Origin of the sequence: Stenotrophomonas sp. AN71, assembly GCF_050435725.1 — a bacterium.
Taxonomy (GTDB): Bacteria; Pseudomonadota; Gammaproteobacteria; order Xanthomonadales; family Xanthomonadaceae; genus Stenotrophomonas.
This window is the reverse complement of sequence record NZ_JBNDKU010000008.1, coordinates 1-115,047: the sequence shown is the minus strand read 5'-3', so window position 1 is coordinate 115,047 and position 115,047 is coordinate 1. Positions and strand designations below refer to the sequence as shown.

96 protein-coding genes, 1 other RNA gene and 1 riboswitch (1 of these 98 only partly in view) are annotated in these 115,047 nt (G+C 67.4%); of the genes, 35 read left to right on the top strand and 62 right to left on the bottom strand.

Annotated elements, in window-relative coordinates:
• The 6 genes in view from ABH900_RS13855 to mraZ are tightly spaced (at most 14 nt apart) and all read right to left on the bottom strand, a layout consistent with a single transcriptional unit that may run on beyond the window.
• On the bottom strand, positions 1–1,138 hold the 5' portion of the coding sequence (locus ABH900_RS13855) for a UDP-N-acetylmuramoyl-tripeptide--D-alanyl-D-alanine ligase (RefSeq protein ID WP_429623545.1). 257 nt of this gene lie to the left of the window's left edge; only the first 1,138 of its 1,395 coding nucleotides appear in the window; it begins with the start codon at positions 1,136–1,138; its stop codon lies beyond the left edge, outside the window.
• Positions 1,135–2,643 carry a UDP-N-acetylmuramoyl-L-alanyl-D-glutamate--2,6-diaminopimelate ligase gene (locus ABH900_RS13850; protein WP_429623544.1) on the bottom strand — a complete coding sequence of 503 codons (1,509 nt, stop codon included), beginning with the start codon at positions 2,641–2,643 and terminating at the stop codon, positions 1,135–1,137. The genes ABH900_RS13855 and ABH900_RS13850 overlap by 4 nt, the downstream gene beginning before the upstream one ends.
• The gene (locus ABH900_RS13845; protein WP_429623542.1) at positions 2,640–4,484 is read right to left on the bottom strand and encodes a peptidoglycan D,D-transpeptidase FtsI family protein; all 1,845 of its coding nucleotides are present in this window, start codon (positions 4,482–4,484) and stop codon (positions 2,640–2,642) included. Before ABH900_RS13845 ends, ABH900_RS13850 begins: the two co-directional genes overlap by 4 nt.
• Complete coding sequence (ftsL, locus tag ABH900_RS13840; RefSeq protein WP_014035980.1) at positions 4,481–4,744, bottom strand: cell division protein FtsL; 264 nt, start codon at positions 4,742–4,744, stop codon at positions 4,481–4,483. Before ftsL ends, ABH900_RS13845 begins: the two co-directional genes overlap by 4 nt.
• Entirely contained in the window at positions 4,741–5,709 is a 969-nt protein-coding gene (gene rsmH, locus ABH900_RS13835) for a 16S rRNA (cytosine(1402)-N(4))-methyltransferase RsmH (protein ID WP_429623540.1), read from the bottom strand. The genes ftsL and rsmH overlap by 4 nt, the downstream gene beginning before the upstream one ends.
• A gap of 14 nt (positions 5,710–5,723) precedes the next feature.
• Complete coding sequence (mraZ, locus tag ABH900_RS13830) at positions 5,724–6,170, bottom strand: division/cell wall cluster transcriptional repressor MraZ (protein WP_004143635.1); 447 nt, start codon at positions 6,168–6,170, stop codon at positions 5,724–5,726.
• 324 nt (positions 6,171–6,494) lie between these two features.
• On the opposite strand from mraZ, the gene ABH900_RS13825 reads away from it, so the two are divergent.
• Positions 6,495–7,271 (top strand): NRDE family protein, encoded by a 777-nt coding sequence (locus ABH900_RS13825; protein ID WP_429623538.1) that lies wholly within the window; start codon positions 6,495–6,497, stop codon positions 7,269–7,271.
• 99 nt (positions 7,272–7,370) lie between these two features.
• Entirely contained in the window at positions 7,371–7,850 is a 480-nt protein-coding gene (locus ABH900_RS13820; protein WP_429623537.1) for a DM13 domain-containing protein, read from the top strand.
• Between the two features lie 61 nt (positions 7,851–7,911).
• On the opposite strand, the gene rnpB is transcribed toward ABH900_RS13820, so the two are convergent.
• Positions 7,912–8,263: RNase P RNA component class A (rnpB, locus tag ABH900_RS13815), an RNA gene on the bottom strand.
• Positions 8,264–8,489: 226 nt separating this feature from the next.
• On the opposite strand from rnpB, the gene ABH900_RS13810 reads away from it, so the two are divergent.
• Both ABH900_RS13810 and ABH900_RS13805 read left to right on the top strand, forming a co-directional pair.
• Positions 8,490–9,092: a type IV toxin-antitoxin system AbiEi family antitoxin domain-containing protein gene (locus ABH900_RS13810; protein WP_429623536.1), complete on the top strand. Its 603-nt coding sequence runs from the start codon at positions 8,490–8,492 to the stop codon at positions 9,090–9,092.
• Complete coding sequence (locus ABH900_RS13805; RefSeq protein WP_429623535.1) at positions 9,089–9,958, top strand: nucleotidyl transferase AbiEii/AbiGii toxin family protein; 870 nt, start codon at positions 9,089–9,091, stop codon at positions 9,956–9,958. The genes ABH900_RS13810 and ABH900_RS13805 overlap by 4 nt, the downstream gene beginning before the upstream one ends.
• 114 nt (positions 9,959–10,072) lie before the next feature.
• Here ABH900_RS13805 and rsmI read toward each other — a convergent pair whose 3' ends face one another.
• On the bottom strand, positions 10,073–10,891 hold the full coding sequence (rsmI, locus tag ABH900_RS13800) for a 16S rRNA (cytidine(1402)-2'-O)-methyltransferase (RefSeq protein WP_429623534.1): 819 nt from the start codon (positions 10,889–10,891) through the stop codon (positions 10,073–10,075).
• Positions 10,892–10,972: 81 nt separating this feature from the next.
• Between rsmI and ABH900_RS13795 the strand changes: the two genes are divergently transcribed.
• From ABH900_RS13795 to ABH900_RS13770, 6 genes are all read left to right on the top strand, one after another.
• A complete protein-coding gene (locus tag ABH900_RS13795; protein WP_429623532.1) occupies positions 10,973–12,694 on the top strand; it encodes a penicillin-binding protein activator in 1,722 nt (573 codons plus the stop codon).
• Positions 12,684–13,052: a YraN family protein gene (locus tag ABH900_RS13790; RefSeq protein WP_286074965.1), complete on the top strand. Its 369-nt coding sequence runs from the start codon at positions 12,684–12,686 to the stop codon at positions 13,050–13,052. Before ABH900_RS13795 ends, ABH900_RS13790 begins: the two co-directional genes overlap by 11 nt.
• Positions 13,052–13,633, top strand: a complete 582-nt coding sequence (locus ABH900_RS13785; RefSeq protein WP_429623530.1) for a metal-dependent hydrolase — start codon at positions 13,052–13,054, stop codon at positions 13,631–13,633. Before ABH900_RS13790 ends, ABH900_RS13785 begins: the two co-directional genes overlap by 1 nt.
• A complete protein-coding gene (locus tag ABH900_RS13780) occupies positions 13,630–15,015 on the top strand; it encodes an FAD-binding oxidoreductase (protein ID WP_429623528.1) in 1,386 nt (461 codons plus the stop codon). The genes ABH900_RS13785 and ABH900_RS13780 overlap by 4 nt, the downstream gene beginning before the upstream one ends.
• 503 nt (positions 15,016–15,518) lie before the next feature.
• Positions 15,519–15,929, top strand: a complete 411-nt coding sequence (locus tag ABH900_RS13775; protein ID WP_429623526.1) for a hypothetical protein — start codon at positions 15,519–15,521, stop codon at positions 15,927–15,929.
• Between the two features lie 121 nt (positions 15,930–16,050).
• The gene (locus ABH900_RS13770; RefSeq protein WP_429623525.1) at positions 16,051–16,422 is read left to right on the top strand and encodes a DUF805 domain-containing protein; all 372 of its coding nucleotides are present in this window, start codon (positions 16,051–16,053) and stop codon (positions 16,420–16,422) included.
• Positions 16,423–16,533: 111 nt separating this feature from the next.
• On the opposite strand, the gene thiL is transcribed toward ABH900_RS13770, so the two are convergent.
• From thiL to ABH900_RS13745, 5 genes are all read right to left on the bottom strand, one after another.
• Positions 16,534–17,496: a thiamine-phosphate kinase gene (gene thiL / locus ABH900_RS13765; RefSeq protein WP_429623523.1), complete on the bottom strand. Its 963-nt coding sequence runs from the start codon at positions 17,494–17,496 to the stop codon at positions 16,534–16,536.
• 238 nt (positions 17,497–17,734) lie between these two features.
• Entirely contained in the window at positions 17,735–18,214 is a 480-nt protein-coding gene (gene nusB, locus ABH900_RS13760) for a transcription antitermination factor NusB (RefSeq protein ID WP_429623521.1), read from the bottom strand.
• Positions 18,211–18,678: a 6,7-dimethyl-8-ribityllumazine synthase gene (gene ribH / locus ABH900_RS13755; protein WP_049443133.1), complete on the bottom strand. Its 468-nt coding sequence runs from the start codon at positions 18,676–18,678 to the stop codon at positions 18,211–18,213. The genes nusB and ribH overlap by 4 nt, the downstream gene beginning before the upstream one ends.
• A 189-nt stretch (positions 18,679–18,867) precedes the next feature.
• Positions 18,868–19,968 carry a 3,4-dihydroxy-2-butanone-4-phosphate synthase gene (ribB, locus tag ABH900_RS13750; RefSeq protein ID WP_429623520.1) on the bottom strand — a complete coding sequence of 367 codons (1,101 nt, stop codon included), beginning with the start codon at positions 19,966–19,968 and terminating at the stop codon, positions 18,868–18,870.
• Positions 19,965–20,591, bottom strand: coding sequence for a riboflavin synthase (locus tag ABH900_RS13745; RefSeq protein WP_429623518.1), 627 nt, complete (start codon positions 20,589–20,591; stop codon positions 19,965–19,967). The genes ribB and ABH900_RS13745 overlap by 4 nt, the downstream gene beginning before the upstream one ends.
• Positions 20,592–20,668: 77 nt before the next feature.
• A riboswitch (FMN riboswitch) is annotated at positions 20,669–20,815 on the bottom strand.
• A 231-nt stretch (positions 20,816–21,046) separates the two neighbouring features.
• Here ABH900_RS13745 and ABH900_RS13740 point away from each other — a divergent pair.
• From ABH900_RS13740 to ABH900_RS13725, 4 genes are all read left to right on the top strand, one after another.
• Positions 21,047–21,667 (top strand): hypothetical protein, encoded by a 621-nt coding sequence (locus tag ABH900_RS13740; RefSeq protein WP_429623516.1) that lies wholly within the window; start codon positions 21,047–21,049, stop codon positions 21,665–21,667.
• A gap of 147 nt (positions 21,668–21,814) precedes the next feature.
• On the top strand, positions 21,815–22,696 hold the full coding sequence (locus ABH900_RS13735) for a hypothetical protein (RefSeq protein WP_429623514.1): 882 nt from the start codon (positions 21,815–21,817) through the stop codon (positions 22,694–22,696).
• 1 nt (position 22,697) lies between these two features.
• Positions 22,698–23,321, top strand: a complete 624-nt coding sequence (locus tag ABH900_RS13730) for a hypothetical protein (protein WP_429623513.1) — start codon at positions 22,698–22,700, stop codon at positions 23,319–23,321.
• Positions 23,318–23,917 (top strand): hypothetical protein, encoded by a 600-nt coding sequence (locus ABH900_RS13725; RefSeq protein WP_429623512.1) that lies wholly within the window; start codon positions 23,318–23,320, stop codon positions 23,915–23,917. The genes ABH900_RS13730 and ABH900_RS13725 overlap by 4 nt, the downstream gene beginning before the upstream one ends.
• A 33-nt stretch (positions 23,918–23,950) precedes the next feature.
• Here ABH900_RS13725 and ribD read toward each other — a convergent pair whose 3' ends face one another.
• From ribD to ABH900_RS13700, 5 genes are all read right to left on the bottom strand, one after another.
• Positions 23,951–25,036: a bifunctional diaminohydroxyphosphoribosylaminopyrimidine deaminase/5-amino-6-(5-phosphoribosylamino)uracil reductase RibD gene (ribD, locus tag ABH900_RS13720; RefSeq protein WP_429623511.1), complete on the bottom strand. Its 1,086-nt coding sequence runs from the start codon at positions 25,034–25,036 to the stop codon at positions 23,951–23,953.
• A 171-nt stretch (positions 25,037–25,207) separates the two neighbouring features.
• Entirely contained in the window at positions 25,208–25,729 is a 522-nt protein-coding gene (gene nrdR, locus ABH900_RS13715; RefSeq protein ID WP_429623509.1) for a transcriptional regulator NrdR, read from the bottom strand.
• Between the two features lie 138 nt (positions 25,730–25,867).
• Positions 25,868–26,317, bottom strand: a complete 450-nt coding sequence (locus ABH900_RS13710; protein ID WP_429623507.1) for a hypothetical protein — start codon at positions 26,315–26,317, stop codon at positions 25,868–25,870.
• Between the two features lie 67 nt (positions 26,318–26,384).
• Positions 26,385–27,638: a serine hydroxymethyltransferase gene (glyA, locus tag ABH900_RS13705; protein WP_053509807.1), complete on the bottom strand. Its 1,254-nt coding sequence runs from the start codon at positions 27,636–27,638 to the stop codon at positions 26,385–26,387.
• 181 nt (positions 27,639–27,819) lie between these two features.
• Entirely contained in the window at positions 27,820–28,278 is a 459-nt protein-coding gene (locus tag ABH900_RS13700; RefSeq protein ID WP_429623505.1) for an RcnB family protein, read from the bottom strand.
• Positions 28,279–28,531: 253 nt separating this feature from the next.
• On the opposite strand from ABH900_RS13700, the gene ettA reads away from it, so the two are divergent.
• The 3 genes from ettA to ABH900_RS13685 all read left to right on the top strand — a co-directional run bounded on the left by ettA (position 28,532) and on the right by ABH900_RS13685 (position 32,675).
• Entirely contained in the window at positions 28,532–30,196 is a 1,665-nt protein-coding gene (gene ettA, locus ABH900_RS13695) for an energy-dependent translational throttle protein EttA (protein ID WP_429623504.1), read from the top strand.
• 83 nt (positions 30,197–30,279) lie between these two features.
• On the top strand, positions 30,280–31,596 hold the full coding sequence (locus ABH900_RS13690) for an NCS2 family permease (protein ID WP_429623503.1): 1,317 nt from the start codon (positions 30,280–30,282) through the stop codon (positions 31,594–31,596).
• Positions 31,597–31,676: 80 nt separating this feature from the next.
• A complete protein-coding gene (locus ABH900_RS13685; RefSeq protein ID WP_429623502.1) occupies positions 31,677–32,675 on the top strand; it encodes a DUF4434 domain-containing protein in 999 nt (332 codons plus the stop codon).
• A gap of 89 nt (positions 32,676–32,764) precedes the next feature.
• On the opposite strand, the gene ABH900_RS13680 is transcribed toward ABH900_RS13685, so the two are convergent.
• From ABH900_RS13680 to ABH900_RS13610, 15 genes are all read right to left on the bottom strand, one after another.
• Entirely contained in the window at positions 32,765–33,898 is a 1,134-nt protein-coding gene (locus ABH900_RS13680) for an acyl-CoA dehydrogenase family protein (RefSeq protein ID WP_429623501.1), read from the bottom strand.
• A 4-nt stretch (positions 33,899–33,902) separates the two neighbouring features.
• Positions 33,903–34,592 (bottom strand): alginate O-acetyltransferase AlgF, encoded by a 690-nt coding sequence (locus ABH900_RS13675; RefSeq protein WP_429623499.1) that lies wholly within the window; start codon positions 34,590–34,592, stop codon positions 33,903–33,905.
• On the bottom strand, positions 34,589–36,067 hold the full coding sequence (locus ABH900_RS13670; RefSeq protein ID WP_429623498.1) for an AMP-binding protein: 1,479 nt from the start codon (positions 36,065–36,067) through the stop codon (positions 34,589–34,591). Before ABH900_RS13670 ends, ABH900_RS13675 begins: the two co-directional genes overlap by 4 nt.
• A 24-nt stretch (positions 36,068–36,091) precedes the next feature.
• Positions 36,092–36,325, bottom strand: coding sequence for an acyl carrier protein (locus tag ABH900_RS13665; protein WP_429623496.1), 234 nt, complete (start codon positions 36,323–36,325; stop codon positions 36,092–36,094).
• Between the two features lie 16 nt (positions 36,326–36,341).
• On the bottom strand, positions 36,342–37,922 hold the full coding sequence (locus ABH900_RS13660) for an MBOAT family O-acyltransferase (RefSeq protein WP_429623495.1): 1,581 nt from the start codon (positions 37,920–37,922) through the stop codon (positions 36,342–36,344).
• A 13-nt stretch (positions 37,923–37,935) separates the two neighbouring features.
• Entirely contained in the window at positions 37,936–39,060 is a 1,125-nt protein-coding gene (locus ABH900_RS13655) for an alginate O-acetyltransferase AlgX-related protein (protein WP_429623494.1), read from the bottom strand.
• Between the two features lie 4 nt (positions 39,061–39,064).
• Positions 39,065–40,096, bottom strand: a complete 1,032-nt coding sequence (locus ABH900_RS13650) for an alginate O-acetyltransferase AlgX-related protein (protein WP_429623492.1) — start codon at positions 40,094–40,096, stop codon at positions 39,065–39,067.
• 21 nt (positions 40,097–40,117) lie between these two features.
• Positions 40,118–42,943 (bottom strand): NfrA family protein, encoded by a 2,826-nt coding sequence (locus tag ABH900_RS13645; RefSeq protein WP_429623491.1) that lies wholly within the window; start codon positions 42,941–42,943, stop codon positions 40,118–40,120.
• On the bottom strand, positions 42,940–45,087 hold the full coding sequence (locus ABH900_RS13640) for a glycosyl transferase family protein (protein WP_429623490.1): 2,148 nt from the start codon (positions 45,085–45,087) through the stop codon (positions 42,940–42,942). The genes ABH900_RS13645 and ABH900_RS13640 overlap by 4 nt, the downstream gene beginning before the upstream one ends.
• A 6-nt stretch (positions 45,088–45,093) precedes the next feature.
• Entirely contained in the window at positions 45,094–47,295 is a 2,202-nt protein-coding gene (locus ABH900_RS13635; protein ID WP_429623488.1) for a hypothetical protein, read from the bottom strand.
• On the bottom strand, positions 47,292–48,476 hold the full coding sequence (gene wecB / locus ABH900_RS13630; protein ID WP_429623487.1) for a non-hydrolyzing UDP-N-acetylglucosamine 2-epimerase: 1,185 nt from the start codon (positions 48,474–48,476) through the stop codon (positions 47,292–47,294). The genes ABH900_RS13635 and wecB overlap by 4 nt, the downstream gene beginning before the upstream one ends.
• A 265-nt stretch (positions 48,477–48,741) precedes the next feature.
• Positions 48,742–49,776 carry a fimbrial protein gene (locus tag ABH900_RS13625; RefSeq protein ID WP_429623485.1) on the bottom strand — a complete coding sequence of 345 codons (1,035 nt, stop codon included), beginning with the start codon at positions 49,774–49,776 and terminating at the stop codon, positions 48,742–48,744.
• Complete coding sequence (locus ABH900_RS13620; protein WP_429623693.1) at positions 49,767–52,331, bottom strand: fimbria/pilus outer membrane usher protein; 2,565 nt, start codon at positions 52,329–52,331, stop codon at positions 49,767–49,769. The genes ABH900_RS13625 and ABH900_RS13620 overlap by 10 nt, the downstream gene beginning before the upstream one ends.
• 92 nt (positions 52,332–52,423) lie before the next feature.
• A complete protein-coding gene (locus ABH900_RS13615) occupies positions 52,424–53,152 on the bottom strand; it encodes a fimbrial biogenesis chaperone (RefSeq protein WP_429623484.1) in 729 nt (242 codons plus the stop codon).
• 85 nt (positions 53,153–53,237) lie between these two features.
• Positions 53,238–53,777, bottom strand: a complete 540-nt coding sequence (locus ABH900_RS13610; RefSeq protein WP_429623482.1) for a fimbrial protein — start codon at positions 53,775–53,777, stop codon at positions 53,238–53,240.
• A 459-nt stretch (positions 53,778–54,236) separates the two neighbouring features.
• Here ABH900_RS13610 and ABH900_RS13605 point away from each other — a divergent pair, with 459 nt between their 5' ends.
• Complete coding sequence (locus tag ABH900_RS13605) at positions 54,237–54,602, top strand: hypothetical protein (RefSeq protein WP_429623481.1); 366 nt, start codon at positions 54,237–54,239, stop codon at positions 54,600–54,602.
• A gap of 25 nt (positions 54,603–54,627) precedes the next feature.
• On the opposite strand, the gene pncB is transcribed toward ABH900_RS13605, so the two are convergent.
• The 17 genes from pncB to purL all read right to left on the bottom strand — a co-directional run bounded on the left by pncB (position 54,628) and on the right by purL (position 82,467).
• A complete protein-coding gene (gene pncB, locus ABH900_RS13600; protein WP_429623479.1) occupies positions 54,628–55,809 on the bottom strand; it encodes a nicotinate phosphoribosyltransferase in 1,182 nt (393 codons plus the stop codon).
• Between the two features lie 151 nt (positions 55,810–55,960).
• A complete protein-coding gene (locus ABH900_RS13595) occupies positions 55,961–56,800 on the bottom strand; it encodes a glycosyltransferase family 2 protein (RefSeq protein WP_429623478.1) in 840 nt (279 codons plus the stop codon).
• Entirely contained in the window at positions 56,797–57,648 is an 852-nt protein-coding gene (locus ABH900_RS13590; RefSeq protein WP_429623477.1) for a glycosyltransferase family 2 protein, read from the bottom strand. The genes ABH900_RS13595 and ABH900_RS13590 overlap by 4 nt, the downstream gene beginning before the upstream one ends.
• A gap of 445 nt (positions 57,649–58,093) precedes the next feature.
• On the bottom strand, positions 58,094–60,298 hold the full coding sequence (gspD, locus tag ABH900_RS13585; RefSeq protein ID WP_429623476.1) for a type II secretion system secretin GspD: 2,205 nt from the start codon (positions 60,296–60,298) through the stop codon (positions 58,094–58,096).
• A gap of 9 nt (positions 60,299–60,307) precedes the next feature.
• On the bottom strand, positions 60,308–61,099 hold the full coding sequence (locus ABH900_RS13580) for a hypothetical protein (RefSeq protein WP_429623474.1): 792 nt from the start codon (positions 61,097–61,099) through the stop codon (positions 60,308–60,310).
• On the bottom strand, positions 61,089–61,805 hold the full coding sequence (gene gspM, locus ABH900_RS13575) for a type II secretion system protein GspM (protein WP_429623472.1): 717 nt from the start codon (positions 61,803–61,805) through the stop codon (positions 61,089–61,091). Before gspM ends, ABH900_RS13580 begins: the two co-directional genes overlap by 11 nt.
• Positions 61,780–62,925 (bottom strand): PilN domain-containing protein, encoded by a 1,146-nt coding sequence (locus ABH900_RS13570; RefSeq protein WP_429623470.1) that lies wholly within the window; start codon positions 62,923–62,925, stop codon positions 61,780–61,782. The genes gspM and ABH900_RS13570 overlap by 26 nt, the downstream gene beginning before the upstream one ends.
• Complete coding sequence (locus ABH900_RS13565; protein WP_429623468.1) at positions 62,922–63,785, bottom strand: general secretion pathway protein GspK; 864 nt, start codon at positions 63,783–63,785, stop codon at positions 62,922–62,924. Before ABH900_RS13565 ends, ABH900_RS13570 begins: the two co-directional genes overlap by 4 nt.
• On the bottom strand, positions 63,782–64,414 hold the full coding sequence (locus tag ABH900_RS13560) for a type II secretion system protein J (RefSeq protein WP_429623466.1): 633 nt from the start codon (positions 64,412–64,414) through the stop codon (positions 63,782–63,784). The genes ABH900_RS13565 and ABH900_RS13560 overlap by 4 nt, the downstream gene beginning before the upstream one ends.
• Positions 64,411–64,830 carry a type II secretion system protein XpsI gene (gene xpsI, locus ABH900_RS13555; protein ID WP_429623465.1) on the bottom strand — a complete coding sequence of 140 codons (420 nt, stop codon included), beginning with the start codon at positions 64,828–64,830 and terminating at the stop codon, positions 64,411–64,413. The genes ABH900_RS13560 and xpsI overlap by 4 nt, the downstream gene beginning before the upstream one ends.
• Positions 64,827–65,321 carry a type II secretion system protein XpsH gene (xpsH, locus tag ABH900_RS13550; protein WP_429623464.1) on the bottom strand — a complete coding sequence of 165 codons (495 nt, stop codon included), beginning with the start codon at positions 65,319–65,321 and terminating at the stop codon, positions 64,827–64,829. The genes xpsI and xpsH overlap by 4 nt, the downstream gene beginning before the upstream one ends.
• 6 nt (positions 65,322–65,327) lie before the next feature.
• Entirely contained in the window at positions 65,328–65,771 is a 444-nt protein-coding gene (gspG, locus tag ABH900_RS13545) for a type II secretion system major pseudopilin GspG (protein ID WP_429623463.1), read from the bottom strand.
• 49 nt (positions 65,772–65,820) lie between these two features.
• Complete coding sequence (gene xpsF, locus ABH900_RS13540) at positions 65,821–67,041, bottom strand: type II secretion system protein XpsF (RefSeq protein WP_429623462.1); 1,221 nt, start codon at positions 67,039–67,041, stop codon at positions 65,821–65,823.
• 24 nt (positions 67,042–67,065) lie between these two features.
• Entirely contained in the window at positions 67,066–68,787 is a 1,722-nt protein-coding gene (gene gspE / locus ABH900_RS13535; RefSeq protein WP_429623461.1) for a type II secretion system ATPase GspE, read from the bottom strand.
• A 145-nt stretch (positions 68,788–68,932) separates the two neighbouring features.
• Positions 68,933–70,786: a S8 family peptidase gene (locus tag ABH900_RS13530; RefSeq protein WP_429623459.1), complete on the bottom strand. Its 1,854-nt coding sequence runs from the start codon at positions 70,784–70,786 to the stop codon at positions 68,933–68,935.
• 157 nt (positions 70,787–70,943) lie between these two features.
• Positions 70,944–78,143 carry an ESPR-type extended signal peptide-containing protein gene (locus ABH900_RS13525; RefSeq protein ID WP_429623458.1) on the bottom strand — a complete coding sequence of 2,400 codons (7,200 nt, stop codon included), beginning with the start codon at positions 78,141–78,143 and terminating at the stop codon, positions 70,944–70,946.
• 439 nt (positions 78,144–78,582) lie between these two features.
• Positions 78,583–82,467 carry a phosphoribosylformylglycinamidine synthase gene (purL, locus tag ABH900_RS13520; protein WP_429623456.1) on the bottom strand — a complete coding sequence of 1,295 codons (3,885 nt, stop codon included), beginning with the start codon at positions 82,465–82,467 and terminating at the stop codon, positions 78,583–78,585.
• An 829-nt stretch (positions 82,468–83,296) separates the two neighbouring features.
• Here purL and ABH900_RS13515 point away from each other — a divergent pair.
• Positions 83,297–85,396 carry a glycosyl hydrolase family 18 protein gene (locus ABH900_RS13515; RefSeq protein WP_429623455.1) on the top strand — a complete coding sequence of 700 codons (2,100 nt, stop codon included), beginning with the start codon at positions 83,297–83,299 and terminating at the stop codon, positions 85,394–85,396.
• 81 nt (positions 85,397–85,477) lie between these two features.
• Here ABH900_RS13515 and ABH900_RS13510 read toward each other — a convergent pair whose 3' ends face one another.
• Positions 85,478–86,248 carry a thioredoxin fold domain-containing protein gene (locus ABH900_RS13510; RefSeq protein WP_429623453.1) on the bottom strand — a complete coding sequence of 257 codons (771 nt, stop codon included), beginning with the start codon at positions 86,246–86,248 and terminating at the stop codon, positions 85,478–85,480.
• Positions 86,249–86,348: 100 nt separating this feature from the next.
• Positions 86,349–87,326, bottom strand: a complete 978-nt coding sequence (xerD, locus tag ABH900_RS13505; RefSeq protein WP_429623452.1) for a site-specific tyrosine recombinase XerD — start codon at positions 87,324–87,326, stop codon at positions 86,349–86,351.
• A 56-nt stretch (positions 87,327–87,382) separates the two neighbouring features.
• On the opposite strand from xerD, the gene ABH900_RS13500 reads away from it, so the two are divergent.
• Positions 87,383–87,874 (top strand): RDD family protein, encoded by a 492-nt coding sequence (locus tag ABH900_RS13500; protein WP_429623450.1) that lies wholly within the window; start codon positions 87,383–87,385, stop codon positions 87,872–87,874.
• A gap of 82 nt (positions 87,875–87,956) precedes the next feature.
• Here the strand turns inward: ABH900_RS13500 and lptG are convergent, their stop codons facing one another.
• Complete coding sequence (gene lptG, locus ABH900_RS13495; RefSeq protein WP_429623448.1) at positions 87,957–89,063, bottom strand: LPS export ABC transporter permease LptG; 1,107 nt, start codon at positions 89,061–89,063, stop codon at positions 87,957–87,959.
• Complete coding sequence (gene lptF / locus ABH900_RS13490) at positions 89,060–90,142, bottom strand: LPS export ABC transporter permease LptF (RefSeq protein ID WP_429623446.1); 1,083 nt, start codon at positions 90,140–90,142, stop codon at positions 89,060–89,062. Before lptF ends, lptG begins: the two co-directional genes overlap by 4 nt.
• 104 nt (positions 90,143–90,246) lie before the next feature.
• On the opposite strand from lptF, the gene ABH900_RS13485 reads away from it, so the two are divergent.
• The 5 genes from ABH900_RS13485 (at position 90,247) to ABH900_RS13465 (ending at position 96,249) form a co-directional block, all read left to right on the top strand.
• Positions 90,247–91,725 carry a leucyl aminopeptidase gene (locus ABH900_RS13485; protein WP_429623445.1) on the top strand — a complete coding sequence of 493 codons (1,479 nt, stop codon included), beginning with the start codon at positions 90,247–90,249 and terminating at the stop codon, positions 91,723–91,725.
• An 82-nt stretch (positions 91,726–91,807) separates the two neighbouring features.
• Positions 91,808–92,233 carry a DNA polymerase III subunit chi gene (locus tag ABH900_RS13480; protein WP_429623444.1) on the top strand — a complete coding sequence of 142 codons (426 nt, stop codon included), beginning with the start codon at positions 91,808–91,810 and terminating at the stop codon, positions 92,231–92,233.
• Positions 92,234–92,252: 19 nt separating this feature from the next.
• Entirely contained in the window at positions 92,253–92,444 is a 192-nt protein-coding gene (locus ABH900_RS13475) for a YqaE/Pmp3 family membrane protein (RefSeq protein ID WP_429623443.1), read from the top strand.
• 34 nt (positions 92,445–92,478) lie between these two features.
• Positions 92,479–95,322: a valine--tRNA ligase gene (locus ABH900_RS13470; RefSeq protein WP_429623441.1), complete on the top strand. Its 2,844-nt coding sequence runs from the start codon at positions 92,479–92,481 to the stop codon at positions 95,320–95,322.
• 105 nt (positions 95,323–95,427) lie between these two features.
• Positions 95,428–96,249 (top strand): EamA family transporter, encoded by an 822-nt coding sequence (locus ABH900_RS13465; RefSeq protein ID WP_429623692.1) that lies wholly within the window; start codon positions 95,428–95,430, stop codon positions 96,247–96,249.
• Positions 96,250–96,314: 65 nt separating this feature from the next.
• Here the strand turns inward: ABH900_RS13465 and rimI are convergent, their stop codons facing one another.
• Genes rimI through pssA form a run of 3 tightly spaced genes read right to left on the bottom strand, consistent with a single transcriptional unit; the run spans position 96,315 to position 98,091 of the window.
• The gene (gene rimI / locus ABH900_RS13460) at positions 96,315–96,812 is read right to left on the bottom strand and encodes a ribosomal protein S18-alanine N-acetyltransferase (RefSeq protein ID WP_429623439.1); all 498 of its coding nucleotides are present in this window, start codon (positions 96,810–96,812) and stop codon (positions 96,315–96,317) included.
• Complete coding sequence (locus ABH900_RS13455; protein ID WP_429623438.1) at positions 96,809–97,318, bottom strand: hypothetical protein; 510 nt, start codon at positions 97,316–97,318, stop codon at positions 96,809–96,811. The genes rimI and ABH900_RS13455 overlap by 4 nt, the downstream gene beginning before the upstream one ends.
• Positions 97,315–98,091 carry a CDP-diacylglycerol--serine O-phosphatidyltransferase gene (gene pssA, locus ABH900_RS13450; RefSeq protein WP_429623437.1) on the bottom strand — a complete coding sequence of 259 codons (777 nt, stop codon included), beginning with the start codon at positions 98,089–98,091 and terminating at the stop codon, positions 97,315–97,317. The genes ABH900_RS13455 and pssA overlap by 4 nt, the downstream gene beginning before the upstream one ends.
• Before the next feature lie 80 nt (positions 98,092–98,171).
• On the opposite strand from pssA, the gene ABH900_RS13445 reads away from it, so the two are divergent.
• From ABH900_RS13445 to ABH900_RS13435, 3 genes are all read left to right on the top strand, one after another.
• The gene (locus ABH900_RS13445) at positions 98,172–98,552 is read left to right on the top strand and encodes a DUF4124 domain-containing protein (RefSeq protein WP_429623435.1); all 381 of its coding nucleotides are present in this window, start codon (positions 98,172–98,174) and stop codon (positions 98,550–98,552) included.
• A gap of 639 nt (positions 98,553–99,191) precedes the next feature.
• Positions 99,192–100,895, top strand: a complete 1,704-nt coding sequence (locus tag ABH900_RS13440; protein WP_429623434.1) for a proline--tRNA ligase — start codon at positions 99,192–99,194, stop codon at positions 100,893–100,895.
• 221 nt (positions 100,896–101,116) lie between these two features.
• Entirely contained in the window at positions 101,117–101,500 is a 384-nt protein-coding gene (locus tag ABH900_RS13435; RefSeq protein ID WP_049398421.1) for an H-NS family nucleoid-associated regulatory protein, read from the top strand.
• Between the two features lie 93 nt (positions 101,501–101,593).
• Here the strand turns inward: ABH900_RS13435 and ABH900_RS13430 are convergent, their stop codons facing one another.
• Positions 101,594–102,853: a threonine/serine ThrE exporter family protein gene (locus ABH900_RS13430; RefSeq protein ID WP_429623433.1), complete on the bottom strand. Its 1,260-nt coding sequence runs from the start codon at positions 102,851–102,853 to the stop codon at positions 101,594–101,596.
• 92 nt (positions 102,854–102,945) lie between these two features.
• On the opposite strand from ABH900_RS13430, the gene ABH900_RS13425 reads away from it, so the two are divergent.
• The 4 genes from ABH900_RS13425 to ABH900_RS13410 are packed head-to-tail and all read left to right on the top strand — an operon-like array spanning position 102,946 to position 106,464.
• Positions 102,946–104,067 carry an MlaE family lipid ABC transporter permease subunit gene (locus ABH900_RS13425; protein WP_429623431.1) on the top strand — a complete coding sequence of 374 codons (1,122 nt, stop codon included), beginning with the start codon at positions 102,946–102,948 and terminating at the stop codon, positions 104,065–104,067.
• A gap of 1 nt (position 104,068) precedes the next feature.
• Positions 104,069–104,896 (top strand): ABC transporter ATP-binding protein, encoded by an 828-nt coding sequence (locus ABH900_RS13420; protein WP_429623429.1) that lies wholly within the window; start codon positions 104,069–104,071, stop codon positions 104,894–104,896.
• Positions 104,897–104,899: 3 nt separating this feature from the next.
• Entirely contained in the window at positions 104,900–105,826 is a 927-nt protein-coding gene (locus ABH900_RS13415; protein ID WP_429623428.1) for an MlaD family protein, read from the top strand.
• Positions 105,823–106,464, top strand: coding sequence for an ABC-type transport auxiliary lipoprotein family protein (locus ABH900_RS13410; protein WP_429623426.1), 642 nt, complete (start codon positions 105,823–105,825; stop codon positions 106,462–106,464). Before ABH900_RS13415 ends, ABH900_RS13410 begins: the two co-directional genes overlap by 4 nt.
• A 58-nt stretch (positions 106,465–106,522) precedes the next feature.
• On the opposite strand, the gene ABH900_RS13405 is transcribed toward ABH900_RS13410, so the two are convergent.
• Positions 106,523–107,110, bottom strand: a complete 588-nt coding sequence (locus tag ABH900_RS13405; protein WP_429623425.1) for an alpha-ketoglutarate-dependent dioxygenase AlkB family protein — start codon at positions 107,108–107,110, stop codon at positions 106,523–106,525.
• 118 nt (positions 107,111–107,228) lie between these two features.
• On the opposite strand from ABH900_RS13405, the gene ABH900_RS13400 reads away from it, so the two are divergent.
• On the top strand, positions 107,229–109,277 hold the full coding sequence (locus tag ABH900_RS13400; RefSeq protein ID WP_429623423.1) for a glycoside hydrolase family 99-like domain-containing protein: 2,049 nt from the start codon (positions 107,229–107,231) through the stop codon (positions 109,275–109,277).
• A 37-nt stretch (positions 109,278–109,314) separates the two neighbouring features.
• On the opposite strand, the gene ABH900_RS13395 is transcribed toward ABH900_RS13400, so the two are convergent.
• Positions 109,315–109,947, bottom strand: coding sequence for a CoA transferase subunit B (locus ABH900_RS13395; RefSeq protein ID WP_429623422.1), 633 nt, complete (start codon positions 109,945–109,947; stop codon positions 109,315–109,317).
• A 1-nt stretch (position 109,948) separates the two neighbouring features.
• Positions 109,949–110,683 (bottom strand): CoA transferase subunit A, encoded by a 735-nt coding sequence (locus ABH900_RS13390; protein ID WP_429623421.1) that lies wholly within the window; start codon positions 110,681–110,683, stop codon positions 109,949–109,951.
• Positions 110,684–110,822: 139 nt separating this feature from the next.
• Between ABH900_RS13390 and ABH900_RS13385 the strand changes: the two genes are divergently transcribed.
• Positions 110,823–112,169 (top strand): phosphomannomutase, encoded by a 1,347-nt coding sequence (locus ABH900_RS13385; RefSeq protein ID WP_429623419.1) that lies wholly within the window; start codon positions 110,823–110,825, stop codon positions 112,167–112,169.
• Between the two features lie 11 nt (positions 112,170–112,180).
• Positions 112,181–113,584, top strand: coding sequence for a mannose-1-phosphate guanylyltransferase/mannose-6-phosphate isomerase (locus ABH900_RS13380; RefSeq protein ID WP_429623417.1), 1,404 nt, complete (start codon positions 112,181–112,183; stop codon positions 113,582–113,584).
• Between the two features lie 92 nt (positions 113,585–113,676).
• On the opposite strand, the gene glmS is transcribed toward ABH900_RS13380, so the two are convergent.
• Positions 113,677–115,047, bottom strand: a 1,371-nt coding sequence (gene glmS / locus ABH900_RS13375) for a glutamine--fructose-6-phosphate transaminase (isomerizing) (RefSeq protein ID WP_429623415.1), incomplete at its 5' end; no start/stop codon positions are given.

Below are 115,047 nucleotides of genomic sequence, written 5' to 3'. Positions count from 1 at the left end.
GCAGCGCCTGTGCGTCCGGACCCAGCTCGCGCATATCGCCCAGTACCAGCCAGCCCTCTTCCGGCGCAGCGGCCAGGGCATCGATGGCAGCGGCCAGCGAACCGGGGTTGGCGTTGTAGCTGTCATCCACCAGCACCGCACCGTTGTGCAGCTGGTGGGCGATCTGGCGGCCCGGCACCGGCTGTGCTTCGGCCAGACCGGTGGCAATCAGTGCCAGATCGACACCGGCCGACAGCGCCAGGCTGGCCGCAGCCAGCGCATTGCTGACGTTATGGCGTCCCGGCAGGCCCAGCACGACGCGGCTCTCGCCCATCGGCGTGACCAGGGTGAACTGGCTGCCCTGCGCACCGGCGCGGATATCGCGTGCGGTGACCTCGGCGCTGTGCTCCAGGCCATAGCGCAGCACGCGGCAGCGCGCCGGGGTACCGACGAAGTGCTGTTCGAACCAGCGACCGTAGGCATCGTCGACGTTGATCACCGCCACGCCATCGGCTGGCAACGCGGCATAGATCGCGCCCTTGGTCAGCGCCACGCCGAGCAGGCTGCCCATCCGTTCCAGATGCGCCGGTGCGATGTTGTTGACCAGCGCATAGCGCGGGCGGGCGATATCGGTCAGGTAGGCGATGTCGCCCGGCTTGCCGGCCCCCATCTCGTAGACGGCGTAGTCGGCATCCTCCGGGGCGTCGATCACCGCCAGCGGCAGGCCGATCTCGTTGTTGCGGTTGCCCGGGTTGGCATACACCACCTTGTGCGCATGCCGGGCGACCTGCTGCAGGATCGACAGCAGCAGGCTCTTCACGCTGGTCTTGCCATTGCTGCCGGTAATCGCGAACACCTCGGTATCGCGGTCACGCTGCATGCCGGTGGCGATCTTCGCCAAGGCCAGCTCGCTGTCGGCCACCAGCACCTGCGGCAGTTCGATCGGCAGCAAGCGTTCGACCAGCAGCGCGCTGGCACCGCGCGCCTGCGCGTCGGCGGCGAAATCATGGCCGTCGAAACGCTCACCGCGCAGCGCCACGTACAGGCTGCCCGGGCCGAGGCTGCGGGTGTCGTTGCTGACCGCATCGATGGCCACGTCGTCGCCGTGGATCTCGCCGCCGGCCCAGTGGGCGATCAGCGAAAGCAGGGTGCGCTTCATGCGGCGCCCTCCCCGGCCTGTGCTGCTAGAACACCGGCCTTGGCCGCCAGTGCAGCGGCAGCCACTTCGGTGTCATCGAAGTCATGGCGCACGCCATTCACTTCCTGGTACGGCTCGTGGCCCTTGCCGGCAATCAGGATGATGTCGCCAGCACCGGCACGCTTCACCGCCAGGCCGATCGCACGCGCGCGGCTGCGCTGCACGGTCACGGCATCGGCGTTCTGGAATCCGGCCAGGATGTCGGCCACGATCACGTCGCCATCTTCGCCACGCGGGTTGTCGTCGGTGACGATGACCTGGTTGGCCAGGCGCTCGGCAATCGCCGCCATCTGCGGACGCTTGCCGGTATCGCGCTCGCCACCGCAGCCGAACACGCAGAACAGCGCGCCGTGCAGATGGCCGTGCAGGCTGTCCAGCGCCTGTTCCAGCGCGTCCGGGGTATGTGCGTAATCGACGACCACGGTCGGCAGGCCGTCTTCGCCGCCGAGGCGGTTCATGCGGCCACGGATCGGCTGCAGCGCCGACAGCACCTCGGCGATGCGCGGCAGCGGCTGGCCCTGCGCGTGCAGGGTACCGGCTACGGCCAGCAGGTTGTCCACGTTGAAGCGGCCCAGCAGCGGCGACTGCACTGCAGCACGCTGGCCATCGATGACCAGTTCGAAGGCAATGCCACGGCCGTCCATCTGCAGCGCTTCGGCGCGCACGCTGGCGTCGGTGGCACCGCGCGAGCTCAGGCCGATCGGCTGCACGCCCGCCGGCAGGCCGGCGAACAGCTGGCGACCGAAGGCGTCGTCGAGATTGATCACCGCGGCCTTCAGGCCGGGGCGATGGAACAACCGCGCCTTGGCCGCGCCGTAGCTGGCCATGTCGCCGTGGTAGTCCAGGTGGTCGCGGGTGAGGTTGGTGAACACCGCCACGTCGTAATGCACGGCATCCACGCGGCCCTGGTCCAGCGCGTGCGAGCTGACCTCCATCGCCACCGCGCGCGCGCCGGCGTCACGCAGCTGCGCCAGCAGTGCATGCATCTGCAGCACCAGCGGCGTGGTGAAGCCGGTCGGTTCGACAGCGCCGTAAAGTCCGGCGCCCAACGTGCCGATACTGCCACTGGGCGTTCCGAGCAGATGCCAGGCCTGGGCCAGCAGCTGCACGGTGGAGGTCTTGCCGTTGGTGCCGGTCACGCCGACCATCGCCATTGCCCGCGACGGTGCGCCATGGAACTGGTCGGCCATCGCGCCCATGCGCGCGCGCAGGCCCGGCACCGCGATCGCATCAGACGGTGCAGGCAGCTCGGCAGGCGCTGGCGGTTCGAACAGGATGGCGCCAGCACCGGCCGCACGCGCCTGCTCGACAAAGCCCAGGCCATGCGCGCCGAAACCGGCGATGGCGACGAAGGCATTGCCGGGGCGTACGGCACGGCTGTCCAGCACCAGGCCGGTCAGAACGGGATCGTGCCCTGCAAGGGCCACGTCCGGAAGCAACTGCGAAAGCAACATCGAAGGACTCATTGCGTGCCTCCCGTAGCGGGTGGCGTCTGGGCTTGCGCGCTCGGCAGCGCAGCATCGAATTCGGCGGCAGCGTCGACCGGCAGCGCGGCTTCGGCCGGCGGCGCGGGCAGGATCGAGGCCGAATGGCCGACCTTGCCGGACTGCTGTGCAGCCAGCCACGACTGCAGGTCGTCCAGCGGCACGTCCATCAGGCGCAGGGTGCCTTCCATCACGTTGTGGTAGACCGGCGCGGACACCAGGCCACCGTAGAACTTGCCGGCCTGCGGGTCGTTGATGACGATGACAGTGGCAAAGCGCGGGTTGGTGGCCGGCACCACGCCAGCAAACAGCGCGTTGTAATGACCGCGCTCGTAGCCCCCCGGGCCGGCCTTGCGCGCGGTACCGGTCTTGCCGGCCACGCGATAGCCAAGGACGGCTGCCTGCTTGGCGCCGCCCTGGGTAACCACCGTTTCCATCATCGCCACCACCTGGCGGGCGACGTTCTCGTCGATGATCTGCTGGCCTTCGTTGCGCTGGCCCTTGACGAACGTCGGCGCGATCAGGCGGCCACCGTTGGCCAACGCCGAATAGGCGGTGGCGATCTGTAGCGGCGTCACCGACAGGCCATAGCCGTAGGACATGGTGGTCTTGGTGGTGCCCGACCAGCGTGCCGGGCGCATCACCACGCCGGCCGACTCGCCCGGGAAACCGCTGTGCGGCGCCGAGCCATAGCCGAAGCGGCGCACGCCGTCATAGAAGGTCTGGTCCGGCATCTTCGCCGCGACCTTGGCCGCGCCCACGTTCGAACTGCGGGTGATCACGCCGGTTACGTTCAGCACACCGTTGTTACGCGGCACGTCGCGGATGGTGAAGCGACCCAGGGTCATGTAGCCCGGGTTGGTATCGATGACGGTGTCCTTGGTCACCGCGCCGGCCTGCAGCGCGGTGGCGATGGTCAACGGCTTCATCGTCGAACCCGGCTCGACCAGGTCGGTCACCGCACGGTTGCGGCGCGTATCGGGAATCGCGCCGGTCAGCGAATTCGGGTTGTAGGTCGGCAGGTTGACCATGGCCAGGATCTCCCCGGTGGTCACGTCCATGATCACCATCGAACCGCCGGCCGCCTTGTTGGCCACCAGCGCGTTGCGCAGCTCCTTGAAAGCCAGGTACTGGATGCGGCGGTCGATGCTGAGGGTCAGGTCCTTGCCCGGTTCGGCGGCGCGCAGCAGATCGCTCTCGACGGTCTCGCCCTTGCGGTTGCGGATCACCCGCTTGGCGCCGGCCTTGCCGCGCAGCCACTCGTCGAACGCCAGCTCCAGGCCCTCCTGGCCGCGGTCGTCGATATTGGTGAAGCCCAGCACGTGCGCCATCGCCTCACCCTGCGGGTAGAAGCGGCGGAACTCGCGCTGCGCGGCCACGCCCGGAATCTTCAGCGCGACCACCTTCTCTGCTTCGTCCGGGTTGATCCGGCGACGCAGGTACATGAATTCCTTGTCCGACTTCTGCGACAGGCGGCTGCTCAGCTCATCCACCGACATGCCGACCGCCTGGGCCAGCTCGGGAATGCGTTCGGGCGAACGCAGCAGGTCCTGCGGGTTGACCCAGATCGAAGCGACCGGCGTGGACACCGCCAGTGGCTCGCCGTTGCGGTCGGTGATCATGCCGCGCGAGGTCTTGATCGGCAGCTCGCGCAGGTATCGGGCCTCGCCCTGGCGCTGGTAGAAATCGCTGTTGATGATCTGCACGTAGGCGGCGCGACCGACCAGCGACACCGAACACAGGCCAAGCGCCAGGGCCACCCAGCGCAGGCGCTGGCGCAGGTTGAAGGCGTTGCGCGGGCGGTTGCGGCCGGTCTTGCTCATGGGCGCACCACCACGATGTCCCCGGCTTCGGGGAACTTCATGCCGAGCTTCTCGCGGGCGATGCGATCGACGCGGTTGGCTTCGGCCAGCGTGGCCTGTTCCAGCTGCAGGCGGCCGAACTCCAGGTTGATGTCATCGCGCGTGCGTTCGGCACGCGACAGCTCGATGAACGTCTGGCGATGACGATGACGCACGAACACGACGCCGATCGCCGAGGCCACGGTGCAGGCCAACAGGATGATCAGCAGCAGCCGGCTCACGCGTCGGCCTCCCGCTTCTGGGCAACGCGCAGCACGGCGCTGCGGGCGCGCGGGTTGGTGGCCAGCTCTTCGTCGGTGGCCTTGATGGCACCACCGATCAGGTCCAGCGTCGGCACGAACGCGACCGCCTCGGGCAGGCGGCGGTTGGCCGGCGGCGCCTTGGCCAGGCGGTTCATGTACTGCTTGACGATGCGGTCTTCCAGCGAATGGAAGCTGATCACCGCCAACCGACCGCCGGGCTTGAGCCGCTCCACCGCCGCATCCAGCCCGGCCTCAAGATCGGCCAGCTCGCGGTTGATGTGGATGCGGATGGCCTGGAAGCTGCGCGTGGCCGGATGGATCTTGTCCTTGCCACGCGGCATCACCGAGGCGATCAGTTCGGCCAGTTCGGCCGTGCGGGTGAACGGCTGCTTCTCGCGGCGGGCGACGATCGCACGGGCGATGCGTCGGCTCTGCCGCTCTTCGCCGTAGGTCCACAGCACGTCGGCGATCTCACGGTCTTCGACGCGGTTGATCCACTGCGCTGCGCTTTCGCCGCTGTCCGGGTCCATGCGCATGTCCAGCGGGCCATCCTTGCCGAAGCTGAAGCCACGTTCGGCCACGTCCAGCTGCGGCGAGGACACGCCCAGGTCGAACAGCACGCCGTCCAGGCCCTCGGCGGTCGCATCCCACTGCAGCAGCTGGGCAAAGCTGCCACGGAAGATGGACACACGCGGGTCCGGCGCGAAATCGCGCTCGGCAACGGCAATGGCTTCCGGATCCTTGTCCATGACCAGCAGGCGCCCCTCGGGACCGAGCTGGGTGAGCACGCCACGTGCATGACCGCCACGACCGAACGTGCCATCCAGATAACGTCCGTTTTCGATCACCCTCAGGCCTTCAAGGACCTGGGTGTACAGGACCGGCAGATGCACCGCCGGCGACTGCGACACCGGAAGGTGACCGGTCTGCGCTTCTGGGCGCATCCGGGCACCCCGGCTCACAACTTCAGGTCGAGCAACCCATCACCCAGATCCTCATCAGACAACGTCTGCTGGATCAGGGCCCGATGCGCCTGCTCGCTCCACAATTCGAATTTGTCGCCCATACCGAGCAATACCGCCTTCTTCTCAATGCCCACCGCACCGCGGTGGCTGGCGGGAATGCTGATGCGACCGTTGCCGTCCAGCTCCAGATGGGCGGCCGAGCCGACCAGCTTCTGCTGCAACAGGCGCACGACGCGCTGTGTGTTGGGCTTGGACATCACATCGTCGCGGACCCGCTCCCATTCCGACTCTGCATACAGCCACAGGCAGCCGGCTTCGAACGGGTTGTAGGTCAACACGAGACGGTTGTTGCTGGCGCGCGCGACGAGGTCGCGGTAAGCGGTGGGAACCGCCATGCGCCCCTTGTCGTCAACTGTGATGGCCGTCTCGCCCTGGAACACGACGCCTGCACCTTGTCCTTCGCCCGGTGAAACATTGAACCACGAAAACCCACAAAACACCCGGATTTCCCTCTGATGCCCACCTTAGCAGCGGCCCAAGGGTTGTCAACAACTTTTCAGCAGGGAAATCGCCAGCCGCATCAATGGCTTGCAACAACCTTTAGAGAATTGTTCAAGGCTTATCCACAAGTTGCTGATCCGTCTCATTTTTTGAGATTGAACGGAAGTTCAGGGGTGTGGACAGAGCGTGAAACATCGGCCGCGCATTCATCCGGAGCGGGCTGAAAACGGCGCCAGACTGCGCAAACCATGCACAATGAGCCCATGTGCCTGCTCGCTCTTGGCTGGATGCACCACCCGCGCTGGCGGCTGGTGATGACCGGCAACCGTGATGAGTTCCACGCCCGCCCGACGGCGGCGCTGGCCCCTTGGCAAGATGAGACCTCCGTCATCGGCGGGCGCGACCTGCGCTCCGGCGGCGGCTGGGCCGGGGTCGGCAATGCAGGCCGGATGGCTGTGGTCACCAATGTGCGCGACCCACTGGCCGCCCAGACCGGGCCGTCGCGGGGCGCGCTGGTGGCCGACTTCCTGCGCGGCCGCGATCCCGCTGCCGTGCACATCGACCGGCTGGCGACCGTGGCCGGCGCCTATGCCCCGTTCAACCTGTTGCTGGCCGATGGCCAAACGCTGGAATACCTGGGCAACCACCCCTACGAGCGGCAGAGCCTGGGCCCTGGCGTGCACGGCATGTCCAACGGCGCCCTGGACGCGCCCTGGCCGAAGACCCGGCGACTGATGGCCGCGCTGTCGGCCTGGCTGGAAGAGGAAGGGGTCAGATCCCCTTCCCAACGCGAAAGGGATCTGACCCCGTTGTGGGAGGCCCTTGCCGACGAACACCGCCCCGCCGACAGTGACCTGCCCGATACCGGCATCGGCCTGGAGCGCGAACGCTGGCTGAGCCCGGCCTTCATCCGCGGCGACGACTACGGCACCCGCGCCAGCACCGTGCTGCTGATCGACGCCGACGGCCACGGCGAGATCCACGAACGCCGCTTCGGCCCACAGGGCGTCGCCATTGGGCACAGCCAGGTCGACTTCTGACCCTGTACCTGTTTTCTGTGTCTATAAATCTCTGCCTGCACGCCACACGATGACCTGGCGCGGTCCTGCCGCGCCCCACCGATCCACAGGGAGTCATCGATGCGCCGCGTTCTTGTACTTGTTGTTACCCACCTGCTCACGCTCGGCCTGGGCTTCGGCCTGGGCGTCTACCTCCTGCCGATCCTGATCGCCCCCGATGACCCGCCGGTCGCGCAGGTGCAGGCGGCCATGGGCGAGGCCCGCTACCACACCACCTTCCGCCGCGACCTCAAGGGCAGCGATGCGGTGCACTGGGCTGAAGGCAAAGTCAGCGTCAGCCCGCGCCAGGTCGCATTCGACGGCAAGATGGGCCCCGGGCCGGACTACAAGGTCTACCTGGTCCGCGACTTCGTCGACAACAAGGCCGACTTCCTGAAGATCAAGGCACAGGCCCAGCGCATCGGCGAGGTGAAGACCTTCAACCGATTCCTGGTCGATGTGCCCGCGAACGTGGACGTGGACGACTACACCACCGTGGTCGTGTGGTGCGAACGCTTTTCGCAGTTCATTTCCGCCGGGCAGTACCGCACGCCGGGCTGAACAACATCCCGAGCATCTGCACGGAGAGCAGCCGAGCATGGCTCGGCTTACCGGAATAAGGAGGCGGAGCCGGCCGATAAGCCGGGTTCTGTCGTGGACAGTCATTCCTCTAGGCGTTACGTCACCGCAACGCTCAAGCAACCTACCCGGATCCAACGCGGGCCGCGCCAAAGGATCCCTATTTGGTCTTGCTCCAGGTGGGGTTTGCCGTGCCGGTCTGTTGCCAGACTCGCGGTGCGCTCTTACCGCACCATTTCACCCTTACCGGCCTTCCGAAGAAGACGTAGGCGGTATCTTTCTGTTGCACTTTCCGTCGGCTTGCGCCGCCCAGGCGTTACCTGGCACCTTGCCCTATGGAGCCCGGACTTTCCTCGGCACCCCCGAAGGGATGACGCGACTGTCTGGCCGACTCCGCCAGCGCATATTCTAGCGTACGCACGTCCTTCCTGCCGTGCTGATCGCGGCGTCCGGTTCATCCATCCACGCATGGCGTGGATCTCCCAAGGGCGTGGCCCGGCGCTACCTGCTCCGCCGTGGTGGGTGCGGACCCAGCTCCGCACCCTTCACTCGTCGGCACCGACGATGTTCCTTTTTGTCGGTCTATATTAAAAATGACCTGCATTATGGAACAATGCCGTCATGGAAAATGCTGAGGCCAGGGCACGAAAGCTACTGCTGCGCGCAGGCACGCTGCGCGCGCGCGAACTGGTGGCTGCCGGAATTGCCCGTGCGCAACTGGCGCGCCTGGTCGACGCCGGTGCACTCATCCGACTGTCCCGCGGCGTTTACGCATTGCCCGGAAAAACCCGCGGCGACACCGACGATGGGCTGCGGATCATTGCCGAACGCCTGCCGCACCCCCGCCTGTGTCTGTTGAGTGCCCTGCGCCTGCATGGCCTGACCACCCAGGCGCCGTTCGAGCTCTGGGTCGCCATTGGCAACAGCGACCGCTCGCCCCGCATCGACTGGCCGCCGCTCCGGGTGGTCCGCATGTCGCCAACGACCCTCAATGCAGGACTGGAAGAACGCCGTGTGGGCACGCGTTGCATCTATGTCAGCAACGTTGCCAAAACCGTCGCGGACTGCTTCAAATACCGCAATCTCGTCGGCCTCGATGTCGCTATCGAGGCGCTGCGTGACGCGCTTCGCAGCCGCGCCATCACCCCAAACGCACTGATGGAGTATGCGCGGATCTGCCGCGTTGCCAGACTGATGAGACCGTATCTCGATGCCCTGGCGTGACCCACTCTCCACCGCTTCCCCGTCGCGTTGCTTCCATCCGGCAGCGATTGCTCGATCACGCCCGCAACCACGGCGAGGACTTCCAGTTCGTGCTGGACAGGTTCGCCGTTGAGCGCCTGCTCTACCGGCTCTCCGCTTCCCGATACCGCGACCAGTTTCTGCTGAAGGGCGCCATGCTGTTCGCAGTGTGGTTCGATGCACCACACCGGCCCACACGGGATGCGGACTTTCTGCGATTCGGCAGTACTGAGCCCGCCCATCTCCTGCGTATCGCGCGCTCGCTCTGTGCAGTGGCAAGCGACGACGGTCTGCACTTCGATCCAGCCAGCATCGCCATCGAAGCTACCCGCGAAGACGCGGCGTATGAGGGGCTGCGCATGCGCCTGATCGCATATCTGGGCCGTGCACGCTGCCATGTGCAGTGGGATGTGGGGTTTGGCGACGCGGTGATCGCCCCACCGCCAGAAATAACCTATCCGGTGATGCTGGACGGATTTCCGCCGCCTTGCCTGCGCGTCTACCCACGCGAAACGGTATTCGCCGAAAAACTGGAAGCGATTGCGGCACTAGGCATTGCCAACAGCAGGATGAAAGACTTCTTCGACCTGCTGGCATTGGTGCGCGAGGACGCCATGGATCGCCCCGGCCTTGCAGCCGCCATTGGTGCGACCTTTGATCGACGCGGTACCCCTGCGCCGACGCCAATGCCGTACGGGCTGACCCAGGCATTCGCCATGGATGTCCAGAAGCAGGCTCAGTGGCACGCGTTCCTGCGCAGGAATCGCCTGTGTGCACCTGAGCTTTCCTCGGTGGTTGCCGAGATTGCCGATTATCTGGGCACCTTGGACGGAATCGCACAGTGCTGATGCCGCACGGCGCCATCTGGGGGGGGAACTTGGTGCGGTTCATCCATCCACGCATGGCATGGATCTCCCGATTCCGCTGCTCTGGTGGGTGCGAACCTTGGTCCGCACGATCCATCAACTACCGTACAACGCCTTGCGCGGTGCACCGGTCAACTCGGCGGCCAACTTGGCCGCAGTCGACGGCGGCAGGTGTTCGCTCAGCTTGGCGTACACACGGCGGCCGTGCGCCAGTTGTGCCTCCTCATCATCGCCGGCGCCCTGCACCATCACCACGAACTCGCCCTTGCGCTGGTTCTCGTCGGCCTCCACCCGTGCCAGCAGACCGGCGAGGTCACCATCAAGCACGGTCTCGAACAGCTTGGTCAGCTCGCGCGCCAGCACCGCCGGGCGCTCGCCGCCGAAGATCGCGGCCATGTCGGCCAGCGACTCGGCAATACGGTGCGAGGATTCATAGAACACCATCGTGCGCACTTCGCCAGCCAGCGCCTGCAGGCGATCGCGGCGGCCGCTGGCCTTGGCCGGCAGGAAGCCTTCGAAACTGAAGCGGTCGCTGGGCAGGCCGGCCACGCTCAGCGCGGCGATGGCGGCACAGGCGCCGGGAATCGGGCTGACCTTGATGCCGGCCGCGCGCGCCGCCCGCACCAGGCGGAAACCGGGATCGCTGACCAGCGGGGTGCCGGCATCGCTGACCAGCGCCAGCGACTCGCCGGCCTGCAGGCGCGAAACCAAGCGCTGCGCGAGGGCCTCTTCATTGTGTTCGTGCAGCGCCACCAGCGGCTGCTGGATGCCGAAATGGGACAGCAGCTGGCCGCTGCGGCGGGTGTCCTCGGCACAGATGGCCGCCACCGAACGCAGCACCTCCTGCGCGCGCGGGCTCAGATCGGACAGGTTGCCGATCGGGGTGGCGACGACGTACAGGGTTGGGACACTCATTTCAGCGGTACTCACGGGGCAAGGGTAGAATCGTAGCGTGTACCCGGCCAAGGCCGCTGCCCTCATCGCATGGACCCGATCATGAACAAGCCCGCCGCACGGATCTCCGCCCTGTCGTTGTCGCTGATGTTGCTGGCCGGTTGTGCCACCACCAGCCTGACCAGCACGCCCGATTCGCCGGCCCAGAGCCAGGCGCTGGCGCTGATCGAACAGGGCAAGCCCCGCGACGCCGCGCTGCAGCTGGAAGGCCTGGCCGCCACCCTGCGCGGCGGTGCCCGCAGCAACGCACTGGCCGACGCGGCCTGGGCCTGGCACCTGGCCGGCGACAGCGCGCGCGCGCGCAGCCTGCTGGGCCAGCTCACTGCCCGCCAGCTGAGCGGCGCCAGCCTGCAGCGCTACCAGCTGACGGGCGCCGAGCTGGCGCTGGCCGACAAGCAGCCGGCGCAGGCACTGGCGCTATTGAAGGACCAGGGCGACAGCGTGCTCCCGGCCCTGCGTACGCGCTGGCACCTGGCCCGGGCCAATGCTCTGCAGGGCACCGGCGATGCCTTCGGCGCCGCCACCGAACGCGCCCGCGCCCATGCCGGCCTGACCGGCAGCGCGCGCAGCGAGAACCAGGCCGCCATTGCCGGCCTGCTCGGCACCCTCGACGACGCCACCCTGCGCAGCCGTGCCGCCGCGCTGCCGGCCAACGACCCGCTGTACAACTTCGCCGGCCGAGCGCTGATCGCACGTGGCCTGCCGCTGCCGCGCCCGTTCGACCGTGATGGCGCCGCCCAGTTCGATACCAGCAAGCGCCCGCCGGCGATGAGCGACGGTTACCGTCCGCCGGCCAAGCTGGCGGTGTTGCTGCCGCTCAGCGGCCGCCTGGCCACCGCCGCGCAGCCGGTACGCGATGGCCTGCTGGCCGCCTACTACGGTGAGAGCCGTCGCCGCCCGGACATCAATTTCTTCGATACCGCCGGTACGCCGGCCGGTGCGCTGGCCGCCTACGACAAGGCCGTGGCCTCCGGCGCCGACTTCGTGGTCGGCCCGCTGGGCCGCGACGAAGTGGACGCCGTGTACGGCCGCCAGCAGCTGCAGGTACCGGTGCTGGCCCTGAACCGCGGCAAGGATGCGCCGCCGGCCGGCAGCGCCGGTTTCTCGCTGGCCCCGGAAGACGATGGCATCGTCGCCGCCGAATACCTGCGCGGCCGCGAGCGCGGCAAGGCGCTGGTGATCAACAGCGCCGACGACACCGGCCGCCGATCCGCCGCCGCCTTCGCCCAGCGCTTCGCCCAGCGCGGCGGTCAGGTGGTGGCCACGGTCGGGGTCAGTGATGCAGTCGGCGACGTCGGCGCGCAGGTGCGCAATGCCGGCCAGGTCGACGCGGTATTCCTCGCCGTGCGTGCGCCGCAGGCGCGCCTGCTGGCGCCGCAGCTGGCACTGGCCGGCGCCGGTGGCGCCACCCGCGTCGGCACCTCGCAGCTGACCGTCGGCAGTGGCAAGGTGGAAGAAGACGTGGCGCTGGACGGCATCGTCTATCCGAACGAAGCCTGGAACGTGCGCAGCGTGTCCGGTCTGCCATCGGCCAGCCAGGTCGCCAGTACCCTGCCCAGCGCGCGCGGCGCCGCTGGCCGCCTGTTCGCCTTCGGCGCCGATGCCTGGAAGATCACCGCCTACCTGGACAAGCTGTCCAACGAAGGCGGTCTGGACGGTGCCACCGGCACCCTGTTCCTGGACAGCAACGGCAACATCCTCCGTCAGCCGGCGTGGTCCACCTTCAATGGCGGCCGGCCGATGCCGATCGTCGGTGGTCGCTGAGCGCAGCCAACGTGGCTCGGCGGTGGAAGCCGCCGCCGAGCAGCATCTGCAACAGGCCGGCCTGCAGCCGCGTGCGCGCAACGTGCGCTATCGCGGCGGTGAACTGGACCTGGTGATGGACGACGCCGGAACCGTGGTGTTCGTGGAAGTGCGTTACCGCGCACGATCCGATTTCGGTGGCGGCGCTGCCTCGGTGGATGTGCGCAAGTGCCGACGCGTGGCCCATGCCGCGTTGCTGTACCTGCAGGACAATCCTGCGCTTGCCGATGCGCCCTGCCGCTTCGATGTGGTGGAAGCCACGGGTGAACCGCCGCAGTTGAACTGGCTGCGGGACGCGTTCCGACTGGACGACTGCTGATGCCTTCGATCATCACCCACGCCGCCGTGCCGCTGGCGCTGTGGTGCGCCGCTGATCGCGGCCGCATTCCATCGTGGCTGCTGGCTGCCGGTGTGGTCGCGGCCATGCTGCCCGATGCCGATGTGCTGGCATTCGCGCTGCACATTCCCTATGCCGATGCGTTCGGCCACCGTGGTGCCAGCCATTCGTTGTTGTTTGCCTGCGTGCTGGCCATGTTGGCAGCGTTGCTGGCGTTCTTTGGTAGTCGCCGACCTTGGTCGGCGGGTTTGTGCCAACCAAGGTTGGCACCCACCACACAGGCGGCGGTATTCATCTTCATCTGCGCCGCCAGCCATCCCTTGCTCGACGCGATGACCTCCGGCGGCCTCGGCGTTGCCCTGGCCTGGCCCTGGAGCGAGCAGCGCTTCTTCGCCCCGTGGCGGCCGATCCGCGTTTCACCGTTTGCGCCGCAGTTCTTCAGCGCGCGCGGCATGGCCACGTTGTTGTCGGAACTGCGCTGGGTGTGGCTGCCATTGGCCGGCGCCGTTGTTACCTGGAAACTGATCCAACCCGCTCCTGCTGCCCCACGAGATCCGTCATGAGTACTGCACCGCCTGCTGCCCTGGTTGCCGAACTGTCTGCCCTGCTGGGTGCGGAGGGCTGGCGCATGGATGCCAGCGCCCTGGAGGCGAACGCGCAGGACAACTCGTGGCGCCATCAACGTCCTGCCGCCGTTGCACTGCCGGCCACCATTGAACACGTGCAGGCGCTGGTGCGTGCTTGCCGCACGCATGGCGTGGCCTTGGTCGCACGTGGCGCCGGTACCGGCACCACCGGCGCTGCGGTTCCATTGCCGGGCAGCATCGTGCTGTCGTTCACCCGCATGGACCGCATTGTCGAGATCCGTGCCGGCGACCGCTGCGCCGTGGTGCAGCCGGGCGTGCTCAACGGCACCCTGCAGCAGGCGCTGGCGCCACACGGCCTGTTCTGGGCGCCAGACCCTTCCAGCGCGGAGATCTGCAGCGTGGGTGGCAACCTGGCCTGCAACGCCGGTGGCCCGCGCGCAGTGAAGTACGGCACCAGCCGCGACAACGTGCTGGGCCTGGTGGCGGTCACCGGCACCGGCGAGGTGATCCGCTGCGGCGGCGCCTACACCAAGGATTCCACTGGCTACGACCTCACCCATCTGCTGGTGGGCAGCGAAGGCACGCTGGCGCTGATCGTGGAAGCCACCTTGAAGCTGACGCCGCTGCCGGTCAGCCAGGCCGGCCTGCGCGTGCTGTACCGCGATGCCGATGCCGCCGCCGCTGCGGTGTCGCGCCTGATGTCGCAGCCGGTGGTACCCACGCGCCTGGAATTCATGGATGCACGCAGCCTGGAACTGCTGCGCCTCAATGGTGCCGAGGTGCCCGAGGCTGGGGCGATGCTGCTGGTGGAAGCCGATGGTGACCACGACACCCTGCCCTACCTGCTGCAGGCACTGGCCAGCGCCGCAGAAGGCGACGGCATGATCGAACTGGACGTGGCAATGGAAGGCCGCGCACGCGACCAGCTGTGGGCCGCACGCAAGGCGCTTTCACCCGCACTGCGGACCGTCGCACCCGGCAAGATCAACGAAGACGTGGTGGTGCCGGTATCGCGCATTCCAGATCTGGTGGCCGGTGTACAGGCGCTGGCACGCGAGTACACGCTGACCATCGTCACGTTTGGACATGCCGGCAACGGCAACCTGCACGTCAACATCCTCTACCACCCGGACGACGCCGATGAGAACGCACGCGCGCATGCCGCGCTGCCGAAGATCTTCGAGCTGACGTTGGCGCTCGGTGGCACGCTCTCCGGCGAACACGGTATTGGATTGGCCAAGCGCGATTTCATGGCGCAGGCGTTTACCCCGGCCACACTGGCGACGATGCGCGCGATCAAGGCCGCACTCGATCCGGACGGCATCCTCAATCCGGGCAAGGTCCTTCCGCCGGTGTGATGTGCGCCGGGCATGGCTGGGCGCTACCGATTGCCCGGGGTCGGATCCCATCGCAACGGCGATGGGCTCTGACCCCACGCTTCGCGCGCTGAGCCGAGCATGGGCTCGGCTCTACAAGGAAGCTGCGCGAATTCTGACGCAATCGCCTCGTTTTGAATAACCGCGCCGCGCGCGCATCCCAACTGCAGAAATTTTGAGTTTGAAACTTTTCTGATTGGTGCAGCAGCACCTTCGTGCGCATGATGGACACGCCACCGACAACGGGTGGCACGGGCTTCCAATCCCGTTTGGTAAGTATGTTGTTTACGCTTGTCTGTCGGCGTCGCCCATCCCTCGGGCGGCGTCGGCAGGCATTCTGTCCGCGCTCACATGGCGGGCGGTGCGTGGGGGCCTTGTGCCCGCCGGCGTTTCGCATACTTGCCACCGGTATTGGAACCACGCACCGTCCGCCACCCTCGCTGTTACGCGGGGTGGCCCCTTGCTTCGCACTCAAGGACGCCGCCATGACCACTTCCCGCTACCCCCACCTGTTTGCCACCCTCGGCGAAGCCGCCACACGCTTGCCCGACGATCTGGCACGCGCGCTGGAAAACACCTTCGTGTCACTGCAGAGCGGCGAGGCGCCCGGCACGATTACGTTGCAGGCTTGCCTGCAGCACATCCGCCAGGGCGATGCTGCCGACGGCCAGCCGTGGCCAGGGAACGGCCGCACGCCCGGGCAGCGGCTGGCGCTGGCCCGCATCGATCGGGCCAACGCCGGGCTGACCTTCCTGCTGGAACTGCTGCACGCCACCGAACGCGTGCGCGTGGATGGCGAGGTTGGCCAGGAGATGGCGGATCGAGGGCGCGAGGGCCTGCTGCTGGCCTGCCGTGGGCTGGCAGAGTATGTGGATGTGCAGTTGCACGCGGCCTGACGGCAACGCCTTCATCTTCGGGCGAACTACGCGCGTGCTGCGAACAGATTGCAACCAATTGCATGGCTGCCATTCGCCCCGCAATAGATAGTGCTGCCTCTTTTTCCAAGGAGCAGACCCGATGCACAAGATGATGGTTCCACTGAAGCGCTACGCACAGTTCAGCGGGCGCGCCAGCCGCAGTGAGTTCTGGTGGTTCCAGTTGTTCATCGTGATCGTATCGATTCCGTTGTATGTGCTGGGCTTCATTGCCGGCTACACCGAATCGCAAATGCTGGCATTGGCCTCGACAGGCCTGAGCGTGGTGATGTGGCTGGCAGTGATCGTGCCGATGATCGCAGTGACGGTGCGACGGCTGCATGACTCCGACCGTTCGGGTTGGTGGTACCTGCTGATGCTGGTGCCGTTCGCCGGACTGGTGGTGCTGGTATTCATGCTGCTGCCGGGCACGGAGGGCGACAACCGTTTCGGATCTCCAGTACCACACATCTGATCCAAAGTTGTAGAGCAGGGCCATGCTCGGCGCACGCACACCGCGCGCAAGGCAGCCGAGCATAGGCCCGGCTCTACCTAAGCGCCGCCGGGCATTGCCCGGCGTCATTGATCACGCGAAGTGCTCGTACCCGCCAGGGCCGTCATGCCCCTCGGTATGCACGCCCTGCCCTTCCATGATGCGGCCGATGCGGGTGAGCGGCACGTCCAACGATTCGGCCAGGTAGTGCAGCGCATCGCGCTGGTCGGCGGCAGCGGTGAAACACAGTTCGTAATCGTCGCCACCGTGCAGCGCGCACTCACGGGCAACATCGCGGCCCAGTAGTTCGCGCAGCGCCGGCGAGATCGGCAACGCATCGGCATCGACTTCGGCGCGCACGCCGCTGCGTGCAGCGATGTGACCAAGGTCGGCCAGCAAGCCATCGGAGATATCCACGGCCGCATGCGCGAACGCACGCAGGCGCAGGCCCAGGGTGACACGTGGGGTGGGACGCAGCAGGCGCAGGCGCAGGCTTTCGTAGTCGGCCAGCAGGGTGGCGGTGGCCACGTTCAATGCACCCTGCTGCCACAGGCGCAGCGCACCGGCCGCATCGCCGAGCGTGCCGCTGACCCAGATGTCGTCGCCCACCTGCGCGCGGTCACGGCGCAGCGCCTGGCCACGGCCGACCTGACCCATCGCGGTCACCGACAGCGACAGCGGACCGCGCGTAGTGTCGCCACCAATCAAGGCGATGTCGTGCTGGTCGGCCAGCGCGAAGAAGCCATCGGCGAAAGATTCGATCCAGTCTTCGGTGGCTTCCGGCAACGACAACGCCAGCGTGCACCACGCCGGGCGCGCGCCCATGGCGGCGAGGTCGGACAGATTGACGGCCAGCGTCTTCCAGCCGATATCGAAGGCCGGCGTTTCCGCAGGGAAATGCACGCCACTGTTCAGCGTATCGGCGGTGACCACCAGCTGTTCGTTCGGGCGCGGCTGCAGCAGCGCGGCGTCATCACCGATGCCAAGCAGGACGTCGTCGCGCTCGAGGGTGCGGGCGCGGATGCGGTCGATGAGGGCGAATTCGGCCAGGGACATGGGGCGCTCCGGCGGGTTGCATGGATGGGCGGCGGGCGCGGATGAATCGTGCCGAATGGGTAAACCGGCTGGGTAGAGTCGACTGTCAGTCGACTGCTCTCCCGTCCGACATCAAGACCGCTGTTCGAAAGGCGGTCGACCAACAGTCGACCCCACCAAGGCAGGATCCCAACCGTGCCAACCAAGGTTGGCACCTACCCGGAAGCGTCCAGACCCGCTCAAGGCGGGCACAGGCGGGTCAGTGACCCGATTCGACCTTGCGCCATTCCACGGCGGCACGATCGAGCACGCCGTTGACGTAGGTGTGGCCATGCTCGGAACCGAAACGCTTGGCCGATTCGATGGCTTCGTTGATCACCACGCGGTACGGCACGTCCAGGCGGTAACGCAGCTCGTAGGCAGCCAGACGCACCACCGCGCGTTCGATCGCGTCCACTTCTTCGATGCCACGGTCCAGGTACGGGCCGAGCGCTTCATCGATGTCACGACGGTTGTCGAGCACGCCATGCACCAGCGCTTCGAAGTACGCCAGGTCGGCGATTTCGCGGGCCTGCTCGTGGGCGAACTGGGCGATCAGCGACTGCGCGTTGCCGCCGGAGATCTGCCAGGCGTAGATGGCCTGCACGGCACGACGGCGCGCGCGCGAGCGCAGCACCGGATCGACGCCATCACGGCGGACGGGTTTACCGGAGGGCTTGCCCTGGGTGTTCTTGTTCATGGCAGCTGCTCCAGAAGGTTGACCATTTCCAATGCGGCGAGTGCGACTTCCTCGCCCTTGTTGCCGTGGCTGCCGCCTGCGCGGGCCTCGGCGTCTTCAGCACGTTCCACCGCCAGCACACCGTTCAGCACCGGCACGCCGAAATCCAGCTGCACGCGCATCAGGCCCTCGGCGCAGCGGTCGGCCACGTGTTCGTAGTGGCGGGTGTCGCCACGGATCACGCAGCCCAGGGTGAGGATGGCGGCGTGTTCGTGGGCGGCGGCCAGGCGTGCGGCCACCAGCGGCAGTTCCCAGGCACCCGGCACGCGGATCACGTCGATGTTGGCTTCGGTGATGCCGTTGCCGGCCAGGCTCAGGCGCGCGCCCGCGACCAGCGCGTCGGTGATGCGGGCATTCCAGCGGCTGGCCAGGATGGCAAAGCGCGCCGACTCGGGAGTGCGAAGATCACCTTCGTAGTGGCTCATATGCGGCTTGGGGATTCGATTAAGGGGTAATTCTAGCGTGGATGGCCCCCGGCCGTGGCTGGCGGGGGCCTGCGGGGCGTGCCGACCAACGGTCGGCACCCACCGGTAGTGCCGGCCGCTGGCCGGCAATCCCGGGGCGTGTGTTGCCGGCCAGCGGCCGGCACTACCGATCCCATGTGCAGCGGCAGGTTACGGGGTCACCGTCTCCACCACCTCCAGGCCATACCCGGCCAGGCCGATCTGGCGGCGTGGGGTGCCCAACACGCGCAGCTTGCCCAGGCCCAGGTCGGACAGGATCTGCGCGCCGGCACCATTGCGGCGCCACTGGCCCACATCCTTGTCCTTGCCCGGCACCACTGGCGCCGGTTGCTGGCGCAGGCGGGCCAGCAGGGCTTCGCCATCGCGCGGGGCCTGCAAGACCACCATCACGCCCGCGCCTTCGGCATCGATCGCGCGCAGGGCATCGGTGGCGGCCACGCCGAAGTCATCCCGGCGCCAATGCAGCAGATCGGCCAACGGATTTTCCACCTGCACCCGCACCAGCGTCGGGGTGTCGGCATCCGGGGTGCCACGGACCAGGGCGAAATGCAGGTCGTGGGCGATGCGGTCGCGGTAGGTGACCAGCTTGAACGGGCCGAACTCCGTGTCGATCTCGCGCTCATCGACGCGCTCGACGGTCTTTTCGGTGGCCAGGCGGTAGGCAATCAGGTCGGCGATGGAGCCCATCTTCAGGCCGTGCTCGCGGGCGAACACTTCCAGTTCCGGGCGGCGCGCCATGCTGCCATCCGGGTTCAGGATTTCCACCAGCACGCCGGCCGGCTCCAGCCCGGCCAACATGGCCAGGTCCACGCCGGCTTCGGTGTGGCCGGCGCGGGTCAGCACGCCGCCGGGCTGGGCGATCAGCGGGAAGATGTGGCCCGGCTGGTGCAGGTCCGACGGTCGGGCGTTGGGCTTCACCGCGGTGCGGATGGTATGCGCACGGTCATGCGCGGAGATGCCGGTGGTGACGCCCTCGGCGGCCTCGATGCTGACCGTGAAGTTGGTCTGGAACTGCGCGGTATTGGCCTGCACCATCGGCGCCAGGCCGAGGTCGGCGGCGCGGGTGCGGGTCAGCGGCAGGCACACCAGGCCTCGGCCGTGGGTGACCATGAAGTTGATGTCCGACGGCTTGACCAGCTCGGCGGCCATGATCAGGTCGCCTTCGTTCTCGCGGTCTTCGTCATCGACGATGACCACCATGCGGCCCAGGCGGATGTCTTCCAGGATTTCCGGAATCGGGGCGAAATTCATGCTGCATCTCCCTGCGGGTGCTGACCGTTGGTCGGCACGCTGATCAACCGCTCGACGTAGCGGGCGACCAGATCGATTTCAAGATTGACCGCGCTGCCCACGCCTGCGGCGGAGAAGGCGGTGTTGGCCACGGTGTGCGGGATGAGGGCGACTTCAAAGCCTTCGCCGTCCACTTCGTTGACGGTGAGGCTGACACCGTCCACGCAGATCGAGCCCTTCTTGGCGATGTAGCGACGCAGCGCGGCCGGTGCAGCGAAACGCCAGCGCTGGGCACGTGCGTCTTCATGGATGGACAGCACCTGGCCGAGACCGTCGACGTGGCCGCTGACCAGATGGCCGCCAAGGCGGTCGGTCGGGCGCATGGCACGCTCCAGGTTGATGACCGCCCCTTCGCCCAGCTGGCCCAGCGTGGTCAGGCCCAGGGTCTCGGTGGAGGCATCAGCCTGGAAGCTGCTGGCATCGAACGCGATGACGGTGAGGCAGACGCCGTTGATGGCAATGCTCTCGCCCATCTGCACGTTGTCGAACGGCAGATTCCCGACATTGAAGGTGAAGCGGACATCGCCGCCGATGGATTCGCGAGCGGCCAGACGGCCGACGCCTTCGATGATTCCAGTAAACAAGTAACGTTCTCCGCGAAAAGTGAGCGAAAAACGCCGCAAGGCAAACAGGCGGGCGCAGGGCCGCAAAGGCCCTGTAGCACCGTCTTCTTTCATCCGGACTATGACCGTCGGCTCCGGCATTGGACCGGATCTGCTGACCCCCGACGGTAAGGCCGGGGCGCTCGCGGGCTCGTGCTTGCGCACCTACCGCCGGTGGGGAATCGCACCCCGCCCTGAAGACGTTTGTGTACCGGCGAACCGGCCCGGGTAGTGTAGCAGCCCCCTCTGCGGGGCCGGGGCGGCCCCGGCTGGCTACCGTTCAGTTGTGACTGGGTTCTCGTTATGACAGGCGCAGGGTCACCAGCGGCTGGCCTTTCGTAAAACTTTCATTAAACTCGGCGGTCGGACGACATGAGGTCGCCACGGGCAGCCGCAAGGGCAGGCCCGCCAATGGACTGAAATTCACAGGAATTCCCATGCGCAAGATCCTGATCGTGGCCGCCCTGCTGGCCGCCGCCCCGTTCTCGGCTTCGGCCGAAGCCCTGAGCTACACCTACGTTGAAGGCGGCTGGACGCAGGTCAAGGTTGACGACAACGCACTGGACGACCCGAAGGTCGACGGTGGCTATCTGCGTGGTTCGGTCGCGCTGGCCGAGCAGGTCTACGTGTTCGGTGGCTGGTCGCGCACCAGCAAGACCCGTCACTACGGCGAAGACTCGCTGAAGCTGGAACTGAACCAGCCGGAGCTGGGTATCGGCTACCACATGCCGTGGACCGACCGCCTGGACTTCACCGCCGATGCCGCCTGGGTGCGCCAGAACGCCGAATCGACCCTGCGTTATGACGGCGTTCGTTACCACGGCAAGGACCACAGCAACCTGGGCCGCGTCACTATGGGTATCCGCGGCAAGCCGTCGCGCATGACCGAAGCCTGGGCCAAGGCCGGCTACATGGACGGTGGCAACAACTTCAAGGGCACCTGGGTCGGCACCGTCGGCGGCCAGATCAACTTCACCAAGACCTGGGGTCTGGTGGGCGAGATCTCCGGCTACCGCGACGTCACCCAGTACTCCGCCGGCGTCCGCGCCAGCTTCTGATTGCCCGATCGTCGTCGTGCGATCGAACGGGCCCCGAAAGGGGCCTGTTTTTTTGGCCCGCGCGCACCGGCACGTGATCACATGACGCCATCGAACGTGCGCGTGGATGCGCTAGGCTTGCGCGCTTCTGGAACAGGAATTCCCATGATGAACACCCCTCTGCGCACCCTGCTGGCCTCGGCCCTGCTGTTCGCTCCGATGTTCGCCAGCGCCGCGCCAGCCGCGCTGACGCCGGAACAGACGTTCGACCTGTACGCGCGCGCGCTGCTGGAAGACGATGCCGCCGCCACGCGCAGCCTCAACGAAGCATTGAAGCCGGCCTTCAGCGGCGAAGACGCGTTGACCCCGACCCCGGGTGGCCTGGCCAAGGCGCTGTCCGAGCCGTGGCTGACGGTGTTGGCCACCACCGGCGCCAAGGTCGACCCGGCAGCCGCCGAGGCGCTGTACGCCACCGCGCTGAAGGGCTCGCAGTGCCGCGCCACGCGCAGCAGCGTGGAGGACAACGAGTACGTGGACGACCAGAAGATCGCCAAGGTCGACTTCAGCTGCCAGCTGGTCGATCTGTCCAGTGTGCGCCCGCTGTTCGCCGCCAGCCTGAGCGATGGATCGCCCGCCACCCGCACCCGCTTCACCGAGGCCTACACCAAGGCGTTGCAGAGCGGCACGCGACGCCCGGTGACCGGCACCCTGACCCTGTACACCGCCAAGGACAATGCCTACTGGTACAGCGGCAACTTCGATGATCTGGTCGGCCCGGTGCTGGGCCAGCTGGCGCCGTTCGAGGATTGGCTGCAGGACGCCGAAGCTGCAAAGGCGCCGAAGGTCACCGGCGTGCCCGGTTGCGACCTGCTGCTGCAGCAGCACCGCGCATGCGTGGCGAAGATCGCCCCGGACCAGGTCAGCGGCGTAGATGCCATGGCCGAGGAACTGAAGGCCAAGGCACAGGTGCAGTCGCCCGAGGAAATGACGCAGGAGTGCAAGGCACTGCGCCCGATCGCCGAGATGATGTGGACCGACGAATGCGCGTGACATGGCTGCGTTGAAGCACCTGGGGCTGGCCGCGATGCTGCTCGCCCCGGTTGCGGCACAGGCTGCTGCCGATCCATCCATGCAGGTATTCGACCTGTATGCGCAGGTGATCGTGCACGGCGACGACGACGCGCAGGCGACGCTGGCACGCTATCTGCGGAGCGACAATGGACCGGCAATCGCTGCCGCGCTGGCAACGATGAGCCACCTGGAGCAGGCGCCCGAACTGGCCGATTGGCCGCAGGCCGCCGCAGCCGTGCGCACGCGGCAGCGATCGGTCCATTGCAGCACCGACAGCGTGCGCTACCCGCAGGCCGGAATTGCCGACGTCACCTTCCGTTGCCGCCTGCCCGATCTGAGCGCATTGCTGCCGGTGTATCGACAGCATCCGGTGCCGTTCAATGGACCACACCGGCCGCAGATGGCAATACCGCTGGCAGCGGCGTACACCCGGATGATTTCGGTGGCACCGGATCACGAGAGGATCATTGGCATGTCATTCCATCGCGACCATGACGGCGCCGCCTGGCGCATCGGCAACCCAACGCCACTGTTGAGCGCGGTTGCCGACGCGTTCCTGCCATTCTTCGAATGGAATGAACACCTGCCCGACGAGGCCGGATGATGCCGCGCCTGCTGTGCTTGCTGCTGTTGGTTGCTTCAGCTGCCTCTGCGCAGGCACCGGTGCCGACACCGGAACAGAGCTTCGACCTGTTCGCGCGGTTCATGCTGGAAGGTGACGCCGATGCCGAGGCACAGGTAGCCGCATTGACCGGCATGCCATTGCGCACCGAACGCTGGGAAGATGCGGTGGACCGGATGGTCGTTGGCGACGCTCCGCCGGACAACGAGCGCACGCGCGCTGGCCGCGAACTTTCGCGCCAGGTGGCGCTGGCGCTGCGGCAGAGCCACTGCCGCAGCACGGGCAGCGAACGCCGCGACGGTGACGACATCCAGATCGCCATCGTTGCCTATGCCTGCCAGGTACCCGACTACGCGGCGATAAAGGAAAGCACGCCGGACGACGCGGTTCGCGAGCCGGGTGATGAGGGCGAACTGGCAGCGGTTCACGAAGCGATCGCCCTGCTGCAACGGGCTCCCAAGCGCGTCCATGCCGGCAACGTGGTCATGGCACGGCTCAACGAGGAGGATGTCTGGGCGGCACAGGACCTGCCGCCGATGCACCAGTGGGTCGAGCTGCTGCTGACATTCCCGGAGTAGAAGCCCGGGCATGCAGGAAGCGCGTGAAACGTATCAGGGCCGCAGAAGCAACCGCAGATCGTCGCCCACCTGGCGTTGATCCACTACGCGCAGGCGACGCTGCTGGTCCATGGCATCAATGCCCAGACCGGCCAGCAAAGGCCGGCCGCTGTCGCCCAGCAGCGTGGGCGCCTGGTACAGCAGCAGTTCGTCCACCCAACCACCGCGCAGCAGCGCACCGGCCAATGTCGCGCCGGCTTCGGTATGCACTTCGTTGATGCCGCGTTCGGCCAGCAACGCCAACACTGCGCCCAGATCAAGGTGACCGTGACGCACCGTCACGCTGGCGAATGCCGCGTCGGCTGCGTCGGGCGGGCTGACCATCGCATCGTGCAGGTACAGCGTCGGTGCTCCGCCCTCGCGCACACGACCGCATTCCAGCGAACGCAGACGCGAGTCGAGTACCACGCGCAGTGGCGGCATCACTTCGGTATCGGCCAGGCGCACGGTCAGCATCGGGTCGTCGGCGATCACGGTGTCAGCACCGGTCAGGATCGCGCCTGCGCGCGCACGCCAATGCTGCACATCCTCGCGCGCCGCCGCGCCGGTGATCCACTTGGAGCTGCCATCGGCCATGGCGGTGCGACCATCCAGACTCGATGCCAGTTTCACCCGCAGCCACGGACGGCCACGCTCCACACGGGACAGGAAGCCCTTGTTGAGCTCACGGGCCTGCGCAGCCATCAGCCCTTCGGCAACCTCGATACCGGCGTTGCGCAGCAGGTCGAAGCCACCGCCATCCACCTTCGGGAATGGGTCGCGCATCGCGGCAACAACACGCGACACGCCCGCTTCGATCAGGGCCAGCGCGCACGGCGGCGTGCGCCCGTAGTGCGCGCAGGGCTCCAGGGTGACGTAGGCGGTGGCGCCATGTGCTTCGCCACCGGCCTCGCGCAGGGCGAATACTTCGGCATGCGGGCCACCGGCACGCTGGTGCCAGCCCTGCCCGACCACGCGTTCGCCATGGGCGATCACGCAGCCGACCATCGGGTTCGGGCGGGTGGTGTAGGCAGCACGCTCGGCCAGACGCAGTGCGTTGGCCATGTGCAGGTGATCGAGGACGGAGAACGAAGTGCTCATGCCGCCATGGTAGCGCTGTCGATCCCGCCGGGCATGTCCCGGCGCTACCTTATGCCGCGGTTGGACAGGCCGGGGTAGATCCACGCCATGCGTGGATGGAGATCTCCATGCCAACCAAGGTTGGCACCCACCAGAGCAAAGTAGATCCACGCCATGCGTGGATGGAGCCGGTCAACCCTTCTTTTTCTTGGTCAGGGCGATCACGTCGCCCAGCAGCTGCAGCTGTTCGGTGCTGGAGGGCAGGTCGCGCTCGAGCTTCTCGATCTCCTCGCGGAAATCGGCCACGTCCTCGAAGCTGCGGTACACCGAAGCGAAACGCACGTAGCCGACGTGATCAAGCTTGCGCAGTTCGTTCATCACGAACTCACCGACCTTGATCGAGGGCACTTCGCGCTCACCACTGATGCGCAGTTGGTGGACCACCGCGCGCACCGCCGCTTCGATCTTGTCTTCCGGTACCGCACGCTTCTGCAGCGCGCGATCGAAGCCGGCGCGTACCTTGCGCGCGTCGAACGCCTCGCGGGTGCCATCACTCTTGACGATGGCCGGCAGCTTCAACTCCACCGTCTCCAGAGTACTGAAACGCTCATTGCAGGCCTCGCACTCACGCCGACGTCGGATCGTCGCGCCGTCTTCAGAGACGCGCGAGTCGATGACCCGGGTATCGGCATGTTGGCAGAAGGGGCAGTGCATGGAACGCCTGGCTCAGGGGAATACCTGCTGCCACGGTCATGGCAGCGTCGCAACGGTACCTGAGAAGGGCCGAAGCAGCAAATGCTGTCTGCGCGAAAGTGCCTGCGCAGCGGCCCAACCGAGCGCCCGACCGGCGGCTCAACCTGCCTTGCCGGCTCCAAGGGCAGTCCGGCCCCAGCGCAGCCACGCCAGATGCGCGGCCGGCAACAGAAACGGCGGGCCCAATCCGAGGTAGGCAAGCAGGGCGAATTCGCCCTGCTTGAACACGAGGTGCAGTGTGACGGCGACCACCGCCAACGCCGCCAGAGCGCCCATCAGCAACCCCAGCCATGGCGCAGGCGATGATTGCCGCAGGCCGGCGCGGCCACGGCGCAGGAACACACCGCTCAGCCACAACCACGACAGCAGGCCGATGACGCCGCCCGACGACCACAGCAGCAGCACGGTGGGTTCGTTGCCGGACAGATACTTTCCGTCCGCCACGACCATCAGCCCCAGCACCGCGACGGTCCCGCCGGCAGCAAGTGCGGGCAGGCCCAGCAACAGACCGCCAACCGCCACCATGCGCTTGTGTCCGCTTTCATCCATGCGCGGGATTCCTGGTGGCGGGGTCAGAGCCCTTCCCGTCCGGAAAGGGATCCGACCCCTGGTTCGATCAGCCGTAGACCGGGTACTTGCGGCACTGCGCGCTGACCGCGTCGCGCACGCGGGCGATGACCGCTTCATCAGCCGGCGCGTCGAGCACATCGGCGATCCAGTTGGCCAGATCCACACAGTCCTGTTCGACGTAGCCACGGGTGGTGACCGCCGGGGTACCCAGGCGCAGGCCCGAGGTCACGAACGGCGAACGCGGGTCGTTCGGCACCGAGTTCTTGTTGACGGTGATGTGGGCCTTGCCCAGCGCGGCTTCCGCATCCTTGCCGGACACGTCCTTGCCGATCATGTCGACCAGCATCAGGTGGTTCTGGGTGCCGCCGGAGACGATCTTGTAGCCGCGCGCGATCAGCGTATTGGCCATCGCCTGGGCGTTCTTCACCACCTGCTGCTGGTAGGCCTTGAAGCCCGGCTCCAGTGCTTCCTTGAAGGCCACGGCCTTGCCGGCGATGACGTGCATCAGCGGACCGCCCTGGATACCCGGGAACACGATCGACTGCAGCTTCTTGACCAGGTCCTCGTCGGCGCCCTTGGCGACGATGATGCCGCCGCGCGGGCCGCGCAGGGTCTTGTGGGTGGTCGAGGTGACCACGTGGGCGTGTTCCAGCGGGCTCGGGTAGACGCCAGCGGCGACCAGGCCGGCGACGTGGGCCATGTCGACGAACAGATAGGCACCGACCTTGTCGGCGATGGCGCGGAAGCGCGCCCAGTCGATCACCTGCGAGTAGGCCGAGAAGCCGGCCACGACCATCTTCGGCTTGTGCTCCAGGGCCAGGCGCTCGACTTCGTCGTAATCGATCAGGCCCTGGTCGTTCACACCGTACTGCACGGCGTTGAACAGCTTGCCGGAGGCATTGACCTTGGCACCGTGGGTAAGGTGGCCGCCGTGGGCCAGGCTCATGCCGAGGATGGTGTCACCCGGCTGCAGCAGCGCGAAGTACACGGCCTGGTTGGCCTGCGAGCCGCTGTGCGGCTGCACGTTGGCATAGTCCGCGCCGAACAGCTGCTTGAGGCGGTCGATCGCCAGCTGCTCGGCGATGTCCACGTATTCGCAGCCACCGTAGTAGCGCTTGCCCGGGTAGCCTTCGGCGTACTTGTTGGTCAGCTGGCTGCCCTGGGCTTCCATCACTGCCGGGCTGGTGTAGTTCTCGCTGGCGATCAGCTCGACGTGGTCTTCCTGGCGCTGGGTCTCAGCGGCGATGGCCTTGGCCAGTTCGGGATCGTAGGATTCGATGCGGACGTCACGCGGGAACATCGGGTACTCCAGCAGGCAGGGAAAGGGGTACGACTTCAGCCCCCGATTGTAGCCCCGCACCGGCCCGCTGGGGCCGAAACGAACCGGGGCCGGCGTTCGCGAAGGAATCCGGCCCCGTATGGTTTCTTTCGTGGGGTCAGGGCCTTTCCGCTGGAAAGGGATCCGGCCCCGACCGCGATGTTCAACGGCCGCTGAGCACGTACTGGGCGATCACGCCGGTGGCAATGGCCACCATCAGCATGTTGCCGCGGTCATCGCGGATCCACTGGTGGCCGTACGGCGGGCGGCGCAGGTGGTAGCGCGGGTAGTCGTTCACCACGTAGACCGGTCCGGAGTAGTAGTTGCGGTACGGGTAGCCCACGCGCCAGCCATAACGCGGCGGCGGCGGTGCCGGGCGGTACACCACCCGCGGCGGCGCCGGGCGATAGTAGCGGTCGTGGTCGCGGTGCCAGTCGCGCCGGGCCTCGCGGCGGTCGCGTTCCCAGTCGCGGCGGTCCTGCCGCCATTCGCGGCGGTCTTCGCGCCACTCGCGGCGGTCGTGATCACGGCCACGATGGTCGTTGTCGGCGAAGGCCGGGGCGACGGCGCCGAATGCCAGCACAGAGGCCACAGCTCCGGCCATTACTCGATTGATGCGCATGTCAGACCTCTGCTTGGGTGAGTGGTGAGACCATATTGCGCACCCGATCTGAACCGTTTCCGGCTGGAAACGCTTCCCGCCGCAGGACTGTGACCGGGTATTCAGGCCCCGGCCAGTCCCGGGCACTTGCAGCAGCGCGGGCCGGAACCGGTTCCGGCTATAATTGGGGGTATTCCATTCAGTCTGTGCCCGCTGCCGCAACGGGAAGTTCCCCGTGACGGGTCGGGCGCAGGGTCGCGCCTACGGAGACCTCATGTCCTCGCAATACATCTACACCATGAACCGCGTGTCCAAGGTGGTCCCGCCCAAGCGGCAGATCATCAAGGACATCTCGCTGTCCTTCTTCCCGGGCGCGAAGATCGGCCTGCTGGGCCTGAACGGCGCCGGCAAGTCCACCGTGCTGAAGATCATGGCCGGCGTGGACACCGATTTCGAGGGCGAAGCCCGCCCGCAGGCCGGCATCAAGGTCGGCTACCTGGCGCAGGAACCGGAACTGGACCCGACCAAGACCGTGCGTGAAGCGGTCGAGGAAGGCGTGGGCGAAGTGCTGCAGGCACAGGCCGCGCTGGACGCGGTGTACGCCGCCTATGCCGAGGAAGGCGCCGACTTCGACGCGCTGGCCAAGGAACAGGAGCGCCTGGAGGCGATCCTGGCCGCCGGTGATGCACACACCCTGGAAAACCAGCTGGACGTGGCCGCCGACGCGCTGCGCCTGCCGCCGTGGGACGCCGTCGTCGGCAAGCTGTCCGGTGGTGAGAAGCGCCGCGTGGCGCTGTGCCGCCTGCTGCTGCAGAAGCCGGACATGCTGCTGCTCGACGAACCGACCAACCACCTCGACGCCGAGTCGGTGGAATGGCTGGAGCAGTTCCTGGCGCGCTACACCGGCACCGTCGTGGCGGTCACCCATGATCGCTACTTCCTGGACAACGCCGCCGAGTGGATCCTGGAACTTGACCGCGGCCGCGGCATTCCGTGGAAGGGCAACTACACCGACTGGCTGACCCAGAAGGATGAGCGCCTGAAGCAGGAAGACAACCAGGAAAAGGCTCGCCAGAAGGCGATCCAGAAGGAACTGGAGTGGTCGCGCCAGAACGCCAAGGGTGGCCGTACCAAGGGCAAGGCCCGTCTGGCCCGCCTGGAAGAGCTGCAGTCGGTTGATTACCAGAAGCGCAACGAGACCAATGAAATCTTCATCCCGCCGGGCGAGCGCCTGGGCAATGCGGTGATGGAGTTCAAGAATGTCTCCAAGAAGTTCGGCGATCGCCTGCTGTTCGACAACCTGAACTTCCTGGTGCCGGCCGGCGCCATCGTCGGCATCATCGGCCCGAACGGTGCCGGTAAGTCGACCCTGTTCAAGATGATCACCGGCAAGGAAAAGCCGGATACCGGCGAGATCGTGGTCGGCCCGACCGTGAAGCTGTCCTACGTGGACCAGAGCCGCGACGCGCTGGAAGGCAACCACAACGTCTTCCAGGAAATCGCCGGCGGCCTGGACATCCTCAACATCAACGGCATCGAGATCCAGTCGCGCGCCTACATCGGCCGCTTCAACTTCAAGGGCCAGGACCAGCAGAAGATGGTGGGTTCGCTGTCCGGTGGTGAGCGTGGCCGCCTGCACATGGCCAAGACCCTGCTGCAGGGTGGCAATGTGCTGCTGCTCGACGAACCGTCCAACGATCTGGACATCGAAACCCTGCGTGCACTGGAAGATGCGCTGCTGGAGTTCCCGGGCAACACCTTCGTCATCTCGCATGACCGCTGGTTCCTGGATCGCATCGCGACCCACATCCTGGCGTTCGAAGGCGATTCGCACGTGGAGTTCTTCCAGGGCAACTACCGCGAGTACGAAGAAGACAAGCGCCGCCGCATGGGCGACGACGCTGCGCCGAAGCGCCTGCGCTTCAAGGCGCTGAAGTAAGGCAACAGGAAAGGCCGCGCTCGCGCGGCCTTTCTCCTTTTGTGGGTCGCCCGCTTGCTGGCGACGCCATCGTGAGAACCCCCATGTCCCTGTTAGAACGCCTGTTCCAGCTGCAGCAGCACGGCACCACCGTGCGCACCGAGCTGCTGGCCGGTGTCACCACCTTCCTGACGATGTCCTACATCGTCTTCGTGAACCCGGAGATCCTGGGCACCACCGGCATGGATGCAGGTGCGGTGTTCGTGGCCACCTGCCTGGCCGCCGCGCTGGGTTCGGCGGTGATGGCGCTGGCGGCCAACTTCCCGGTCGGCATGGCACCGGGCATGGGCCTGAACGCGTTCTTCGCCTTCACCGTGGTCGGCGCCGCTGGCCTGCCGTGGCAGCAGGCGTTGGCCGCGGTGTTCATTTCCGGCCTGGTGTTCCTGGTGCTGTCGCTGACCGGTGTCCGCGCATGGCTGGTGTCGGGTATCCCGGCCTCGCTGCGTTCGGCGATCGTGGCCGGCATCGGCCTGTTCCTGGCGATCATCGCGCTGCAGAAATCCGGCGTGATCGTCGGCAACGAAGACACGCTGGTGGCGCTGGGTCCGCTGAATACTGCACCGCCGCTGCTGGCGCTGGCCGGCTTCCTGCTGATCGCGGTGCTGGAAGCGCGCCGCATCCGTGGTGCGATCCTGATCGGCATCCTGGCGGTGACCGCCGCCGGCTGGGCGTTGGGCGATGTGCAGTACCAGGGGCTGGTGTCGTTGCCGCCGAGCCTGGCGCCGACCTTCCTGCAGCTGGACCTGCCCGGGCTGCTGCACCACGACGGCGGCGCACCGATCGCGGTACTGCTGCAGGTGGTGCTGGTGTTCGTACTGGTGGAGGTGTTCGATGCCACCGGCACGCTGTATGGCGTGGTCGGCCGCGCCGGCCTGCTGAAGCTGCCAGGTGCGCAGAAGCGCTTCGGCCGCGCACTGCTGGCCGACAGCACGGCCATCGTGGCCGGTTCGCTGCTCGGCACCAGCAGTACCACCGCCTTCGCCGAAAGCGCCTCGGGCGTGCAGGTGGGCGGCCGCACCGGCCTGACCGCGCTGGTGGTATCGGCGCTGTTCCTGGCCGCCCTGCTGTTCTCGCCCCTGGCGGCGATGGTGCCTGGTTATGCCACCGCACCGGCCCTGCTGTTCGTGGCCGGGCTGATGCTGCGCGAACTGGTGGAAGTGGACTGGAGCGACCTGACCGAATCGGTGCCGGCGGCACTGTGCGCGCTGGCGATGCCGTTCACCTACTCCATCGCCAATGGCCTGGCCTTCGGCTTCATCGCCTATGCCGTGCTGAAGGCCGGCACCGGCCGCTGGCGCGAAGTGCACCCGGCGGTGTGGCTGGTCGCAGTACTGTTCACCCTGCGCTACGCGCTGGAATAAGCGGTAATCGATGCCGGCCAGCGGCCGGCACTACGGGTGCGGTTCACCTGCCGCGCACGGCGCTCTGGGATGATGCGGACATGGATGCGCCTGCCCTGTCCGCCGATCCGTCATCACCACTTCGCCGTCGCCTGCTGCGCGCGGCATTGCTGGCACCGCTGGCTGGGGCGCTGGCCACCCTGCCCGGCTGCTCGTTGCCGGTGCAGGTGGATGGCACCTTCCTGCAGCCCTGGCGCAGCCACCTGCAGTGGGGCCTGGCCGACTGGCAGCGTTCCCTGAAGCTGGCGCACACGCTGGGCTGCCGGCAACTGGTGCTGCAGTGGACCGGCATCATCGGTGGCAACGAGGGCGACTGGTCGCTGCCTGACAGCAGCCTGCAGCAGCTGTTTGCCGCCGCCAGCCAGACCAACATCCGCATCCGCGTCGGCTTGCCGTTCCAGCAGCGCTGGTGGCAGGCCATCGGCGCCGACGATGCCACGCTGCAGGCGTTCCTGGCCGACAGCCTGGCGCAGGCACGGGGCTGGTTGGCGCAGGCACCGTGGTCGAAACAACCCGCCTTCGATGGCTGGTACGTGCCCTACGAACTGGAGCAGTACCACTGGGCCGATCCGGCGCGCCAGCAGTGGTTGGCGCAGTGGTTGCACGGACTGCAGCAGGCCGCCAGCGCGCGCGGCGGTGACTGCGCGATCTCGTGCTACTTCAGTCGCCTGCAGACTACGGGCAACCTGGTCACGATGTGGCAGGCAGTGCTGGCACAGGCCACGCTGCGGCCGATGGTGCAGGATGGCGTGGGTGTGGCCGGCGCCGGCAATGTGCAGCAGCTGCAGCCGCTGCTCGACCATTTCCATGCACACGACATCGGTTTCGATGCCATCGTCGAGCTGTTCCGCGAGCTGCCCGGCAGCGCAGCCTATGGCAGCGCCTTCAAGGGCGAGACGGCCGATGCCGCGCGCATCCAGCGGCAATTGGCATGGGCGCGCGATAGTGGCGCGCAGCATGTGCTGGTGTATGCGCTGGACCCCTGGCTGTCGCAGGACACGCCGCAAGGGGAGGCACTGCGCAAGCGCTGGGGAATCTGAGCCCGGAGCCGGCACGCAAAAAGGGGACGGAGGGGATTAAGTCGTTTATGGCACAAACGACTTAATCCCCTCCGTCCCCTTTTTGGTTGTTACAACGCGCGGCCGATGATGTCGCGCAGAATTTCGCTGGTGCCGCCGAAGATGCGCAGCGCGCGCGCATCGGCCCAGGCACGGCCGATGCCATATTCACTGCTGTAGCCATAGCCTCCATGCAGCTGCAGCAGGTCGTCCAGTATCCTGCCCTGCAGTTCGGTGGCGTTGAGCTTGGCCATCGCTGCGCGCGTCGGTGCCAGCCGGCCCTGCATCTGCTCGCCCAGGCAGTGATCGAGGAAGCTCCGCAGCATGGCCAGCTGCGAAGCCGCCGAAGCCAGCACGAAGCGGGTGTTCTGGTGGTCGATCAGCAGTCGCCCGAATGCCTTGCGCTGTTGCACATACGCCACGGTCTCGGCCAGCATGCCCTCCGCCGAGGCGGCGGCGCGCAGCGCGATGGCCAGGCGTTCGGCCGCAAGCTGATCCTCAAGGCAGGCGAAACCACGGCGTTCTTCGCCCAGCAGTTGATCGGCAGGGACAAACACCTCTTCGAAGAACAACTCGGTAGTGTCCTGCGCATGCTGGCCGACCTTCGCGATCGGTGCGCCACGGCCGACGCCCGCCGCATGCAGGTCCACGCAGAACAGGGTCAAGCCACCGGCGCCGAGTTCCGGCGCGACCGTGGCGACCACCACCGCGACGTCGGCATTGCTGCCATTGGTGATCCAGGTCTTCTGCCCGCTCAGCCGGTAGCCACCATCCACCGCTTCGGCGTGCGTGCGCAGGGTCTTCAGATCGCTGCCGGAACCGGGCTCGGTCATGGCGATCGCACCAATCGCCTCGCCGCGGGCCATCTTCGGCAGCCAGCGGTCGCGCGCGGCCGGGGTGCCGTACTGCATCAGGTACGGCGCGACCATGTCCGAATGGATGGAAAAGCCGATGCCGAGGAAATTGGCGCGGGCCAGTTCCTCGATCACGCAGGCGGCGTGGCCGTGGTCGCCGCCCAGTCCATAGGGCTCGGGCAACTGGCAGTTGAGCAGCCCGGCCTGGCCAGCGGCACGCCAGAGCGCGCGCGGGGTGATGCCTTCGCGTTCCCACTGCAGGTAGTGCGGAGCGATGTGTTCATCGATGAAGCGGCGCACCTGTTCGCGGAACAGATCATGATCATCGCGGAAGACAGGCCGTGTGGACATCGGCTCAGCGCCCCACCGCATCGGTACCACTGAGCTGTCCCTGCAACACCGGCGCAGCGGCACCGCCGGTGAGGAACAGGCTGTAATGATCGCCAGGCTGCAGCGCCGGCAGTTCCAGCGGCCCGCTGTCCTTGCCACCGCAGCGGGCCACCAGCCGCGCCTTGACCGGATTGATGCCGCGCGCGGCGCTGCGACCGCCGGCCACCGCAGGAAACACCACGGCGCCCTTGTCGGCCATCGCCAGTGTGCCCTGCGTGCAGTTGCCCGCCAGGTTGTAGAAGCGGATCTCGGCCTTCAATGCGTCGCTGCTGCCGCCGCCGTCTTCCAGAACGGTGAGCGGCTTGGCCGGGGCGGCTGCATCAAGCACCAGCGTGCTGAAGCTGCCCGCAGCCACCGCCGCCTGCGTGCGCGCCGCGCCGGCCACGCGCACAGTAAACGGCTTGCCGCCTTCGACGATGGCATAGCGGGTGGCGCGCGTGGCCCCTCCCACGCGCTGGTCCGCACCGTTGGCGATACCGGCCACTACCGTGGTCGGTCCCGGGTTGAGCACACGCACGAACGCCGAGCCGGCAGGTGGTCGTGGCGCATACAACTGGGCCAGACGACCTTCCGGGGCGGCCTGCTGGGCGACGGCCGCGCTTGCAGGAAACAACAGCGTGGCAACGATCAACGATGTCATCGGGTGGATGTTCATGCAGGTTTCTCCGTCGTGCGGAGCGTGCGTGCCAGCGTCTGGTAACGCTGCTCCAGTTGCTTGCGATCGACCTTGTTGCTGATCGTCTGTGGCAGGGCCTCCACGGCGAACAGCTCGGAGGGAATCATGTAGGGCGGCATGTAGCGTTCAAGCTGATCCTTCCAGTCGGCCAGCGCCGCCGGTACGCGCTGCAGTTCACCCGATGCAGGCTGTGCGGTTTCGACGAAACCGATCATCCGCACCAGGCTGCCGTCCGGTCTCCGCAGCACCACGGCCGCACCAGCCACCACACCGGGCAGCCGGGCCAGGCCGACGTCGACCTCGGCCAGTTCGATGCGATAACCGTTGAGCTTGATCTGATCATCGCGCCGGCCGCGGAAATAGAACCGACCCTGTGCGTCCTGGTCGCCCAAGTCGCCACTTCTGTACGCGCGCTTGCCGTGATGTTCAAACAACACGCCCGCATCCAGGTCGGGCCGTTCCAGATAGCCACGCATCACGTGGTCGCCGGACATGCAGATTTCGCCGTCGAGCAGGAACACCTCGGCATAGGGCTTGGCCACGCCGATCGGGAAGGGATTGGGCGCGACCGCGCGCAGCGGCGGATCGATCTCCACCCAGGTGGTGGAACAGGTCGCTTCGGTAGGCCCATAGGAATTGATGATGCGCACCTGTGGAAAACGCGCCCACAGTTCTTCGGCGACGCGCGGCGTCAGCGATTCGGCGCCGAACACGAATACACGCAGGTCCGGCAGATGCATTGCATCGAACCGTGGGTTGAGCATCTGCTGACGCACGAACGAGGGCGTGGACGCCCACACCGCCACGCGGGAGTCACGCAGATGATCGATGAAGTGCTCACTGCTGGTGATGACATCGCGCGGGCACAGCACGCAGCAGCCACCCAGCCCCAGCGCACCGCACAGGTCGAACAGCGAGAAGTCGAAGCTGAACAGCATCTGGTTCATGAAGGCCGGCGCGGGCCCCAATGCCAGGCAGTCGCGGATCCAGCCGGTGAACAGCGCCACGCTGTCACGGCCGATCTGCACACCCTTCGGGTCGCCGGTGCTGCCGGAGGTGAACATGATGTAGGCCAGCCCCGGCACTGCCAGTGGCTGTGGCACGTCGGCACCGCGTAAGAAGTCATCGGTGACTGCATCGTAGATGGCACGTGCACGCACCAGCGTGGTGATGCGCTGCAGGCGCGCGGGTGGGTTGATGTTGTCCACCGGCACATAGGTCACGCCCATGCACAGGCAGCCGAGCATGGCGACCACGAACCGTGCTTCCTTGTGCCCGGAGATCACCAGCGCATCGCCTTCCGTCACGCCATGCGCGTGCGCGCGTTCGATCCAGTCCCGGGTGCTGCGGTGCAGCCCCGCCCAATCGAGCACGCCATCGGCGGTGTGCAGCGCCGGGGCCTGCGGGGCGACATCCTGGGCGGTGAAACGGCAGTGGTCGAAATCGAAGTGCATGGCGCTACCTCCGGCGGGCCACGATCAGCGGGAACGGTGCGCGGCCACGTAATCCGCCAGCACCTGCACCGAGTCCACCAGGGTGTCGATCTCGTCCACCGGCAGGGTCACGCCCAGGCGGTCCTTGACCTCGACCATCAGCTGCACCTTGGACATCGAATCGAACAGCGACTCCATGTATTCGTCAGGCTGCACGCGTGTGCCGATCACCGCTTCGATGATGTCGATCAGCTGGCTCTGGATCGTCTGCTTGTCCATGTTGGAATCCACCTTGTCAGAACTGGAAGTAGAGGAAACGGGTTTCCTTGTGCAGGTTGAGCAGGCACAACGCCAGCATCACCAGCATCAACAGCAGCCAGGCCAGGTTCGGCTGCCAGCGCATCCACGCGCGCGGTGCCGGGTTCGGCTTGGCCAGCGAGGGCGAGTACACGCCCATGATCTGGTGCGCGTTCGGGGCCAGCCAGACAATGGACAGCGCAACCAGGATGTAAAGCAGCTGCAGGTGATGGCCGATCAACAGGCGCAGACCATCGGCCACGCCCAGCGCACCAACGTGGCCGAGGTGCTCGATGCCTTCCCAGCCACGCACGCCGAACATGCCCTGCACCAGCTGCCAGGCATCGTGAACGCCATCGGCGCGGAAGAAGGCCTGCGCGACCAGCACCGCGGCGAAGGTCAGCAGCAGGTAGCCCGCGTGCTGGAGCGGATTGAGCGTACGCATCGCGGCCGGTTTGCGCCCACCCACGAACACCCGCCAGGCGTGATTGATCGCCAGGTAGCCGGCATGCAGCAGGCCGAAGATCAGGAACTGCAGGCCCGCGCCATGCCAGATGCCGGCAAGGCCCATCGCCCAGACCGTGGGCAGCACGATCATCGACAGGAAGCCACCGGCGCTGGCCACCGCCGCCGGGCCGGTGGGCCGTCCATGACGGCTGCGCCAGCGGGTCACCGCCATCGCCACCGGGTAGTACAGGTAGGCGGTGATGTAGCGGGTGAGCGTCATGTGCCAGCGCGCCCAGAAATCGATGATGCTGGTGGCCTTGTAGGGCGAATTGAAGTTCAGCGGGAAGCGGATGCCGAACATGCGCGCCAGGCCCAGCGCCATGTCCGAATAGCCGGAAAAATCGAAGTACAACTGCAGCGCGTAGGTCAGCGCGGTGGCCCACGCGCCCCAGAACTGCACATCGCCGGTCGCGGCGAAGCCGGCATCGGCATACGGCGCCATCGGGTCGGCGATCAGTACCTTCTTGGCCAGCCCTATCACGAACAGCATGCCGCCGATGGACAGGTTCTCGGCCTGGAAGCGATAGGTTTCGCGCTTGCTGAACTGCGGCATCATCTCCTTGTGGTGCAGGATCGGACCGGCGATCAGGTGCGGGAAGAAGGTCACGAACAGCACATAGCTGAGCGGGCTGCGGTCGTTGACCACGCCGGCGCGGCAGTCCAGCAGGTAGCCGATCTGGGTAAAGGTGAAGAAGGAGATGCCCAGCGGCAGGATCAGCGTGTCCATCGGGCCGACATTCAGGCCCAGGTCGTGCACGAAGTTCACCATCGCCGCGAAGTACTTGTAATGCACCAGCAGCAGGATGTCGGCGGCGACGCCGAAAGCAGTGGCCAGCAACTGCAGCCGCGGCCGCCCGGCCAGCGCCAGGATGACCAGGCTGACCAGGTAGTTGAACAGGATCGAGCCGGCCAGCAGGATCACGAACTGCGGATTCCACCAGCCGTAGAACACGATGGACGCCACGCACAGCCACAATGCCGCCAGCCGCGGCTGCAGTGCGCCCACCAGGTAGTACACGCCCAGTGCGATCGGCAGGAACACCAGCAGGAACAGGAAGGAGTTGAAGAGCATGGGCGGTCGGCGCTCAGTCGATACCGGCCAGTGCCTTCTGCTCGCCTTCGGTCAGCGGCAGCGACAGGGCCATTTCGGAGAATTCCCAGATCACCAGTTTCAGGCTCGGCGGCCAGCTGGCCTGCTGCGGCCATGCCGCCAGCAACGCACCGGAGAACTGGCCACCGTCCAGGCTCTGGTTCCACACTTCGCGGCCCAGGCCCCGGCCCAGGCGTTCGGCGAACAGGCTGCGGCGTCCATTGGAACTGCCCAGCAGCAACACTTCCACCGGCGGTGTGTCATCCAGCAGGCCGCCGCTGCGGATCGGTGCGATTACCTGCTCCGCTTCCTGATCCAGCGCAGGGCGCCAGGCTGGCGGCGCGTGCTCCAGCCCGGCCAGCACGATCAGGTCGCCCATGCGCGGTTGTGGCGCACCCAACGGGCCCACCTCGAACGCCTGCGTGCCCGGCCCGCCCAGCAATGGCAATGCGGCCGCGCTGACTGCATCGGCCGCACGCTGCGCGCCGATGCGGTTCATGTGCACGTCGGTGCGGAAGAACAAAGGCGCGTCCTGCGCGGACAGCACCGGCAGCAGATCCACGCCGGGCACGCCGGCGGCGGCCAGCGCCTGCTGCCATTGCGCATAGCGCGCGCGCATCGGCTGCGAATAGCGCAGGCCACAGGTGTGTACCTGCTCGATGCGCGATTTGTCCGGTACCACCACGACCAGCAGCTGCACACCCCGTGCCTGCAGCTGCTGCGACCAATGCCGCATCAGCCGCACGCGCTGGCCGAACACTGCCGCGCCTGCGCCCGGCGGTGGGCGCAGGCCGTCGCGGTAGAACAGCCAGTCCGGGCAACCCAGCGCGACCTGGTCGCCGGTATCACCGAGCAGGCGGTAGCGCAGCGCGGCACTGATCCGGTCACCGTCAGCCTGGATCGGCAGCCGCAGTGCCTGGTTGATCGCCTGGCCTGCTTCACCGTCGGCCCAGCGCGACGGCAGCAGCTTCTCTGCCGGCAGTCTCGCGTGGGCCAGCATCCAGCCACCGGCGCACAGCCCTGCCAGCAACAATGCGGCCACCACCACGGCGGCCAGCCGATGCGCGCGAGGAGGCGCCGCGGGTGGCAGAGGCGGCGGTGCGCCGGGGCGGGCACTCATTGGTCTACTGCCCCACGGCCTTGTGCAATCGCGCCTTCCATTGCTCGGCGGTCATGATCGAGGCGTTGTCCCACTGCCCGCGCGCATCCGGGCCCTGCGGATAGGAGGGTTCGAACATCTGCCAGACCAGCACCTGCGGTTTGTTTTGCTTGAACTCGGGCGATTCCAGATACTCCAGCAGCACCACCCAGTGGCCGACATTGCCCGGCTTCCAGTTCACCGATACCGGGCGGTCGATCAGGTTGGACAGCTTCTGCGGGAAACCAAAGTACGGCTGGACCATGCTGTGCCCGGTAACGTGCACCGGCGCCGGGGCATCGTCCAGCAACGACTGCTGATCGGCCTGGCGGCGCACGGTGAAGGTGTCGCGACCGATCGCCTTGCGCTGCTCGTCAGTGAGGAACAGTTCGGCCAGATCGCCGAAGCGGCGTTCCTTGATCTCACTGCCCAACGGCATGCCGCTGCCGGCCTGGCCCGCCAGGGTCGGTACCTGTTCCTTCACCCTGGTCGCCACGGCACTGGCCACCGCATCGGCAGCCGGCTGGGTCCAGTGCTGGTCACTGCGGTAGAACACGTCCTGGCCACTCTGCTGCAGCTGGCGCAGCACCTTCATGGCATCGACGGCGGGAACCTGCGCCTTGCCGAGGCCATCCAGTTCCAGCGCGTAACGGCCGCGCACGGCGTCGCCCAAGCGCTTGCCGTCGGGCAGTTTGTCTTCATAGAACAGGGCCTTGTCCGGCAGTACCAGCACCTGCAGCTGCACGCCCACCGCCGCAAGCGCCTGGCGGGCTTCGGCGATCAGCGCGGTGTTGCGGGCGATGGCCGGCGCGTCGACGGTGGTGAGGCTGCCCCAGGCCGGGAACAGCCATCCGTCCTTGCCGGTCAGTACGATCGACGAGTCCTGCGCGGCGGAGGCGGCCCCTCCCGGTGCCGGTGCCTGTGCCTGCGTTGCCACCGGCAGCGCCGCCAGCAGTGCGCCGAACATCACCACCCGCAGCGGGTGCGATGGAAGCTCGAACGTGGAGATGCGTCTCATCGTCGAATCCTCGATGCAGGGTCAGTAATACAGGATGGCGGTGGCGAACAGGCCCTGGGCGCGTTGCCGGTCGCCGCCGCCGAGTGCGAACCGGTACTGCACGGTCAGGTCCAGGTACGAACGTGCGGCGTTGTAGTGGTCTTCGCGGAACCAGTAACGCACGCCCACGCCCGGGCCGGTTCCCAGCGACCAGCTGCGCGCGGTATCGGACAACAGGAACGACTGCGAGCCGATCAGCGGATAGTCGATTCCACTGACGCGCGAGCGCTGGTCCAGCCAGTCCGCACCGACCACCACATAGGGCGTAACCACCCAGCGGGTCTGTTCGGCGCCGAAGCGATAGCTGCGGCCGGCACGCAGTTCGGCCGCAGCGAAGGCCTGCTGGCGGCGCAGCCGTCCACTGGATTCAACCAGGCGCTGGCCGGGATTGCCGTTGGCATCCAGCGCATCGACGGTGAAGCGCGCGCGATTGTCGTCCCAGGTATAGCCGGCCTGCATGTAGCCGCTGTAGTACCACCACTGGTTGACGTCGGTGCGTACGCCGGTGCCGTGGTAGAAGCCATAGGTGGCATAGGTCATCCAGCCCCCGGCATTGCTGTCCAGCCGGTAGCGAGCCAGTGTATTGACCTGAAGTGGGCGTTCCGACTCCAGCTGGATCCGGCAGCGCACCGCAGCCGAATCGGCATAGATGCCGCCGCGACGCGTGGCACTGCCGAGGAACTGCCGACGTTCCAGCCCCACGCTCAGGCCGGTCTGGCCAAACGCATAGCGCACCCCGAAGGAACCGATGGTGGACGGCCAGCCGGCGACCGATCGCGAGCGGCTCAGGCGATCGGCGAGGGCGCGTGAGTCCGGTGTCTGCGCACCGGTACATGGGTCGACGGAGAAGATCGATTCGTAGGTTCCGCCTTCGTCGTACAGCGTATCGGCTAGGCGTGCATAGAGTTCCAGCGTGCCGTGCTGGTTGTGGGTCGCCTGCGGCCGCCAGAACGCCTCCAGCGTGCCGAACACCGATGCCCCCGGCGTGCTGATCGCGGCGCCGCCGAGGTTGGTGGCCGACTGGTTGGCACCGCGGTAGCCGGCCGCAAGGGTCACGCCCCATTCGCGCTCGTAACTGGCGATGGCGCTGCGCGTGTTGTAACGCTGGGCGGTATCCAGGGGGAGCGTTCCGGCATCGGCCTTGTCGATGGCACCACGCAGCAGGCGCGCAGCCTGCCGGTTGTCACCGCTGGCCGCCGCCGCATAGGCCTGGTCCATCACCACTGTCGGCGGTGCCTTGCCGGTGGCTTCGGCGCTGCGGAAATCATCCAATGCGCGCAGCGGATCACCCGCGCGCTGCTGCAGGTAGCCGCGTTGCATCAGCAGCCCCGCATCCTGCGGGTGTTCGGCCAGCGCCCTATCCAGGCGCTGCCGCGCCTCCGCCTGCTGGCTGCGGTTGCCCGAGGCCAACGTGGTGGTGAGCAGGCCCTGCAGGCCGGCATTGTCGGGGGACTCCTGCACGGCCTGGCGCGCATCGGCAATGGCCTGCGCATAGTCCTGCCGACCATAGGCGGCATAGGCCCGCTGCGCGGCACCGCCCTCCCCCTGCAGGTCGGTCGGCACCAGTTCGCACTGGGTTCCATAGGGGGTATCCCGGCATTGCTGGATGGGCGCCGGGTAGGACAGCCGGGTCAACGCCTGGCCCGCGCGCGCGGCGCGGATCGCCTTGCTGCGCTGGGCGATCGCCTGACGGATCGTGCTGCGCGCCGCCTCATCCTCATCGGTCAACGTATCGGTCTGCAGGGGTGCCAGCAGCGCTGTGGCGCGTTCCCGGTCGCCGGCGGCAATGGCCGCATCGACGGCGAGCAGGCGCACATTGCGCTGCTGCTGGGCATCGAGCCAATCCTGCTTCAGCGCCGCATCGAAATCGGCATTGGCATCGGCGCTGTTGCCCTGACGCTGGCGCAGATAGGCCCGCATGACCCGCGCGACCGTATCGTCGGCATCGTTGCCCAGCGCCTGGTCGGCGGTGCGTTCGGCTTCGGGCAGCTGCCCGTCAAGCTCCAGTGCGGTCATCAGCAGCAGGCGATGGGAGGCCACATCCGGCGCGCGTTCGACTGCCTCGCGGGCGAAGCCCACGGCCGCGGTGAAATCCTGCGCGATCAACGCCTGGTAGCCGTCCTGGGCCGGCTTCACCGCACGCTGGCGGCCCAGTGCCACGCGCTTGGCGCGCAGGTCCGCCACATTCGGTGCCCCCAGCTGCAGCGCCGTGGCTGCGGCCGCGTCGGCTTGTTCCAGCTGCTGCTGGGCCTCCAGCGAGGCCACCCACAACATCGCCCAGGCCCCCTGTTGCGGTTGCTGGCGGAACGCCTGTTCGGCCTTGCTGGCCGCCACGCTCATCTGGTCGTTGTTGTAAGCGGTGTAGGCCTCGGTGGCCAAGGCGAACGCCGCCTGGTAGGCACGCTCGGCGGCGGTCTGGCGGGCCGCGGCCGGCGCTCGCGCGCCACCTGCGGCGGCAGCGCCGCTGGCGGCCGGCGCGCTCGCCAGCACCGGCAATGCCGGATCCCTCAATCCCGCATCCAGTGCGCGGCGTGCCTGCTGCTGCGCTTCGTCGCTGCGGCCAAGCTTCTGCAGCGCGTAGATCTGCAGCAGGCGCAGCCGCACCACGTCCGGGCGCAGCCGGATCGCTTCGCTGGACTGCTGGTAGGCCGCCCGGTAATCACCGCGCTCGTAAGCGGCGAACGCCTGCCCGGCGATGCGGTAGGCCGCACCGGACAGTGGCAGCGGTGCGTCGGCCTGCGCCTGCACCGGCGCGACAACCGAGGCCAGGGCGAGCGCAATGACGGTGGACAGCAGCGTGGTCTTCATGCCGGCAAGGCTCCGGGAGGCGGCGACTGCAACGCGGCCGCACGCCGGCGCTGCTCCTGCATGGCCTGCGCCACGGCATCTTCGGTGGTGATGCCCTGCTTCACCAGATAGTCGCCGATGCGGCCGTCGCGTTGCGGCTTGTATTCGTCCAGCGCGATCTCGAAACGCGCATGGTCGATCAGGCGCATCTCCACCAGCAGATCCCCCAGCAGGGGAACGCTGTCCACGCGCCAGTCCTCGTCGCCGCCGATCAGGCGCAGGCCGGCATTGATCTCGCTTTCGCGGGCGATGTTCTGTTCGAGATGGCTGCTGTGTGTTTCCTGCTTCAACAGCGCCACGGCATCCTCGGACAGCGGGCTGGCCACGGCCAGGCGCAGTGTGCCCTGCTGGCGCGGTGGCAGCGGCAGCATGCGCCATTGCACGCAGGTACTGGCACTGACCGGGAATGATCCGCTGCGCAGGTAGTCGATATCGATCATCGCGCGCGGCAGGTCGCCCTGGAAGGCGATGGCTTCGGCAAGGGTCTCATCATCCAGCCAGCCCTGGGTCAACAGGATGCGGCCCAATGGCTGATGGCGCCCATCGGTCTGCTGCTGCAGCGCCTGCTGCAGGCGATCAGGCTCGACCGCCTGCCAGGTGGTCAGCAGCTCGCCAAGCTGCTTGCGCGTCTGCACCAGCTGCGCCGCATCGGGGAAGTCGTGCATGGTCTTGTCCCAGACCATGCGCTTGCCGAACAGCAGGTAAGCCAGGAACATCTTCCACGCGCGCGCAGTGGCCATGAAGTTGATCATGTTGCCGACCACCATGCGGGGGATCGACATCAGTGCATGTTCCCAGCCATACAGCCGGTTGACGAAGTAGAAGCGCTGCACGACGCGGGTGACCAGCGCTGCGGTGGTCAGCAGTGCCACGTTCATCTGCCAGGTACCGGCCTGGAACACGCTGGGGAACTGCATCGTCCACACTCCGGTCATCTTCAGCACCCAGAACAACAGCAGCTGCAGGAAAATGAGGTAGGCGATGATGCTGACGAATGACGTGATGATGCCCTTGCGATCGCGCGCCAGCAGGTACTTGGTGGCCAGCGAGCCGCGCCAACCCAGCGATTCCCAGCTCTGCAGGCCGATACCCAGCACCCAGCGCGCCTTCTGCCGGTACGAGGCGCGGAAGTTGTCCGGGAAGTACTCGCGCACGCACAGTGCCATCTGCTGGGTACGTTCGCGTACCGGTCCCCAGCCGAACCAGGAAGGTCGACGCACGCGGAACTGCACCGGGAAGCGGGCGAAGATCGACTGCATGCCCATCGCCGCCAGCCGCGCACCGACGTCGTAATCTTCGGTGAGGCTGTCGGTGTTGAACGGCTGGTTGTCGGTCTGCGCGCTCAGCGCCAGCAGCGCGCGCCGAGAAAAGCAGGTGCCGACACCGGCCGAGGGCACCATCCCGGACACGCTTTCGCGCACCACCAGGTCCTTGGCGTGCCATTCGGCGAACTCGTCCATGTAGACACCGGCCACCAGCTCGTACCACTCACGGTCCAGCGAGGTGACCGGCAGCTGGATCATGTCCTTGCGCGGCAGCAGGTAGTTGTAGAACCGCAGCTCCATCGGGTGCAGGACATCCTCGCTGTCATGCAGGACCACCCCGGCGAATTCGATGTCGTGGCGCTTCTCGTAGTCGAAGATCGCCAGGATCAGCCAGTTCAGGCAGTCGGCCTTGCTGGTCGGGCCACCATGTGGCACCTCCACCCGGCGCAGGCGCTTGTAGCGGCGGCGCATGCGTTCGACTTCATCGATGGTCTGCTGGTCATTGGGATAGGTGCCGACGAACACCACGTACTCGCGGTAATCGAGCACGTTGATCATGTTCTCCACCATCTGCGCGATGACGTCGTACTCCATCCACGCCGGCACCATGATCGCCAGCGGCTGTTCCGGGCGCTGCAGCAGGTCTTCCTGGGTCAGCGGCCTGTACGCGTCGCGGCGCTTGACGGTCAGCGTCCGCCAGGTTTCACGCACCCAGTACCAGACATCGATGAACAGGTCATCGAGGCTGGAGATCAGGATCAGCACAGCCACCGCCGCCGCCGTGGTTTCCAGGGCAGCGTAGTAGTTGGCCAGCTGGATGTTCCAGAACAGACCGTCCACGGTGGATCAGTGTCCTGTGTTGGCGGACTTGCGACGACGCACCTGGGTGACGCGGGCTGCCAGCAGCGCGAACACGATCACGCCGACCAGCAGCAGCAACCACACCATGTGCCGTTCCCACTTCGATTGCGGATTGCCGTCCTGGGCCACGCGCGTGCCATACGGATCCTGGCGGTCGAATTCGCGGACGACGTCGCTGCCATCCAGCACCGCCAGATCGCCCCGCAGCAGCCGGAATGGTGCGCCGAACGCCGGCGCCTGCGCACCGAGATCGCTGTACAGCACACCAAGCTGGCCGCCAGACGTGGCCACCTGCACTACTGCGGCACGATCAAGGCCACTGACATCCAGCAGCGGTTGCGGCGTGCCGCCGATCTGCAGGCGACCCTCCTTCAACCCGGCCAGGTCGACGCCGGACGGTGCCACGTCGAAAGCCAGCCACGGCGTGCCGGGGCTGACCGCGGCACCGGCGTCGACCACCTTCAGTTCCGAGGCTTCCGGCGATGCGCCGACCGCGCTGGCCACCGCGATCACCTTGCCCAGCGACGCCGGTGCGTCCTGCAGCCAGGGACCGGGCACGAACAGCTGGTTGCCGCGTGACAGCTGGCTGCTGGCACCGACGAAGTCGCTGCCCAGCGAACGCTTGGCCAGGGTCAGGTGGCTGCTGGGCAGGATCGACACCGGGTAGCCGGTGGCCGGGTCATGGCAGTACGGGCGGGCCGGCTGGCGCAGGAAGGCGACGCGGATCTCGTTGCGTGCCGACAGGGCGTAAGCCGGTACCTTGGCCACCAGCCGTTGCGGCTGGCCATTGGCCGACAGCACCTTGCCACCCAGCAGGTAGTCATTGAAGTAGATCGTGGCCACTGCGCCCTGCCCGGCGGCGTTCGGCGCTGCCGACACGTCGATCACCACTTCCTCCGGCAGGCGGCCATCGGCCGACAGTGCGCCCAGGTCGAAGGTGGCACTGCGGTCGGCACGGGTGACCACGTCCATCGTGCCGGCGATGTTGCCGAGCCGGCTCAGCAGCACCTGGTCGCCGTCAAGCTTCGGTGTCCCGGCGGCGCTGACCTGCAGGCTGCGTCCCAGCGCGTAGCTGCGCCACTGTTCGGCGAACAACCCGGCCACCTTGCCGGCGGCGGCCGGGTCGACCACCAGCGTCGGCCTGCCAGCGACCGCCACCACGCTGACCGAGGCATTGGCAGCAGGCTTTTCCAGCGCCGCCATGTCCGTGCCGCGCCAACTGGCGAAGGCCGTGCCTGCATCGGCACCGGCGGCACCCACCTGCGCCGCCAGCGCATCCAGCGCCGCGCGCACGCCGGCACGAAGTGCCTCGCTGCCGATCATCACATCGGCGGCCAGCGGCCCACTGTCACGCAGCGACAGCAGCGCACCGACTTCGGCCAGATCCTTGATCGCATGCGCGCGCCCGCCGGCCGCAAGCGCGGCATAGGCCGGCACGCCCTGCAGGCTGGCCGGGATGCTGATGCCGGTCAGGTCGACACTGTCGCCAACCTTGGGCAGCGCCATCACCTGTACCTGCTTGCCGCCCGCCTGCAGCGCAGTACCGATGCGCCAGGCCGCATCATAGGCCGGTGCCTGCAACGCCCTGCCGTCCACCAGCAGGCGCACCTGCGGCGGCAATGCGCCCCACGCCTTGGCCACGGTATCGACCGCACGCCCGTCGAAGCGGTAACTGAAACGCGAATCCGGCGACAGCCGCAACACGTTGGCCGGCGCGCTCTGGTCGGCACACTGGTAATCGGAAACGACCGACCACCAGCCGACGCCGACCCGCACGAAGCCGTTCTGGCGGGGTTCGCCGTCGATGGCCAGCAACTGGCTGGCATCGCCCTGTGCATCGGTGATGGACCGTGCGGCGACCGGATCACCATCGACCGACCACAACCCGGAGGTGCGTCCGGCATGGCCCCGCACATAACGCCCATCCAGCTGCAGTTGTGCATCGCGGGTGGCGACACCGGCCGGCACCGGCAGGTAGACCTCGCGCTGGCTCTCCTGCCCGCTCAGTACCAGCGGCTGGCGGAAGCCCAGCTCGCGCAGGGTCATCTGCCGGTTCACCGTGCTGTCGCCGCTCCACTCGGCGAACTGGCCAGCGACCGTGTCGGCGGCGTGGGCGCTGGCGACCACGCTCGACAGCACGAACGCGGCAGCGGAAACATACAAGGGAGAGCGGCCGGTCTGGGTCATGGCGTCACTTCGCGCAGAGGGGAGTGGACGACGCCGCTGTTGCGGACGCCGGGCGAAAACTCGGGCAGCGGTGCGCCACGCAATGCGGCGACGATGCGCGCGCTGGCACGGCCGTCGCCGTAAGGACTGGCATCGGGGTCGAAGCGGGTCGGCTGGGGTGGCTGGGCCAGGGCCTGATTGACTGCATCGACGATGCGCGAGGGCTGTGTGCCGACCAGTTTCACCACACCGGCCTCGACCGCCTCCGGACGCTCGGTGACATCGCGCATCACCAGCACCGGCTTGGCCAACGCAGGGGCTTCCTCCTGCACGCCACCGGAGTCGGTGAGAATGACGTCGGCGCGCTGCATCAGGCGCACGAAGCGCAGGTAGTCCTGCGGTGGCACCAGATGCACATTGTCGAGGTTGCCGAGGTGGGCGTTGACCGGGCCCTGTACGTTCGGATTGAGGTGCACCGGGTACAGCACCTGCAGGTCCGGCCGCTGGGCCAGCTCGGCCAGCGCAAGGCAGATGTCCTCGAAGCCCTGGCCGAAACTCTCGCGCCGGTGGCCGGTGACCAGCAGCAGGCGGCGGCCCGGGTCGAGCATGTGGAACGGTTCGTCGGCCTGCGCGCGCAGTGCCGGGTCGGCATCCAGGCGCTGCACGGTCTGCTGCAGGGCGTCGATGACGGTGTTGCCGGTGACCAGGATCTGCCCGCCCAGGTGCTCGCGGGCGAGGTTGGCGCGCGAACCCGGCGTCGGCGCATACAACTGGTGGCCGACCACATCGATCACCCGCCGGTTCATTTCCTCCGGCCACGGCCGGCTGATGTCGCCGGTGCGCAGGCCGGCTTCGACGTGGCCGATCGGGATGCGGTGGTGGAACGCGGCCAGGGCGGCGGTCATCGCCGTGGTGGTATCGCCATGGACCAGTACGTGGTCCGGGCGGACCTGCGTGTAGAGCGCGTCAAGCCGCTCGAACAGCTTGGCGCACAAGCCATTGAGGGTCTGGTTGGGCACCATGACATCGAGGTCATGGTCGGCGTTGATCGCAAACAGCGACATCACCTGGTCCAGCATCGCCCGGTGCTGGCCGGTGATGCAGACCACCGACTCGATGTCCGGGGCGTCCGCCAGTGCCCGCACCAGGGGGCCCATCTTGATCGCTTCCGGCCGCGTGCCGAACACGGACAGGACCTTCATCGGCCCGCTCCCGCGGGCGGGCTCGGGGGACTGCACGTCGCTGTAGCCACGTCTGGATCCTTTCGGCTTCCCGTCCAAGGCCCGGGGGGCAGGAGACGGTCACCTCATGAGGGAACTCCAAATTCGCGACGTACATCACATTCAGGTGACGGTACGTGCGTCGTGGCATTGATCTTCATCGTTGGAAGATCAAGACGCAGTCAACGCCGCCCGGGGAACGGGCGACGTTGGGGGAAGTGCAAGCGATGGGCGGCCTGCGGCCGCCTTACTCGTACTGGATGGTGAACGTGGCCTGTCCGTTTGCGACACCGGCGCCTACGGTACCGGCCACCGTCTGCACGTAGCGGGCGCGCAGCGGCAGGCTCATCACGCTGGTGCCGGGCGCGGTGGTGCCGATGTTGATGGTCTGGCCAAAACGCACTTCGCGCTCGGTGGTGCCATCGCGCTGGACCATCTGGATGCCGATGCGGGTAGCACTGTTGGTGGCGGCACTGAGCTTGAGCACGCCAGGCATGTTCGAGCTGTCCTGGTCGGCGTCCAGGCGGATGCCGACCTTGCTCTGGTAGGCCGCGACATTACTGCCCTGGCAGTTCAGGCGGATCTCGAAATCGCGGTCGACCGCACGCGAACCGACACCGGTGAAGGTGGTGTTGGGCACGCTGCCGAAGTCGACGGCGATGTTGCGGCTGCCGGCCTGCACGTCACAGGTCGGGCTGACCACGGTGGTACCCGAGCCTCTGAAGGTCGAGGTCAGCACCGGGCGGCTGGGACCGTCACCATCGAAGTAGTAGGTGGTGAAGCGGCCGTTGGGGGCGATCGTGCCCGAGCCGGTCTGCGCGGCGGTCTTGATCAGCTGGATACGGAACTGGCCACCGACCAACGAGATGGTGTTGTTGCTGCCGAAGTTGATGGAATGCGGGTAGTAGACCTGGATCGCGCCGGAGTCGCGGAACAGGCGGATGCCCACACCGGCCACGTCGGTCTCGTAGACGTTGGAGAAACCAGCCACCGGCCGCTTCTGCGCGGCATTGACATACTCACCTGTCGAGCGGCCACCGGACCAGTCGCAGCGCGCCACGCTGTTCTGCTGGTTGATCGGTACGCTGATCTCCTTGATCACGCCGCCGACGGCGGTGCTCGGCAGGATCACGATCTGGCCCATGTCCATGGTGACGTCCTGGGCGACGAAACCATTGATCTGGATGCGGCAGGATGCACTGGCCTGCTGCGCCAGCAGCGCGCCACCAAGCATGGCCAGCGCGGCCAGCGCCTTGCGGCCACGGGAAGAAATCATCGGCATGCTGCCTCCAGCGGGATGAAGCCGGTCTTGGACGCATCGGCGCCCGCCGGAACCTGGTAATCGATGGTGCAGCGCTGGTCGGCACCGGCGCCCCACTCCACCAGCAGGCGGCCCTGGGTCTGCTCGCTGCGCACATACAGGCGGCCACCCTGGCTGACCATGCCCACCGGCTGGCCCCGCTCGTCCTTGACCTGTGCGCCGAACGGCATCGTGCGCCCATCGGTATTGCGCACCTGGATCAGCAGCGCGTTGCCCTTGCGGGTATCGAAGCGCAGGTAGCTGATGGCACCGGCGAACGGCGCGATCGACTGGCTGGTGCTCTCCAGCTCGACATCGTGGGCCATGCCCTGCGGGTCGAGGGTGACGGTGTTGAGGCGGTACGGCGACACGTACGGCACCACCGCATAGCCACGGCCATCGACGCGCAGGCCCGGGGCGTTGCTGACGATCGCATCGCGCGCGCCCGGTGCCTCGACCAGCACCATGGTGTCGCCACGCTGCGGGGTGAAGGTGAAGCCGCCCGGATGCACCACCACGCTGCCGTTGGCACCCACCGATGCCTGGCGGAAATCACGCGAGTGGCTGTAGGTGGCATTCAACGCGGAGTAGCGGCTGCGGTACTCGACATTGCCGACCGCCGTGGTGCCACCCTCGCGCGAATCGGACAGGGCCGCACCATAGCTGAAGTTGTTGTCGACACCGGCCGAACCGGTGATGCCGACGCGGCTGCTGTCGTAGCCACCGCGATCGCGCGCACCGAGGTCGGCGCTGAACGATACCGGGTGGGTTCCCCGGCCGAGCGGCACGCTCATCGAGAGCAGGTATTGGGTATCGGAGCGGCCGAGCAGGCCCTCTTCGGTGCGCAGCGCCGAGAAGCCGTAGTTCACCGAGCGCCAGGCGTTGTTGTAGCCCACCTGGTACTGCTTGGAGGTGCCGGGGCGATCGTAGAAGTCACGCACCGAACCGGTCACGTACAGGGCACCGCCGCGACGGCCGAGCGGCTGGTTCAGGGTCACCTGGAACTGGCTGCGCTGACGGCCACGGGTGGTCGGATCGATGCCGCGCTTGTCCGAGTCACGGCCATACAACGCGTCCTGCAGGCTGTAGTAGCCCTCGGTCGAATAGCGGTAGGCGGCCAGGGTCAGGTTGGTCCCGGTCTCGCCGATCATGTTGCTGTAGCTCAGCCGCACACTGGCGCCGGTGTGGCTGCCGTAGTGGTCGAACGAGGTACGTGCATGGGTGACGTCGGCGGCGAACGCGCCGACCGGCGTGGACAGGCCGACACCGTACAGCAGCGAGAGGTAGCCATCGCTCAATGCGCTGCCGCCGTACAGGGTCAGCTGGTTGCCGATGCCGCGCTGGTAGGTGCCCTGCACCAGCCAAGGCTCATCGGCCAGCAGCTTGTTGCGCACCTGGCCGGCGGTCAGCGCGTAGCGCGACACGCCTTCGCGCAGCATCTGCGGCACCGAACCGAACGGCACCTTGAACTCACGGCGGCGGCCGTCGGCCTCGATCACGCTCACTTCCAGATCGCCGCCGTAGCCGGTCGGGTACAGATCGTCGATGACGAAGCTGCCCGGCGACACGGTGGAGGAGTAGATCAGCTGCTGGTTCTGCCGCACTTCAACGCGTGCATTGGTCTCGGCAATGCCGCGCACGATCGGCGCGTAACCGCGCAGCGAATCGGGCAGCATGCGGTCGTCGCTGGCCAGGCTGGCACCGCGATAGCCGATCGAATCGAACAGCTCGCCGGTGGTATAGGCCTCACCGATGGTGAGCATGCCGCGCACCTGCGGGATGCCGCGCTGGGCATAGGTGGCAATGCTCTGCCAGTGGCGGCCATCACCCTCGGACCAGGTCAGGTTGGAGTCGTGACGGAACTGCCAGCCGCCCAGGTTCAGGCCGGCGTTGAGGCCGAGGTAGGCACTGCGATTGCGCTGGCCACCTTCGACGCGGCTGTCGCTGTCGATCGCGTTGAAGCTGTAGCCGACGAAGCCGGCATTGATGCCGCGATCCCACAGTGCCGGATTGACGTAGCCGCGCGCGGCACGGCGCAGGAACACCTGCGGGATGCTGAGGTCGTAGCGCAGATTGCCGCTGTCGTAGACACCATAGGCGTTGGCCATGCGTTGCTGCACCGGCACGCAACTGGCCTTGTCCGTCGGCAGCGTCGGATCCTGCTGCAGCAGCACGGCTTCGCTGTCCACGCCCATTTCTTCCAGCATCGGCAGCGGCAGGCAGGCATCGACGTGGCCCTGCGCATCGGCCTTGAACTGCAGATCGCGACGGCCCTGCCAGCCACCGTTGACATAGACGTCGACGCGGTAGTTGCCGGCCACCATCGGGTTGCCGTTGCTGAAGGCCGCCAGGTCGACCTGCTTGGCCTGGCCGGACAGGAAGCTGGAGTTGAACTGGGCCGACTCCGGTGCGCGCGCATTGGCCGCACCACTCTGCGCCATCAGCGCCTGTTCGCCGAGATTGGCCGGTGCAGCCAGCGCCCATCCTGGGCAGGCCGCGCCAACAACCAGCAGGCAAAGTGCCTGATGGATCGACAATGTCAATCTGTTTCCGATCACACTGACATTCCTTCAATTCGCCGCACGGCGGCGGTGGCGGGATGCGCAGGCCGATGGCCAGCGCGGCGCGTTCAGCCCCCGGTGCTGCCGAGGCGGATCGTGTGTTCCACCCGGCCGCCGTAGTCGTTGATGGTGATGAAGCGCACCTGGCTGGTGCCCGCAGGTGCGGCGAATTCCAGGCTCTGCTTCGGAGAGACCATCGCGCCCTTGTCCTCGACGGCCTTTTCGCTGCTGCCGGTCACGGCATGCACTTCGGCCAGCGTGACGTGGAAGGGGCTCGGGTTTTCCACCCGCAGGCGATCGCCGGCGAGGGTCCAGCGCAGTGCTGCCGGTGCGTCATTGGCGACGCCCTTCAGGCCCTGCGGCCGGTAAAACAGCTTCAGTCGCGAGCGGAACGCGACCTGCAGGTAATTCTGTTCGCCACTGTCGGCGTTGTCGGGCGACGGCGGCACATCCAGCACGTTGAGCCAGAACACCGACTCGCGGTCGGTCGGCAGCTGCGCACCGGAGAAGATCAGGCGCAGCGCCTGGCTGCGGCCCGGTTCGACGCGCGCGATCGGCGGCGTCAGCACGAACGGGGCATCACTGGTATCGGCGGTCTGGTTGGCATCGCCGCTGTCGATCCAGGCCTGCACCAGCGCGGGCGAGTCGCCCACGTTGTCGACCTGCACGGTGACTTCGCGCGCCTGCGCCGGATAGATCACTCGCGTGCCGTTGACCACCACGCCGGCCAGAGCGTTCTGGCAGAAGGGCAGCGTGAACGCTGCCAGCAGCAGCGCCCGGGGAAAGATTGCTTTCATCGGAAGTACTACGCTCGAGGGGTGTGGCCAGGGGCCGCGGAGCATCGGCCGGCGCGTACGCCGGCCAATGCGGGTACGACAACGATCAGTTGTAGATGATCGTGTACTTGACGCTGCTGGTGACGTCGCCCGGAGTGGCGGCGGCAGTGGCGTAGTACTCAGCGTAGTAGTTCAGATCGGCCGAGCCGTCGGTGCCGACGGTGACCCACTGCGAGTTGGTCTGGGCCACGCCAGCGCCGGCAGCCTTGATCGGCAGGAACTGGTTGTTCGAACCCAGCAGCTGCAGCTGCACGTTGTTGGCAGCGTTGGCCGAGGACTGGTTGACCAGACGGCCGCTGTTGAAGTCAACGGTGGAACCCGGCTCGAAGTAGGTGGCGACGTTGCCGGCGCTGCACTTGGTCAGGTTGATGGCGAACGGGGTGCGACCGGCAACGGAACCAGCGGTGGCCAGGGTGTTCTTGGACACGGTCGGCAGGGTGACAGCGAAGTCCTTGCCGCCCGGGGTCGAGATGGTGCAGGTCTTGTCGGTCACCTTGCCATTGAAGGTGATGGTGCCGTCGGCGGCGTTGGCGGCCAGCGGAGCGGCGGCCAGCATCAGAGCGGCGATGAGAGTGATCTTGTGCATTCGCTTTTACCTAACCCTACTGAAGAGATGAGAAGTAGAGGAGGAAGCAAGGAGCACTGCCGGGCTAACAAGACCCATCCTTGCGTCTCACCTGTGGCCGGACTCGGACATACCTTCCCCTGAATCCGTGACGCAAGTATATGCACAACTGTGATGAAAGTCTCATTATTTTTCTGAACGACAATTTATTGACGCCTTAAATGTGACGTGTTAGGCGAAATCGAAGCTTGGGGGGCGCGAGGGATTTGGCGGCGGCGCGATCTAGCCAGATGCGACCGCTGATGACGTGTTGAGTGGCGCGTTCGGCATGCGCGAAAACAGGCCTTTTCCAGGTGGAAATCGGCTTATTTGATGCGCATCACTCTTTCTTGGTGATGGCCCTAGCAGATTCGGAATCGTCCTATTAAAGACTGATCGAACCTGTCGCTAACTAGGACACACCGAACCAGAGAACGTGTCATGAGGAACTCCCTTCTGCTGTGCGTGGCCCTGATGTCCGTCAGTGCGCTGGCTCAGGCCAGCAGCGGCAGCATCCGCTTCAGCGGCCGCATCGCCGAGCCGGGCTGCACGACGAACCTGTCCCAGGGCGAGCTGAGCCTGGCGGCCTGCCCGCCCTCGGCCAAGGGCTCGACGGTGGCCGTGACGGCACTGGCCGATGGTCAGGCCGCGACGCTGCGCGATGGCAAGCGCCAGGGTCAGAAGCTGTCGGTGTCGGCCGGCGCCTTGCGCGCCGGCGATATCGCCTTCTCCGAGCGCTACCGCGTGGAAGCGTCGAAGCAGCAGCCGCTGCAGGGCGCCTACCTGGTCGTGGTCGACTACCTGTAAGCCGACTACCTGTAAGCCAACGTCCCTACTCCGGCTGCGGCAGCTCGAAGACCTGCCGCAGGTAGGACAGGTAGCCGGGGTCGTCGCACATGCTCTTGCCCGGCGAATCGCTGAGCTTGGCCACGGGCTGGCCGTTGCAGCGGACCATCTTGATGACGATGTTGAGCGGCGTTGGGCCCAGATCGTTGGTCAGATGGGTGCCTACCCCGAACGCGACCTGGCAGCGACCACGGAAGTAGTCGTACAGGCGCATCACCTTGGCGATGTCGAGCCCATCGCTGAACACGAGCACCTTGCTGCGCGGATCGACCCGGCGCTGCTGGAAGTGCGCCAGCATGCGGTCGCCCCAGTCGAACGGATCGCCCGAATCGTGGCGCACGCCGTCAAACAGCTTGCAGAAGTACATGTCGAAGTCGCGCAGGAACGCATCCAGGCCGACCACGTCGGACAGCGCGATGCCGAGGTCGCCCCGGTACTCGCGTGCCCACGACTCCAATGCCGCCACCTGCGAATCACGCAGGCGCGGTCCCAGCGCCTGGAAGGCCTGCAGGTACTCATGCGCCATGGTGCCGTGCGGGGTCATGCCGTAAAGGCGGGCGAAGTGCACGTTGCTGGTGCCCACCAGCTGCGGGCCCAGTGCATCGCGCAACAGCGGCAGCAGGCGCGCGTGCCAGTCGCGCGAATAGCGGCGGCGGCTGCCGTAGTCGGCGATGCGGCACTGTTCGAAACCGGGGGTATCGCGCAGCAGCGCGGCCTTGGCCTGCAGGCGGCGCTCGCCTTCAGCGAAGTCGGCGGTGGTGGTGTTGCGGAACCAGACCTCGTTGATGATCGCCAGCAGCGGCACTTCGAACAGGATGGTGTGCAGCCATGGGCCGGTGATGTCCAGCTCGATCTCGCCGGGCACGGTCTTCGACGCACGCAGCTGGATGTACTTGCGGTCCAGGTGGAACAGGCCGAGGAAATCGGCGAAGTCCGGCTTCACGAAGCGCAGGCCACGCATGTAGTCCAGTTCGGCGTCGCTGAAGCGCAGGCTGCACAGATGATCGATTTCTTCATCGATCTGGTCGATGTAGCGGGCCAGGCCGATGCCGGGGGTGCGGCACTTGAACCGGTACTGCACCTGGGCGCCGGGATGCTGGTGGAGCACCGCCTGCATCATGGTGAACTTGTACAGGTCGGTGTCGAGCAGAGACTGGATGATAGGCATGGGGCGGATTATGCGCCCGCCGAAGTGAATCGGGGGCGGCGCCAGTAGCTCCACGCCATGCGTGGAGCTGGGCCGAGCGTAGGCTCGGCTCCACAGGAGGCCTGTCAGTAGATCCACGCCATGCGTGGATGCTTTCCGCACTGGACCGGTTCTACAACGACCTGCGCAGCAGCCTCGGCACCAGCATCAGCGCATGTGCCCAGATCGCCCCCCAGACCGCCGCCCGCACCGGCAACGACCGCTGCTGCGCCTCGAACTTCTGGAAGTACCGCCACAGGCCCTTGTGCTTGTGCCATTCAACGAAGAACGGACGCGAGCGGCTGGAGACGCCCCGCACATGGGTGACCTGCAGATCGTTGGCGATGGCCACTACCGCCCCGGCCTCGCGCGCACGCCGGCACAGATCCAGGTCCTCGGCGTGCAGCCGATAGCCGGCGTCCCAGCCACCGATGCGGTCGAACAAGGCACGCGGCATCATCAGCAATGCACCGGACAGTGCCGGCACCTGCTGCAGCGCCCGGTGCGGGTCGCGTGGTACCGCCAGTTTGGAGCCCTTGCCCGGCGAACGCAGCATCAGCAGGAAGTCCGGGTCGCGGCGCCGCACCGCCTCGTCGGCATGGCCATGCTCATCCACCTGCTCCACACCCAGCAGGCAATCGCCGAGGGCTTCGGCACGGTTGCGCAGCTCGGCCAGCGTATCCGGTTCGACCATCAGATCCGGATTGATGAAGGCCAGCCAGGGGCTGTGCGAAGCGGCCACACCCTGGTTGTTGGCGGCAGCGAAGCCGGGATTGTCCGGATTGCCGACGAAGCGCACGCGCGGATCGTGGCTGGCATGGCGCTGCACGACCTCCAGGGTGCCATCGAGCGAACCGTTGTCGATCACCCGGATTTCGGCGACGTCCTGCGCCTGACGCAGGCGCGAAAGACAGGCATCGATGGTGCTGCCGCTCTGGAACGTGACGACGATGGCGGCAATGGCAGCATTCAAGCGGTGGACTCCGGCGCGGACGGGACGAACAGGTCGCCCTGCTCTCGCGGCATTATCGCCTGCTGCATGCGTTGCTGCAGGTCTGCACGCAACCCATGCAGCGGGTCATGCATCAGGAAGTCAGCCAGGCGCGGCACCCAGGCCGGCCAGCGCGCGGCCAGTGCTTCCAGGTCACCGTCGCGGCTGATCGCCTCGCCCGCCCGACCAACGAAGGCGGTCTCGCACAGCACATTGCGCCAGCCCAGGCCAGCCATGCGCAGGCTGAGATCGACCAGCGCCGCGTTCCAGCCGGCGTAGCTGTCCACGTCCAGGCCACCGGCACGGCGGCGCGCGTTGCCGCGCACCAGCACCGCGTGGGTCACCGCCGAAGGCAGTTCCGGATGCAACGTCGGCAGCGCAGCGCAGGTGTGTGCCAGCAATGCTGGATCCTGCGGCTCGGGATTGATCTCGCCCAACCGCGGCCACGCGGCGGTTTCACCGGCATTGCACCACGGCGTTGCGGTGGCGATGGCCGCATCGCGGGCGAAGGCAGCCTGCAGCTGTTGCAGCCACCCCGGCGCCGGTACGCTGTCCGGCGCCAGCACGGCCACGTCCAGGCCGTCGCAGGCTCGCAGCATTTCATCGAGGTGGGCCACCTCACCGAGCGGACGCACGCGGCGGGTGTATTCGGCCTGCAACGACGTATGTGCCAACCAGTGCTCCACCACGGCCTGCGCGCGCGGCCCTGTCTGCGCGTCATCGGCCAACCAGACCGCGGTACCTGGCGCGGTGCCGGCATCCAGCGCGGCCAGGCAGCGGTCGAGCGCAGCATCGTCCACGCACAGCGGCAACAACACGATCGCCCCCATTCCGCCTCCGTGGTTGTCGGTGGCCACAGCGTAGCACCGGGAGGGTATCGGCCGGGTTGCATCCGGCACCTGCAGAAGCCGGAGCAACCGCAACAGCCGACGCGAGTTTCCTGAGGGATGGCCGAATGGGTCCGGTTGCGGAGGACGCCGTGAACCCTTCCATGGGGGCTTGGCCGCGGCATCCATGCCGCGGACACCCCCGCAACCGGACCCACCCCGCCTTCGACAGAGTTACACGATCTGTCGGAACAACTCTCGGGGTCAGATCCGTTTTCCAGAGGAAAGCGGATCTGACCCCAGATTCATTTCGATGTCTGACAGAAATTCATCCACGCATGGCGTGGATCTACTGCCCACACCGCCCCGCCATCCCCAGCAAACCCGCTGTTGCTGTTGCTGTTGCTCCAGCCTCTGCGGGTGCCGGGCGCCGCCCGGCCGTAACCCCTTACTTCTTCGGTGCGCGCGGCTGGTTCAGCGGCTCCATCGCTCGGAAGCGCTTGCTGTACTCGTCGGTCAGGTTGCGCGCTTCCTGGCTGTTGCGCACGATCGTCGGAGTCAACAGCACAATCACTTCCGAACGGCGGCTGGTACGGGTCTTCTGCCCGAACAGCGCACCGACCACCGGGATCTTGCTCAGGCCCGGAATGCCGCTGCTGCCATCGGTGGCCGAATCGGTGATCAGACCGGCCAGCATGATGGTGTCGCCGCTCTGCACCGCCGCTTCGGTGGACAGCTTCTTGGTCGAAATGCGCGGGTTGCAGTTGCGCTCGGTCGGGTTGCAGGCCTCCGGTACATCCGAGGCGCTGCTCACCTCCTGCACGATGTCCAGGAACACGGTGCCATCACGGGTCACGCGCGGGCGCACCTTCAGGATCACACCGGTATCGATGTACTGCACCGAACTGTAGGTGCTGGTGCCCACGCCGGTGTTCACCGTGGTGGTGTTGATCGGCACCTTGTCGCCAACGTTGAGTGTGGCCTCGGCATTGTTGCGCACGAACACCGACGGGGTCTGCAGCAGGCGCAGGTCGGTCACCTTGTCCAGCGCGCTGACCACCGCGGCCGCGTTGTGGCCGGTGAAGGCCCAGCCGACGCCATCGGTGCCGGTCACGCCGCCCGCGAACGTGCTCCACGAACCGGCTGCAGCGGGCGGCAGGGTCAGCGCGCCCAGAGCCCCCCCCAGTGCGCGCCCGGCCACCGCGTTGTCGAAGAACCAGTTCACGCCGTACTTCAGGTCGCCGGTCAGTGCGACTTCGGCCACCTGTGCCTCGATGTGCACCTGCAACGGCATCACATCCAGCTTCTCGATCACTTCGCGGATCGAACGCCAGGCCTGTGGGGTCGAACGCACCAGCAGGGTGTTGGTTTCCTCCACGGCCGACACGCCGACGCGGTCACCCTCCACTTCCAGGCTGACACTGACATTGCCCGACTGGCGCTGCGGCAGGTTCATGCTGCCACCGCTGCTGCCACTGCCACTGCTGGTCCCGCCCAGGGTCGAACCGGGGCTGCTGTTGTTGTCCATGCCGCGGTCGCCATCACCGCCCAGCTGCGACGGGATCGCGCCCGGCGCCAGCGAGGCCGGGCTGGAACCGCCGCGGTTGCCGCTGCTGGCGAACGCTTCGCTGAGACGTTCGGCCAGGTCACGCGCCTTGATGTAGCGCAGCTCGTGGGAGAACAGGCGGGCACTGCCGCCAGCGGTATCGATGCGGTCCAGCCACTGCTGGATCTGGTCCAGGTAGCGCACCTGCGGGGTGATCACCAGCACCGCGTTGGCATTTTCCAGCGGCAGGAAGCGGAACATGCCGGCGCTGGGTGTCTTGCTCTCTTCGCCGAACACCTTCTCCAGGTCGGCGGCGACCTGCTCGGCCTTGCCCGACTGGATCGGGAACACACCCACCGACATGCCCGACAGCCAATCGACGTCGAAGATCTCGACGGTACGCAGGTAGTTTTCCAGTTCGGCGCGGGTACCGCCGAGGGTGATCACATTGCGGCCGCTGTCCACGTTGACGATGGCGTTGGGGCGGGCATACGGCTCCAGTACCTTCTTCATCTCGGTGGCGGAGATGAACTGCAGCGGGATCACCCGGACCTCGAAGCCGCGGGCGCTCGCGGCCGGCGCGGTGCTGGGTGCGACCGTGCCCGCCAGCGCCTGGTCGGCGGCGACGATGTTGTAGCGACCGCCGCTGTAGACCATGCGTGCATTGTTCCAGCCCAGCACCATCTCCAGCAGGTTCAGCGCCTGTGCCGGCGACACCGGCTTGGGCGTGGCCAGGGTGACCGTGCCCTGCACGCCGGGTGCGATCACATAGTTCTGGCCCAGCATGTCGCCGAGGATCGCCTTGACCACCGCATGCAGTGACTCACCTTCGAAATTGAAGGTTGCCTCGCCGGTACTGGCGCCATGCAGTGCCGGTGCCGGTGCACGCGCCGCTTCGCGGTTGATCATGGTGCCGGTGCCACGACGGATCACCGCCTGCGGCGCTCCTTGGCTCTCACGGGCGGCATCGGCGGCGACGTCACCCGCTTGGCCGGCATCGGCGTTGGGCGACAGGTTGCCGTTGCGCTGCACGTGCGGCGCGGACACCGTACTGCAGCCGACCAGCAGCGCGAGGGCAAAGGACCAGGGAAGAAAACGCAGGTTCATGCATTCACTCTATCGGTTGGTGCCATCGCCCGGGGGCGGCGACGGTTGTGGCTGCTGTTGTTGTTGCTGCAGCTGGCGGCGACGGGCCTGGATGCGTTCGCGGATGGCCTGCATCTGCGCTTCGCTGGGGCCGTTGCTGTTGGCAGGCGGTGTCTTGGCGGCGGCCGCTGGCGCAGCGGCGGCCTCGGCGGTGTGCTGGGCGGCCGGCGCCGGGTTCTGTGCAGGCACGGGGGGCGCGGGCGGCGGCGGTGGCACGACCCCTCCCACCGCCGAGGGCACGCCATTGGCGCCCCGCAGTATCGTCGGAGGCTCGCCCCCCTGCCCGTTGAACACGGCCAGTTCCAGCACCTGGTTGCCGCTGGGGCCGATCACCGTGGCCTGGCGCGGTTGCAGGGCGACCAGCTGCCAGCCATCCACAGCGTCACCGTTGAGGCGCAGGCGCAGCGAGCGGTTCTGTTCGGTGGTGAAGGTTGCCATGCCGAAATCGGACGTCAGCAGTACGCCGGTCAGGCGCAGCGCGGCACTGGCAGCCGGTTCGCTGCCGCCCAGGAGATACGGCTTCGGCCTGCGGTCTTCGGCGAACAATGGACGCTCGCCGATGGCGCTGTAGCTGTCGGCGCTGGCCATGCGCTCGGCGGCCAGTGGCGGCAGCGTGGGCAACGTCGGCGCGGCATCGGTATTGCCATCTGCGCCAGGCAACCGGCTGCCCAGACCAAAGCCGGTCGCCAGCCAGATGGCCGCCGACCAGCCCGCCAAGGCCAGCAGGAAGCCGGTGCGCAGGCTGATCTGCTCAAGTTTCATCGGCACCCTCCTGTCCTTCGCCCGGCGGCGGCGGTGCTGGAGCAGGTGCTGCCGCAGGAGGTGAGGACGGTGCTGGTTCGGCTACAGCCGGTGCTGTCGGTGCCGCGCCATCGGCGGCGGCGCCGGGTAACAGATAGCCGGCCAGCTCGAAGGACACATCCAGGCCCAGCCCCGATTCATTCGGCGATTGCTGGAAGCGCTGCGCGATCAGGTTGAGGTTGTCGACGAACAACCGTGGGCTGCCGGTTTCCAGACTGTGCAGCACGGTGGCCAGTTCGGCCACGCCACAGCGCAGGCGCACCTGCATGGCGACACGGACGAACTCGGCGTCGCGGCGGTTGTCGGTTAGCGGCGTGCGGTTGCTGATGGTGCAGCTGCGGTTGCCCGGGCTGGCCATCGCCACCGCATCCTGCAGCTTCGCGCCCAGCGCGGCCGCCGCCGCTTCGGCGGTGGCTTCGCGCAGGAAGCCTGGCCGCTGCTGCAAGGCTTCACGGGTGGCGCGCAGACGCTGCTCGATCTGCGGTTGCTGCTGCAGCTGCGCCTGCACGCGTGCCTCACGTTCGCGCAGCGCGGCGACATCGGTATCGATCTCACGCAGCGGCTGGGTGAACCAGGGGTGCACCAGCAGCAGATAGGCCACGCCCAGCACTGCCAGCAGCAGTGCCAGCGCCAGCCAGCGGTCACGGCGCGCGCTTGGCATCGGCATCGGCCGCCTCCGTGGTGGGCGCTGCGGCCGTCATCGGCTGCAGCTCGGCGGTCAGGGTGAAGCGGTCACGGCCGCTGGCAGCGCCATCGGCCTGCAGGACGCCGGTCAGGTTGACCTTGCGCCATTGCGGTGCGTCCTGCAGCAGCTGCACCAGCTGCGATGCCTCGCGGCTGAGCCCGATCAACTGCAGGCTGTTGTTTTCGATTGCCAGCTTTTCCAGGTAGGTGCCTTCCGGCAGGCGCCGGGTCAGTTCGGTCCAGATCTCCACCGTACCGGCACGCTGGCTGCGCTGCTTTTCCAGGAATGCCGCCCCATCGATCAGCGCCTGCAGCTGGGCGCGTTCGCTGGCCACGCCCCGTGCGCTGCGTGCGCTTCGCTCGACCTGCGCGCGCAGGTCGTCGGCGGCGGCACGGCGGTTGTCGAGCAACTGCAGGGCGGCCAGTACCAGCATCACCGCGGCGGCGATGCCCAGCAGCAGGTTCCAGCGCCGCATCGGATCCGGCCGCAGCTGGCGCTGCACCGGTGGCAGCAGGTTCACCCGCAGGACCGTGCCCTGTGCGTCGATGGCGTCGACACCGGCCAGCGCATCGGCCCATTGGCCCACCTGGCCCCGCCACGCCTCCAGCTGGCGCAACGGCCACGCCACCAGCTCGACCTGCAGCTGGCCTTCGCTGCCGGCGCCGAGTTCACGCACGTCATAGCTGACCTGCGAGGATTCGAACGGCGTCTGCCGATCGATCTCGAAGCCGACTACGGCGCGCAGGCGATCGGCAGCGGCGACGGGCAGACGCAGGGTGCGCCGCAGTACATCGGCCTCTGGCAGCAACCACACCCGTGGCAGGCTGCGCAGTCGAGGCTCCAGCACGCGATCCAGCTCCAGCGGCGACAGTGGCCATGGCAGGTGCGCCACCGCTTCGCGGCGCTCGCCGGCTTCACGCCAGAGCTGCAGCTGGTCACCCTGGCGCTGCAGCAGCAGGCGCGCCTGGCCCCAGCCGAGCGCCCATTGCCAGCGCACTGGCACCCAGGCCAGCAACGACTGCCGCCACCAGCGCAGGAAACGGCCGGCACCCGGGCCGATCCGGCCCTGCACCTGCCGCAGAGTGTCCTGCCACGCCGTCATCTTGCTGTCATTCCCTGCTCCCAGCGAAGCACTGTGTAAGTCCGCCCGGGAACCCCGCCCGAGCCACTGCGTACGACTGCCTGCAACACCGACCGGCGTCCACTGCCGTCGATGACACCGGACTCGATACTATAGGTGCCACTGCTGCTGGCAAGCGTTGTCGCACCACCAGCGGAATCTGCATCACGCTCCTGCTGCGCGCGCTGCGCCAGTACCGTGTCCGCATCCAGCCCCAGCGCGGTCAGCACCGGCGCGCTGGCGAACTGCGGATCCGGCCGTGCCTGGCGGCTGTAGAGCGTCAGGTGCGGCAGCATCGCCCGGTACAGCGCCTCGCGCATGCCCAGCACCCGCTGCAGCTCGCCCAGGGTCTCGAAGCGCTTGTTGCGCGGGCCATAGGGCAGGCCCGCCGCGGCGTAGTCCTGAGCTTCGGCACCACCGCCGGCCTGCAGCAGACTGTCTTCGTCGCGCCAGTCGATGATGGCACCGGCCAGCTGACGCGCCGCGCCGTCGTCTTCGCCGAGAGCCTTGAGAAAGGCTGTCAGCAGCGCGGCATCGGCCAGATTCAGGTTGATCTTGCCGTTCTCGTCCACCACCTTGATCTCGATGCTGGCATCGTCGAACTGCCACCGATAGGTGCGGCCATCGGCACGCCATGGCGCGCGCTGCGGGTCGGCCGACAGGCGCAACAGGGCATATTCCAGGCCGGCACGCGCGCGTTCCTGACCACGCGCATCGTCATCGAGCACCCGTTGCTGCAGGTGCTCGACCCGTGCGCTCAGCGCAAAGGCGCCGACCAGGGCCGTCATCAGCGCGATCAGCCACAGCACCAGCACAAGGGCAGCGCCCTGCTGACGATTCATCGCGCACCTCCGCCGCCACCGGCGCGCGGAGCTACCACCAACGGTGGCCAGGCCGCGCCCCTGGCCGGCACGATCTGGATCTCCACCAGCATCGGCAGGCGGCGGGTGTCGTCCCAGCGCGGCATCCAGTCGGTCACCTGTCCGGTGCTGGCGTCGATGCCGCGATAGCGCAGCTGCACCGACTTCAAGCCCTCCACCAGTACTTCCGGGGGGCGCGGCGGGTTCTCTGCGATCCGCTCGCCCTCCTGCAGCAGAACCAGGTCCAGCAGCAGGCGCTTGCGGTCATCGCGCCCGTCGACCTGCAAGGCGTGCAGATAAGGCCCCCCCCGCCCCAGGTAGCCCGGCAGATCGGCGGCGAACAGCATGCGCTGCTCTTCCCCTTGGAAGAACATCGGTTCGCGGGTGGGATCAGGAGTCTCCAACGGGGTCCGCAGCGCACCCGCCAACTGCCTGCGCAGCAACGCCTGCACTGCGCGCATGCGCTCGCTCTCGGCGGCGATCTGCTCGCCGCGCTGGCTGACCGCCATCGCCGAGCGCACGCTGGCAAAGGCCAGTGCCAGGCCACCGGCCAACAGTACGGTGGCCAGCATCACTTCAACCAGGGTGAAGCCTGCGGCGCGGCGTTTCATCGCCCGCTCTCCAGGTCCGGCGGCAGCAGACGCAGGCTGCGCCAACGCAGCTGCTCGCGTTCACTGTCGCCCCATCGCACCTGCAGCTGCAGTTCGGCCAACCACGGCGTGCCTGGCGACTGCGCCTGCGTGGCACTGCCTGCGCGCGGTTCGACCCACGGCTGCACCTGCAGTTCCCAGTGGTAGCGCCCCTCTTCCCAGTCACCCTGCTGGCGGCCCACCTGCAAGGGTGCGTCGACACCGGCCTCGGCCAGCAACGACTGCGCATGCAGCACCGCGCGCGTGCGCAGCGCCGCGTCGCGCACCTGCTTTGCGCCACCGGACAGGCTCCCCAGCAACAGCGTCAGCGCCAGCCCCAGCAGGGCGAAGGCGATGATCACTTCCAGCAGGGTGAATCCACGCGCACGCCGCTTCATTGCGCCCGCCATGGGCCGGAGCGGACCTCGCCGGTGAGCCAGCCGACGTCGATCCGCCATTCGGCACCGTCGCGCTGCAGCCGGATGCGGCCACCACTGGAGCCGCCGTCGGGATGGAATTCGATCACGCCCTGCCCCGGTGCGGTGGCCAGCTGTGCGGCACCTTCGAACTGCACCTGCAACTGTGCCGGTACCTCCCCGTGGCGCTGGTTGGCACCTTCCCAGCGCCGCCGTGCCGGCTCGATCACGAAGCGCTGCGGTTCGCCGCGGGCGATCGCCTGGGCACGCACCACGCGCAGCTGGTTGGCAATGTCCTTGCCGGCACTGCGCAGCTGCATGCCGGCGAAGCCGCGCGACAGCCCAGCGGCAGTGATCAGGCCGATCGCGGCGATCAGCGCGATGACCAACAGCATTTCCAGCAGCGACAGGCCCGCCGCGCGCCTGCCGTGCAGGCGCGGGCGTGGCGCCCGGCGCGGCAGGAAATGCGTCATGCCCGGTTACGGCTGGTAGCGGATGTCAGCGTCGACGCTGCTGCCGCCGGCCTTGCCATCCTTGCCCAGGCTGACCAGCTCATATGGCTGCCCTTCGCCCGGCGCGCGGTATTCCAGCGCGTGGCCCCACGGGTCGTTCAGGTCGGCCGACTTGGCATACGGGCCGAGCCAGCCGCCGACGCCGGCCGGCGCGGTCACCAGGTCATTGAGCGTGCCGGGCAGCTTGCCGGTGTCGATCTGGTAATTGTCGATCTTGGACGCGACGGTCTGCACCTGCGCCTTGGCGATGTTGGCCTTGCCACGGTCGGCACCGCCCAGCACGCGGCTGGCCACCAGGGTCAACACCGCACCGATCAGCACGATGACGATGATGATTTCCAGCAGGCTCATGCCCGACTGGTTGCGCGCGGCGGTGAAGGAAAGGCGGATCGGTCGACGGGAAGCAATCATGGACGTTCCTTTCTGTTGCACAGTGTCGGGGTTGCGGGGCATTCCATCGTCAACCGATGGCATTGGTCAGGTCGTACAGCGGCACCAGCACGGCAATGATCACCGCACCGACCACCGAGGCCAGCACCAGGGTAATCGCCGGCACCATCGCCGCCAGCAGGCGATCGATGCGCCGGGCGCTGTCCTGTTCAAACGTGTCGGCGGCCTTCATCAGCATGGTATCGAGCGCACCGGATTCCTCGCCGACCTGGATCATCTGCAGGGCCAGGCGTGGGAAGCGCTTGCCGCGCGACAAGGCCAGCGACAGGCCGGCACCGTTCTTCACTTCATCCGTGGCGGCTTCGACGTCGGCCGCCAACGCGCGGTTGCCGAGCACGTTGCGGGCGATGCCCAGTGCCCCCAGCAGCGGCACGCCATTGCGCAGCAACGTGCCCAGCGTGCGCGCAAGCCGCGCGGTTTCCAGTTCGCCAACGAGGCGGCCGATGCCGCGCCGCTGCAGCAGCCAGCCATCCAACGCCAGCCGGAACGCCGGTTGCCGCGCCTTGCGTTCGAAGAACAGGGCTACCACGGCCGGAACCACCAGCAGCAGGATCCACCAGTCCCGCACGAACAGGCCCAGCTGCAGCACCGCGTTGGTGAACCAGGGCAGCGCGACATCCAGGCTCTCATACATCTGCGCGAACTGCGGCACCACATAGCCGAGCAGGAACAGCAGCGCACCGCCGACCACCACCAGCAGGATCGCCGGATAGACCAGCGCGTTGATCACCTTGCCCTGCAGCGCGCGGCTGCGTTCAAGGTAGTCGGCCAGGCGTTGCAGGGTCTCGTGCAGGCTGCCACCGGCCTCGCCGGCACGCACCATGTTCACGTACAGGCGCGAGAACAGGCCGTGCTGGCGTTCCAGCGCAATGGACAGCGGTGCACCGCCGCGCACCACGTCGCGGATGTCGGTGATCGCACGCCGCGAGCGTTCGTCCTCTGGCAGGCCGAGCAGGATGGACAACGCCCGGTCCAGCGGCTGGCCGGCGCTGAGCAGGGTCGCCAGCTGCTGGGTGAACTGCAACAGTGCCGCGCCTTGCAGCGGACGCTGCTGCAGCAGGTTGCGCCAGCTGCTGCCACCGATCGCGCCGGCATCGGCCAGCTGCGTCTCCATCGGCAGGTGGCCCTGGTCCTGCAGGCGAGCGATCAGTTCGGCCTCGCTGGCCGCTTCCATCTGCCCGTCGAAAATCTCGCCGTGCGGATTGAGGGCCTTGTAGCGATAGTTCGGCATGTCAGCCCCGGCGTCCTGCACGCATCAGCTTTCCTCGGTCACGCGCAGCACTTCCTCGATGGTGGTCTGGCCGCTGAGCGCCTTGGCCAAGCCATCCTCGTACATGGTGCGCATGCCTGCTTCGCGTGCGATGCGCTCGATCTCGCCCATGCCGTCGCGGCGCATCACCGCGCGCCGCAGTGCATCGTTCATCACCATGAATTCCATGATGGTGGTGCGGCCCAGGTATCCGGTCGGCGCCAGCGCCGAGGGCTTCGGCCGGAACAGGTGAATAGGCCCTTCCGGCTGCAGGCGGCGCAGTTCGAACCGCTCGATCTCCTCCGGCGAGGCGGCATAGCGCTCGGCGTGGGTCGGTTCCAGCCGGCGCACCAGGCGCTGGGCCAGGATGCCGTTGATGGTGGACGTCAGCAGGTAATCCTCCACCCCCATGTCGAGCAGGCGGGTGATGCCGCCGGCGGCATTGTTGGTATGCAGGGTGGACAGCACCAGGTGGCCGGTCAGCGCCGACTGGATCGCGATGCGCGCGGTTTCCAGGTCGCGCATTTCGCCGATCATGATGATGTCCGGGTCCTGGCGGACGATGCTGCGCAGGGCATTGGCAAAGTCCAGACCGATCTGCGGCTTGGCCTGGATCTGGTTGATGCCCTCGATCTGGTACTCGACAGGGTCCTCGACGGTGATGATCTTGACGTCGGCGGTGTTGAGCTGGCTCAGTGCGGTGTACAGCGTGGTGGTCTTGCCCGAACCGGTCGGGCCGGTCACCAGCAGAATGCCGTGCGGCTGCTCCAGCACCTTGCGGAACTGCGGCAGGAAGGCATCGGTGAAACCGAGCCGGTGGAAATCGAACACCACCGTTTCGCGATCGAGCAGGCGCATCACCACGCTCTCGCCATGCGCGGTGGGCACGGTGCTCACGCGAAGGTCCAGCTCCTTGCCCTGCACGCGCAGCATGATGCGACCGTCCTGCGGCAGGCGGCGTTCGGCGATGTTGAGCCGGGCCATGATCTTGATGCGGCTGATCACCGCGGCGGTCAGATTGGCCGGCGGGCTCTCGCCTTCCACCAGCACGCCATCGACGCGGTAACGCACCTTCAGGCGGCTCTCGAACGGTTCGACGTGGATGTCCGAAGCACGCAGCTCCACCGCGCGCTGGATCACCAGGTTGACCAGGCGGATCACCGGCGCTTCGGAGGCAAGATCGCGCAGATGCTCGATGTCATCGACCGCCCCGCCCTCACCATCGGCGGTTTCCACGATCGCGCCCATCGCACTGCGGCCCTGGCCGAACCAGCGTTCAACCAGATCGTCGATCTCGGCACGCATGCCCAGCACCGGCATCACCGGAACCCCCAGCGCCAGCTGCACGGCCTGCTGAGGATAGGGATCGTGGGCATCGGCCAACCACAGCCGCACGCCCTGCTCATCCAGCTCCAGCGGGCAGACATGGAACTGCTTCAGGAAGCGCAGCGACAGGGGCAGGCCCTCGGCCAGCGCCTGCGGTGGCGCCTCCGGCAGCTGCTTGCCTTCCAGCAGCGGCAGGCCCAGCACCTCGGCACTGGCCTGTGCCTGGTCGCGTTCGGACACCAGGCCCAGCCGCACCAGCAGGCCGAGCAGGCTGCCACCGGCCTCCGCATGCAGCGGGCGCGCGCGCGCCAGGTCTCCTTCCTTGAGCCGGCCACGCGCCAGCAGCGCATCCAGGATGCGGCCTTCAGCATCGTCGGTAACGGTTGCAGCGAGCGCGTTCACATGACCCTCCTGTCAATCATCCCGACTTTAGCAGTTAAGCCATGATTTCCGCCGCCTTGTAGCGAGCTTTCGCAGAAAGACGAAGCCCGTCACATGCATGTGACGGGCTTCGGCCATTCAACTACCCGACTACGACAGGGCCGGCTTACTGCGTGGCAAGAATGCTCACGCCGTTGTAGGCCGCCTCGCCTACCACCTTGATGTAGTAGGTACCGGCGATCGGCGCGGTGACCCGCACCGTTTCCGACGTACCCGGGCGCGTCGAGCGGGCGTCACTGTCGGTAGCGCTCGGCTCACGGCCCTTGGCCAGGTAGACCGACACGTTGCCGGTGCCGCCGTAGGTGATCACGCTGAGCTGCTTGCCGGCGACGGCTTCGAAGCTGTACAGGCGGCTGCTGCCGGCGCCACCGTTCAGGCCACCGACGGCGGCCTTGTTGGTCAACGGCGTGGCCACCGGCCCGCAGTTCTCGGTGCACGGCGCTTCCAGTGCCTTGGCCAGCGCGGCCTTGGCATCGACGATGCCAGTGCCGATCGGAGTGGCGGCCGGAATCGCGACCGGGAACGGGCGTGCCGTTTCCTTCAGCAGGGTGCGCATCGCGGCCGGGGTCAGTGGGTCCTTGCCCTTGGCGATCAGCGCGCTCTGCACCAGCGCAGCGACGGCAGCGACATGTGGCGACGCCATCGAGGTGCCACCCAGGCCCATGTAGCCGGGCGTACCCGATTCCGGGGTGGTGGCCGCGTTGGAGCCGGTCTGCCAGATGTAGCCACCCGGGTTGCCGTCGACGCTGCCGCCACCGCCCGGACCGGACAGGTCCACGCGGGTGCCGTAGTTGGAGTAATAGGTGATGCCACCGGTGATGCGGGTGGCACCCACGGTCACCACGCCTTCGCAGCTGGCCGGACGGTACTTGGAGGCGTTGTCGGTTTCATTGCCGGCCGCCACCACCACCGTGGTGCCACGCGAGATCGCGCCATTGATTGCATCCTGGTAGGTGCTGCCACAGGCACCGCTGCCGCCCAGGCTCATGTTGATGATTTCGGCCGGGTTGGTGTTGGCCGGGATGCCGGTCACGGTGCCACCGGATGCCCAGATCACCGCGTCGGCGATGTCGGAGAGATAGCCACCGCACTTGCCCAGCACGCGCACCGGCAGCACCTTGGCCTTGTGGGCGACGCCAGCCATGCCGATCCCGTTGTTGGTCTGCTCGGCAACCGTGCCGGCCACGTGGGTACCGTGCCAGGAGCTTTCCTCGGCCAGCGAGCCGTCATAGCACTCGTTGTCGTTCTCGACCCAATCGCCGTAGTCCTGTGCACCCGGCACGCGATCGTTGGTCGGGCGCCGCGAGGTCTCCGCATCGCTGATGAAGTCGTAGCCTTCCAGCAGGTTGCCGACCAGGTCGGGATGCTGCGGCAGGATGCCGGTATCGATCACCGCCACCACGATGCCCTCGCCCTTGGAGACATCCCATGCCGACGGTGCATTGATGCCGCCGGTGGCGTTGTACAGGTGCCACTGGTACTGCTGGTACAGCGGGTCGTTGGGCACCAGCGCCGGCTGTACATCGCCGGCACGCAGTTCGGTGCTGCGCAGCTTCACGTCGGCCTCGGCGTACTGCACCGCCGGATCGGCCTGCAGTTCCTTCAGCACGCGCTGCAGTTCGACAGGTGCCAGGCGGCCCTGCAGGCGGATCAGGTCGGCGCCGATGCCGAGCCGGCGCACGACCTGCGGGCCGAGCGTGCTGGCACGGGTGGTACCACCGGACAGGCTGGCGCGGCCCAGCGCCGACTGCACGGTGGACAGCTTGGCCGAACGGTCGCTCGCCGCAGCGGTGCCGGTGCGGTACTTGACGATGATGCGCTCGGTGCCCGGCTCAGCGGTGCCGGCATGCCGCACCGGTTCACGGGTCGGCAGCCCGGCGGCGTGGACGGCACCGACCGCGGTCATCGACAGCACGGCGGCGGCAAGCACATTGATGCGAAGGTTCTGCTTCTTGATCACGTCGAATTCCTCTTCTGGGTCATGGATCGAACCAACACTGCGGCCATCATTCCTTGACGACTCCCGGCCGGCCCAGCCGGGATTGCCGTGACCTCCCCCCAGGCCCTCATTGCAGGTGCGGCGCCGGCGTGGGTGGCCGCCGGCGCAATGGAGTGGCTTACCAGCCGAAGCCCGCGCCGACGCCAACCGAGCTGTCGTCGCTGCTGAAGGCACCGCCGAAGGTGACCGTGGCGCGATCGCTGATCGCACGCTGGTAACCCAGCGACAGCGCCGATTCGCCGCCCTGGAAACCGATGCCGACGCCGACCCGGTTCTGGGTGCGGATACCGGCGGCACTGGTGGCCATGTTGAGCATCGCCGCACTCATCGCGCCCTGGCGATCGATGCGACGGTCCATGTGGCGCAGGCGTCCATCGATCTCGCCCTTGAACACATCGAAGCTGTCGGCAACGGCCTTGACGCGGCTGTCGGTGTAACTGTTGGCGGTGGCCATGCCACGGTCGAGCTGGCCCTTGTTGACCGCATCGGTAGCCGTGGTGCCGGCGGCCACGTTGGTCACCTGGCGCTCGTTGCCTTCGCTGCCCACCGAGACCGTATTGGCGCGGTCGGCGACCGAGCCCTGGCCCAGTGCCACGGCATTGGCGGCAGTGGCGGTCGCGCCCTGGCCGATCGCGGTGGACGAGGCACCGCTGGCAACCGCACCGTCACCCATGGCGACCGCGTTGAAGCCTGTCGCCGGGGTGCCGACCGGAATGCCCGCACCACCGGCGCTGGCGACGGTCGGCGTGCCCTGCACACGTGCGCCGCTTGCCGAAGCAGTGGCCGGTACCGCATCGGCGGCATCGGCAGGTGCCAATGCGTCGGCAAGGCTGGCCGGCGTCTCATCCAGCGAGGCACTCATCGCACGCAGGCTGGCGCCGCTGGCACGCGTGCCACTGGCGGTGCGCCGGTCGATCTCGCTGACCTTGCGGTCGAGCGCACCGAGCGCATCACCAACGTTGCGGTAGGTGGCGCCCTGGATCACGTAGTTCGGCGCCACGAACACGCCCTGCATACCAACGCCGGCGCCGCCACCAAGGAAGCTGGCGGCATCGCTGAGCGACTGGAACAGCTGGCCACCATTGATCGCCTGGCGGCTGCCGGCGGCGATGTTGCCGGCGCCGACGTTGTCGATGGTGGTGCCCTGGAAGCCGGACAGGGTCAGGCGGTCTCGGCTGGCGTCGTCGTAGCCGACCGCACTGGCCGCGGTGGTCTCGACTGTGGCGATGCGCGAATCGAAATCGCCGACTCGGGTTTCCACCGCACCCACGCGCTGGTTGGTGACGTTGAGCTGGGAGCCGGTGATCGCATCGGTACTGCCGGCAGCGATGCGGCCGTCGGCCACATTGACGATGCGCCGCGTCGCCGGGCCATCAGTGCCGTTGCCGCCGCCGACCGACACGACGTTGGCGTCGAGCGCGCGCGATCCCGCACCAAGGGCGACCGAATTGGCACCGGATGCACCGGCGCTGGTGCCCAGTGCCAGCGCACCGTTACCGATCGCCATCGCGTTGGCACCCACTGCGTTGCTGCGTGCGCCGCTGGCGCTGGCGGCCGAACCGAGAGCCACAGCATCGCTGCCGCTGGCACTGGCAGTGCCACTACCAGTGGCCTTCAGGTAGCGCGCAGTGCCATCGGCAGTCGCCGCGACCGCATCGAGCTGGCCACGGTTGACCGCATCGGTACGCTCGGTACCGGCCGCGACACGGGTGATCTGGCGGTCACTGGTGCTGCTGCCGACCGACACCGTGTTGGCACGATCAGCCACTGAGCCCGAACCCAATGCCACGCTGCCCGCAGCGCTGGCGGTGGCACTGACACCCACCGCCGTGGCATTGGCGGCGGTGGCCTTGCTGCCGTAGCCGACCGCGGTGCCGAGGCGACCACTGGCATCGGCGTAGCTGCCGATGGCCGAGGCGCCGTCGGCGGAAGCACTGGCGCGGAAGCCGCTGGCCTGCGACTGCGTACCGCTGGCCGTAGCCTGCGCACCGCTGGCGGTGCTGTAGGCACCCTTGGCCTGGGCGCCGGCGCCGCTGGCGCTGGCACCGAGCTCGCTGGCGCTGGCACCACTGCCGACGGCCACGCTGTCGACACCACTGGCCTGTGCGCCGTTGCCCAGCGCCGCCGCGTTGGTGCCGGTGGCCAACGCATCGAAGCCGACCGCAGTGGCATTGGCGGCCATCGCGTTGGCCCCGCTGCCCAGCGCGGTGGCACCGTTGCCGATGGCGTTGGCCGCATTGCCGGCCGCCAGCGCGTTGTCACCATCCACCAGGGCACCGGCCTCGCCATCGGCATTGCCGCTGGCCTGGAACTGGCGGCTGGTCTTGTCGGCGACACTGGCGACCGCATCCAGCTGGCCCTTGTTCACTGCATCGGTGGCTTCGCTGCCGGCGGCAACATGAGTGACCTGGCGTTCGCCACCGGCGTTGCCGACCGCGACGGTGTTGTCACGGTCGGCCTTGGAACCCGCACCGAGGGCGACGCTGTTGCCGCCGTTGGCGGTGGCGTTGGCGCCCAGAGCCGTGGCGTTGCTGCCGGCGGCCCACGAATTCCAGCCGATCGCCGTGGCGTAGTCTTCGGTCGCCCACGCGCCCGCACCGAAAGCGGCCGCACCGGTGCCACTGGCACGCGACGGGATCAGGCCGAAGAAGGTGCTGCCACCGATGGCGACGCTCTCGGCGCCACTGGCCTCGCTGGACTGGCCCACCGCGACGGCGCCGGTGCCGGCTGCAGCGGCACCAAAGCCCACTGCAGTGGTGTTGGCACCACTGGCCGCCGAGCCGTAGCCAAGTGCGGTGCCGAGGCGGCCGCTGGCTTCGGCATAGCCGCCAACGGCAGTGGTGCCATCGGCAGATGCGGCACTGCGGAAGCCGCTGGCCAGTGCCTGCGTGCCACTGGCATTGGATTCGGTGCCGGTTGCGGTGCTGTAGGCACCGCTGGCCTGGGCACGCGCGCCCACCGCACTGGCGCCGAGCTCGCTGGCGCTGGCGCCGGTGCCGAGCGCAAGGCTGTCTTCACCGGTGGCCTGTGCGGTGCTGCCCAGTGCCGCGGCGTTGCTGCCGGTGGCCAGTGCATCGATGCCGACGGCGGTGGCATTGGCCGCCAACGCATTGGCGCCACTGCCGAGTGCGGTGGCACCGTTGCCGATGGCGTTGGCCGCATCACCAGCCGCCAGCGCGTTGTCGCCCTCGACCAGGGCGCCGGTTTCACCGTCGGCATTGCCACTGGCCTGGAACTGCTTGCTGGTCTTCGCCGCAGCGGCAGCGACCGCATCGAGCTGGTTCCTGTTGACCGCGTCAGTGCCCTGCGTGCCGTCGGCCACGTTGGTGATCTGGCGGGTGTTGCCACCACCACCGACCGATACGGTGTTGTCACGGTCGGCGATCGAATCCGCACCCAGTGCCACGCTGTTGGCGCCACGCGATTCAGCCGCATTGCCCAACGCGGTGCTGTTGATGCCTCCCGACCACGCGCCACCACCGACCGCGGTGGAGTAGTTGCCCGAGGCCTCGGTGGCCAGCACACCGAACAGCGAGCCACCCACGGCCACGCTGTTGGTGCCGGTGGCCAGGCTGCCCTGCCCGGTGGCCGTGCTGTAGGCACCGGAGGCTTCCGAGTCGCCACCCAGCGCTACGCTGTTGGAACCGGAGGCATTGGCGAAGTTGCCGAAGGCGGTCGCATTGAAGGCTGATGCCTGCGCGTAGCCACCGATGGCGGTGCTGTAGCCGCCGGTGGCTTCGGCACCGATGCCGAACGCCGCCGATGCGGTGCCGCTGGCGATGCTCTCGCTGCCCACCGCGGTCGCACCACTGCCACTGGCATTGCTGAAATAGCCCACCGCCACGGCTTCCTCACCGGAGGCTTCGGACAGTGCGCCGCTGGCCGTGCTGCCTGCGCCGCTGGCAATACTGGCCGCACCGAACGCGGCACTCTGCTCGCCGCTGGCTTCGCTTTCCGCACCGTGCGCAGTGGCGTATTCGCCGGTAGCCTGTGCATTGGCGCCCACCGCGCTGGCATTGGCGGCCGTCGCCAGTGCATTGAAGCCCACGGCCTGTGCATTGTTGGCAAGCGCATTGGCCCCGCTGCCCAGTGCAGTGGCACCGTTGCCGATGGCATTGGCCGCATCACCGGCGGCCAGCGCGTTGTCGCCGTCCACCAGTGCACCGGCCACGTCGTCGCCGTTGCCGCTGGCCTGGAAGAAGCGGCTGGTGTTTGCCGCCGTGCTGGCGACGGCATCCAGCTGTGCCTTGTTCACCGCATCGGTGGCCTGGGTACCGGCGGCGACGTTGGTGACCTGGCGTTCGTTGCCGGCGCTGCCCACCGACACGCTGCGCGCACGGCTGGCGACCGATCCGGCACCCAGTGCGACCGCGTTGCTGGCGCTGGCGTTGCTGCCGGCACCGAGTGCAATCGCGCTTTCACCGCCGGCCACCGTGTTGGTGCCGATGGCGATGCTGTTGAGGCTGTTGCCCAGCGCCTGGAAGCCCAGCGCCACGCTGTTGTCGCCATAACCGAACGCACCGCGGCCGACGGCGGTGGAACTGGCACCGTTGGCCCAGCTGTTGTAGCCGATGGAGGTGGCACCGCTGCCACTGGCCCAGGCGGCGTTGCCGAACGCCGACGCATTGGTCGCCGTGGCCCACGCGCCGGAACCGAACGCGCTGGCGCCGCTGGCCGTAGCCCAGCTGTAACCGCCCACGGCGGTGCTGTCATCACTGCTGGCAAAGGCGCTGTCGCCAACCGCGACCGCATAGCTGCCGGTCGCACGCGACTTCCCGCCTGCGGCCACGCTGTTGTCACCGCTAGCCCTGGCGGCATTGCCGAAGGCGTTGCTGGCGGCACCGGTGGCCTGCGCGCCACTGCCGACCGCGGTGGCATCGGCCACGGCGGTGGTACCTACCTGCTGTGCCTTGCCATCAGCGCCGATGATCGGCTGGTTGTATTCGTCATAGGCCTGGCCGAGGCCACCGATGGCAACGCCGCCGTTGCCAGTGGCGTTGCTGTTGCGCCCCACCGCCACGGCGTCGTCACCGATGGCCGACGCCGCTGCGCCCTGCGCAACCGCACCGGCACCGATCGCATTGCTCGACGAACCCGCCGCGATGGCGCCCTCGCCCTCGGCCAGCGCACCGGCATCACTGCCCGCTTCCGGCTGCGCCTGGAAGAACCGCGCGGTGCCGTCGGCGGTGCTGGCCACGGCGTCCAGCTGCGCCTTGTTCACCGCATCAGTGGCTTCGCTGCCTGCAGCAACGCTGGTGATCTGCCGCTCATGTCCGGCACTGCCGACGGCTACGCTGTTGGCGCGCACCGCTTCGGAGTTCGCACCCAGGGCGACGCTGTTGGCACCGCGTGCGGTGGCGTAGTAGCCAACGGCGGTGCTCTGCGCGCCACTGGCCCAGGTCTGTGCACCCAGCGCACTGGCGTTCTCACCCGGTGCATAAGCGAAGTAACCGACGGCGGTGGATTCCGCGCCCGAGGCCTCGGTCAGGCTGCCGTTGGCCACCGCGTGGCTGCCACTGGCAATCGCGCCGGCGCCCACGGCGGTGGCCGCTTCGCCACTGGCCTGGGTCTGCACGAAGAAGCCCAGGCCCGGAATCAGATCGGCCGGGCCGCCGATGGCCACACTGCTGGTCCCGGTGGCGTTGCTCTGCGTACCCAGGGCGGTGGAGTAGTCACCGATGGCATTGGCTACCGCGCCGAACGCGGAGGACTGCGCACCGGCGGCGTACGCGCCCACGCCGTAAGCCGAGGCGGCGAAGCCACCGGCATCGGCACTGGCGCCCACGGCGGTGCCGCCGATGCCGGCGCTGGTGGCGCCGGTTTCCACCGGCACGCCGCCGGTGGTGATCAGCGGATTGCCATCGGCATCCACGGCCGCACCACCTACCGCGACGCTGCCCGGGCCGTTGGCCTGTGCGTTGTTGCCAAATGCCGCGCTGTTCTGGCCAGACGCCAACGCGTTGTTGCCGACGGCGGTGGCGTTCTGCGCAACGGCAGTGGCACCGGCGCCGACCGCCGTGGTGCCGTTGCCGATCGCGTTGGCTGCCTCGCCCGCTGCCAGGGCATCGTCGCCGTCGGCCAGTGCGCCGGCATCGCTGTTGCGGCTGCCGGTGGCCTGGAAACGCTTGGCGGTGGCATCGGCCACCGCGGCAACACCCTTCAGCTGGCCGACGTTGGCCGCGTCGGTATCTTCGGTACCGGCGGCGACGCTGGTGATCTGGCGGGTCAGGCCGTACTCGGCGGCACCGACGGACACGGTGTCGACCCGGTCCGCGAGCGAGCCGGCGCCCAGCGCCACGCTGCCGGTAGCGACCGCAGCGGCGTTGGAACCCAGCGCCGTGCTGTATTCACCGACCGCCGTGCTGAACGCACCGACGGCGATCGAGGCTTCGTTGGCGGCAGTGGCGCCACGGCCCAGCGCGGTACTGCCCGGGCCCATCGCCACAGCGCCACCACCGACCGCGGTAGCACCATCGGCGGTCGCTTCGGACAGTGCCCCCAGCGCGGTGGCCGCGCCGTTCTCGCTGGCGGCGGTCGCGCTGGCACCCACTGCGGTATCACCGAGGCCGAACGCAGCCGCGCTCTGCCCGACCACGACGCTGGCATCGCCGAGCGCCAGGGCACCCTGGCCGAAGGCACTGGCACCCAGACCAGCGGCAATGGCCTGGGTACCAATGGCCGTAGTGGCGTTGGCCAGCGACTGTGCACCGGCACCGGCCGCTACGGCGCCCTGCCCGTCGATCTTCGCCGCATCGCTGTCATTGCCAGCGCCATCGGCCTTGAAATAGCGGCTTCCCTCTGCGGCCACGTTGGCCAGCGCGGCCTGCGTGGCGCGCGCCTGCGCATCCAACTGTGCCTTGTTCACCGCATCGGTAGCCTGGGTACCGGCGCCCACGTTGGTGATCTGCCGTTCCTTGCCGGTATCGCCAACCGACACGGTGTTCGCGCGCGCCGCCTTGGAGCCGGCGCCGAGCGCCACGCTGTTGGCTGCGCTGGCATTGCTGTTGCTGCCGATCGCCACAGCATTACTACCCTTGGCGCTGGCCGTGCCCTCGATCAGGCACTTTTCCAGAAGCTTGCCGCTGAATGCCACGCAGGTGGCACTGCCGCCGATCTGCACCGACTGTGCTGCAGCGCTGCCTGCCATACCCAATCCCAGTATCAGGCCCAGGGCCACGGCCAACGTCGCTGGCGCTGCCTGCGTGGCGTCGCGACGCTGGTCGACAACGCCACCGTCGCTGTTGGAAGAGGCCAGTTCCGAGGCCACCACCAACTGACCCAATGCTTTGTTCCAGACCTTGCGATAAATCCGATTCATCGGTACGGCTCCTGATTGGACTGGTTTTGGGCAAAGCAACGCCACCGCCGGGCCTTCTGGCCCAACGTCCCCTGGGGGCGTTTATTCGCGTGATTTACTGCGGGGTGTTGCCGAAGGGCGCGCAGCGACAGAAAACCGAGCGCGTGCGCCAAGCGGTTACTGCGGAATGAATGGTTCTGAAACGGGGTTCAAGTGTTAACGGCAACTTTGCAGATCGTCAAGACTTTGACACGGCAAATCCTATTGCCGTGAAGCAGTTCACTATTTCACCTGTTTATAAAAGGATTTTGTTAGCCATGCGTGACGAACGGCTGGCGCATGAAAATCGATGTAACTAGCGGGCGGTACAGGAGTTTCAATCGCGCAAAGAAAAACCCGCCGACAAAGCGGCGGGTTTCTCCATACGCGGTGGCATTGGCGCCTGCGCGGAACGATGCGATCAGCCGCACCACACCCGTGCGTTGCGGAACATGCGCATCCACGGCGAATCACCCTGCCAGTCAGCCGGGGCCCAGCTCATGTTGAGAGCACGCGGCGTACGCTCCGGGTGCGGCATCATGATGGTGACGCGGCCATCGCTGCTGGTCAGGCCAGTGATGCCATCCGGCGAACCGTTCGGGTTCAACGGGTACTGGCTGGCCACGTTGCCGTGGCCATCGATGTAGCGCAGCGAGACGCGGGCCGCAGCCTGATCGACCGCGTTGTCGAACACGGCCTGGCCTTCGCCATGCGCCACCGCCACCTGCAGGCGCGAACCGGCCATGCCACGCAGCAGGATCGACGGCGATTCCACCACCTCCAGCAGTGCGGTGCGGGCCTCGAACTGCTCGCTGGCATTGCGGCGGAACTGCGGCCAGTGCTCCGCACCCGGGATGATGTTCTTCAGCTGGCTCATCATCTGGCAGCCGTTGCACACGCCCAGGGCGAAGCTGTCCTCGCGCGCGAAGAACGCCGCGAAGGCATCCCGCAGCGCGCTGCGCTCCAGGATCGAGGTCGCCCAGCCGCGGCCGGCACCGAGCACGTCGCCGTAGCTGAAGCCACCACAGGCAACCAGGCCGGTGAAGTCCTGCAGGGCCACGCGACCTTCGATCAGGTCGCTCATGTGCACGTCGAAGGCGCGGAAGCCGGCACGTTCGAAGATGTTCGCCATCTCGATCTGGCCGTTGACGCCCTGTTCGCGCAGCACCGCCACGCGCGGACGCGCACCGGTGCTGATGAACGGCGCCGCCACATCCTCGTTGAGATCGAAGCTGAGCTTCGGCTTCAGGCCCGATGCGTTGAAGGCACGGGCGATCTCGCGTTCGGCATCGGCATTGGCCGGGTTGTCGCGGCGCTTCTGCATGGCGTGGGTGACCGACCACCAGGCATCGAACAGCGCTTCCCAGCGCCACTCGGCCAGATTCTCGCCACCCAGCGACACGCGCACCACCGGCGCAGTGGTCGGCTTGGCAATGCGCTGCGCGCATTCGGTCAGTGCATGACGCTCGACCAGGTCGGCGAACGCGGCGCGGTCTTCGCGCGCGATCTGCACCACCGCCCCCAGCTCTTCATTGAACAGGCTACGGAACGGATCGTCGCCCCAGGCATCGAGGGTGATGTCCAGGCCCAGGCGCGAGGTGAAGGCCATTTCGCACAGCGCGGCGAAGGCACCGCCGTCGCTGCGGTCATGGTACGCACGCAGCAGGCCGGCCTGGCGCGCATCGCGGATCAGCTCGAAGAAACCGCGCAGGCGCTGCGGGTCGTCCAGGTCCGGCGCAGCGCCGGCGAAGGCCGGCAGGTCGCCGTGGTCGGCGTGCACCTGGGCCAGGATCGAACCGCCCAGGCGCTGCTTGCCGGCGCCGAGGCCGATCAGCCACAGCTCACTCTCCACTTCGCGGTCCAGCAGCGGAGTCAGCTGCTGGCGCACGTCGGCCACCGGCGCGAACGCGGTGATCACCAGCGACACCGGGGAAACGCTCTTGTGCGCTTCGCCCTGGTCGTGCCACTGCGCCTGCATCGACAGCGAGTCCTTGCCCACCGGAATGCTGATGTCCAGCTGCGGGCACAGTTCCATGCCCACCGCCTTCACCGCGTCGTACAGCAGCGCGTCTTCGCCCGGGTGACCAGCGGCGGCCATCCAGTTGGCCGACAGCTTGATCTCGTCCAGCGCATCGACCGGGGCCGCGCACAGGTTGGTCAGCGCCTCGCCCACCGCCATGCGCGCCGAAGCGGCAGCATCGAGCAGCGCCAGCGGGGTACGCTCGCCGATCGACATCGCTTCGCCGGCCACGCCATCGAAATCGGCCAGCGTGATCGCGACATCGGACACCGGCAGCTGCCATGGGCCGACCATCTGTTCGCGTGCGGTCAGGCCGCCGACGCTGCGGTCACCGATGGTGACCAGGAAGTTCTTCGATGCCACCGTCGGGTGCGCAAGCACGCGCAGGCCCGCGTCCTGCAGATCCAGCCCGCCGGTCCTCAGCGCCGGCCAGCGTGGTGCCGGCGGATGGGCGGTGTCGCGGTGCATCTTCGGCGGCTTGCCGAACAGCACGTCCATCGGCAGGTCGATCGGCGCATCGGCCGGGATGTTGCCCGGCACGGCGCCATAGGCCACCACCAGGTGCTCCTCAGCGGTCGCCACACCAACTGCGGCGAACGGGCAACGCTCGCGGGCGCACAGCGCGGCGAACTCGGCCAGGCGCTCCTGGGCCACGCCCAGCACGTAGCGCTCCTGCGACTCATTGCACCACAGCTGCATCGGCGACAGCGACGGGTCATCGGTAGGCACCTTGCCCAGGTCGATGACGCCGCCCACGCTGGAGTCATGCAGCAATTCCGGGATCGCGTTGGACAGGCCGCCGGCGCCGACGTCGTGGAAGAACTTGATCGGGTTGTCGGCCCCCATCGCCACGCAGCGGTCGATGACCTCCTGGCAGCGGCGCTCCATTTCCGGGTTGTCGCGCTGCACGCTGGCGAAGTCCAGGTCCTCGGCGCTTTCGCCCGAGGCCACCGAACTGGCGGCACCGCCGCCGAGGCCGATCAGCATCGCCGGGCCACCCAGCACGATCACCGCGTCGCCGTCCTGCAGCAGGATCTTGTCGACCTGCACGCGGTCAATCGCGCCGAGGCCACCGGCCAGCATGATCGGCTTGTCGTAGGCGCGGACCAGATCGGCGCCTTCGGGCAGCTCGAAACTGCGGAAGTAGCCAAGCAGGTTCGGGCGGCCGAACTCGTTGTTGAATGCGGCGCCGCCGAGCGGGCCATCGGTCATGATCTCCAGCGCCGGCGCCATGCGCGGGTTCAGCGCGCGCGGTGCTTCCCACGGCTGCGGCAGTTCAGGGATACGCAGGTGCGAGACCGAGAAACCGGTCAGGCCGGCCTTCGGCTTGCCGCCGCGACCGGTCGCGCCCTCATCGCGGATCTCACCGCCGGCACCGGTGGAGGCACCGGGGAACGGTGCGATCGCGGTCGGGTGGTTATGCGTTTCCACCTTGATCTGGAACGCGCTGGGCACCTGCGGTTCACCGCGGTACTCGCCGCTGGCCGGGTCCGGGCGGTAGCGCGAGGCCGGATGGCCTTCGATCACCGCCGCATTGTCGCTGTACGCGCTGAGCGTGTGCTGCGGGGTCTGCTGGTGGGTGTTCTTGATCATCCGGAACAGCGAGCGGTCCTGTTCCTGGCCGTCGATGGTCCAGCTGGCGTTGAAGATCTTGTGCCGGCAGTGCTCGGAATTGGCCTGCGCGAACATCATCAGTTCCACATCCGACGGCGAGCGGCCCAGCGCGGTGAAACGCTCGCGCAGGTAGTCGATCTCGTCCTGCGCCATGGCCAGGCCGAGGCGCTGGTTGGCAGCCTCCAGCTGGTCCACCGGCACGCGTTCCAGTTCGCCGCGGGCCGGCGCAGAGAACAGCGCCTGGCCCTGCTCCACGGTCTCCAGCACCGACTGTGTCATCGGGTCGTGCAGCGCCTTGACCAACGCCTGCTGGGCAGCGGCATCGGCCGGCCAGCCCTGCACGTCGATACGCAGGCCACGCTCGACCCGGCTCACCGGCTGGCCGGCACCGCGGACCAGTTCGGTGGCCTTGCTCGACCACGGCGACAGCGTGCCCAAGCGCGGCACCACGATGCGGCTGACCGCGCCGTCGGGCACGGCTTCGGCCTGCGGCGCAGCCTCGAGGATGCGGCACAGGGTGGTCAGGTCGGGGGCGGCGGCACCTTCGGTCTGCACGAAGTAGACGTGCCAGGCACCGCTGATGCGCAGGGAGGGAGCGATGGACTGCAGGCGGGATTCAAGACGTTCGCGGCGGAACGGCGACAGGGCGGGCGCGCCCTCGAGGACCATCATGTCCGGGGAACCGTAGTTGGGAAACGGGCCCGATATTGTACCGGAAGCGGGGATGGGGCTTTGGCCGGGCGGCGCCCGGCACCCGCCGAAGCCAGGGCAACGGCAACGGCCAAAGCAACAGCCAAAGCAAAGGCGGGCATTCCGTAGGCTGGCGGGGCGGCGGGGGCCAGCAGGACACGCCGTAAACCCATCCCTGGGGGCTCGATGGCGCCATCCATGGCGCCAACGGTCCTGCTGGCCCCCACCACCCCGCCTTCGACAGATCTCCGCGATCTGCGGTAGATCCACGCCATGCGTGAATGCTTCCCGGTAGTGCCGGCCGCTGGCCGGCAACCAGGGAAATTTCAGAAGTCAGGCATTGAAGAGCGAAGCGACCGGCTTTTGCTTTTGATTTTTTGTTCTGTCTTTCGTGGCTGGCCGCGCAGGAACCTGTCAGGGGCCGGGTGGGTGGGGTCAGGCGGGGTGTCCGCGGCATGGATGCCGCGGCCAAGCCCCCAGGGACGGGTTCACGGCGTCCCCGCCTGACCCCACCCACCCGGCCAAACATCAGAACCCCGCTGTACGCGAGCCACCCCAGCCACGAGGGGGCTCCGCCGATGGCCGCCGACCGCGCGCAGCGCCGCTCTCCGACCGAATCCCGGAACCATGCGCTTGCTCACGGATTGACCACACAATTGATGACAACGTTGTCCCCACCTGGTGTCGGACTCTCTCCCCGGCCTCCCAGGTACCCCGTCCGCCCCCTCCGTCGCCTTCCCGGGCGACGCCCGGACCTGCGTCACGCGCGGCGCCATCGGGGCCCGCGCGCCCTTTGATCGGAGACTTACCCATGTACGACCCGATTGTGCGCAGTGCCGAACGTGCGACCCGAAGCTGTCGTCCCCGCCACCTGGCCTGGCTGCTCGCCCTGGCCGCCGGTGCCGCCGCCCTGCCCGGCCTGGCGCAGGCTGCCAGCTGCGCCGGGGTGGCCCAATGGGACCAGGCCAAGATCTACCGGGCCGGCGATACCCTGCAGAAAGGAGGCGTCCTCTATCGGGCGAACCAGGACATCTGGAACGCGCCGCCGGACCATCCGGCCGGTGCGCCCTACTACACCAACCTCGGCGCCTGTGATGGCAGCGGCGCCAACCAGCCGCCGGTGGTCAGCCTGACCTCGCCGGCCAACGGCGCCACCTTCAGCGCCGGCAGCACGGTCAACGTGACCGCCACGGCCAGTGATCCGGACGGCAGCGTCGCCAAGGTCGAGTTCTTCCGTGACGGCAGCTCGCTGGGCGTCGCCACCGGAGCGCCGTACGCGGCCAGCTGGGCCAACGCCAGCGCGGGCAGCCACACCCTGCGTGCGGTGGCCACCGACAACAACAACGCCACCACCAGCACGCCGACCATCACCATCACTGTCAACGCCGCCGGTGGCGATACCACCGCACCGAGCGTGCCCGGTGGGCTGGCGGTGGGCACGCGTACCGCCAACAGCATCGCGCTCAGCTGGAGCCCCTCCACCGACAACACCGGTGGCAGCGGCATGGCCGGCTATGACGTGTACCGCAACGGCAGTCTGGTCGGTTCGCCGTCCAGTGCCAGCTATGTGGATGGCGGGCTGACCGCGTCCACCACCTACCGCTACCGGGTGCGTGCCCGCGACAACGCTGGCAACGCGTCGGCACAGGGCACCGAGATCAGCGCCACCACGCTGGCCGGTGACGGCGGCACCACCGGCAAGCGGGTCATCGGCTACTTCACCCAGTGGGGCATCTATGGCCGCAACTACCGGGTCAAGAACATCGACAGCAGCGGCTCGGCCGCACGCCTGACCCATATCAACTACGCCTTCGGCAACGTGCGCAACAACCGCTGCGAAGTGGGCATCACCCAGCCGTCGGATCCGAACAGCGGTGCCGGTGGCGATGCCTTCGCCGACTACACCAAGGCCTTCGGTGCAGGCGAAAGCGTGAGCGGCAGCGCCGATACCTGGGATCAGCCACTGCGCGGCAACTGGAACCAGCTCAAGCAGCTCAAGGCCAAGTACCCGGGCATGAAGGTGCTGATCTCGCTGGGTGGCTGGACCTGGTCGCGTGGCTTCTCCAGCGCGGCGCGTCCGGAAAACCGCCAGGCCTTCGTCGCCTCGTGCATCGACGCCTACATCAAGGGCAACCTGCCGGTGACCGACGGTGCCGGTGGCGCCGGTGCCGCGCTGGGCGTGTTCGACGGCATCGACATCGACTGGGAGTACCCGGTGGCGTGCGGCATCGAATGCGGCAAGCCGGAAGACAACGCCAACTTCACCGCGCTGATGGCCGAGTTCCGCCGCCAGCTCGATGCGGTGCGTCCGGGCCTGTTGCTGACGGTGGCGGTGGGTGCGGGCATCGACAAGATCCGCGTCACCGATCCGGCCGCGTACCATCCGTACCTGGACTACATCAACGTGATGACCTACGACTTCCACGGCGCGTGGGATGCGAAGACCAATCACCAGTCGGCGTTGTTCGATTCGCCGAATGATCCGTCCACCGGCGACCAGAAGCTGTACAACAGCAACGATGCCATCGAGGCCTTCATCAGCCGTGGCGTGCCTGCGGCCAAGCTCAACCTCGGCATCGGTTACTACGGGCGTGGCTGGACCGGCGTGGCCAACGCCAACAACGGCCTGTACCAGACCGCCACCGGCGCCGCACCGGGTACCTACGAGGCCGGCATCGAAGACTGGAAGGTACTGAAGAACCTGGCGTGGCCGGGCTACACCGACAACACCGCCGGTGCCACCTGGATCTACAACGGCAGCACGCTGTGGAGCTTCGACACCCCGGCCAACATCACCCGCAAGATGGGCTACGTGAAGACCCAGGGCCTGGGCGGCGCGTTTGTCTGGGAGTTCAGTGGTGACGATGCGCAGGGCACGCTGACCAAGGCGGTCAGTGATGGCTTGAAGTAGAGAAAAGGCCGGGGGCGCACTTGTGTCCCCGGCCTTGTTCGCATGATGCATCCGCCGGGCCATGCCCGGCGGCGCTCCGGGTCAGCGCTTGGCCGACAACTTTTCCAGCGCTGCACGCAGCTGCGCCGGCGGCAGGTACCCGCCCAGCTGGGTGCCATCCGGCGCGAAGATCGCCGGCGTACCGTTCACGCCCAACTGCTGGCCCAATGCGTACTGCATCGCCACCGGGTTGGTGCAGTTTTTGGCCGGCACGCTGCCACCGCGCTTGGCGTTGGTCAGCGCCTGGCGGCGATCGGCCGCGCACCAGACCGAGATCATGTCGGTGTAGTCCTTGCTGCCCAGCCCCATGCGCGGGAACGCCAGGTACTCGACGGTGATGCCGTTGCGGTTGAGCTCGGCGATGTCCTGGTGCAGCTTGCGGCAGTAGCCGCACTCGATATCGGTGAACACGCTGATGGTGTACTTCGCGTTCGGCGCGGCAAACACGATGCGGTCGCCGTGGTTGGCCTTGGCCAGCAGGCCGCGGCGGTAACCGAGCAGGCCCTCGCTGTTGGCCGGGCCCTTGGCACGGGTGTCGTAGGGCTGCGACTGGAACAGGTAGCGGCCGTCATCGGACACGTACAGCAGCTGGCCGGACACCACTACTTCGCGGAAACCGGGGAACGGCGCGGCGCCGATGTAATCCACCTGGAAGCCGGGATTCAGCGCGGTCAGCGCGGCACGCACGGCCTGGTCGGCCGAACCGTTGCCCGAAGCAGCGGCGGCAGGCGCCTTGGCCGCCGGCGGAGCCGGCTGGGCACAGGCCGTCAGGCTGAGCGCACCGAATACGGCGGCGATGGCAAATCGGAGCATGGAGCAATCCGCGATAGAAGAAGATCCCGGATTCTGACACAGCCACCGGGGACAGGCCGCGAGGCCTTGCACCACACCCGGGGGCGATTCAGCCCGCTGCTCAGCCGCGCGGATGGTGGCGGGCGTGCAGCTTCTGCAGGTGCTCGCGTGCCACCAGCGTATAGATCTGGGTGGTCGACAGCGAACTGTGGCCGAGCAGCATCTGCAGCGCGCGCAGATCGGCACCATGATTGAGCAGGTGGGTGGCAAAGCTGTGGCGCAGACCATGCGGGCTGATCCGCGCCGGATCGATGCCGGCCACCTGCGCATGGCGTTTGACCAGGTGCCAGAACGCCTGCCGGGTCAACGCGTGCAATGCTGGCTCGACGAACAGCGGCGTCTGTCCGTCGGCCAGCGCCTGCACTTTGCCCTTGCCGACCAGCAGCGGGCGCGATTGCTGCAGGTAGCGCTCCAGCCAGTGCTGTGATTCCTCGCCCAGCGGCACCAGCCGCTCCTTGCTACCCTTGCCGGTGACCCGCAACACGCCCTGGCGCAGGTTGACCGCCGTGGCCGGCAGCAGCACCAGCTCACTCACGCGCAGGCCGGCGGCATACATCAGCTCCAGCATGGCACGGTCGCGCAGCCCCAGCGGGTTGTCGATGTCCGGCGCCGCCAGCAGGGCTTCGATCTGGCTTTCGGCCAGCGCCTTGGGCAGCAGCCGGGGCAGCTTCGGCGGGTCCAGCAGGGCACTGGGGTCTTCACTGCGCTCGCCGCGGCGCATGCCATCGGCGAAGAACGCGCGCAGTGCGGACAGCAGGCGCGCATTGCTGCGTGGCGACCAGCCATGGCGGGTGCGCCAGGCCAGGTAGTCGAACAGCCCGGGGCGCTCGATGCCGGCCAGGCCACCGTCGCGTCCATCCACCCAGCGCGCCAGCCCTTCCAGATCGCGCCGGTAGCTGTCGAGGGTGGCGCGGGCCAGGCCGTTCTCGGCCCAGATCGCATCGAGGAAGCGCTGGATCCGCACGCTGTCGTCTGCGCGCAGCCCGGGCAGCTGCTGGACCAGTTGGCGGCGTTCAGCGGGAGTGGAAACAAGAGCCATGCGTGCAGGATACGAGGGCCACTGCGGGCACGGCCAGCATTGCGTATGCTCGGTGCATGTCCCGCCCCGCCATCGACGCCGCCCCAGTGGCCGCCACCGAAATGCCCCGCCCACGCGCACTGCTGCCGTGGCGCCTGCTGGCGATGGTTTACGACGCACTGCCGGTACTGGCGCTGTGGATGCTGGCCGGCACGCTGTTCACCCTGGCCTACACCTTCAGCGGCCACGCGCAGCGCGAGAACATTGCGCCGTTCAGTGCCTGGCAGTGGCTGCTGTGGGCGGTGTGCTGGGCGACCACCGGGGCTTATGCCACGGCCAGCTGGCGCCGTGGCGGGCAGACGCTGGGCATGCGCCCGTGGCGGTTGAAGCTGGAATCGATCGATGGCGCTCCGCTGCGTCGCGGCCAGCTGTGGCTGCGCTTCGCGGTGGGCACGCTGTCACTGCTGCTGGGCGGGCTGGGGTTCTGGTGGGCGTGGGCCGATCGCCAGCGCCTGACCTGGCATGACCGCGCCAGCGGCACGCGACTGGTGCGCATGCCGAAGCGATGATGCACGCTCCGTAGAGTCGAGTCGTGCTCGACTTATACGCGCAGCGCGGAAAACAGCCGGGCATGGCCCGGCGCTACCGGCATCAGCCCGATTTTCGCCGGAACAGCAGTGCGGACACCGCCAGCATCACGATCGGCGGCAGCGCATAGGCAATGCGATAGTCGAACTTCAACGCGCCGGCCATGCGGCCGAAGAACAGCTGCAGCAGCCAGAAGCCCAGCGCGAACAGGATGCCCAGGAACAGTCGCTTGCCCATGCCGCCGCTGCGCAGCGAGCCGAACGCGAACGGCACCGCCGCCAGGCACAGCGCCAGCACGTTCACCGGGTAGAACCAGCGGCTCCAGTACACATCCTCGAAGTCGCGCGCATCCAGGCCGTTGCGCTGGCGGTAGGCAATGCTGGTGCTCAGCTCGGCCACGCTGAGGTTGCGCGGCTTGGCGATGCCGGTGGCCAGCGCCGCCGGGTCCAGCTTTGAATGCCAGGGTTCGCGCGCCACTTCCTCGCGGGTGGCCGAGCGTTCGCCAAAGGTGTCTCGGCGCACGCCGGTCAGCACCCAGCCCTCCTTGTCGTGCTCGACAGTGGCGGCGTGGGTCAGCGACGCGATCTGGCCGTCCGCGGCGATCCGGTACAGGCGCACGTCGCGCAGGATCAGGCGCGTGCCCTTGTCACCGACCAGCTGCTCTTCGCCGCTCTGCGCGTTGAGGAAGGTATCGCCCTCGCGTGCCCACAGGCCGGAATAACGGGTGGTGGAGATATCCCGCCCCCACTTGGCGCTGGACTTCAGCGCATCGGCGCGGTCCTGGCCCCACGGCCCCAGCGTCTCGGCACTGAGCACCATCACCGCGGTCAGCAGCGACAGCGCGATCGCCACCGACAGGCTCAGGCGCTTGCGCGACAGGCCCAGCGCACGCAGGGCGGTCAGCTCGGAGGTCGCCGCCAGCTGGCCCAGGCCCATCAGCGCACCGATCACCGCAGCGGTCGGGAACATCGTGTAGGCGCGGCGCGGCACGGTATACAGCACCCACGCGGCCGCATGACCCAGGGTGTAGCCGTTCTTGCCGATGTCCTTGAACTCGCCGGAGAAGGCCATCACCACGTCCAGGCCGACCAGTACCGCCCAGGTCAACAGCACCGTGGTGAACACCGAGCGACCCAGGTACAGGTCGAAACGCATCGGGCGCAGCCTCATGCGCGGGCTCCCTTCGGGCGGGCCAGGCGGCCATCACGCGCATACATCCAGATCGCCAGCGCCAGCAGTGGCAGGGTCAGCCACCACAGGCCGAGCGCGGGCGGAATCTTGCCGTTGGCGATCCAGCCGCTGCCAATGAACATCAGGTTGGTACCCACCATGTAGGCCATCAGCGCCAGCATCATGCGCCCGTAGCGCTGCTGGCGCGGCGAGCTGCGGCCCAGCGGCACGGTCAGCAGGGCAAAGGCCAGTGCGATCAGCGGCGGCGCCAGGCGGCGGTGCAGCTGCGCCTGCGCCTGCGGGCGCGCATCACCGATCAGCTTCAGGGTCGGCATCAGTTCCGGGTCATCCTCGGTTCGGGTCTGCGCGCCGTCGGGCAGGGCTACGTCGTTGCGGGCGAAGGTCGCCAGGCGGTAATCCAGCGCGCCGGCGACCGGCCCTTCCACCTGGTGGCCGTCATCGAGCTCGAGGAAGCGCTGGCGCGTGCCCTCGAAGAACATGCGGCCGCCGTTGGCTGACACCACTTCCAGGCGGTCGTCCTTCTGCCGCTGCATGAACACCTTGCCCAGCTGGGTGCCGTCCGGCGAGATCGAGGACAGATAGACCACGCCGCCATTGGGCAGTGGGGTGAAGCGGCCCGGCTCCAGGCCGGCCATCAGCACGCTGCGGTTGGCCTCCAGGATCATCTGCTCGGCCACCCGGCCGGCCCAGGGGCCCAGCCACAGCGAGCAGGTGCCCACCAGCAGCACCACCGGCACCACCAGCATCAGCAGCGGCCGCAGCAGGCGCTTGGGGCCCACGCCAATGGCGGTGATCACCGCCATTTCCGAGTCGCGGTACAGCCGGGCGATGGCCAGCAGCAGGCCCAGCATCAGCGCCAGCGGCAGGATCAATGGCAGGTAGGCGATGAACTGCAGCCCCAGCTGGGAGAACAGCAGCTTGGCCGGCAGGCGCCCATCGGCAATGTTGCCAAGGATGTCCACCAGCACGCCGCCCACGCTGACCACCAGCAGGACGATCAGGGTAGCCAGGAAACTCTGGACGAAATCGCCCAGCAGGTATCGGTCGAGCTTCAGCATGGGGCGGTGGTTTAAACTCTGGGGTTCGTTCGCGGTGCCGCCCAGTCTACTGTCTGGGCGTAAACGGCCTGCGATTGTACGGACTCGCCAATGGAATCTGCTCAATGGCCCTCGAATTCACCCTGAACCACGTTGCTCCGGCCGCCGCCACCGTTGATTGCCTGGTGGTAGGCGCATATGCCGACCATACCCTGACCCCGGCCGCGCAGGCCCTGGATGTCGCCACTGGCGGCCGCCTGGCCGCCCTGGCCCAGCGCGGTGACCTGTCCGGCAAGACCGGCGCCACCACCCTGCTGCATGACCTGCCGGGCGTGACCGCCCCGCGCGTACTGGTGGTCGGCCTCGGCGAAGCGGCCCGCTTCGGCGTGCCGCAGTACCTGAAGGCCGTTGGCGACGCCGTGCGCGCGCTGAAGGCCGGCGCCGCCCGCAGCGCGCTGTTCACCCTGTCCGAAGTGGCGGTGAAGGACCGCGACGCAGCCTGGGCGATCCGCCAGGCGGTGATCGCCGCCGATCACGCCGCCTACCGCTATACCGCCACCCTGGGCAAGAAGAAGGCCGACGATGCCGGCCTGACCCAGCTGGCCGTTGCCGGTGACGACGCCCAGGCCCTGGCCCAGGGCCAGGCCATCGCCGCCGGTGTCGAGTTCGCCCGCGAGCTGGGCAACCTGCCGCCGAACTACTGCACCCCGGCCTACCTGGCCGAGGTGGGCGTGAAGTTCGCCGGCGAGCATGAGGGCGCCGAAGCGGAGATCCTCGACGAGCACCAGATGGAAGCGCTGGGCATGGGCTCACTGCTGGCCGTGGCCCGTGGCTCGGCCAACCGCCCGCGCCTGGTCGTGCTGAAGTGGACCAATGGCGGCGACGCCAAGCCGTACGTGCTGGTCGGCAAGGGCATCACCTTCGATACCGGTGGCGTCAACCTGAAGACCCAGGGCGGCATCGAAGAGATGAAGTACGACATGTGTGGCGGCGCCAACGTCATCGGCACCTTCGTCGCTGCGGTCAAGGCCAAGCTGCCGCTGAACCTGGTGGTGGTGGTGCCGGCGGTGGAGAACGCCATCGACGGCAACGCCTACCGTCCGTCCGACGTGATCACCTCGATGGCAGGCAAGACCATCGAAGTCGGCAACACCGACGCCGAAGGCCGCCTGATCCTGTGCGACGCGCTGACCTACGCGCAGCGTTTCGAGCCGGCCGCGCTGGTCGACGTCGCCACCCTGACCGGTGCCTGCATGGTTGCCCTCGGCCACCAGACCGCCGGCCTGATGAGCAAGCACGACGACCTGGCCAACGAACTGCTGGCCGCCGGCGAGCACGTGTTCGACCGCGCCTGGCGCCTGCCGCTGTGGGACGAGTACCAGCCGATGCTGGATTCGAGCTTCGCCGACGTCTACAACATCGGCGGCCGCTGGGCTGGTGCGATCACCGCTGGCTGCTTCCTGTCGCGCTTCACCGAAGGCCAGCGCTGGGCCCATCTGGACATCGCCGGCGTGGCCAGCGACGAAGGCAAGCGTGGCATGGCCACCGGCCGCCCGGTCGGCCTGCTGAGCCAGTGGCTGCTGGACCAGGTCGCCCGCGCCTGATGCCGTACCCGACCCTGGCCGGCACCCGCCGGCCAGGGCCTCGCCCGGTACCCCCGGGCTCCTGCCTGACCCGGACCCTGCCATGCCCCGCGCCGATTTCTACCTGATCGCCAAGCCCCGCTTCCTGACCGAGCCGCTGCGCCTGGTCTGCGAGCTGGCGCGCAAGGCCAACGACGCCGGGTTGTTCACCCTGGTGCTGGCCCGTGACCAGGCCCAGGCCGAGGAGCTGGACGAACTGCTGTGGGCATTCGACGACGATGCCTACATCCCGCACCAGATCGCCGGTGAGGACATGGACGAGGAAGAAGCGCTGGTGCTGATCGCCGTGCCCGGCACCGAGGCACCGGCCCGCCCGTTGGTGATCAACCTGCGCGACGACCCCTGGCTGGGCCAGTGCGAGCGTGTGCTGGAAGTGGTCCCGGCCGACCCGGAAGCGCGCGAACCGCTGCGCGAACGCTGGCGCCAGTACAAGGCCGCCGGTTACGACCTCAGCAAACACGACATGTAAGTCCAGCGAGGACCCCTTGATGCGCCTGTTGATCGCCCTGATTCTTCCCTGGCTGTCCTTTTTCACCATCGGCCGACCGCTGGCCGGCATCGTCTGCCTGATCCTGCAGATCACCCTGATCGGCTGGCTGCCCGCCGCCATCTGGGCCGCCTATTCGGTCAGCCAGTACCACACCGACCAGAAGATCCGGCGCACCCTCGGGTCGCGCTGATCTCCCTTCCCGCCTTGATTACCGGTTCCCCCGCATGACCCAACTCGCCTCCAGCTACGACCCGAAGTCCTTCGAGACCGACCTCTACGAGGCCTGGGAGAAGGCCGGCCATTTCAAGCCGTCCGGCACGGGCGAGCCGTACACCATCCTGCTGCCGCCGCCGAACGTGACCGGCACCCTGCACATGGGCCATGCCTTCCAGCAGACCCTGATGGACGCGCTGGTGCGCTACCACCGCATGCGCGGCTACGACACGCTGTGGCAGGTCGGTACCGACCACGCCGGCATCGCCACCGAGATGGTGGTCAGCCGCAACCTGACGCTGGAAGGCAACGGCGAGACCCGCGACTCGCTGGGCCGCGAGGGCTTCATCGGCAAGGTCTGGGAGTGGAAGCAGCAGTCCGGCGACACCATCGAGCGCCAGATGCGCCGCCTCGGCACCTCCGCCGACTGGTCGCGCAGCACCTTCACCATGGACCCGCAGCCGTCGGCCGCGGTCAACGAAGCCTTCGTGCGCTGGTACGAACAGGGCCTGATCTACCGCGGCCAGCGCCTGGTCAACTGGGACCCGGTGCTGAAGACCGCCATTTCCGACCTGGAAGTGGAGAGCGCCGAGGAAGACGGCTTCCTGTGGTCGATCGCCTACACGCTGGATGACGGCCTGAGCTACGAGCACGTCGAGCGCGATGCCGACGGCGTGGAAACCCTGCGCGAAACCCGCGACTACCTGGTGGTTGCCACCACCCGCCCGGAGACCCTGCTGGGTGATACCGCGGTGATGGTGCACCCGGAAGACGAGCGCTATGCGCACCTGATCGGCAGGAGCGTGGTGCTGCCGCTGACCGGCCGCCGCGTGCCGGTGATTGCCGACGATTATGTCGACCGCGCGTTCGGCACCGGCGTGGTCAAGGTCACCCCGGCGCACGATTTCAACGACTATGAAGTCGGTGTGCGCCACAGCCTGCCGATGATCAACCTGTTCACCCCGGTGGCGGCGCTGAACGAGAACGCGCCGGACCGCCTGCAGGGCCTGGATCGCTACGAAGCCCGAAAGGCCGTGCTGGCCGAACTGGAAGACCTCGGCATCCTGGTCGAGACCAAGGCGCACAAGCTGCAGGTGCCGCGCGGCGACCGTACCGGCCAGGTGATCGAGCCGTACCTGACCGACCAGTGGTTCGTGAAGATGGACGACCTGGCCAAGCGTGGCCTGGCGCTGGTCGAAGACGGCTCGATCTCGTTCGTGCCGCCGAACTGGATCAACACCTACCGCCACTGGATGAACAACATCCAGGACTGGTGCATCAGCCGCCAGCTGTGGTGGGGCCATCGCATCCCGGCGTGGTTCGATGCCGCCACCGGCAGCTGCTACGTCGGTCGCAGCGAAGAGGAAGTGCGCGCGAAGAACAACTTCGGCAGCGACGTGGTGCTGAACCAGGAAAGCGACGTGCTGGAGACCTGGTTCTCCTCGCAGCTGTGGCCGTTCTCCACCCTGGGCTGGCCGAACGAGCAGGCCATGGCCGAACGTGGCTTCGACCGCTACCTGCCGTCGTCGGTGCTGATCACCGGCTTCGACATCATCTTCTTCTGGGTGGCGCGCATGATCATGGCCACCGACAACCTGGTCGGGCAGATCCCGTTCAAGGACGTCTACTTCACCGGCCTGATCCGCGACGGCCAGGGCCAGAAAATGTCCAAGAGCAAGGGCAACGTGCTCGATCCGCTGGACATCATCGACGGCATCACCATCGACGACCTGGTCGCCAAGCGCACCGGCGGCCTGATGCAGCCGAAGATGGTGGAGAAAATCGAGAAGGCCACCCGCAAGGAGTTCCCGGACGGCATCGCCGCCCACGGTGCCGATGCGCTGCGCTTCACCATCGCCGCGCTGGCCACCCACGGCCGCGACATCAAGTTCGACATGAACCGCGCCGAGGGCTACAAGAACTTCTGCAACAAGCTGTGGAACGCCAGCCGCTTCACCCTGATGAACACCGAGGGGGCCGCGTTCACCGGCGTGCCGACGCCGCGCACCGATGCCGAGCGCTGGATCCTTTCGCGCCTGGCGGCGGTGTCGGCCGAGGCGCAGGGCCACTACGCCAACTACCGCTTCGACCTGCTCGCGCAGTGCCTGTACGAATTCGCCTGGAACGAGTTCTGCGACTGGTTCCTGGAACTGAGCAAGCCGGCCCTGAACGGCGCTGACGCTGCCGACGCCGAAAGCACCCGCCACACGTTGCTGTATGTGCTGGAAGCACTGCTGCGCCTGCTGCACCCGCTGACTCCGTTCATCACCGAACAGCTGTGGCAGCAGCTGGCCCCGCGCCTGGGCCTGGCCGAGACCACGCTGTCGCTGCGCCCGTACCCGACCGCCGCCGAGTTCGAGGGTGATTTCGCCCAGGCCGAGGCCGACGTGGAATGGCTGAAGGCGGTGATCAGCGCAGTGCGCCGTGTGCGCAGCGAGTTGAACGTCGCCCCGTCCAAGCTGGTTCCGCTGCGCCTGCAGGCCGGGCTGGAACATGCCGGGCAGAGCCAGGACCGCGTGCGCATCGAACGCTTCAGTGCCTCGCTGTCGTTCCTGCTGAAACTGGGCAGCATCCAGTGGCTGGTCGAGGGCGAAAGCGCGCCGCCGGCCGCCGCCGCGATCGTGGGCGAGCTGAAGCTGCTGGTACCGCTGGAAGGCCTGGTCGATCTCGATGCCGAGCGCGCGCGCCTGGACAAGGAAATCGCCCGCGTGGAAGCCGAAAAGGAAAAGAGCGAGGCCAAGCTGGCCAAGTTCACCGACAAGGTGCCGCCGGCCGTGGTCGAGCAGGAACGTGTGCGCCTGGTCGACTGGAACACCCAGCTGACCGGCCTGCGCGAGCAGCGCGCGAAGCTGTAACACCGCGCTGGTGGGTGCGGACCTCGGTCCGCACTGAGCGATGTGCCAACCAAGGTTGGCACCCACCAAACCCGGAACCTTTCCCCCGCATGGCATCATCGCGTGATGCCGCTTTCCATCTTCCTGTTGGTCCTCGCCGCCGCGGCACTGCATGCCAGCTGGAATGCGATCGTCAAGCGCGGGCCGGACAAGTTCCTCGGCACCGTGCTGGTCACCGGCAGCGCCGCGCTGCTGTCCGCCGCCGTCCTGCCCTTTCTGCCCTTTCCCGCCGCCCACAGCTGGCCATGGCTGGGGGTATCGGTGCTGCTGCAGGTGACCTATTACGGCCTGGTCGCGCGCTGCTACCAGCAGGTCGACATGAGCCTGGCCTATCCACTGATGCGTGGCAGTGCGCCGATCCTGGTCGCGCTGGCAGGCACCGTGCTCGGCGAGCCCCTGCCGCCTGCGGCATGGCTGGGGGTGGTGCTGGTCAGCACCGGCATCCTGTGCATGGCGCTGGGTGCGCGTGGTGGCCAGCTTGGCCTGCCACTGCTGACCGCCGCGATGATTGCCACCTACACCCTGGTCGATGCACAGGGCGCACGGCTGTCCGGCAGCGCGCTGAGCTATACCCTGTGGCTGTTCCTGCTGTCGGGCATCCCGTTGCCGCTGTGGGCGCTGTACACCCGACGCGGCGCCGTGCGCGCCTATGCGCGCCAGCATTGGCTGCTCGGCCTGGCCGGTGGCGTCGGCACCACGGCCTCCTATGCGATGGCCTTGTGGGCGATGACCCAGGTACCGGTTGCGATGGTCTCCGCATTACGCGAATCCTCGATCCTGTTCGCGCTGCTGATCTCGGTGTTCCTGCTGCGCGAACGGATTCCGCGTGCCCGCTGGCTGGCAGCAACGTTGATCGTCGGCGGCGTGCTGGCGTTGCGATCAGCATAACGGTGGCGCCGGGCCGCGCACGGCGAGCGCAGTAGTGCCGGCCGCTGGCCGGCAACCCTTCTCCGTTACAGCGGTGGCATCGTCTGCAGATCGCCGTCAACCAGTTCCATCGCCATCACCACCGCGTCTTCGCGCCCCTGCGCGGCCGGGTAGTAACGCGGGCGGCGGCCGATCTCGTTGAAGCCTTCGCTGTGGTACAGCGCCAGTGCCGGCGTGTTGGACGGCCGCACTTCCAGGAACACACGCTGCACGCCACGGTCGCCGGCCAGTTGCACCAGTGCGCGCAGCAGCTGTCGGCCCAGCCCGCGCGACTGCACCAGCGGGTCGATGCAGATGTTCAGCACGTGGGCTTCGTCGGCAGCGATGCTGAGCACGCCGTATCCGATCAACTGGCCATCACGCTCCATGGCCAGGCCGGGGTAACCGGCACGCAGGCAGTCGATGAAGATGCCGCGGGTCCAGGGAAAGGGATAGCCGCGCAGTTCGATCGCCATCACCGCGTTCAGATCGCTCTCGCGCAGTGCTCGCAGGCTGACCGGGCCGGGCAGGCTGACCGCACTCATGCCGTTCCCCGCTTGCGCAGGCTGCGCAGCTGCGGCCACAACGCGCGCTTGGCGGCCGGATCACGGCGCAGCTGGTCCAGCGGCCAGCTGTCCATCAACGCCTGCGTGGCCGGATCGTTCGGGTTGCAGCCGGACGCGCGCAACAGGGCAATCTGCAGCCGATCCGGCAGGCGCACCACCGGCTCGCGGGCATTGCCGCCAGTCAACGGACGGGACGGTGCGGGTGCGGTATCCGGGGCGGTGACCGGGGTCTCGCGACGGGGCGGTGCCGGGCGTTCCTGCCGGGCCGCGGGTGCAGTTCCGGCGGAGACGTCGCGCACCGGCGCCGCGTTCGCCCGGACCGGTTCCGGTTCCGGCGCGGCGCTGGCCTCGGCTTCGGCCACGCTCAGCTGCAGCGCGGCATCCAGCTCGGCAGCCAGCTGGCCGTCGTGGTAGACGGTGTAGCCCATGGCCTGCAGCCAGGCCTGCTGGGCCGGAGACCACAGCACGGGCAGATCCTGGCTCACGCGGCCTCGGGCTTCTTGCGCAGGCGCTGCACGGCCCACATCACCGGGCCGGACAGGGCATACAGGATGCCCACCGCGAACAGCACGCGCGGCAGGTCGATCACCGCGATGGCGATGGCCACCGGCACCAGTGCCAGCACCAGGAACGGTACGCGGTCGGAACGGCCGCCCTTGGCCGCACCGCCCTTGAAACTCCAGAAGCGGATGCGGCTGACCATCAGCAGCGCGGCAATGAGGGTCACCACCAGCGCCACGTAGCGCAGCTGGTTGCCGTCCCAGCCCAGGTTGCCGTCGGCGAAGGCCCAGACGAAGGACATCATCAGGCCGGCCGCAGCCGGGCTGGCCAGGCCGACGAACCAGCGCTTGTCGACCACTGCCACCTGGGTATTGAAGCGGGCCAGGCGCAGCGCCGCGCAGGCGGCGTACAGGAAGGCCACCGCCCAACCGACGCGGCCCAGCAGCGGGTCGTCGAACTTCAGCCACGACAGCGACCAGTGGTACATCACCAGTGCCGGTGCCATGCCGAAGCTGACCAGGTCGGCCAGCGAATCGTACTGCACGCCGAATTCGCTGCTGGTGCCGGTCAGGCGTGCCACACGCCCGTCCAGGCCATCCATCACCGCCGCTACGAACACGGCAATGCTGGCGTTGACGAAATCCCCGTTGGCCGCGGCGATGATCGCGTAGAAGCCGGCGAACAGGCCGGCGGTGGTGAACAGGTTGGGCAGCAGGTAAATCGTGCGCGAGCGCGGCGGCGGTGTGATCGGGTCCATGGAATCCAGTTTAATCGACTTGCCAGCGGTCGGCGCCAATGCTGCAATCGGCGTTCTACGCCCATTCTGCGGAGTTTGCCATGCGTGCCCTGTCCTGCCTTGGATGCCTGCTGCTGTTGGCCAGTGCCAGCGGCGCCATGGCTGGCCCGGTGTACAAGTGGAAGGACGCCAATGGCGTGACCCAGTATTCGGAGACGCCGCCGGCGGGCAAGAAGTATGAAACCCGCGAGCAGGCCCGTACCCCGCAGGCCGCAGCCAGCACCGGGACACCGGCCGCGCCGGTCCCTGAGCGGTGCAGCACCGCCCGCGCCAATCTGGCCCTGCTGGACGGTGGCGGCCAGGTGATGCAGGACACCGATGGCGACGGCAAGCCCGATACCCCCTTGACCCCGGAGCAGCACACCGCGCAGAAGGGATTGGCGGAGGCGGCCATCAAGGCTTACTGCCCACCGGCCGGTTAAGGGGGTCGGCAGGGCTGCGCCCTGCACCCGCAGAAGCAACAGCAACAGCAACAGCAACAGCAACAGCAACAGCAAGAGCAAGAGCAACAGCAACAGCAAGAGCAAGAGCAACAGCCGGCTCTGGGCTTTCTGTGGGTTTGGCGGGGCGGTGTCGGATTGCGGGGACGCCGTAAACCCATCCCTGGGGGCTTGGCCGCGGCATCCATGCCGCGGACACCCCGCAATCCGACACCGCCCCGCCTTCGACAGGTTCCTGGTGACGGTGGTAGATCCACGCCATGCGTGGATGAAATCTGTCAGATCTCGAATTGAATCCGGGGTCCGATCCGTTTTCCTGCGGAAAACGGATCTGACCCCAATGGCTTTCCGACAGATCACGGAAAACTGTCGAAGGCGGGGTGGGTCCGGTTGCGGGGGCGTGAGCGCCATGGATGGCGCGACCGAGCCTACAGGGACGTATTTACGGCGTCCCCCGCAACCGGACCCACCCCGCCATCCCACGGGAAGCCCGCCTTTGCCGTTGCTTCGGCAGTTGCAGTTGACGTTGCTTGAGGCGGGTGCAGGGCGCAGCCCTGCCAGTACCCCCCACCCCGGCCGGGCTGGCAGAATAGAGGTCTCTGCCGTTATCCGAAGCCGACGATGCGCCTCTCCCAGTTCCACCTGCACACCACCAAGGAAACCCCCAGCGACGCCGAGCTGACCAGCCATCGGCTGATGCTGCGCGCGGGCATGATCCGCAAGCTGGCTTCGGGCCTGTACACCTGGTCGCCGCTGGGCCTGCGTGTGCTGCGCAAGGTTGAACGCATCGTGCGCGAGGAAATGGACCGGGCCGGTGCCGTGGAATTCCAGATCCCGACCATCCAGCCGAAGGAACTGTGGGAGCAGACCGGGCGCTGGCAGAAGTTCGGACCGCAGCTGCTCAAGATCAAGGACCGCAAGGACCAAGTGTTCTGCTACAGCCCGACCGCTGAAGAAGCGGCCTGCGACTTCGCGCGCAGCGAGCTGTCCAGCTACAAGCAGCTGCCGGTGAACTTCTATCAGGTGCAGACCAAGTTCCGCGACGAGATCCGCCCGCGCTTCGGCGTGATGCGTTCGCGCGAATTCCTGATGAAGGACGCCTATTCGTTCCACCTGCACGACGAGTGCCTGGTGCGCGAATACGAGAACATGAAGTCGGCCTACAGCCGCATCTTCACCCGCCTCGGCCTCGACTTCCGCATGGTGCAGGCCGACTCCGGTGCGATCGGTGGCGATGCGTCGCAGGAGTTCCACGTGATCGCCGATTCCGGCGAGGACGCATTGGTGTTCTCCACCGGTTCGGACTACGCGGCCAACATGGAAGCAGCGATCGCTGCCGATCCGGCCCCGCGTGCGGCCGCCACCGAAGCGATGCGCAAGGTGGATACCCCTACCCAGAAGACCTGCGAGGACGTCGCGGCCCTGCTTGGCATCGACCTGCAGCGCACCGTGAAGTCGGTGGCGCTGATCGCCGGCGAAGGCGAGGCGCAGCAGTTCGTGCTGGCACTGGTACGCGGTGACCACGAGGTCAACGAGATCAAGCTGGCCAAGGTTGCCGGCCTGGATGAGCAGCGCTTTGCCAGCGAAGCGGAAATCGCCGCGCACCTGGGCAGCGTGCCGGGCTTCCTCGGCCCGGTCGGCCCGGCCAAGGCCATCCGTGTGGTGGCCGATCGCGAAGTGGCGGCGATGTCCGATTTCGTCGTCGGCGCCAACGAGGCCGGCTTCCACCTGGCCGGCGTCAACTGGGGCCGCGACCTGGCGGAACCGGAAGTGGCCGACATCCGCAATGTGCGCGCCGGCGACCGTGCGCTGGATGGTGGCGAGCTGAAGATCGCCCGCGGCATCGAAGTCGGCCACGTGTTCCAGCTCGGCCGCAAGTACGCCGAAGCACTGGACGCCACCGTGCTGGACGAGAACGGCAAGGCAGCGGTGATGGCAATGGGCTGCTATGGCATCGGCATCTCGCGCGTGGTGGCCGCCGCGATCGAACAGAACCATGACGATGCCGGCATCATCTGGCCGGACGCGATGGCGCCGTGGCAGGTAGTGGTGTGCGTGATCAACCCGAAGGGCGACGCCGCCGTGGCTGACGCCGCCACCCACCTTCTGCAGGAACTGCGCGATGCCGGCCTGGACGCGGCACTCGACGACCGTGGCCTGCGCCCGGGCGCGATGTTCGCCGACATGGAACTGATCGGCATTCCGCACCGCGTGGTGGTCAGCGAGCGTGGGCTGGCCGCGGGTACCTATGAGTACCGCTCGCGCCGCGCCAGCGAAGCGGAGAGCCTGGACAAGGCAACCCTGCTGCAGCGCCTGCAGGGCTGACGTGGAAAGACCGGGGCATGCCCCGGTCTTTTTTTGCCCGCGCCGCACCCGGCGAATATTGCAGCGGACATAATCCGGTCAAAATAGCGGCGATGCAGCCGGCAGGCTGCCATGCCATGTCCTGCCTGCATTTGTGCTCGGAATAATTCATCTCTATTCTGTTCGCCGACGCCATGGACTGGCTCGTCCCGTCCACACATTAGTTTCCGGAGTAACCGTAAATGAGCATTGACCTGACCGGCCTGTCGGCACGCGAACTGGGCGCCCTGATCCGCACCGCCAAGAAGCAGCAGACCATCGTCGCCAAGCGCCGGCCGATCACCAAAGTCCGGGCCCAGCTGACCAAGCTGGCCAAGACCGAGGGTTACACCATCGAGGAACTGTTCGGCGACGCCCCGGCGCCGCGCGCACGCAAGGTGGCCAAGGCCGCCAAGGCCCCGTCGAAGACCGCCGGCCGCAAGCTGGGCAAGGTGGCTCCGAAGTACCGCAACCCGGCCAACCCGAAGGAAACCTGGACCGGCCGTGGCAAGCAGCCGCGCTGGATGGCCGAACTGACCGCCAAGGGCAACAAGAAGCCGGAAGATTTCCTGATCAAGAAGGCCTGAAGCCGGATCGGGATGCAATTAAAAACGCCGGCGAAAGCCGGCGTTTTCTCTTTGTCCGGTGTGTGGACCAACGGTCCACACCCACAAGGGCCATCAGAGCGTTTTGCGTGCCGGCATCAACAGGTTGCCGAACAACAGGCCGGCCACCAGTGCCATCACCACGTTGAGCACGGTCAGGAACACACTCTGGCCGGCGCCCACGTCCTGCTGCTGGACCAGGGTCAGCACGCCGCGCAGGCTGGTGCTGCCGGGCACCATCATGATGATGCCGGGCAGGCGGATGATCGCACCCGGGCGCCCGACCAGGCGACCGAACAGGTTGCCACCGGCGGTCAGCAGCATCGCCGACAGGAAGATGCCGGCCGGCGCCCCCCAGGCATGGCCACCGAACTTGGAGATCGCATAACCGGCCACCGAGGCGGCGATCACCCACGGGTAGTCGCGACGATTGGCCTTGAACAGCATCGCGAAGGCGAATGCCGCGGTCAGCAGCGAACCCCATTCCACCCACGGCCCCTGCGGCCGCGTGGCGCGGATCACCGGGTCAAGGCCCAGCACATCGGCCAGGGTCACCGCGATCATCGCGCCGACGCTGAGCTTCATGATGGTGGTCAGCGCACCGGCAAAGCGCGCCGTGCCCGACACCCAGTGCTGGCTCGCCAGCTCATTGACCGCATTGGTCAGCGACATGCCCGGCAGCAGCACCACCAGGGAGGCGATGATCACCGTGTTGAGGTTGAGGGCGCCGACGAAGGACGCGACCAGGGTGGCGACCAGGCCTGCCAGCAGCGCGGCCAGCGCTTCGGCGGCTTCGCGGGTGGCCGGGCGACGATCGGTGACCATGCCGAGCAGGCCGATCATCAGACCGATGACACCGGCGGTGGCGATGTCCAGCCACGGCAGTTTCCACATGCCGGCCACGCCGGCCGCGCCGAGGGTGAACGACAGAATGGTGCGCAGCTTGCCGCGCCGGCCCGGGTCCTTGTCCAGCTGGCGCAGCGCGGTGTGGCCCTGGGCGATGCTCATGCGCCCGTTGGAGACTTCCTCGGCGATATGGTCGGCCACGCTGAGCTTGTGCAGGTCGTTCTCGCCGGGCGCCAAGCGGATCACGCGGGTGATGTCACTGGAGCCGATCGCCTGCGCCGGGTCGCTGAAACTGAGGATGATACCGGTGGGATTCGACCACGGTTCACAATCCAGATCGAGCTGGCGGGCCAGGGCCACCACTGCGGTTTCCAGGCGCTGGGCCGTGGTGCCGTAGCTGTGCAGGCGCCCGGCGATCTCGGAAACAAAGGCCACGCGCTGTGCGTAGGTGGCCTGGGGCGTGGGGATCGTGTGAGCATCTGCGGACATGCGCCGTAGTATTACCTACGCTGGGCCCTGCTGGAGGAATTCATCCGAGTTCGACGCGACGCCCGATACAGAACGGTTATGCTGCGACCCGAATGGCCCAAGTGACCCAGAACCACGCCCCCCAGCTCGAACAGGACGCCCAGGACCCGGGGCTGATCCGCCTGTCCGGCACCTGGACCTTGAAGACCGCGCTGGCCGCGGCCGAGGTCCTGCACCGCGTTCCCGAAAAACTGACCGGCATCGATGCCACCGGTATCGAGCAGCTGGATTCGGCCGGCGTGTTGCAGGTACTGCGCGTGGCCCATCGCGCCGACCTCCACGAAGACGCGCTGCGGTTCCGCCCGGACCACCAGGCGCTGGTGTGCACCATCGAGGAAGTGGCCGACGACCGGCCCAAGCCCAAGCGCGATTTCGGTGTGCTGGCCGCACTGGAGCGGCTGGGCATCAGCATGCACGACACCGGCCACAACATCGTGGCCCTGGCCAGCTTCCTGGGCGAGGCGATGGTCAAGACCGCGCGCCTGGTCAAGCAGCCGCGCCGCTTCCGACTGACGGCCACCGTGCACCAGATGGAGCAGGTCGGGCTGGATGCGGTACCGCTGGTCGCGCTGCTGTCCTATCTGGTCGGCGCGGTGATCGCTTTCCTCGGTTCGACCATCCTGCGCGACTTCGGCGCGGAGATCTACGTGGTCGAGCTGGTCAACATCGCCTTCCTGCGCGAGTTCGCCGTGCTGTTGACCGCGATCGTACTGGCCGGCCGTACCGCCAGTGCGTTCACCGCGCAGATCGGCGCGATGAAGGCGCGCGAGGAAATCGATGCGATGCGCACCCTCGGCCTGGACCCGATCGACCTGCTGGTGCTGCCGCGGCTGTTCGCGCTGCTGGCGACGCTGCCCCTGCTGACCTTCATCGCGATGATCGCCGGCCTGGCCGGCGGCATCACGGTCGGCGCGTTCGACCTCGACATCCCGCCACAGATGTACATCGCGCGCATGCACGACACGATGGAGGTACGGCATATGCTGGTCGGCCTTTCAAAGGCGCCGATCTTCGCCGTGGTGATCGGGCTGATCGGCTGCCTGGAAGGTCTGAAGGTGACCGGCACCGCGCAGTCGGTCGGCGAGCGCACCACCTCCAGCGTGGTGCAGACGATCTCGCTGGTGATCATCATCGACGCCTTCGCGGCGTTGTGGTTCATGCACATGGACTGGTGACATGAGCACATCCCCGCACCACGAAGCCCTGGACATGCGCGACAGCGACGGCCACGAACTGGCCATCCGCGTGCGCGGCCTGGTCAACCGCTTCGGCAGCCAGACCGTGCACGAAGACCTGGACCTGGACGTGCGCCGTGGCGAGATCCTCGGCGTGGTCGGTGGTTCGGGCACCGGCAAATCGGTGCTGATGCGCTCGATCCTCGGCCTGCGCACGCCCGACGAGGGCCAGATCGAAGTGCTGGGCCGCGATGCGCGCGCCGACGACGCCGAAAGCCGCCTGCACATCGAGCGCAACACCGGCGTGCTGTTCCAGGACGGCGCCCTGTTCTCCTCGCTGACCGTGGGCGAGAACGTGCAGGTACCGTTGAAGGAACACCACCGCGAGCTGCCCGAGCGCTGGCACTACGAGCTGGCGCTGCTGAAGGTGAAGCTGGCCGGCCTGCCCGCCGATGCGATCAACAAGCTGCCCTCGCAGCTGTCCGGCGGCATGCGCAAGCGCGCCGGCCTGGCCCGCGCACTGGCACTGGATCCGCCGCTGCTGTTCCTGGACGAACCCACTGCCGGCCTGGACCCGATCGGCGCGGCTGCGTTCGACCGCCTGATCAAGACCCTGCAGGAAGCGCTGGGACTGACCGTGTTCCTGATCACCCACGACCTGGACACGCTGTATGCCATCTGCGACCGGGTGGCGGTGATCGCCGACCGCAAGGTGGTGGCCAACGCGCCGCTGCCTGACATCGAGAAACTGGATCATCCGTGGATCCAGGAATACTTCCACGGACCGCGTGCGCGTGCCGCCCGCGGCGAACAGATCGAGAGTGCCTGAGCCATGGAAACCAAAGCCAACTACGTGCTGATCGGCGCGTTCACCCTGATCACCGGCCTGGCCCTGCTGGCCTTCGGCCTGTGGGCCGCCAAGTACTCCTCCGACCGCACCTGGCAGGAGTACCGCGTGGTGTTCCGCGAGGCGGTGACCGGCCTGACGGTCGGCAGCCCGGTGCAGTACAACGGCATCGCGGTTGGTTCGATCATCGAACTGAACCTGGTACCGGATGACCCGCGCCAGGTCGTCGCGCGCATCCGCCTGAACTCGACTACCCCGGTCAAGACCGATACCCGCGCCAAGCTGGCGATCACCAGCCTGACCGGCCCGTCGATCATCCAGCTCAGCGGCGGCACGCCGCAGTCGCCGGCACTGACAACGGTCAACAAGGACCCGGCACCGATCATTCCGACCACGCCCTCGGCGCTGCAGAACATCACCGACGTCGCCAACCGCATCGTCGAGCGCATGGACCAGATCCTCAGCGACCGCAACGTGGCCTCGATCAACGCGACGCTGGCCAACCTGGAAACGATCAGCGGCGGCCTGGCCGACCGTGACCAGGGCACCCAGTCGCTGCTGCTCAGCGCGCGTGACGCCGCGCGCAGCCTGGATACCACGCTGAAGACCACCAACGGCACCATCGAGCGCCTGGACAAGAATCTGGTGCAGCAGCTGCCGGGCATCATCGACAAGCTCGATGGCACTCTGGCCAAGCTCGACTCGGCCGCCGGCAACGCCGATTCGATCCTTGGCGAGAACCGCGCCGCGATCAACAGCTTCGCCAACGACGGTCTCGGCCAGCTGGGCCCGACGCTGACCGAACTGCGCGGCCTGATCCGCGACCTGCGCCGGGTCAGCGACCGTCTCGAGAACAACCCCGCGCGCTATCTGCTGGGCCGCGACGCACCGAAGGAGTTCGAACCCAAATGAGCCCGACCACCCTTCCGCGCCTGCTGCTGGCCGCTTCGATGGTCTCCCTGCTGGGCGGCTGTTCCATCCTCGGCAGCAGCGAGAAAACCGCGGTGACGCTGTATTCGCCATCCGTACAGGTCAAGGCGGACCCGGCGTGGCCGCAGGCCAGCTGGCAGCTGGTACTGGCCAAGCCCAGCGCCGCGCGCATGGTCGACAGCCCGCGCATCAATGTGCGGCCGACACCGTCGCAGCTTGAGATCTACAAGGGCGCCAGCTGGGCGCAGCCGGCCACCGACATGATCGAGGACACGCTGCTGCGCGGCTTCGAGGACTCCGGCCGCATCCGCGGCGTGGCCCGCAGCACTGCCGGCATCCGCGCCGACTACAAGCTGTCCACCGACGTGCGCCGCTTCGAATCGGACTACCAGGGCCAGGCCACGCCGACCGTGGTGATCGAGGTCAACGCCAAGCTGATCCACGTCGCCGATCAGCGCGTGGTCGCCGACCGCACCTTCCGCCAGGCACAGCCGGTCGGCAGCACCGACGTACCGGCGGTGACCGCGGCCTTCGAGCGTGGCCTGCAGCAGCTGGCGCAGGACGTGGTGGGCTGGACGCTGGTCAGCGGCCAGAACGACACCACGGTGACCAAGCGCTGATCCGTCGCAGGGGTCGGATCCCTTTCCCGTCCGGAAAGGGCTCTGACCCCCGTCCTCATCACCGTGGCGTGATCCAGCGGAACGTCAGGTTGATCCGCTCACCCAGCACCCGCGCCATTTTCGGCAGCGCGTGCTGGTAGAAGCGCTGGGTCTGTCCGGACATCAGCAGCAGATCGCCATGGCCCAGCATGAATTCGGCCTTGCGCGCCGGGTCATCGCGCCGGCGCAGCAGGAAGCGGCGCGCGGCGCCCAGGCTCACCGACGCGATCAGCGGCGCCGGCCCGAGCTCCGGTTCATCATCACTGTGCCACCCCATGTAGTCACCGCCGCCGCGGTAGCGGTTCAGCAGCACGCTGTTGAAACGGCCGAAGCCTTCGGCCTGCAGGCGCTCGCGTACGGTCTGCAATACCGGCAGCCATGGCTGCGGCACGAACTCCGCGCCGGAATAGCGGTAACGGGCCTGCGGGTCGCCGATCCAGCAGCTCAACCGGGGCGAATCCACCCAGTTGCCGAACATGCGGATGCGATGGATCTCCCACGCCACGTCGGCCTGCAGCCCGGCCATCAGGGCAGCGGCCTGGGCAGCGGCCAGCCAGCCCGGCAGGTGCTGGACATCGGCATCGGGCAGGTCAGGGGGGAACAGCATGGCTACACGCTAGCACGCCGACGTTTGCTGTCATGGCCGCCAGCACCGAAAATGGCCCCATGACCGTTGCCCAGATGCCTATGCCGTTCGATTGCCCCACATCATGGGACCCCTGCCGATGAGCCTGCGCCAGTCGTTGTTCCCGTTGCTACGCGCCGTGTTCCGGGCCTTGCCGCTGCCACAGGCACAGCGTGACCGGTTGCGCACACGATTGTTGGCGCAGCGTGGAGACTGGGTGCCACCGCCTCCGAAGGGGCAGCAGGATAACGTTGGCCCTCGTGCCAGCGCCCAGCTACGTTGGCGCGCCGATGAACCGGCGATCGGTTATCGCGCATGGCAGCCACAGGCATTGCCCGCCACGATGCCGGCAACCCTGGTCGCTTTCTACCTGCCGCAGTTCCACACGTTCCCGGAAAACGATGCCTGGTGGGGCAAGGGTTTTACCGAGTGGCGCAATGTGACCCGTGCCCTGCCGCAGTTCGAGGGCCACATCCAGCCCCGCCTGCCGGCCGACCTCGGCTTTTATGACCTGCGCAACCCGCAGGTGATGCGTGACCAGGCTCGACTTGCCGCCGAGCACGGCGTTGGTGCCTTTTGCTTCTACTTCTACTGGTTCAGCGGCCGAACCCTTATGGAGGACCCGCTACGCCAGTGGCTGACAGACGACAGCATTGAACTGCCGTTCTGCCTGTGCTGGGCCAACGAGAACTGGGCGCGGCGCTGGGATGGCCGCGATGAAGACATCCTGATCGGCCAGCAGCATAGCGTCGAGGATGATCTGGCGTTCATCGCCCATGTCGCGCCGTACCTGCGCGACCGGCGCGCGTTGAAAGTGGAGGGCCGACCGATGTTGCTGGTCTATCGCCCGCACCTGCTGCCCAACGCCCAGGCGACCGCTGAACGCTGGCGTCGATGGTGCCGCGACAACGGCGTCGGCGAGATCCACCTGGCCTACGTACAAGGATTCGAGCGACCGGATCCCCGCGACATCGGATTCGATGCCGCAGTCGAGTTCCCGCCGAACATGAGCAATCCGCGCTCTCTGTCGGCACAGCAATGGCTGCTCAATCCTGCCTTCAATGGCGATGTCCGGGATTGGCGCGAACTGGCCGCCGAGACCGCAATACGACAATTGCCGGACTATCCGCTTTACCCCGGCGTGAACCCCGGCTGGGACAACGAAGCGCGTCGTTCCGGCCGGGGCCGCGTCTACCTGCACGCCTCACCACGTGGCTACCGCGACTGGTTGCGCACCACGATCCATGAACGCCTGTCCGCAGCACCGCAGGCGCAGCGAATGGTGTTCATCAATGCCTGGAACGAGTGGGCTGAAGGCGCCGTGCTGGAACCGGATGCTCGCCTCGGTCATGCCTGGCTGCAGGCCACCCGCGATGCGTTGGTGTCAGCGCCGGCACCGCGTCAGGCACCGGCAGTGCATCTCCACGCCTGGTACCTGGAAACGCTGCCGGAAGTACTGTCCGCGCTGTGCGAGGCGGCACTGGACTGGACAATCGTAGTGACCACCCCGGTACAACAGATGGATCAGGTCCGGCAGGCCCTGGTAGCACATGGGCTGGAGGGTGAGGTGGTGGCCGTGGACAACCACGGTCGCGACATACTTCCGTTCCTGGAGATCGCCGAGCGGCTGCTGCAGACAGGGCACGAGGTGGTGCTGAAACTGCATACGAAACGCTCGGCCCATCGCACAGATGGTGACCAATGGCGGCAGGAACTACTGCAACGGCTGGTACAGGGCGGACGTGCCGCACGCATTCATGCCGCGTTCCAGGCCGACCCCGCACTGGGCATGGTGGTGGCCGAAGGGCATCTGCTGCCCGTCGCTGATTTCGTGGGTGGCAATGGTTCCGCATTGGCACGGTTGCAGGCGCGGCTTGGGCTGAAAACACCAGTGGACGCCAGTCAATTTGGCGCCGGCAGCATGGGCTGGTGGCGATTGCGAGCCCTGCGCCCGTTGTTGGACGCGCACCTGTATCGCAGCGCATTCGACATCGAGCAGGGCCAGATCGATGGAACGCTGGCCCATGCCGTTGAACGTGTACTGGGTGCCTGCTGCGAACACGCTGGACTGCGCGTCACGACAGCCGCAGCCTGTCTCGGCGAGGGCGATGCCAGCAGCGATGAGTACGCCTACGCCCGACGCAGCTGAGGACGAAGGGGGCGCACGCGCGCCCTCCCCACCTCAATCAGCCGCGCTGGAACGCGACGCCGGTCTTTTCCTTCAACTCGTCATCGCTGACACCCGGTGCGGCTTCCACCAGCAACAAGCCCTTGTCGGTGACATCAAACACCGCCAGGTCGGTGATGATGCGGTCGACCACGCCGACGCCGGTCAACGGCAGCGTGCAGTCGGCCAGGATCTTGTGCTCACCGTTCTTGGCGGTGTGCTCCATCAGCACCACCACGCGCTGCACGCCGGCGACCAGGTCCATCGCACCGCCCATGCCCTTGACCATCTTACCGGGCACCATCCAGTTGGCCAGGTCGCCCTTGTCGGTGACCTGCATGGCGCCGAGGATGGCCAGGTTGACGTGGCCACCGCGGATCATCGCGAAGCTGTCATGGCTGCCGAAATAGCTGGCACCGGCGCGTGCGGTCACGGTCTGCTTGCCGGCATTGATCAGGTCGGCATCGACCTCGGCTTCGGTCGGGAACGGGCCGATGCCGAGCAGGCCGTTCTCCGACTGCAGCCATACATCCATGCCGTCGGGAATGTGGTTGGCGACCAGCGTCGGCAGGCCGATGCCCAGATTCACGTAGGCACCATCGGTCAGCTCGCGCGCGGCACGCGCGGCCATCTCATCACGGGTCCACGCCATGTCAGTTGCCCTCCGCGCGGATGGTGCGCTGTTCGATTCGCTTTTCAGGATGTGCGTTGTGCACGATGCGGTGCACATAGATGCCCGGCAGGTGCACCTGGTCGGGGTCGATGGCCCCCACCGGCACCACTTCCTCGACCTCGACGATGCAGACCTTGCCGGCCATCGCGCAGGCCGGGTTGAAGTTGCGTGCGGTCTTGCGGAACACCAGGTTGCCAGCCTCGTCGGCCTTCCACGCCTTGACCAGCGCCACGTCGGCGCGCAGTGCGGTTTCCATCACGTAGTGCTTGCCGTCGAACTCGCGCGTTTCCTTGCCCTCGGCCACTACCGTGCCGTAGCCGGTGGCGGTGAAGAACGCCGGAATACCCGCACCACCGGCGCGCAGGCGCTCTGCCAGCGTGCCCTGCGGATTGAACTCCAGCTCCAGCTCGCCGGCGAGGAACTGCCGCTCGAATTCCTTGTTCTCGCCCACATAGGACGAAATCATCTTCCTGATCTGCCGCGTTTCCAGCAGCTGGCCCAGGCCGAAGCCATCGACGCCGGCATTGTTGGAGATCACGGTCAGGCCCTTGGCGCCGCTGTCGCGCAGCGCAGCGATCAGCGCCTCGGGAATGCCACACAGGCCGAAACCGCCCACGGCCAGGGTCTGGCCATCGGCGACCACCCCCTGCAGGGCCTGGGCCGCACTGGCGAAGCGCTTGCCGCGCATTCCGCCTGTCGTTGCCGGGTTGCTCATCTACGCCCTCACCTCGTTGATGTAATGCGCCCATTCTAGGCCAGCAGGTGCACCGGTCACGTGGCGTTGCGGCATGGAAACGCTCCCCATACAGCGCAGGCACTACAATCGGGAGCTGATCTCACCAAGGACTCGCTCGATGCCCCTGCCCGCCTTCAAGGCCTATGACATCCGCGGCCGTGTGCCGGAGGAACTGAACGAAGACCTGGCCCGCCGCATCGGCGTGGCCTTGGCTGCGCAGCTCGCCCCTGGCCCGGTCGTGCTGGGGCACGATGTCCGCCTGACAAGCCCGGCGCTGCAGGATGCATTGGCCGCGGGCCTGCGCGGTACCGGGCGCGAGGTGATCGACATCGGCCTGTGCGGCACGGAAGAAGTCTATTTCCAGACCGACCATCTGGGCGCGGCCGGCGGCGTGATGGTCACCGCCAGCCACAACCCGATGGACTACAACGGGATGAAGCTGGTCAAGGAGAACGCGCGCCCGATCAGCTCCGATACCGGCCTGTTCGCGATTTCCGATGCGGTCGCTGCCGATACGTCCGAGGCGCAGCCGCCACGTGCCGGGCAGAGCGCCCAGCACGACAAGAGCGCGTACATCCAGCACCTGCTGAGCTATGTCGATGCCGGCAAGCTGCGACCGCTGAAGCTGGTGGTCAATGCCGGCAACGGCGGCGCCGGCGGAATCGTCGATCTGCTGGCACCGCACCTGCCGTTCGAGTTCATCCGCATCTGCCACGAACCGGACGGCAGCTTCCCCAACGGCATTCCCAACCCGCTGCTGCCGGAGAACCGCGCCGCCACCGCCGACGCGGTGCGCGAGCACGGCGCCGATTTCGGCATTGCCTGGGATGGTGACTTCGACCGTTGCTTCTTCTTCGACCATACCGGCCGCTTCATCGAGGGCTACTACCTGGTCGGCCTGCTGGCCAAGGCGATCCTGGCGCGCAACCCGGGCGGCAAGATCGTGCACGACCCGCGCCTGGTCTGGAACACGGTGGACATGGTCGAGCAGGCCGGTGGTGTGCCGGTGCAGTGCAAGAGCGGGCATGCCTTCATCAAGGAAAAGATGCGCGCCGAAGACGCGGTGTACGGTGGCGAGATGAGCGCCCACCACTACTTCCGCGAGTTCGCCTATGCAGACTCCGGCATGATCCCGTGGCTGCTGATCGCCCAGCTGGTCTCCGAAAGCGGACGCTCGCTGGCCGACTGGGTCGAAGACCGCATGGCCGCCTACCCGTGCAGTGGTGAGATCAACTTCAAGGTTGCCGATGCCAAGGCCGCCGTTGCGCGCGTGATGGAGCACTTCGCTGCGCAGTCCCCTGCGCTGGACCACACCGATGGCATCAGCGCCGACTTCGGCGACTGGCGCTTCAACCTGCGCAGCTCCAACACTGAACCGCTGCTGCGCCTGAACGTAGAAGCCAGGGGCGACGCCGCGCTGATGCATGCCCGCACCGACGAAATTTCCCGCCTCATCCAGCAGTAACCGAGGAACGCATGAGCAGCATCCAGCCCGTCATCCTGTCCGGTGGATCCGGTACCCGCCTGTGGCCGCTTTCGCGTGAGGCGTACCCGAAGCAGTTCCTGCCACTGGCGGGCGAACTGACGATGCTGCAGGCCACCTGGAAGCGCGTGGCGCCGATCGCCGCGCGCGGACCGTTGGTCATTGCCAACGAGGAACACCGCTTCGTTGCCGCCGAACAACTGCAGCAGGTCGGCGCAGAGCCGGCTGCGATCATCCTCGAACCGGTCGGTCGCAACACCGCACCGGCCATCGCGGTGGCGGCACTGGAAGCCACCCGCGACGGTACCGACGCCCTGCTGCTGGTGCTGCCCTCCGACCATGTGATCACCAACGAAGCGGCGTTCCGCAGCGCCGTACAGGCGGCGGCCGCTGCCGCCGAAGCCGGCAAGCTGGTGACCTTCGGTATCGTGCCTACCGGCCCGGAAACCGGCTACGGTTACATCAAAGCGGCAGATGGCCAGGGCCTGCGTGCCGTCGAGCGCTTCGTCGAGAAGCCCGACCTGGACACCGCCACCGGCTATGTCAGCAGCGGCCAGTACTTCTGGAACAGCGGCATGTTCCTGTTCAAGGCCTCGCGCTACCTGCAGGAACTGGAGCGCTTCCAGCCCGCCATGCTGGCCGGCAGCCGCCAGGCCTGGCAGCAGGCGCGTCGCGATGCCGATTTCACCCGATTGGGCAAGGACGCCTTTACCACCGTGCCGTCCGATTCGATCGACTATGCGGTGATGGAAAAGACCGCTGATGCGGTAGTGATCCCGCTGGACGCGGGCTGGAACGATGTCGGCTCCTGGACCGCGCTGCGCGATGTATCGCAGCAGGATGGCGACGGCAATGCCCACCAGGGCGATGTGATCGCCATCGACTGCCGCAACACCTATGCCTACGCACAGCGCCTGGTGGCGCTGGTCGGGCTGGACGATGTGGTGGTGGTTGAAACCGACGACGCGGTGCTGGTCGGCAAGGCCGACCGCATGCAGGACGTCAAGACGGTGGTCGCGCAACTCAAGGCCGAAGGCCGCAGCGAGGCCACCTGGCACCGCAAGGTCTATCGCCCGTGGGGCGCCTACGATTCGATCGACAACGGCGAGCGCTTCCAGGTCAAGCGGATCACGGTCAAGCCCGGCGGCACGCTGAGCCTGCAGATGCACCACCATCGCGCCGAGCACTGGATCGTGGTCAGCGGTACCGCCGAGGTGACCCGTGGCGATGAAGTGATCCTGCTCAGCGAGAACCAGAGCACCTACATTCCGCTGGGCGTGACCCATCGCTTGCGCAACCCGGGCAAGCTGCCGCTGGAACTGATCGAGGTCCAGTCCGGCAGCTACCTGGGCGAGGATGACATCGTGCGCTTCGAGGATACCTACGGGCGCAGTTGATGTCCCCTGTTGCCCGGCCAGCGGCCCGGCATCCGCATCCGCCGAAATTGAGGGGAAATCAGAGCCAGTGCGGCTCTGGTTTCCATCTCATCTCACTCCACCGTCACGCTCTTGGCCAGGTTGCGCGGCTTGTCCACATCGGTGCCGCGTGCCAGTGCAGTGTGGTACGCCAGCAACTGCACCGGAATGGTGTGCACGATCGGACTGAGCACACCGGCATGGCGCGGCGTGCGGATCACATGCACGCCTTCGGACTCGTTGAAGTTGCTATCCTGGTCGGCGAACACGAACAGCTCGCCACCGCGGGCGCGCACTTCCTGCATGTTCGACTTCACCTTCTCCAGCAGGCTGTCGTTGGGGGCGATCACCACCACCGGCATGTCCTCGTCCACCAGCGCCAGCGGGCCATGCTTCAGCTCGCCTGCCGGGTAGGCCTCGGCGTGGATGTAGGAGATCTCCTTGAGCTTGAGCGAGCCTTCCAGCGCGATCGGATAGTGCAGGCCACGGCCCAGGAACAGCGCGCTGCTCTTGCGCGCGAAGCGCTCTGCCCAGGCCGCGATCTGCGGCTCCATGTTCAGTGCGTGCTGCACGCTGCCCGGCAGGAAACGCAGCTGCTCCAGGTAGTCCGCTTCCTGCGCCGCGTCGATGCGGCCATGCAGCTTGCCCAGCACCACGGTCAGCTGGAACAGCGCGGCCAGCTGGGTGGTGAACGCCTTGGTCGAGGCCACGCCGATCTCGGCGCCGGCGCGGGTGTAGCAGACCAGTTCGCTGGCGCGCGGAATCGCGCTTTCCGGCACGTTGCAGATCGACAGCGTGTGCTTGTGGCCGAGCGACTTGGCGTACTTCAACGCCTCCATCGTATCCAGCGTTTCGCCGGACTGGGAGATGGTCACGATCAGGTGCTTCGGGTTCGCGTAGGCCGCACGGTAACGGTACTCGCTGGCGATCTCCACGCTGCACGGCAGGCCGGCGATGGCCTCTATCCAGTAGCGCGCGGTCAGGCCCGAGTAGTAGCTGGTGCCACAGGCGATGATCTGCACACCTTCGATGCCCGCCAGTACCGCCTCGGCGTTCTTGCCGAACAGCTCGGCCGGGAAACCACCGGCGTCGATCGCCGCCTCGATGGTGTCTCCCAGCGCGCGCGGCTGCTCGTGGATTTCCTTCTGCATGAAGTGGCGGTACGGACCCAGCTCCAGCGAAGCCAGCGACACGTCGGACAGATGCACGTCGCGCTCGATCGGCTGATCGTGCTCGTCGAAGATGCGCACACCGTCGCGGCGGATTTCGGCGGTGTCGCCCTCTTCCAGGAAGATCACCCTGCGCGTGGCCGAGATCACGGCGGAGACGTCGGAGGCGACGAAGTTCTCGCCCTCGCCCAGGCCGACCAGCAGCGGGCAGCCCATGCGTGCGCAGACGAAGCGCTCCGGCTCGGCACGGCTGACCACGGCCAGCGCGTAGGCACC

Excerpts from the sequence above, each read along its gene's own strand:
- ABH900_RS13730 (WP_429623513.1), top strand. The coding sequence starts at position 22,698 with ATGGCTGCGTTGAAGCACCTGGGGCTGGCCGCGATGCTGCTCGCCCCG.
- ABH900_RS13795 (WP_429623532.1), top strand. The coding sequence starts at position 10,973 with ATGAACAAGCCCGCCGCACGGATCTCCGCCCTGTCGTTGTCGCTGATG.
- wecB (WP_429623487.1), bottom strand. The coding sequence starts at position 48,476 with ATGAAGGTCCTGTCCGTGTTCGGCACGCGGCCGGAAGCGATCAAGATG.
- ABH900_RS13780 (WP_429623528.1), top strand. The coding sequence starts at position 13,630 with ATGAGTACTGCACCGCCTGCTGCCCTGGTTGCCGAACTGTCTGCCCTG.
- ABH900_RS13405 (WP_429623425.1), bottom strand. The coding sequence starts at position 107,110 with ATGCTGTTCCCCCCTGACCTGCCCGATGCCGATGTCCAGCACCTGCCG.
- lptG (WP_429623448.1), bottom strand. The coding sequence starts at position 89,063 with ATGAGGCTGCGCCCGATGCGTTTCGACCTGTACCTGGGTCGCTCGGTG.
- ABH900_RS13850 (WP_429623544.1), bottom strand. The coding sequence starts at position 2,643 with ATGAGTCCTTCGATGTTGCTTTCGCAGTTGCTTCCGGACGTGGCCCTT.
- ABH900_RS13680 (WP_429623501.1), bottom strand. The coding sequence starts at position 33,898 with ATGTCCACACGGCCTGTCTTCCGCGATGATCATGATCTGTTCCGCGAA.
- ribB (WP_429623520.1), bottom strand. The coding sequence starts at position 19,968 with ATGAATTTCGCCCCGATTCCGGAAATCCTGGAAGACATCCGCCTGGGC.
- ABH900_RS13810 (WP_429623536.1), top strand. The coding sequence starts at position 8,490 with ATGGAAAATGCTGAGGCCAGGGCACGAAAGCTACTGCTGCGCGCAGGC.
- ABH900_RS13645 (WP_429623491.1), bottom strand. The coding sequence starts at position 42,943 with ATGAAGACCACGCTGCTGTCCACCGTCATTGCGCTCGCCCTGGCCTCG.
- ABH900_RS13420 (WP_429623429.1), top strand. The coding sequence starts at position 104,069 with ATGAGCACATCCCCGCACCACGAAGCCCTGGACATGCGCGACAGCGAC.
- ABH900_RS13845 (WP_429623542.1), bottom strand. The coding sequence starts at position 4,484 with ATGAGCAAGACCGGCCGCAACCGCCCGCGCAACGCCTTCAACCTGCGC.
- ABH900_RS13435 (WP_049398421.1), top strand. The coding sequence starts at position 101,117 with ATGAGCATTGACCTGACCGGCCTGTCGGCACGCGAACTGGGCGCCCTG.
- nrdR (WP_429623509.1), bottom strand. The coding sequence starts at position 25,729 with ATGCACTGCCCCTTCTGCCAACATGCCGATACCCGGGTCATCGACTCG.
- ABH900_RS13690 (WP_429623503.1), top strand. The coding sequence starts at position 30,280 with ATGTCCCTGTTAGAACGCCTGTTCCAGCTGCAGCAGCACGGCACCACC.
- ABH900_RS13475 (WP_429623443.1), top strand. The coding sequence starts at position 92,253 with ATGCGCCTGTTGATCGCCCTGATTCTTCCCTGGCTGTCCTTTTTCACC.
- ABH900_RS13605 (WP_429623481.1), top strand. The coding sequence starts at position 54,237 with ATGAGGAACTCCCTTCTGCTGTGCGTGGCCCTGATGTCCGTCAGTGCG.
- gspD (WP_429623476.1), bottom strand. The coding sequence starts at position 60,298 with ATGAACCTGCGTTTTCTTCCCTGGTCCTTTGCCCTCGCGCTGCTGGTC.
- ABH900_RS13635 (WP_429623488.1), bottom strand. The coding sequence starts at position 47,295 with ATGACCCAGACCGGCCGCTCTCCCTTGTATGTTTCCGCTGCCGCGTTC.
- ABH900_RS13785 (WP_429623530.1), top strand. The coding sequence starts at position 13,052 with ATGCCTTCGATCATCACCCACGCCGCCGTGCCGCTGGCGCTGTGGTGC.
- ABH900_RS13665 (WP_429623496.1), bottom strand. The coding sequence starts at position 36,325 with ATGGACAAGCAGACGATCCAGAGCCAGCTGATCGACATCATCGAAGCG.
- ABH900_RS13625 (WP_429623485.1), bottom strand. The coding sequence starts at position 49,776 with ATGCCGATGATTTCTTCCCGTGGCCGCAAGGCGCTGGCCGCGCTGGCC.
- ABH900_RS13615 (WP_429623484.1), bottom strand. The coding sequence starts at position 53,152 with ATGAAAGCAATCTTTCCCCGGGCGCTGCTGCTGGCAGCGTTCACGCTG.
- rimI (WP_429623439.1), bottom strand. The coding sequence starts at position 96,812 with ATGAGTGCGGTCAGCCTGCCCGGCCCGGTCAGCCTGCGAGCACTGCGC.
- gspG (WP_429623463.1), bottom strand. The coding sequence starts at position 65,771 with ATGATTGCTTCCCGTCGACCGATCCGCCTTTCCTTCACCGCCGCGCGC.
- rsmI (WP_429623534.1), bottom strand. The coding sequence starts at position 10,891 with ATGAGTGTCCCAACCCTGTACGTCGTCGCCACCCCGATCGGCAACCTG.
- ABH900_RS13380 (WP_429623417.1), top strand. The coding sequence starts at position 112,181 with ATGAGCAGCATCCAGCCCGTCATCCTGTCCGGTGGATCCGGTACCCGC.
- ABH900_RS13515 (WP_429623455.1), top strand. The coding sequence starts at position 83,297 with ATGTACGACCCGATTGTGCGCAGTGCCGAACGTGCGACCCGAAGCTGT.
- ABH900_RS13675 (WP_429623499.1), bottom strand. The coding sequence starts at position 34,592 with ATGAACATCCACCCGATGACATCGTTGATCGTTGCCACGCTGTTGTTT.
- rsmH (WP_429623540.1), bottom strand. The coding sequence starts at position 5,709 with ATGCGCCCAGAAGCGCAGACCGGTCACCTTCCGGTGTCGCAGTCGCCG.
- ABH900_RS13660 (WP_429623495.1), bottom strand. The coding sequence starts at position 37,922 with ATGCTCTTCAACTCCTTCCTGTTCCTGCTGGTGTTCCTGCCGATCGCA.
- purL (WP_429623456.1), bottom strand. The coding sequence starts at position 82,467 with ATGATGGTCCTCGAGGGCGCGCCCGCCCTGTCGCCGTTCCGCCGCGAA.
- ABH900_RS13650 (WP_429623492.1), bottom strand. The coding sequence starts at position 40,096 with ATGAGACGCATCTCCACGTTCGAGCTTCCATCGCACCCGCTGCGGGTG.
- ABH900_RS13430 (WP_429623433.1), bottom strand. The coding sequence starts at position 102,853 with ATGTCCGCAGATGCTCACACGATCCCCACGCCCCAGGCCACCTACGCA.
- ABH900_RS13410 (WP_429623426.1), top strand. The coding sequence starts at position 105,823 with ATGAGCCCGACCACCCTTCCGCGCCTGCTGCTGGCCGCTTCGATGGTC.
- nusB (WP_429623521.1), bottom strand. The coding sequence starts at position 18,214 with ATGAACAAGAACACCCAGGGCAAGCCCTCCGGTAAACCCGTCCGCCGT.
- ABH900_RS13740 (WP_429623516.1), top strand. The coding sequence starts at position 21,047 with ATGCGCAAGATCCTGATCGTGGCCGCCCTGCTGGCCGCCGCCCCGTTC.
- pssA (WP_429623437.1), bottom strand. The coding sequence starts at position 98,091 with ATGGACCCGATCACACCGCCGCCGCGCTCGCGCACGATTTACCTGCTG.
- ABH900_RS13820 (WP_429623537.1), top strand. The coding sequence starts at position 7,371 with ATGCGCCGCGTTCTTGTACTTGTTGTTACCCACCTGCTCACGCTCGGC.
- ABH900_RS13385 (WP_429623419.1), top strand. The coding sequence starts at position 110,823 with ATGCCCCTGCCCGCCTTCAAGGCCTATGACATCCGCGGCCGTGTGCCG.
- ABH900_RS13510 (WP_429623453.1), bottom strand. The coding sequence starts at position 86,248 with ATGCTCCGATTTGCCATCGCCGCCGTATTCGGTGCGCTCAGCCTGACG.
- xpsH (WP_429623464.1), bottom strand. The coding sequence starts at position 65,321 with ATGACGCATTTCCTGCCGCGCCGGGCGCCACGCCCGCGCCTGCACGGC.
- gspM (WP_429623472.1), bottom strand. The coding sequence starts at position 61,805 with ATGCCGATGCCAAGCGCGCGCCGTGACCGCTGGCTGGCGCTGGCACTG.
- ABH900_RS13775 (WP_429623526.1), top strand. The coding sequence starts at position 15,519 with ATGACCACTTCCCGCTACCCCCACCTGTTTGCCACCCTCGGCGAAGCC.
- ABH900_RS13700 (WP_429623505.1), bottom strand. The coding sequence starts at position 28,278 with ATGCGCATCAATCGAGTAATGGCCGGAGCTGTGGCCTCTGTGCTGGCA.
- ABH900_RS13415 (WP_429623428.1), top strand. The coding sequence starts at position 104,900 with ATGGAAACCAAAGCCAACTACGTGCTGATCGGCGCGTTCACCCTGATC.
- thiL (WP_429623523.1), bottom strand. The coding sequence starts at position 17,496 with ATGTCCCTGGCCGAATTCGCCCTCATCGACCGCATCCGCGCCCGCACC.
- ABH900_RS13685 (WP_429623502.1), top strand. The coding sequence starts at position 31,677 with ATGGATGCGCCTGCCCTGTCCGCCGATCCGTCATCACCACTTCGCCGT.
- ABH900_RS13525 (WP_429623458.1), bottom strand. The coding sequence starts at position 78,143 with ATGAATCGGATTTATCGCAAGGTCTGGAACAAAGCATTGGGTCAGTTG.
- ABH900_RS13670 (WP_429623498.1), bottom strand. The coding sequence starts at position 36,067 with ATGCACTTCGATTTCGACCACTGCCGTTTCACCGCCCAGGATGTCGCC.
- ABH900_RS13770 (WP_429623525.1), top strand. The coding sequence starts at position 16,051 with ATGCACAAGATGATGGTTCCACTGAAGCGCTACGCACAGTTCAGCGGG.
- ABH900_RS13485 (WP_429623445.1), top strand. The coding sequence starts at position 90,247 with ATGGCCCTCGAATTCACCCTGAACCACGTTGCTCCGGCCGCCGCCACC.
- ABH900_RS13440 (WP_429623434.1), top strand. The coding sequence starts at position 99,192 with ATGCGCCTCTCCCAGTTCCACCTGCACACCACCAAGGAAACCCCCAGC.
- ribH (WP_049443133.1), bottom strand. The coding sequence starts at position 18,678 with ATGAGCCACTACGAAGGTGATCTTCGCACTCCCGAGTCGGCGCGCTTT.
- ABH900_RS13570 (WP_429623470.1), bottom strand. The coding sequence starts at position 62,925 with ATGACGGCGTGGCAGGACACTCTGCGGCAGGTGCAGGGCCGGATCGGC.
- ABH900_RS13480 (WP_429623444.1), top strand. The coding sequence starts at position 91,808 with ATGCCCCGCGCCGATTTCTACCTGATCGCCAAGCCCCGCTTCCTGACC.
- ABH900_RS13580 (WP_429623474.1), bottom strand. The coding sequence starts at position 61,099 with ATGAAACTTGAGCAGATCAGCCTGCGCACCGGCTTCCTGCTGGCCTTG.
- ABH900_RS13560 (WP_429623466.1), bottom strand. The coding sequence starts at position 64,414 with ATGAAACGCCGCGCCGCAGGCTTCACCCTGGTTGAAGTGATGCTGGCC.
- ABH900_RS13400 (WP_429623423.1), top strand. The coding sequence starts at position 107,229 with ATGAGCCTGCGCCAGTCGTTGTTCCCGTTGCTACGCGCCGTGTTCCGG.
- ABH900_RS13390 (WP_429623421.1), bottom strand. The coding sequence starts at position 110,683 with ATGAGCAACCCGGCAACGACAGGCGGAATGCGCGGCAAGCGCTTCGCC.
- ABH900_RS13565 (WP_429623468.1), bottom strand. The coding sequence starts at position 63,785 with ATGAATCGTCAGCAGGGCGCTGCCCTTGTGCTGGTGCTGTGGCTGATC.
- ribD (WP_429623511.1), bottom strand. The coding sequence starts at position 25,036 with ATGAGCACTTCGTTCTCCGTCCTCGATCACCTGCACATGGCCAACGCA.
- ABH900_RS13500 (WP_429623450.1), top strand. The coding sequence starts at position 87,383 with ATGTCCCGCCCCGCCATCGACGCCGCCCCAGTGGCCGCCACCGAAATG.
- ABH900_RS13425 (WP_429623431.1), top strand. The coding sequence starts at position 102,946 with ATGGCCCAAGTGACCCAGAACCACGCCCCCCAGCTCGAACAGGACGCC.
- ABH900_RS13825 (WP_429623538.1), top strand. The coding sequence starts at position 6,495 with ATGTGCCTGCTCGCTCTTGGCTGGATGCACCACCCGCGCTGGCGGCTG.
- xpsI (WP_429623465.1), bottom strand. The coding sequence starts at position 64,830 with ATGAAGCGGCGTGCGCGTGGATTCACCCTGCTGGAAGTGATCATCGCC.
- ABH900_RS13590 (WP_429623477.1), bottom strand. The coding sequence starts at position 57,648 with ATGGGGGCGATCGTGTTGTTGCCGCTGTGCGTGGACGATGCTGCGCTC.
- ABH900_RS13725 (WP_429623512.1), top strand. The coding sequence starts at position 23,318 with ATGATGCCGCGCCTGCTGTGCTTGCTGCTGTTGGTTGCTTCAGCTGCC.
- ABH900_RS13395 (WP_429623422.1), bottom strand. The coding sequence starts at position 109,947 with ATGGCGTGGACCCGTGATGAGATGGCCGCGCGTGCCGCGCGCGAGCTG.
- ABH900_RS13655 (WP_429623494.1), bottom strand. The coding sequence starts at position 39,060 with ATGAGTGCCCGCCCCGGCGCACCGCCGCCTCTGCCACCCGCGGCGCCT.
- xerD (WP_429623452.1), bottom strand. The coding sequence starts at position 87,326 with ATGGCTCTTGTTTCCACTCCCGCTGAACGCCGCCAACTGGTCCAGCAG.
- ettA (WP_429623504.1), top strand. The coding sequence starts at position 28,532 with ATGTCCTCGCAATACATCTACACCATGAACCGCGTGTCCAAGGTGGTC.
- xpsF (WP_429623462.1), bottom strand. The coding sequence starts at position 67,041 with ATGCCGAACTATCGCTACAAGGCCCTCAATCCGCACGGCGAGATTTTC.
- ABH900_RS13735 (WP_429623514.1), top strand. The coding sequence starts at position 21,815 with ATGAACACCCCTCTGCGCACCCTGCTGGCCTCGGCCCTGCTGTTCGCT.
- ABH900_RS13445 (WP_429623435.1), top strand. The coding sequence starts at position 98,172 with ATGCGTGCCCTGTCCTGCCTTGGATGCCTGCTGCTGTTGGCCAGTGCC.
- ABH900_RS13610 (WP_429623482.1), bottom strand. The coding sequence starts at position 53,777 with ATGCACAAGATCACTCTCATCGCCGCTCTGATGCTGGCCGCCGCTCCG.
- ABH900_RS13710 (WP_429623507.1), bottom strand. The coding sequence starts at position 26,317 with ATGGATGAAAGCGGACACAAGCGCATGGTGGCGGTTGGCGGTCTGTTG.
- ABH900_RS13465 (WP_429623692.1), top strand. The coding sequence starts at position 95,428 with ATGCCGCTTTCCATCTTCCTGTTGGTCCTCGCCGCCGCGGCACTGCAT.
- pncB (WP_429623479.1), bottom strand. The coding sequence starts at position 55,809 with ATGCCTATCATCCAGTCTCTGCTCGACACCGACCTGTACAAGTTCACC.
- glyA (WP_053509807.1), bottom strand. The coding sequence starts at position 27,638 with ATGTTCCCGCGTGACGTCCGCATCGAATCCTACGATCCCGAACTGGCC.
- ABH900_RS13470 (WP_429623441.1), top strand. The coding sequence starts at position 92,479 with ATGACCCAACTCGCCTCCAGCTACGACCCGAAGTCCTTCGAGACCGAC.
- lptF (WP_429623446.1), bottom strand. The coding sequence starts at position 90,142 with ATGCTGAAGCTCGACCGATACCTGCTGGGCGATTTCGTCCAGAGTTTC.